The organism is Photobacterium phosphoreum (assembly GCF_002954725.1).
Classification (GTDB): domain Bacteria; phylum Pseudomonadota; class Gammaproteobacteria; order Enterobacterales; family Vibrionaceae; genus Photobacterium; species Photobacterium phosphoreum.
Window position 1 is genome coordinate 2,504,074 of sequence record NZ_MSCQ01000001.1, and the last position, 115,343, is coordinate 2,619,416.

Annotated in this window: 115 protein-coding genes and 2 pseudogenes (1 of these 117 running past the window's edge); 55 read left to right on the forward strand and 62 right to left on the reverse strand. The window is 42.1% G+C overall.

The window, feature by feature from the left end:
• The 9 genes from BTO21_RS11035 to fkpA form a co-directional block, all read right to left on the reverse strand.
• Positions 1-762 (reverse strand): elongation factor Tu (locus BTO21_RS11035; protein ID WP_146107829.1); only part of this gene is annotated, 762 nt, incomplete at its 3' end.
• Positions 763-862: 100 nt separating this feature from the next.
• Positions 863-2,968 carry an elongation factor G gene (gene fusA / locus BTO21_RS11040; RefSeq protein WP_045028991.1) on the reverse strand — a complete coding sequence of 702 codons (2,106 nt, stop codon included), beginning with the start codon at positions 2,966-2,968 and terminating at the stop codon, positions 863-865.
• An 89-nt stretch (positions 2,969-3,057) separates the two neighbouring features.
• Positions 3,058-3,528 carry a 30S ribosomal protein S7 gene (gene rpsG, locus BTO21_RS11045; protein ID WP_045028989.1) on the reverse strand — a complete coding sequence of 157 codons (471 nt, stop codon included), beginning with the start codon at positions 3,526-3,528 and terminating at the stop codon, positions 3,058-3,060.
• Positions 3,529-3,623: 95 nt separating this feature from the next.
• On the reverse strand, positions 3,624-3,998 hold the full coding sequence (gene rpsL / locus BTO21_RS11050) for a 30S ribosomal protein S12 (RefSeq protein WP_004399892.1): 375 nt from the start codon (positions 3,996-3,998) through the stop codon (positions 3,624-3,626).
• 176 nt (positions 3,999-4,174) lie between these two features.
• Positions 4,175-4,468, reverse strand: coding sequence for a sulfurtransferase complex subunit TusB (gene tusB, locus BTO21_RS11055; RefSeq protein WP_045028986.1), 294 nt, complete (start codon positions 4,466-4,468; stop codon positions 4,175-4,177).
• Positions 4,469-4,475: 7 nt separating this feature from the next.
• Positions 4,476-4,832 carry a sulfurtransferase complex subunit TusC gene (tusC, locus tag BTO21_RS11060; protein ID WP_045028985.1) on the reverse strand — a complete coding sequence of 119 codons (357 nt, stop codon included), beginning with the start codon at positions 4,830-4,832 and terminating at the stop codon, positions 4,476-4,478.
• Between the two features lie 9 nt (positions 4,833-4,841).
• Complete coding sequence (gene tusD / locus BTO21_RS11065) at positions 4,842-5,234, reverse strand: sulfurtransferase complex subunit TusD (RefSeq protein WP_045028983.1); 393 nt, start codon at positions 5,232-5,234, stop codon at positions 4,842-4,844.
• Positions 5,231-5,953 carry a helix-turn-helix transcriptional regulator gene (locus tag BTO21_RS11070; RefSeq protein ID WP_045029001.1) on the reverse strand — a complete coding sequence of 241 codons (723 nt, stop codon included), beginning with the start codon at positions 5,951-5,953 and terminating at the stop codon, positions 5,231-5,233. Before BTO21_RS11070 ends, tusD begins: the two co-directional genes overlap by 4 nt.
• A gap of 188 nt (positions 5,954-6,141) precedes the next feature.
• A complete protein-coding gene (fkpA, locus tag BTO21_RS11075) occupies positions 6,142-7,005 on the reverse strand; it encodes an FKBP-type peptidyl-prolyl cis-trans isomerase (protein WP_045028981.1) in 864 nt (287 codons plus the stop codon).
• 192 nt (positions 7,006-7,197) lie between these two features.
• On the opposite strand from fkpA, the gene BTO21_RS11080 reads away from it, so the two are divergent.
• The gene (locus tag BTO21_RS11080) at positions 7,198-8,175 is read left to right on the forward strand and encodes a WD40 repeat domain-containing protein (protein WP_045028979.1); all 978 of its coding nucleotides are present in this window, start codon (positions 7,198-7,200) and stop codon (positions 8,173-8,175) included.
• A 9-nt stretch (positions 8,176-8,184) separates the two neighbouring features.
• The gene (locus BTO21_RS11085) at positions 8,185-8,406 is read left to right on the forward strand and encodes a SlyX family protein (protein WP_045028977.1); all 222 of its coding nucleotides are present in this window, start codon (positions 8,185-8,187) and stop codon (positions 8,404-8,406) included.
• A gap of 106 nt (positions 8,407-8,512) precedes the next feature.
• On the opposite strand, the gene slyD is transcribed toward BTO21_RS11085, so the two are convergent.
• The 4 genes from slyD to kefG form a co-directional block, all read right to left on the reverse strand.
• Positions 8,513-9,112, reverse strand: a complete 600-nt coding sequence (gene slyD, locus BTO21_RS11090) for a peptidylprolyl isomerase (protein WP_045028976.1) — start codon at positions 9,110-9,112, stop codon at positions 8,513-8,515.
• An 83-nt stretch (positions 9,113-9,195) separates the two neighbouring features.
• Positions 9,196-9,405, reverse strand: a complete 210-nt coding sequence (locus tag BTO21_RS11095) for a YheV family putative zinc ribbon protein (RefSeq protein WP_045028974.1) — start codon at positions 9,403-9,405, stop codon at positions 9,196-9,198.
• Positions 9,406-9,422: 17 nt separating this feature from the next.
• Complete coding sequence (gene kefB / locus BTO21_RS11100; protein ID WP_045028973.1) at positions 9,423-11,228, reverse strand: glutathione-regulated potassium-efflux system protein KefB; 1,806 nt, start codon at positions 11,226-11,228, stop codon at positions 9,423-9,425.
• Positions 11,221-11,796, reverse strand: a complete 576-nt coding sequence (gene kefG, locus BTO21_RS11105) for a glutathione-regulated potassium-efflux system ancillary protein KefG (RefSeq protein WP_045028971.1) — start codon at positions 11,794-11,796, stop codon at positions 11,221-11,223. Before kefG ends, kefB begins: the two co-directional genes overlap by 8 nt.
• Positions 11,797-12,054: 258 nt before the next feature.
• Here kefG and BTO21_RS11110 point away from each other — a divergent pair, with 258 nt between their 5' ends.
• The 4 genes and pseudogenes from BTO21_RS11110 to BTO21_RS11125 all read left to right on the forward strand — a co-directional run bounded on the left by BTO21_RS11110 (position 12,055) and on the right by BTO21_RS11125 (position 16,384).
• Entirely contained in the window at positions 12,055-13,977 is a 1,923-nt protein-coding gene (locus BTO21_RS11110; RefSeq protein WP_045028970.1) for an ABC transporter ATP-binding protein, read from the forward strand.
• Between the two features lie 91 nt (positions 13,978-14,068).
• A pseudogene (locus tag BTO21_RS11115) lies at positions 14,069-15,060 on the forward strand (hydrolase).
• 94 nt (positions 15,061-15,154) lie between these two features.
• Positions 15,155-15,367: a YheU family protein gene (locus tag BTO21_RS11120; protein WP_105026799.1), complete on the forward strand. Its 213-nt coding sequence runs from the start codon at positions 15,155-15,157 to the stop codon at positions 15,365-15,367.
• A 147-nt stretch (positions 15,368-15,514) separates the two neighbouring features.
• Positions 15,515-16,384 (forward strand): phosphoribulokinase, encoded by an 870-nt coding sequence (locus tag BTO21_RS11125; protein WP_045028968.1) that lies wholly within the window; start codon positions 15,515-15,517, stop codon positions 16,382-16,384.
• Positions 16,385-16,480: 96 nt separating this feature from the next.
• Here the strand turns inward: BTO21_RS11125 and BTO21_RS11130 are convergent, their stop codons facing one another.
• On the reverse strand, positions 16,481-16,885 hold the full coding sequence (locus BTO21_RS11130) for an OsmC family protein (RefSeq protein WP_045028966.1): 405 nt from the start codon (positions 16,883-16,885) through the stop codon (positions 16,481-16,483).
• Positions 16,886-17,268: 383 nt separating this feature from the next.
• On the opposite strand from BTO21_RS11130, the gene crp reads away from it, so the two are divergent.
• Complete coding sequence (gene crp, locus BTO21_RS11135) at positions 17,269-17,901, forward strand: cAMP-activated global transcriptional regulator CRP (RefSeq protein WP_036789513.1); 633 nt, start codon at positions 17,269-17,271, stop codon at positions 17,899-17,901.
• 182 nt (positions 17,902-18,083) lie between these two features.
• Positions 18,084-18,278, forward strand: a complete 195-nt coding sequence (locus BTO21_RS11140; protein ID WP_232573073.1) for a hypothetical protein — start codon at positions 18,084-18,086, stop codon at positions 18,276-18,278.
• A 72-nt stretch (positions 18,279-18,350) separates the two neighbouring features.
• Here BTO21_RS11140 and BTO21_RS11145 read toward each other — a convergent pair whose 3' ends face one another.
• The 4 genes from BTO21_RS11145 to BTO21_RS11160 all read right to left on the reverse strand — a co-directional run bounded on the left by BTO21_RS11145 (position 18,351) and on the right by BTO21_RS11160 (position 22,996).
• Positions 18,351-19,145: a DUF1338 domain-containing protein gene (locus BTO21_RS11145; protein ID WP_045028964.1), complete on the reverse strand. Its 795-nt coding sequence runs from the start codon at positions 19,143-19,145 to the stop codon at positions 18,351-18,353.
• Positions 19,146-19,185: 40 nt separating this feature from the next.
• Complete coding sequence (astD, locus tag BTO21_RS11150) at positions 19,186-20,646, reverse strand: succinylglutamate-semialdehyde dehydrogenase (RefSeq protein WP_045028962.1); 1,461 nt, start codon at positions 20,644-20,646, stop codon at positions 19,186-19,188.
• A 12-nt stretch (positions 20,647-20,658) separates the two neighbouring features.
• Positions 20,659-21,675 (reverse strand): arginine N-succinyltransferase, encoded by a 1,017-nt coding sequence (gene astA / locus BTO21_RS11155; RefSeq protein WP_045028961.1) that lies wholly within the window; start codon positions 21,673-21,675, stop codon positions 20,659-20,661.
• 97 nt (positions 21,676-21,772) lie between these two features.
• Complete coding sequence (locus BTO21_RS11160) at positions 21,773-22,996, reverse strand: aspartate aminotransferase family protein (protein ID WP_045028959.1); 1,224 nt, start codon at positions 22,994-22,996, stop codon at positions 21,773-21,775.
• Between the two features lie 240 nt (positions 22,997-23,236).
• Between BTO21_RS11160 and BTO21_RS20080 the strand changes: the two genes are divergently transcribed.
• Positions 23,237-23,377: a hypothetical protein gene (locus BTO21_RS20080; RefSeq protein WP_170064505.1), complete on the forward strand. Its 141-nt coding sequence runs from the start codon at positions 23,237-23,239 to the stop codon at positions 23,375-23,377.
• Here BTO21_RS20080 and BTO21_RS11165 read toward each other — a convergent pair.
• The 4 genes from BTO21_RS11165 to rpe all read right to left on the reverse strand — a co-directional run bounded on the left by BTO21_RS11165 (position 23,351) and on the right by rpe (position 26,528).
• Positions 23,351-23,926 carry an aminodeoxychorismate/anthranilate synthase component II gene (locus BTO21_RS11165; RefSeq protein ID WP_045028957.1) on the reverse strand — a complete coding sequence of 192 codons (576 nt, stop codon included), beginning with the start codon at positions 23,924-23,926 and terminating at the stop codon, positions 23,351-23,353. The two genes, BTO21_RS20080 and BTO21_RS11165, sit on opposite strands and share 27 nt — an antisense overlap.
• A 104-nt stretch (positions 23,927-24,030) precedes the next feature.
• A complete protein-coding gene (gene trpS, locus BTO21_RS11170) occupies positions 24,031-25,050 on the reverse strand; it encodes a tryptophan--tRNA ligase (protein WP_065194045.1) in 1,020 nt (339 codons plus the stop codon).
• Between the two features lie 105 nt (positions 25,051-25,155).
• Positions 25,156-25,854 (reverse strand): phosphoglycolate phosphatase, encoded by a 699-nt coding sequence (locus BTO21_RS11175; protein ID WP_045028955.1) that lies wholly within the window; start codon positions 25,852-25,854, stop codon positions 25,156-25,158.
• Positions 25,854-26,528 (reverse strand): ribulose-phosphate 3-epimerase, encoded by a 675-nt coding sequence (gene rpe / locus BTO21_RS11180; protein ID WP_045028954.1) that lies wholly within the window; start codon positions 26,526-26,528, stop codon positions 25,854-25,856. The genes BTO21_RS11175 and rpe overlap by 1 nt, the downstream gene beginning before the upstream one ends.
• Positions 26,529-26,729: 201 nt before the next feature.
• Here rpe and BTO21_RS11185 point away from each other — a divergent pair, with 201 nt between their 5' ends.
• On the forward strand, positions 26,730-26,933 hold the full coding sequence (locus BTO21_RS11185) for a DUF2970 domain-containing protein (protein WP_045028952.1): 204 nt from the start codon (positions 26,730-26,732) through the stop codon (positions 26,931-26,933).
• Positions 26,934-26,936: 3 nt separating this feature from the next.
• Here BTO21_RS11185 and dam read toward each other — a convergent pair whose 3' ends face one another.
• The 9 genes from dam to pilM all read right to left on the reverse strand — a co-directional run bounded on the left by dam (position 26,937) and on the right by pilM (position 35,781).
• A complete protein-coding gene (gene dam, locus BTO21_RS11190; protein WP_045028950.1) occupies positions 26,937-27,773 on the reverse strand; it encodes an adenine-specific DNA-methyltransferase in 837 nt (278 codons plus the stop codon).
• 108 nt (positions 27,774-27,881) lie between these two features.
• Positions 27,882-29,327 (reverse strand): SPOR domain-containing protein, encoded by a 1,446-nt coding sequence (locus tag BTO21_RS11195; RefSeq protein ID WP_170064506.1) that lies wholly within the window; start codon positions 29,325-29,327, stop codon positions 27,882-27,884.
• Positions 29,328-29,350: 23 nt separating this feature from the next.
• Positions 29,351-30,430, reverse strand: coding sequence for a 3-dehydroquinate synthase (aroB, locus tag BTO21_RS11200; protein WP_045028947.1), 1,080 nt, complete (start codon positions 30,428-30,430; stop codon positions 29,351-29,353).
• Between the two features lie 23 nt (positions 30,431-30,453).
• Positions 30,454-30,972, reverse strand: a complete 519-nt coding sequence (gene aroK / locus BTO21_RS11205) for a shikimate kinase AroK (protein WP_036789489.1) — start codon at positions 30,970-30,972, stop codon at positions 30,454-30,456.
• A 385-nt stretch (positions 30,973-31,357) separates the two neighbouring features.
• Entirely contained in the window at positions 31,358-33,079 is a 1,722-nt protein-coding gene (locus BTO21_RS11210; protein ID WP_082056835.1) for a type IV pilus secretin PilQ, read from the reverse strand.
• Between the two features lie 13 nt (positions 33,080-33,092).
• The gene (locus tag BTO21_RS11215) at positions 33,093-33,608 is read right to left on the reverse strand and encodes a pilus assembly protein PilP (protein WP_045028944.1); all 516 of its coding nucleotides are present in this window, start codon (positions 33,606-33,608) and stop codon (positions 33,093-33,095) included.
• 10 nt (positions 33,609-33,618) lie between these two features.
• Entirely contained in the window at positions 33,619-34,203 is a 585-nt protein-coding gene (locus BTO21_RS11220) for a type IV pilus inner membrane component PilO (RefSeq protein WP_045028943.1), read from the reverse strand.
• Positions 34,196-34,807, reverse strand: coding sequence for a PilN domain-containing protein (locus BTO21_RS11225; RefSeq protein ID WP_045028941.1), 612 nt, complete (start codon positions 34,805-34,807; stop codon positions 34,196-34,198). The genes BTO21_RS11220 and BTO21_RS11225 overlap by 8 nt, the downstream gene beginning before the upstream one ends.
• The gene (gene pilM, locus BTO21_RS11230) at positions 34,804-35,781 is read right to left on the reverse strand and encodes a type IV pilus biogenesis protein PilM (RefSeq protein ID WP_065194038.1); all 978 of its coding nucleotides are present in this window, start codon (positions 35,779-35,781) and stop codon (positions 34,804-34,806) included. Before pilM ends, BTO21_RS11225 begins: the two co-directional genes overlap by 4 nt.
• Positions 35,782-35,929: 148 nt before the next feature.
• Between pilM and BTO21_RS11235 the strand changes: the two genes are divergently transcribed.
• Entirely contained in the window at positions 35,930-38,533 is a 2,604-nt protein-coding gene (locus BTO21_RS11235; RefSeq protein WP_065194037.1) for a penicillin-binding protein 1A, read from the forward strand.
• Between the two features lie 81 nt (positions 38,534-38,614).
• Here the strand turns inward: BTO21_RS11235 and oxyR are convergent, their stop codons facing one another.
• A complete protein-coding gene (oxyR, locus tag BTO21_RS11240) occupies positions 38,615-39,526 on the reverse strand; it encodes a DNA-binding transcriptional regulator OxyR (protein WP_045028938.1) in 912 nt (303 codons plus the stop codon).
• 159 nt (positions 39,527-39,685) lie between these two features.
• Here oxyR and BTO21_RS11245 point away from each other — a divergent pair, with 159 nt between their 5' ends.
• Positions 39,686-40,414 carry a glutathione peroxidase gene (locus BTO21_RS11245; protein ID WP_045028937.1) on the forward strand — a complete coding sequence of 243 codons (729 nt, stop codon included), beginning with the start codon at positions 39,686-39,688 and terminating at the stop codon, positions 40,412-40,414.
• A gap of 123 nt (positions 40,415-40,537) precedes the next feature.
• Here BTO21_RS11245 and argH read toward each other — a convergent pair whose 3' ends face one another.
• The 4 genes from argH to argC form a co-directional block, all read right to left on the reverse strand.
• A complete protein-coding gene (gene argH, locus BTO21_RS11250) occupies positions 40,538-42,415 on the reverse strand; it encodes an argininosuccinate lyase (protein WP_045028935.1) in 1,878 nt (625 codons plus the stop codon).
• Positions 42,416-42,513: 98 nt separating this feature from the next.
• Positions 42,514-43,719, reverse strand: a complete 1,206-nt coding sequence (locus BTO21_RS11255; protein ID WP_045028934.1) for an argininosuccinate synthase — start codon at positions 43,717-43,719, stop codon at positions 42,514-42,516.
• Positions 43,720-43,837: 118 nt separating this feature from the next.
• Entirely contained in the window at positions 43,838-44,617 is a 780-nt protein-coding gene (gene argB / locus BTO21_RS11260) for an acetylglutamate kinase (protein ID WP_045028932.1), read from the reverse strand.
• A gap of 10 nt (positions 44,618-44,627) precedes the next feature.
• Entirely contained in the window at positions 44,628-45,641 is a 1,014-nt protein-coding gene (gene argC / locus BTO21_RS11265) for an N-acetyl-gamma-glutamyl-phosphate reductase (RefSeq protein WP_045028931.1), read from the reverse strand.
• A 630-nt stretch (positions 45,642-46,271) separates the two neighbouring features.
• On the opposite strand from argC, the gene ppc reads away from it, so the two are divergent.
• Together ppc and BTO21_RS11275 are read left to right on the forward strand one after the other, a co-directional pair.
• Positions 46,272-48,902 carry a phosphoenolpyruvate carboxylase gene (ppc, locus tag BTO21_RS11270; RefSeq protein WP_045028929.1) on the forward strand — a complete coding sequence of 877 codons (2,631 nt, stop codon included), beginning with the start codon at positions 46,272-46,274 and terminating at the stop codon, positions 48,900-48,902.
• Positions 48,903-49,311: 409 nt separating this feature from the next.
• The gene (locus tag BTO21_RS11275) at positions 49,312-49,878 is read left to right on the forward strand and encodes a PadR family transcriptional regulator (protein WP_045028927.1); all 567 of its coding nucleotides are present in this window, start codon (positions 49,312-49,314) and stop codon (positions 49,876-49,878) included.
• A gap of 74 nt (positions 49,879-49,952) precedes the next feature.
• On the opposite strand, the gene BTO21_RS11280 is transcribed toward BTO21_RS11275, so the two are convergent.
• Complete coding sequence (locus BTO21_RS11280) at positions 49,953-52,367, reverse strand: bifunctional aspartate kinase/homoserine dehydrogenase II (RefSeq protein WP_045028926.1); 2,415 nt, start codon at positions 52,365-52,367, stop codon at positions 49,953-49,955.
• Positions 52,367-53,533 carry an O-succinylhomoserine (thiol)-lyase gene (locus tag BTO21_RS11285; RefSeq protein WP_045028924.1) on the reverse strand — a complete coding sequence of 389 codons (1,167 nt, stop codon included), beginning with the start codon at positions 53,531-53,533 and terminating at the stop codon, positions 52,367-52,369. Before BTO21_RS11285 ends, BTO21_RS11280 begins: the two co-directional genes overlap by 1 nt.
• A gap of 306 nt (positions 53,534-53,839) precedes the next feature.
• On the opposite strand from BTO21_RS11285, the gene metJ reads away from it, so the two are divergent.
• Positions 53,840-54,157 carry a met regulon transcriptional regulator MetJ gene (metJ, locus tag BTO21_RS11290; RefSeq protein WP_036789456.1) on the forward strand — a complete coding sequence of 106 codons (318 nt, stop codon included), beginning with the start codon at positions 53,840-53,842 and terminating at the stop codon, positions 54,155-54,157.
• 120 nt (positions 54,158-54,277) lie between these two features.
• On the opposite strand, the gene rpmE is transcribed toward metJ, so the two are convergent.
• Complete coding sequence (gene rpmE / locus BTO21_RS11295) at positions 54,278-54,490, reverse strand: 50S ribosomal protein L31 (RefSeq protein WP_045028922.1); 213 nt, start codon at positions 54,488-54,490, stop codon at positions 54,278-54,280.
• A gap of 266 nt (positions 54,491-54,756) precedes the next feature.
• Here rpmE and priA point away from each other — a divergent pair, with 266 nt between their 5' ends.
• From priA to BTO21_RS11325, 6 genes are all read left to right on the forward strand, one after another.
• Positions 54,757-56,958, forward strand: coding sequence for a primosomal protein N' (gene priA / locus BTO21_RS11300; protein ID WP_045028921.1), 2,202 nt, complete (start codon positions 54,757-54,759; stop codon positions 56,956-56,958).
• 181 nt (positions 56,959-57,139) lie between these two features.
• Positions 57,140-58,165 (forward strand): DNA-binding transcriptional regulator CytR, encoded by a 1,026-nt coding sequence (cytR, locus tag BTO21_RS11305; RefSeq protein ID WP_275658184.1) that lies wholly within the window; start codon positions 57,140-57,142, stop codon positions 58,163-58,165.
• A gap of 170 nt (positions 58,166-58,335) precedes the next feature.
• Positions 58,336-58,938, forward strand: a complete 603-nt coding sequence (locus tag BTO21_RS11310; protein ID WP_045028918.1) for an SPOR domain-containing protein — start codon at positions 58,336-58,338, stop codon at positions 58,936-58,938.
• Between the two features lie 181 nt (positions 58,939-59,119).
• The gene (gene hslV / locus BTO21_RS11315) at positions 59,120-59,653 is read left to right on the forward strand and encodes an ATP-dependent protease subunit HslV (protein WP_045028916.1); all 534 of its coding nucleotides are present in this window, start codon (positions 59,120-59,122) and stop codon (positions 59,651-59,653) included.
• 10 nt (positions 59,654-59,663) lie between these two features.
• A complete protein-coding gene (gene hslU / locus BTO21_RS11320; protein ID WP_045028914.1) occupies positions 59,664-60,995 on the forward strand; it encodes an HslU--HslV peptidase ATPase subunit in 1,332 nt (443 codons plus the stop codon).
• 151 nt (positions 60,996-61,146) lie between these two features.
• Entirely contained in the window at positions 61,147-62,055 is a 909-nt protein-coding gene (locus BTO21_RS11325) for a 1,4-dihydroxy-2-naphthoate polyprenyltransferase (protein ID WP_065194032.1), read from the forward strand.
• Positions 62,056-62,131: 76 nt separating this feature from the next.
• On the opposite strand, the gene zapB is transcribed toward BTO21_RS11325, so the two are convergent.
• A complete protein-coding gene (zapB, locus tag BTO21_RS11330; RefSeq protein WP_045028996.1) occupies positions 62,132-62,374 on the reverse strand; it encodes a cell division protein ZapB in 243 nt (80 codons plus the stop codon).
• A gap of 586 nt (positions 62,375-62,960) precedes the next feature.
• On the opposite strand from zapB, the gene BTO21_RS11335 reads away from it, so the two are divergent.
• The 7 genes from BTO21_RS11335 to tpiA all read left to right on the forward strand — a co-directional run bounded on the left by BTO21_RS11335 (position 62,961) and on the right by tpiA (position 69,672).
• Positions 62,961-63,812: an MIP/aquaporin family protein gene (locus BTO21_RS11335; protein WP_065194031.1), complete on the forward strand. Its 852-nt coding sequence runs from the start codon at positions 62,961-62,963 to the stop codon at positions 63,810-63,812.
• A gap of 94 nt (positions 63,813-63,906) precedes the next feature.
• Positions 63,907-65,445, forward strand: coding sequence for a glycerol kinase GlpK (gene glpK / locus BTO21_RS11340; RefSeq protein ID WP_045028912.1), 1,539 nt, complete (start codon positions 63,907-63,909; stop codon positions 65,443-65,445).
• Between the two features lie 207 nt (positions 65,446-65,652).
• Positions 65,653-66,660, forward strand: a complete 1,008-nt coding sequence (gene glpX / locus BTO21_RS11345; protein ID WP_065195666.1) for a class II fructose-bisphosphatase — start codon at positions 65,653-65,655, stop codon at positions 66,658-66,660.
• A 207-nt stretch (positions 66,661-66,867) separates the two neighbouring features.
• Entirely contained in the window at positions 66,868-67,485 is a 618-nt protein-coding gene (locus BTO21_RS11355; RefSeq protein ID WP_045028909.1) for a helix-turn-helix transcriptional regulator, read from the forward strand.
• Between the two features lie 13 nt (positions 67,486-67,498).
• A complete protein-coding gene (locus BTO21_RS11360) occupies positions 67,499-68,242 on the forward strand; it encodes a ferredoxin--NADP reductase (RefSeq protein WP_045028908.1) in 744 nt (247 codons plus the stop codon).
• A gap of 140 nt (positions 68,243-68,382) precedes the next feature.
• On the forward strand, positions 68,383-68,679 hold the full coding sequence (locus tag BTO21_RS11365; RefSeq protein WP_045028906.1) for a DUF3135 domain-containing protein: 297 nt from the start codon (positions 68,383-68,385) through the stop codon (positions 68,677-68,679).
• 222 nt (positions 68,680-68,901) lie between these two features.
• Positions 68,902-69,672, forward strand: coding sequence for a triose-phosphate isomerase (tpiA, locus tag BTO21_RS11370; protein WP_045028905.1), 771 nt, complete (start codon positions 68,902-68,904; stop codon positions 69,670-69,672).
• Positions 69,673-69,828: 156 nt separating this feature from the next.
• Here tpiA and pfkA read toward each other — a convergent pair whose 3' ends face one another.
• Together pfkA and BTO21_RS11380 are read right to left on the reverse strand one after the other, a co-directional pair.
• A complete protein-coding gene (gene pfkA / locus BTO21_RS11375) occupies positions 69,829-70,791 on the reverse strand; it encodes a 6-phosphofructokinase (RefSeq protein WP_045028903.1) in 963 nt (320 codons plus the stop codon).
• A gap of 510 nt (positions 70,792-71,301) precedes the next feature.
• Entirely contained in the window at positions 71,302-71,775 is a 474-nt protein-coding gene (locus BTO21_RS11380) for a Spy/CpxP family protein refolding chaperone (RefSeq protein ID WP_045028902.1), read from the reverse strand.
• Positions 71,776-71,975: 200 nt separating this feature from the next.
• Between BTO21_RS11380 and BTO21_RS11385 the strand changes: the two genes are divergently transcribed.
• The 3 genes from BTO21_RS11385 to BTO21_RS11395 all read left to right on the forward strand — a co-directional run bounded on the left by BTO21_RS11385 (position 71,976) and on the right by BTO21_RS11395 (position 74,606).
• A complete protein-coding gene (locus tag BTO21_RS11385) occupies positions 71,976-72,668 on the forward strand; it encodes a response regulator (protein ID WP_045028900.1) in 693 nt (230 codons plus the stop codon).
• A complete protein-coding gene (gene cpxA, locus BTO21_RS11390; protein ID WP_045028898.1) occupies positions 72,668-74,044 on the forward strand; it encodes an envelope stress sensor histidine kinase CpxA in 1,377 nt (458 codons plus the stop codon). Before BTO21_RS11385 ends, cpxA begins: the two co-directional genes overlap by 1 nt.
• A gap of 97 nt (positions 74,045-74,141) precedes the next feature.
• Positions 74,142-74,606, forward strand: a complete 465-nt coding sequence (locus tag BTO21_RS11395) for a tRNA (cytidine(34)-2'-O)-methyltransferase (protein WP_045028897.1) — start codon at positions 74,142-74,144, stop codon at positions 74,604-74,606.
• Between the two features lie 73 nt (positions 74,607-74,679).
• On the opposite strand, the gene cysE is transcribed toward BTO21_RS11395, so the two are convergent.
• The 4 genes from cysE to BTO21_RS11415 all read right to left on the reverse strand — a co-directional run bounded on the left by cysE (position 74,680) and on the right by BTO21_RS11415 (position 77,768).
• Positions 74,680-75,495, reverse strand: coding sequence for a serine O-acetyltransferase (cysE, locus tag BTO21_RS11400; RefSeq protein ID WP_045028994.1), 816 nt, complete (start codon positions 75,493-75,495; stop codon positions 74,680-74,682).
• 202 nt (positions 75,496-75,697) lie between these two features.
• Positions 75,698-76,711: an NAD(P)H-dependent glycerol-3-phosphate dehydrogenase gene (gpsA, locus tag BTO21_RS11405; protein WP_045028895.1), complete on the reverse strand. Its 1,014-nt coding sequence runs from the start codon at positions 76,709-76,711 to the stop codon at positions 75,698-75,700.
• A gap of 18 nt (positions 76,712-76,729) precedes the next feature.
• Positions 76,730-77,200 (reverse strand): protein-export chaperone SecB, encoded by a 471-nt coding sequence (gene secB / locus BTO21_RS11410; protein WP_045028894.1) that lies wholly within the window; start codon positions 77,198-77,200, stop codon positions 76,730-76,732.
• A 130-nt stretch (positions 77,201-77,330) separates the two neighbouring features.
• Positions 77,331-77,768: a rhodanese-like domain-containing protein gene (locus BTO21_RS11415; RefSeq protein ID WP_045028892.1), complete on the reverse strand. Its 438-nt coding sequence runs from the start codon at positions 77,766-77,768 to the stop codon at positions 77,331-77,333.
• Between the two features lie 373 nt (positions 77,769-78,141).
• On the opposite strand from BTO21_RS11415, the gene gpmM reads away from it, so the two are divergent.
• Together gpmM and envC are read left to right on the forward strand one after the other, a co-directional pair.
• Positions 78,142-79,683: a 2,3-bisphosphoglycerate-independent phosphoglycerate mutase gene (gene gpmM / locus BTO21_RS11420; protein WP_045028890.1), complete on the forward strand. Its 1,542-nt coding sequence runs from the start codon at positions 78,142-78,144 to the stop codon at positions 79,681-79,683.
• A 7-nt stretch (positions 79,684-79,690) separates the two neighbouring features.
• Entirely contained in the window at positions 79,691-80,983 is a 1,293-nt protein-coding gene (envC, locus tag BTO21_RS11425) for a murein hydrolase activator EnvC (RefSeq protein ID WP_065194022.1), read from the forward strand.
• 48 nt (positions 80,984-81,031) lie between these two features.
• Here envC and BTO21_RS11430 read toward each other — a convergent pair whose 3' ends face one another.
• On the reverse strand, positions 81,032-81,709 hold the full coding sequence (locus BTO21_RS11430) for a TetR/AcrR family transcriptional regulator (protein ID WP_045028885.1): 678 nt from the start codon (positions 81,707-81,709) through the stop codon (positions 81,032-81,034).
• 307 nt (positions 81,710-82,016) lie between these two features.
• On the opposite strand from BTO21_RS11430, the gene lpxM reads away from it, so the two are divergent.
• Both lpxM and BTO21_RS11440 read left to right on the forward strand, forming a co-directional pair.
• Positions 82,017-82,970 (forward strand): lauroyl-Kdo(2)-lipid IV(A) myristoyltransferase, encoded by a 954-nt coding sequence (gene lpxM, locus BTO21_RS11435; RefSeq protein ID WP_045028883.1) that lies wholly within the window; start codon positions 82,017-82,019, stop codon positions 82,968-82,970.
• A complete protein-coding gene (locus tag BTO21_RS11440; protein ID WP_045028881.1) occupies positions 82,957-84,144 on the forward strand; it encodes an O-antigen ligase family protein in 1,188 nt (395 codons plus the stop codon). Before lpxM ends, BTO21_RS11440 begins: the two co-directional genes overlap by 14 nt.
• Before the next feature lie 38 nt (positions 84,145-84,182).
• On the opposite strand, the gene BTO21_RS11445 is transcribed toward BTO21_RS11440, so the two are convergent.
• The 4 genes from BTO21_RS11445 to BTO21_RS11460 form a co-directional block, all read right to left on the reverse strand.
• Entirely contained in the window at positions 84,183-85,271 is a 1,089-nt protein-coding gene (locus tag BTO21_RS11445) for a glycosyltransferase (RefSeq protein ID WP_105026800.1), read from the reverse strand.
• The gene (locus BTO21_RS11450) at positions 85,268-86,383 is read right to left on the reverse strand and encodes a glycosyltransferase family 9 protein (RefSeq protein WP_045028877.1); all 1,116 of its coding nucleotides are present in this window, start codon (positions 86,381-86,383) and stop codon (positions 85,268-85,270) included. The genes BTO21_RS11445 and BTO21_RS11450 overlap by 4 nt, the downstream gene beginning before the upstream one ends.
• Positions 86,384-86,490: 107 nt before the next feature.
• A complete protein-coding gene (locus BTO21_RS11455; protein WP_045028875.1) occupies positions 86,491-86,679 on the reverse strand; it encodes a hypothetical protein in 189 nt (62 codons plus the stop codon).
• An 86-nt stretch (positions 86,680-86,765) separates the two neighbouring features.
• Positions 86,766-87,041, reverse strand: a complete 276-nt coding sequence (locus tag BTO21_RS11460; RefSeq protein ID WP_170064507.1) for a glycosyltransferase family 25 protein — start codon at positions 87,039-87,041, stop codon at positions 86,766-86,768.
• Between the two features lie 343 nt (positions 87,042-87,384).
• Here BTO21_RS11460 and BTO21_RS11465 point away from each other — a divergent pair, with 343 nt between their 5' ends.
• Entirely contained in the window at positions 87,385-88,476 is a 1,092-nt protein-coding gene (locus BTO21_RS11465; protein ID WP_045028871.1) for a glycosyltransferase family 4 protein, read from the forward strand.
• A 47-nt stretch (positions 88,477-88,523) separates the two neighbouring features.
• On the opposite strand, the gene BTO21_RS11470 is transcribed toward BTO21_RS11465, so the two are convergent.
• Positions 88,524-89,546 carry a WavE lipopolysaccharide synthesis family protein gene (locus BTO21_RS11470; RefSeq protein WP_170064508.1) on the reverse strand — a complete coding sequence of 341 codons (1,023 nt, stop codon included), beginning with the start codon at positions 89,544-89,546 and terminating at the stop codon, positions 88,524-88,526.
• A 255-nt stretch (positions 89,547-89,801) separates the two neighbouring features.
• Here BTO21_RS11470 and BTO21_RS11475 point away from each other — a divergent pair, with 255 nt between their 5' ends.
• From BTO21_RS11475 to waaA, 5 genes are read left to right on the forward strand one after another with little or no spacing between them, the layout of a single operon-like run.
• Positions 89,802-90,185 carry an HAD hydrolase family protein gene (locus BTO21_RS11475; RefSeq protein ID WP_105026802.1) on the forward strand — a complete coding sequence of 128 codons (384 nt, stop codon included), beginning with the start codon at positions 89,802-89,804 and terminating at the stop codon, positions 90,183-90,185.
• Positions 90,176-91,762 (forward strand): capsular biosynthesis protein, encoded by a 1,587-nt coding sequence (locus BTO21_RS11480; RefSeq protein WP_045031847.1) that lies wholly within the window; start codon positions 90,176-90,178, stop codon positions 91,760-91,762. The genes BTO21_RS11475 and BTO21_RS11480 overlap by 10 nt, the downstream gene beginning before the upstream one ends.
• On the forward strand, positions 91,759-92,478 hold the full coding sequence (locus BTO21_RS11485) for a glycosyltransferase family 2 protein (RefSeq protein ID WP_065194012.1): 720 nt from the start codon (positions 91,759-91,761) through the stop codon (positions 92,476-92,478). The genes BTO21_RS11480 and BTO21_RS11485 overlap by 4 nt, the downstream gene beginning before the upstream one ends.
• A 51-nt stretch (positions 92,479-92,529) precedes the next feature.
• Positions 92,530-93,564, forward strand: a complete 1,035-nt coding sequence (gene waaF / locus BTO21_RS11490; protein ID WP_045031843.1) for a lipopolysaccharide heptosyltransferase II — start codon at positions 92,530-92,532, stop codon at positions 93,562-93,564.
• Complete coding sequence (waaA, locus tag BTO21_RS11495; protein WP_045031841.1) at positions 93,558-94,838, forward strand: lipid IV(A) 3-deoxy-D-manno-octulosonic acid transferase; 1,281 nt, start codon at positions 93,558-93,560, stop codon at positions 94,836-94,838. Before waaF ends, waaA begins: the two co-directional genes overlap by 7 nt.
• Positions 94,839-94,855: 17 nt before the next feature.
• Here the strand turns inward: waaA and BTO21_RS11500 are convergent, their stop codons facing one another.
• Positions 94,856-95,584, reverse strand: a complete 729-nt coding sequence (locus BTO21_RS11500) for a 3-deoxy-D-manno-octulosonic acid kinase (protein ID WP_045031852.1) — start codon at positions 95,582-95,584, stop codon at positions 94,856-94,858.
• An 89-nt stretch (positions 95,585-95,673) separates the two neighbouring features.
• On the opposite strand from BTO21_RS11500, the gene BTO21_RS11505 reads away from it, so the two are divergent.
• From BTO21_RS11505 to coaD, 3 genes are read left to right on the forward strand one after another with little or no spacing between them, the layout of a single operon-like run.
• The gene (locus tag BTO21_RS11505; RefSeq protein WP_045031839.1) at positions 95,674-96,741 is read left to right on the forward strand and encodes a glycosyltransferase family 9 protein; all 1,068 of its coding nucleotides are present in this window, start codon (positions 95,674-95,676) and stop codon (positions 96,739-96,741) included.
• Positions 96,738-97,514, forward strand: coding sequence for a glycosyltransferase family 2 protein (locus BTO21_RS11510; protein WP_045031836.1), 777 nt, complete (start codon positions 96,738-96,740; stop codon positions 97,512-97,514). Before BTO21_RS11505 ends, BTO21_RS11510 begins: the two co-directional genes overlap by 4 nt.
• A 6-nt stretch (positions 97,515-97,520) precedes the next feature.
• Entirely contained in the window at positions 97,521-98,003 is a 483-nt protein-coding gene (gene coaD / locus BTO21_RS11515; protein WP_045031834.1) for a pantetheine-phosphate adenylyltransferase, read from the forward strand.
• 37 nt (positions 98,004-98,040) lie between these two features.
• Here the strand turns inward: coaD and BTO21_RS11520 are convergent, their stop codons facing one another.
• Entirely contained in the window at positions 98,041-98,979 is a 939-nt protein-coding gene (locus tag BTO21_RS11520) for a glycosyltransferase (protein WP_045031833.1), read from the reverse strand.
• 191 nt (positions 98,980-99,170) lie between these two features.
• On the opposite strand from BTO21_RS11520, the pseudogene BTO21_RS11525 reads away from it, so the two are divergent.
• Both BTO21_RS11525 and BTO21_RS20420 read left to right on the forward strand, forming a co-directional pair.
• Positions 99,171-99,767, forward strand: a pseudogene (locus tag BTO21_RS11525) (glycosyltransferase); the annotation flags it as partial.
• Complete coding sequence (locus BTO21_RS20420) at positions 99,756-99,938, forward strand: glycosyltransferase family protein (RefSeq protein WP_420874933.1); 183 nt, start codon at positions 99,756-99,758, stop codon at positions 99,936-99,938. The pseudogene BTO21_RS11525 and the gene BTO21_RS20420, both read left to right, overlap by 12 nt.
• Positions 99,939-100,001: 63 nt before the next feature.
• On the opposite strand, the gene BTO21_RS11530 is transcribed toward BTO21_RS20420, so the two are convergent.
• The 6 genes from BTO21_RS11530 to radC form a co-directional block, all read right to left on the reverse strand.
• On the reverse strand, positions 100,002-101,006 hold the full coding sequence (locus tag BTO21_RS11530; protein WP_045031831.1) for an NAD-dependent epimerase: 1,005 nt from the start codon (positions 101,004-101,006) through the stop codon (positions 100,002-100,004).
• Between the two features lie 134 nt (positions 101,007-101,140).
• Complete coding sequence (gene mutM / locus BTO21_RS11535) at positions 101,141-101,950, reverse strand: bifunctional DNA-formamidopyrimidine glycosylase/DNA-(apurinic or apyrimidinic site) lyase (RefSeq protein WP_045031829.1); 810 nt, start codon at positions 101,948-101,950, stop codon at positions 101,141-101,143.
• Between the two features lie 22 nt (positions 101,951-101,972).
• A complete protein-coding gene (locus tag BTO21_RS11540) occupies positions 101,973-102,467 on the reverse strand; it encodes a hypothetical protein (protein ID WP_045031826.1) in 495 nt (164 codons plus the stop codon).
• A 256-nt stretch (positions 102,468-102,723) separates the two neighbouring features.
• A complete protein-coding gene (gene rpmG / locus BTO21_RS11545) occupies positions 102,724-102,891 on the reverse strand; it encodes a 50S ribosomal protein L33 (RefSeq protein ID WP_005371942.1) in 168 nt (55 codons plus the stop codon).
• A 13-nt stretch (positions 102,892-102,904) separates the two neighbouring features.
• Positions 102,905-103,141: a 50S ribosomal protein L28 gene (gene rpmB, locus BTO21_RS11550; protein ID WP_045031821.1), complete on the reverse strand. Its 237-nt coding sequence runs from the start codon at positions 103,139-103,141 to the stop codon at positions 102,905-102,907.
• A 171-nt stretch (positions 103,142-103,312) separates the two neighbouring features.
• On the reverse strand, positions 103,313-103,987 hold the full coding sequence (gene radC, locus BTO21_RS11555; protein ID WP_045031819.1) for a RadC family protein: 675 nt from the start codon (positions 103,985-103,987) through the stop codon (positions 103,313-103,315).
• Between the two features lie 237 nt (positions 103,988-104,224).
• Here radC and coaBC point away from each other — a divergent pair, with 237 nt between their 5' ends.
• The 3 genes from coaBC to slmA all read left to right on the forward strand — a co-directional run bounded on the left by coaBC (position 104,225) and on the right by slmA (position 106,731).
• A complete protein-coding gene (gene coaBC, locus BTO21_RS11560) occupies positions 104,225-105,439 on the forward strand; it encodes a bifunctional phosphopantothenoylcysteine decarboxylase/phosphopantothenate--cysteine ligase CoaBC (protein WP_045031817.1) in 1,215 nt (404 codons plus the stop codon).
• A gap of 9 nt (positions 105,440-105,448) precedes the next feature.
• Complete coding sequence (dut, locus tag BTO21_RS11565) at positions 105,449-105,907, forward strand: dUTP diphosphatase (RefSeq protein ID WP_045031815.1); 459 nt, start codon at positions 105,449-105,451, stop codon at positions 105,905-105,907.
• A 233-nt stretch (positions 105,908-106,140) separates the two neighbouring features.
• Entirely contained in the window at positions 106,141-106,731 is a 591-nt protein-coding gene (slmA, locus tag BTO21_RS11570) for a nucleoid occlusion factor SlmA (RefSeq protein ID WP_036789332.1), read from the forward strand.
• Between the two features lie 107 nt (positions 106,732-106,838).
• On the opposite strand, the gene pyrE is transcribed toward slmA, so the two are convergent.
• Together pyrE and rph are read right to left on the reverse strand one after the other, a co-directional pair.
• On the reverse strand, positions 106,839-107,480 hold the full coding sequence (gene pyrE, locus BTO21_RS11575; RefSeq protein WP_045031813.1) for an orotate phosphoribosyltransferase: 642 nt from the start codon (positions 107,478-107,480) through the stop codon (positions 106,839-106,841).
• A gap of 157 nt (positions 107,481-107,637) precedes the next feature.
• The gene (rph, locus tag BTO21_RS11580) at positions 107,638-108,354 is read right to left on the reverse strand and encodes a ribonuclease PH (protein ID WP_045031811.1); all 717 of its coding nucleotides are present in this window, start codon (positions 108,352-108,354) and stop codon (positions 107,638-107,640) included.
• A gap of 257 nt (positions 108,355-108,611) precedes the next feature.
• Here rph and BTO21_RS11585 point away from each other — a divergent pair, with 257 nt between their 5' ends.
• From BTO21_RS11585 to recG, 6 genes are all read left to right on the forward strand, one after another.
• Complete coding sequence (locus tag BTO21_RS11585; protein WP_045031809.1) at positions 108,612-109,475, forward strand: YicC/YloC family endoribonuclease; 864 nt, start codon at positions 108,612-108,614, stop codon at positions 109,473-109,475.
• Positions 109,476-109,686: 211 nt separating this feature from the next.
• The gene (gene gmk / locus BTO21_RS11590) at positions 109,687-110,313 is read left to right on the forward strand and encodes a guanylate kinase (protein ID WP_036789325.1); all 627 of its coding nucleotides are present in this window, start codon (positions 109,687-109,689) and stop codon (positions 110,311-110,313) included.
• Positions 110,314-110,364: 51 nt separating this feature from the next.
• Entirely contained in the window at positions 110,365-110,643 is a 279-nt protein-coding gene (gene rpoZ / locus BTO21_RS11595; protein ID WP_045031805.1) for a DNA-directed RNA polymerase subunit omega, read from the forward strand.
• Positions 110,644-110,658: 15 nt separating this feature from the next.
• Positions 110,659-112,761, forward strand: a complete 2,103-nt coding sequence (gene spoT / locus BTO21_RS11600; protein ID WP_045031803.1) for a bifunctional GTP diphosphokinase/guanosine-3',5'-bis pyrophosphate 3'-pyrophosphohydrolase — start codon at positions 110,659-110,661, stop codon at positions 112,759-112,761.
• A gap of 124 nt (positions 112,762-112,885) precedes the next feature.
• Complete coding sequence (gene trmH / locus BTO21_RS11605) at positions 112,886-113,614, forward strand: tRNA (guanosine(18)-2'-O)-methyltransferase TrmH (RefSeq protein WP_045031801.1); 729 nt, start codon at positions 112,886-112,888, stop codon at positions 113,612-113,614.
• 2 nt (positions 113,615-113,616) lie between these two features.
• Positions 113,617-115,343, forward strand: partial view of an ATP-dependent DNA helicase RecG gene (gene recG, locus BTO21_RS11610; RefSeq protein ID WP_045031799.1) — the 5' portion only. It continues 355 nt past the right edge of the window; the window shows 1,727 of its 2,082 coding nt (coding positions 1-1,727); the start codon lies at positions 113,617-113,619; its stop codon lies off the right edge, out of view.

Genomic DNA, 115,343 nt, shown 5'->3' on the forward strand with positions numbered 1-115,343 from the left:
AGTTGTAATAGTGTCTACGATACCGATGATAGCAACTTCGTCACCAACACGTACGATACCTTGCTCAATACGACCAGTTACAACAGTACCACGGCCTTGAATTGAGAAAACATCTTCGATTGGAAGGATGAATGGTAGATCGATAGCACGCTCTGGCTCTGGGATGTAAGTATCTAGAGCTTCAGCTAGTTCAACAATCTTAGCTTCCCACTCAGCTTCGCCGTTTAGCGCGCCTAGTGCAGAACCCATGATTACTGGGCAATCATCACCTGGGAAATCGTACTCAGAAAGAAGTTCACGAACTTCCATCTCTACTAGTTCAAGTAGTTCTTCATCATCAACCATGTCACACTTGTTCATGAATACGATGATGTAAGGAATACCAACTTGACGACCAAGTAGGATGTGCTCACGTGTTTGAGGCATAGGACCGTCAGTTGCAGCAACAACTAGGATACCACCATCCATTTGAGCAGCACCAGTGATCATGTTTTTAACATAATCGGCGTGTCCAGGACAGTCTACGTGTGCGTAGTGACGAGAAGGAGTATCGTATTCTACGTGAGAAGTAGAGATAGTGATACCGCGCTCGCGCTCTTCAGGAGCGTTATCGATAGATGCGAAGTCTTTAGCAACACCACCGTACACTTTTGCAAGTGTAGTACAGATAGCAGCTGTTAGAGTTGTTTTACCGTGGTCAACGTGACCGATTGTACCAACGTTAACATGCGGTTTTAGACGTTCAAATTTTTCTTTAGACACAATTGTGTTCCTTCCTAGTTAAGATACGCCCCCTACTAGGTCGGGGACGGCTCTGAAGTTTGTATTTTATGCGCCAATAGCCATTGACGCAATAATGAAATTAAATACGTTCAGCAATAATTTTATCAGTAACGTTCTTTGGCATTTCAGCGTACTCGCTAAACTCCATAGAATAAGACGCGCGGCCTTGTGTTGCTGATCGTAAATCAGTTGCGTATCCGAACATTGCTGATAGTGGAACTTGCGCACGAATAATTTTAATACCCGCATTGCCTTCTTCCATACCTTCGATCATGCCGCGACGACGGTTAAGGTCACCAACGACATCACCCATCCAATCTTCTGGCGTGGTAATTTCAACTTTCATCATCGGTTCAAGCAAAATTGGAGTTGCATCAAGTGCACCTTGTCGTAATGCCATTGAACCTGCGATTTTAAATGCAATTTCGCTTGAATCAGTGTCGTGGTAAGAACCATCAACTAACGTCGCTTTAACGTCAATCATAGGATAGCCTGCTAGCACGCCACTCTTCATTTGCTCTTCAATACCCGTTGCAACGGCACTAATGTATTCTTTAGGTACGCTGCCACCGACAATCTCATCAACAAAAACGAAACCTTCGCCCGGCTCAGAAGGTTCAAGATTCAACCATACATGGCCATATTGACCACGGCCGCCAGTTTCACCAGCTTGACGAATAAATTTACCTTCAACTTTCGTTTTACCACGAATGGTTTCACGATAAGCAACCTGAGGTTTACCCACGTTACAGTTGACGTTAAATTCGCGCTTCATACGATCGACGATGATATCTAGGTGAAGCTCACCCATGCCAGAAATTAAAATCTGACCTGATTCAACATCGGTTTCAACGCGGAAAGATGGATCTTCTGCTGCTAGTTTATCTAGCGCGATTGTCATCTTATCTTGATCTGCTACAGAGCGTGGTTCAACCACAATCTGAATAACCGGTTCAGGGAAATCCATACGTTCTAGAATCACTTTATGATTCTGATCACACAGAGTGTCACCTGTTGTTGCGAATTTAAGACCAATCGCTGCTGCAATATCGCCAGCACGAATTTCTTTGATCTCTTCACGTTTATTGGCATGCATCTGAACGATACGGCCTAAACGTTCGCGTTTTTCTTTAATCGTGTTGTAAACAGTATCACCTGAATTAACAACACCTGAGTATACGCGCATGAAAGTCAATGTACCTACGAACGGGTCGGTTGCGATTTTGAACGCTAGTGCTGAGAATGGTTCGTCATCGCTTGAATGACGCTCAACAGGGTTACCTTGCTCGTCTTCACCAGTAATTGCTTTTACTTCAGTTGGTGAAGGTAGATAATCAACAACGGCATCTAATACGGCTTGAACACCTTTGTTCTTAAATGCAGAACCACAAGTTGCCAGTACGATTTCGTTGTTTAGGGTACGTTGACGAAGACCTGCCTTAATTTCAACATCAGACAGTTCACCTTCTTCAAGGTATTTATCCATTAGTTCATCATTAGCTTCAGCTGCTGATTCAACTAAGTTCATACGCCACTCATCTGCTAACTCTTGCATGTCAGCAGGAATATCTTCATAGGTAAAACTGGTACCTTGATCAGTATCAGACCAATTGATGGCCTTCATTTTGATCAGGTCAATTACACCTTTAAATTCATCTTCAGTACCAATATTTAACTGCAGTGGTACTGGTGTTGCTCCAAGACGGTGTTTGATCTGCTCGATAACGCGGAAGAAATCTGCGCCCGTGCGATCCATCTTGTTAATAAATACGATACGAGGAACTTCATATCGGTCGGCTTGACGCCATACAGTCTCAGACTGAGGCTCTACACCTGAAGCACCACAGAAAACAACAACAGCACCATCTAGTACGCGCAATGAACGTTCAACTTCAATGGTGAAGTCTACGTGTCCAGGAGTATCAATGATGTTGATTCGGTGCTCGTCGAACTGCTTATCCATACCGCGCCAAAAGGTAGTCGTTGCAGCAGAGGTGATCGTGATACCACGTTCCTGCTCCTGCTCCATCCAATCCATAGTAGCAGCGCCGTCGTGTACTTCACCAATCTTATGAGATAGGCCTGTATAAAACAGGATGCGCTCGGTAGTCGTTGTTTTACCGGCGTCAACGTGAGCACAGATACCAATATTACGGTAGCGCTCGATGGGCGTTTTGCGAGCCACGGTTGTATCCTCTTACTAAGGTGAACCTTAGAAAATGGTTTAGGCACAGCAGGAAAACCTGCTGTGCCCAAGCGGTATTACCAGCTATATTACCAGCGGTAATGTGCGAACGCTTTGTTCGCATCTGCCATACGGTGAACGTCTTCACGTTTCTTAACAGCAGAACCTTTGTTGTCAGCCGCATCAAGCATTTCGCCTGCAAGACGCTGAGCCATAGATTTTTCACCACGCTTACGCGCAGCTTCAACTAACCAACGCATAGCTAGTGCATTACGACGTACTGGACGTACTTCTACAGGCACCTGGTAAGTTGAACCACCCACACGGCGAGATTTAACTTCTACCGCTGGACGAATGTTTTCAAGAGCTTTTTCGAATACAGATAAGTGTTCTTCACCAGAACGCTCAGCTACAGTGTCGAGTGCAGAATAAATGATTTTTTCTGCAGTAGATTTCTTTCCGTCAACCATTAGGATGTTAACGAATTTTGCCAGCAATTCTGATTTGAATTTAGGATCTGGAAGGATCTTACGCTGACCGATTACGCGACGACGTGGCATGGATTATCTCCGTTGTCTTCTTCAGGTTATCCAAAACTTTTCAGTTTCTTCAAAATTAAATAATTTTAGTGTTTGGCCTTACTTAACGGAATCCATTAAGACTTAGGACGCTTCACACCGTACTTAGAACGACCTTGTTTACGGTCATTAACGCCTGCACAGTCAAGTGCACCACGAACAGTGTGGTAACGAACACCCGGAAGGTCTTTAACACGACCACCGCGGATAAGAACAACTGAGTGCTCCTGAAGGTTGTGACCTTCACCGCCGATGTATGATGTTACTTCAAAACCGTTTGTTAAACGAACACGACAAACTTTACGTAATGCTGAGTTCGGTTTTTTAGGTGTAGTAGTGTAAACACGAGTACATACACCACGTTTCTGTGGGCACGCTTCTAGTGCAGGCACGTTGCTTTTTACAACTTGCTTAGCACGTGGCTTACGTACCAACTGGTTAATAGTTGCCATTAAATAGCTCCTGATTGTTACTTTCGTAAGGTGAAAAATCTGCCTCCCAACAACAGGAGGACGCGAAATTTTAGGCATCGCACCCAAAGGTGTCAAGATCTAACCAACGATCAATTAAGTGATCATTTCTTAAACAATCACTTTTTTGTTCATATATCGTTACTAATAATGGCTTATTATGCCCATTTCATGTGCTGGGCATGTTGTTCAGTCAACAAAACAAAGCCTTTATAATCAATAACATCTAGACATTTGTCACATTTACCTTGCAAACCGCGCGCAATAATGTCGGCTTCCAGTAAATAAATTTTTACGCCAATATTTTTTATTAAATCAAAGTAAATATTTTTGCTTACGGCGACAATTACAGCATCTTCGAGCAATAAGATCTCATCACCAGGGCAAATAAACTGTAAACATTGTGCCAAAGAGTGGCTTTGAAATGGTGAGCGGGTCACAGTATGTAACATCGGCACCTCAAAAAGTAAGAATTTGACGACAGCAATGTAACCTTGTCACCAATTCGATATGGGGGCAGATAATTGCATCGATTAATAAGTCTTCGACGCTTAATCCGCGTTCGGATAATGACTGCTGGCAGACATAAATATTTTCGATGTCATACAACGGTAGCATTTTAAAGGTCGCTATATAATTACGACTTAAAATAGCATTCGGCTGCTGGTGTTTCAGTAATTGTAAAACACCATCACCAATAAAAAATACGCTTAATGCTTCGGTATAAGCAGAAGCGGCTAATAATGCATCGAGCCCTTCACGGCCACTAGTTGTGCCATGAGGCGGTTGACGAAAAACAAACCCTAAGTCACTCACTCATAACCCTCAAAATTGAATAACGCGATCAGCACTGAGTAAAACTTCAGTTAGACCACCAAGCCCTGCTTGCTCAAACCCTGACGCTAAATTATGGCTTGGTAATTGATTTTGTTGTGCTTCTTGTTCACCAATAATGCCACGCCGTAACGCTGCTGCAACGCAAGTGTGTAATTCAACATTATGAGTTTGGGCTAATTGCTGCCATGCGCCAACTAAATCAAATTCATCAGATGCTGGCGCGGTAAGTGCATTACCATTTAACACTCCGTCTTGATAGAAGAACACGCGCGTTAAAGTATGACCGAGCTCAATAAGTGTACATGAAAATTGATAAGCAGATCGTGCGGCTTGAGTACCATAAGCGGGGCCATTAATCACAATGGCGTAAGTTAAACTCACTTGTCACCATCCTCGGTTTTGCGCTGGCGAATATAAAGATACACAGTGTGCTTAGAAATATTTAATCGATCAGCAACCCGATTAATCGCATCTTTAATGTCAAAAATACCTTTATCAAACAGCTCCATTACTATTTGGCGGTTTTTGGCATTGTTGGACACATTCTTATCGGCATTAATTTCTTCAATGGTACGTTCAACGGTTTGATCAACCAATTCATCAACATCACTGGCAAAGTTAACTTTTGATGCCGCTTGTTTAGCCTCATCTGTTGGCATAAACGATTGCAGGATTTGCGTAAATGGCACATCAAGATTAACGTTAATACACAACAAACCAATCACTTTATTATCACCATTACGAATGGCGATAGTGATCGATTTCATTAAATCACCGCCTTTGGCTCGAGTGAAATAAGGGCGTGAAAAGTTATGCTCTGAGTTTTGAATATCACGCAACGAGCGTAATGCAAGATCAGTAATAGGCGATCCTACTTTACGACCGGTATTTTGGCCATTGGCTATTTTGATTGCCGAGGTATTTAAATCGGCTAAGGAATGCAGAACAATTTCACAAAATGGCCCAATCAATGCGGCTAAGCCATCAACAACAGCTTCATATGCCTGCAGAATATTATTATCGTGTTCAGAAAAAATTCGTCTGTCAACGATATCACTATCAACAATTATCTCTGTTCCAAAATTATCTACTGAAATCACGATATCACCTTCCATTTTGCTGCTTATCTACAATGCGATCGCCCTGATCTATCACCACAAGCATTCAATATAATTGATAAAATTTAAAATCTTCTCAGTAAGTTTATCAGATAATTGAACAAAAAAGACCCGACATATGCCGGGTCTGGATCAACAGTTACACTTTTTTATCATCAACAAATGACAATTTATTGCGCTTTAGTCGCTGTTGTTGTTGTTTTTGCTGCTTCAACTACTGGTTGTTGAGCTTGCTTGTCGCCTTTAATGCTCAATAATTCAACTTGGAAAACTAACGTAGAGTTTGCAGGAATACTTGGGTTCGCTTGTGCACCATAAGCAAGTTGTGGCGGAATAACGAATTCAAATTTAGAACCCACTGGCATTAATTGCACGCCTTCAGTCCAACCAGGGATCACTTGGTTTAGTGGGAAGGTTGCTGGTTGATTACGCTGGTATGAGCTATCAAATACAGTGCCGTCTGTTAGCATGCCTTTGTACTGTACTTCAACAGTATCGGTTGCTGCTGGTTTTGCGCCTGTACCTTCTTTCTCAACTTTGTACATTAAGCCAGATTTAGTGGTGACAACACCGGCTTCTTTCGCAAATTTAGCGCGGTACTCATCGCCAACTTTAATGTTCTTTTCAGCTTCAGTTTTTGCTTTCTGCTCAACAATCTTAGCAACACGTTGATCCAGTGATTGCAGTGCTTGCTGAGTTTGCTCTTGTGTCATGCGGCTTTTACCAGCAAACACATCTTCAACACCTGCAAGTACATCTTGGCGATTAAGATTTAGGCCTAACTCTTTTTGTTGATCAAGGTTAGCAGATAAGTATTGTGCCAATGATGCGCCAATTGCATACGCTGCTTTTTGATCTTCAGTTTTAAATTCAACTTTAGCAGCATCTGTTGTTGCAACAGCCGCAGAAGCCGTTGTTTGTTCAACTTTTGCAGGTTCAACCGGTTTATTGGTGTCTGCTTTATTATCGTCCTGACAACCCACAACAAGGAAGATTGTTGCTGCTAATACAGACATCTTTAAAATAGGCTTCATGTATTTCTCCATCAGTCATTGAGGCCATGCCTCACTTTTAAACTGTGTTTATTAGTATGTGTATGAAAAAAAAATTATATCAATATACTACTACCACTCTGATTAAGTAACTGTAAATACTTAGCGCTGCAGTTATTTAATCAGATTCATTGCTTCTATCTAGTTACCCTAAGCAAGCGGAACCAGAGCTTAATGTACAAGAAATTTTTGTCAGTTAGTCTATTTTTCTCTACCTTTGTTTTAAGCGGTTGCTTTTTCTTTGATACAGAAATTCAACGTTGGCATCTTGCTCCACAAGGTAGTACTAATTTAAGTCTTAGCCGCGATGGCCGTTTTGCACTTGTTAGCACAAATACACAAGGTATCGTGCTATGGGATTTACAGCAAAACAAAACGTTAGCTGATTTTGGTTCTCAAGATCAATATCACAATAGTGTGATAACGAGTCATATATCTGATAACAGTCGCTATGCAATAACGGCAACATCTCAAAATTTCACGGTCTGGGATCTTGGATGGTCACAATCCTACGGCTTATGGTCAATTAATGACGCGATAATCCAAGATGTCGCTATTGCCAATAATGGTACTGAAGTCCTATTAGCATTAAATAATGGTAAGGCGCTATTTATTGATCTCATCGATGGTCGACGGCTGGAGTTTTTAGCTCACCGTGACAAAGTAAATAGTGTCGCATTATCTGCCAATGGTCGTTATGCACTTTCTGGCGGTAATGATCATCACGCTTATTTATGGGATACCCATAGTGGTCAGATTATTTATTCATTTAAGCATAGCAGTCGCGTCAACCAAGTTGCACTTCAGCGAGACGGAAAATTCGCCTTTTCCGCCGCCGCGAATAATGACGCTATTATTTGGGATTTAACCACCGGTAATAAAATCACCCAATTAGCGATAACATTACGCCACCAAACATTATCCAGTGTGCGCTTTTCAGATGATGGTCAATTTTTAGTGACGGGAACGCCCTCACGCCGAGTGGAATTATGGCGCACAGATAATGGTAAAAATATAGGTCGCTGGCGAGCGGAAGTACAACCGGGGGCTCGACCTGCCACAGCGGTGGTGTATGATGTCGCTATTAGCCCTACAGGTAATGTCGTTGCTGGCTCATCAGCTGGTTACGCTCAAACCTGGTCAACCGACTGAAGATATCCCATGAATGAGATACAACAACTGCAAAGCCGTCTTGATGAACTTGAGATGAAACTCGCTTTCCAAGAACAAACCATTGATGAATTAAATGATGCGCTCACTAAGCAGCAATTTATGATTGATCGAATGGAAGTACAACTTAAGTTTATGGTCGGTAAAGTTAAAGGTATGCAAACCTCTAATATGGCAAGCGAATCAGAAGAAACACCACCGCCACATTATTAAATAGAGGTTCGAGGTTCAAGGTTCAAGGTTCAAGGTTCAAGGTTCGACAAGATAAAAACAAAAAAGGAAGCCGAGGCTTCCTTTTTTATGACCGCAATAAATGCGATTAGTGAGAACAGCCGCAGCCGCCCTTACCTTCACCACCGCAACAACCTTCGTCGTTACCGTGATCATGGTCGCCGCCACAGCAATCATCATCACCGTGATCGCCACAACCGCCTTCACCACCACAACAACCGCCACCTTGGTGTAGGTGACCGTGTTCGATTTCTTCTTCAGTTGCAGCACGTACAGCAACAACTTCAACGTCAAAACCTAGTGTTTGACCTGCAAGCATATGGTTACCATCAACAACAACTTCGTCGCCGTCAACTTCAGTTACTTCTACAGGGATTGGACCTTGATCAGTATCTGCTAGGAAACGCATACCAACAGTGATTTCATCAACACCTTGGAATACATTTGCAGGAACACGCTGAACCATTTCGTCCATGTGCTCACCGTAAGCTTCTTCAGGAGCAACAGTGATTTCAAACTTGTCACCTGCCACGTGGCCTTCAAGCGCTTTTTCCAGACCAGGAATAAGGTTGTTATGACCGTGTAGGTAATCAAGAGGAACTTCAACTGTTGATTGATCGACAACGATACCTTCTTCAGTTTTCACTTGGTAAGCTAAGCTTACTACTGTGTCTTTAGCGACTTTCATGTTAACTCCAAAATTTAAGCTTGGGGTGATAGTTTTTGTTCCCATATCATACAGGATAATACCATTGAGATGCCATTATCACATTAGTCTGGTTTAAAAATCCCTATCACTTGTTGTTTGGTTGTCGAAGAAAGCTGTTCGCTCTCTGTCACTGATTGCGGTAAACGTGTATCAAGATGCTGGCATTCGACACATTCGATATGCTCAACATCATTTTGCTGCCACCAGCGTAACGTATCTAGTGCTTGGCAGTTAGGACAGATTGCCCCTGCAATAAATCGTTTTTTGACCATCCTTAATCGCTCCTTGATTAATCCCAACCTTGATGGCGTTGTTGTTCACCACGCATTTCACGATCAAAAATATCTTCCAGCTCTTTACGGGCTTCTTTTTGTCGTGAGGCTAAATTAACCTCTTCACTATGTTGGGGTAGCAGATCCCGCAATGCTTGGCTGTCTATTTTACGAAAATGCGCCTGAGCACGATTCGCTTTATAGGGATGCATGCCTAAAGATATGAGGGCTTGGCGACCTAAATCAAGGGCACCTTCAAATGTTTCACGTGAAAAACATTCCACCCCATGGCTCAATAACTGGTGTGCTTCAACCCGACTTCGCGCGCGCGCCATTAATTTCAATTGCGGAAAATGTTGTTGGCAAAGGGTCACCACTTCCATCACTTCAGTGGGATCATCGGTACAGATAATCAAGGCCTCGGCATTATCAGCCCCAGCGGAACGTAATAGATCCAGTTGGGTCGCATCGCCGTAATACACTTTATAGCCAAATTTACGTAAAAATCGAATCTGGCTCGGATCGCGCTCTAATACTGTCACCCTAATTTTATTGGCGAACAGTAACCGCCCAACGACCTGCCCAAAGCGTCCAAAGCCAGTAATAATTACTCGTGGTTGGCGATCAATCACATCCGATGGCGGTTGATGCTCATCTTCCGCTTTAAAACTACGCACGTACCAACGTTTTTGTAATTGTAAAATTAATGGCGTGGTCATCATCGATAAACTCACCACCACTAATAATAGCGGTGCGAGTTCCTCAGCTAATAATCCCCCCGCCTTGGCCGCAGTAAACAATACAAACGCAAACTCACCACCTTGGCTTAAAATTGCCGCCATCTGGCTGCGTGATTTTGCACCCACACCAAATAAGCGAGCTAACAGATACAACACCCCAGCTTTAATCGCCACCAACGCAATTACAACCGTTAAAATTTGGAGAGGGTATTGCCATAACAATCCCAGATTGACCGCCATTCCCACCGAGATAAAAAACAATCCCAGTAATAAGCCTTTAAACGGTTCAATTGCGATTTCAAGCTCATGCCGATATTCACTTTCTGCCAATAATACCCCAGCGAGAAAAGCACCTAATGCCATTGATAAACCAATCATCTGCATGATTAAGGCAATACCAACCACCAGCAATAATGCCGCGACATTAAACAGTTCACGGACACCACTCATCACCACATAACGAAACAGCGGCCGTAATAAAAAATGTCCTGCCGCTAAGAACGTCACAATACCGCCCAGCATCCATACACCATCAAGCCAACTACCGCCGGCATTACCGGCTAATAATGGCAACAGTGCTAACATCGGGATCACCGCAATATCTTGAAACAGCAACACCGCAAAGCTCGATTGACCGGTTTCACTGCCACTTAATTGCTGCTCGTCTATTACCCGTAATGCAATCGCGGTTGACGATAACGCCAACCCCATGCCGATAACAATCGCATCCCGCCAACCAAGCGCGGGGAAAAATCGGCTACAGCCAACAGCAATAATCGCGATAACAATGCTAGTGATCACCACTTGGCTACCACCTAACCCTAAAATCGGTTTTCGCATTTGCCACAATTTTTTCGGGTTCAGTTCCAAACCTATAAGGAACAGCAACAACACCACGCCAAATTCAGAGAAGTGTAAAATGGCATCCACATCGGATATTAGCCCCAGTCCCCATGGACCAATACCTATCCCTGCAATTAAATACCCTAGCACCGATCCTAATCCCAATCGCTGTGCTAACGGTACTGCAATGATGGCTGCGCCTAAAAACACCACCATCACCAGTAAAAAGTCATTATTCATACTTATCTCCTGCGACTAAGGGTAATAGCGGTTCACATTGATGCGGAGAAACTAACCACTCATGGTATTTTTTCGCATGCTGTTGCCGTTCGACAGCAGGAATACGTCGCGCCCAATGTAGCACTAATGGCGGCAACCATTGCATACGACAAAGATCGGCACACAATTCAAACGGTTTTAAAATGTCATCAATACTGCAACGGTTATAACCATCAACACTATAAGCCTCTGCCGCACCACCGGTGGTGATCACTGAACGCCAATACTTACCTTCAGTTGCCTTCCCCTCCCCATGCGCAAAGCCTTTACTTAATACCCTATCAAGCCACTCTTTGAGTAATGCCGGACAAGAATACATATACAATGGGTGCTGAAAGATAATCACATCATGCGCAACCACTAATGCCCGTTCTGCGACTTCATCAATAAAAAAATCAGGATAGGTGGCATACAGATCGTGGATAGTGACATGAGATAAATGTTTTATTTCGCTTAATAATGCCAGATTAGCTACTGACTCTTGAGGATCAGGATGCGCAAAGATAATTAATATTTTCAAATCGGTCATACTGCCCTTTGCACGTCATCTAATGAACTTAATAACGCAATGACAAACTATTGCGCCACTCAATTGTTAACCATCATACCTAATTGTTACTTAATATGATCGTTTAGTTGGTATTTCTATTTTAATCAGACTGATATCACGGCAGTGCTAGCGCAAGGTTAACTGGGTGTCAGGTTAGCCACTGGTTCAAGTTTGAGTTAGACTCCGACCATGATTCCAGTTTAATTTTGTGGAGCGGGCACGTCCCCGGCGCTATCGATGATTATCTTTTCAGATATCCAACTTCTACGTGGTGGTAAAGTTCTGCTTGAAAATGCCACTGCCACCATTAACCCAGGGGACAAAGTCGGTCTGGTGGGTAAAAATGGATGTGGTAAATCCACCCTATTTGCCTTACTCAAAAATGAACTCAGCTTAGATGGTGGTAATTGTCAGTTTCCAAGTAATTGGGAATTAGCCTGGGTTGCCCAAGAAACACCGGCACTAGAACGTGCCGCTATTGAATATGTGATTGATGGCGATCGCGAGTACCGCGAACTTGAACGTCAATTAATTGCAGCAGAACTGGCTGATAACGGCAATAAAGTTGCTGAACTGCATGGCAAGATAGATACCATTGGCGGCTATAGCATTAATGCTCGTGCAGCGGAATTACTCAATGGTTTAGGCTTTTCACAACATCAAATGCAGTGGAATTTAACTCAGTTCTCTGGTGGTTGGCGGATGCGTTTAAACCTTGCCCAAGCATTGCTATGCCGTTCTGATCTGTTATTACTCGATGAGCCAACCAACCACTTAGATCTTGATGCGGTGATGTGGCTTGAAAAATGGCTACAAAGCTATCGTGGCACTCTCGTACTGATTTCTCATGACCGTGATTTCTTAGATCCTGTCATCAATCGCATTATTCACGTTGAAAACCAAACCATGAACAGTTACACCGGTAACTACTCATCATTTGAAGTTCAACGTGCAGAGAAATTAGTTCTTCAACAAGCAATGTTTCAAAAGCAGCAGAAACAAGTGACGCACATGCAGTCATATATCGAACGCTTTCGTTACAAAGCCAGTAAAGCACGCCAAGCTCAAAGTCGTATTAAAGCCTTAGAACGAATGGAAAAAGTACTGCCAGCACAGCTGGATAATCCTTTTACGTTTGAATTCCGTGAGCCAAGTGCGCTACCTAATCCTATTTTAATGATGGATCATGTTGCCGCTGGTTATGATGATTTACTGATTTTAGAAAAGATCCGCTTAAACCTCGTTCCTGGGAGTCGAATTGGCTTACTGGGCCGTAATGGTGCAGGTAAATCAACCTTGATTAAAATGCTTGCTGGCGACTTACCTGCCAAAGCGGGTGAAATGGCGTTCTCACAAGGGGTTAAAATTGGTTACTTTGCTCAACACCAATTAGAAACGTTATACCTTGATGACACCCCAATTCAACACATGGCACGCATTGCACCTAATTCGACCGAGCAACAGTTACGTGATTACCTAGGTAGCTTTGGCTTTCTTGGCGATAAAGCGTTAGAAAAAGTCGGTCCGTTTTCTGGCGGTGAAAAAGCACGATTAGTGCTAGCGTTAATTGTTTGGCAACGCCCTAACCTATTGTTACTCGATGAGCCAACTAACCACCTTGATTTGGATATGCGTCAAGCGCTGACCTTTGCATTACAATCTTATGAAGGTGCAATGGTTATTGTTAGTCACGACCGTTACTTACTCCGTGCGACCACCGATGATTTATATTTGGTTCATGATCGCCAAGTGGTGCCTTTTGATAGTGACTTAGATGATTACCACAAGTGGCTAACTGAGCAACAGCGTAATGAGCGCCGTGAACAACAAGCAGCAAAACCAGACACCAATAAAGATAACAGTGCAGCTTCACGTAAAGAACAAAAGCGGTTAGATGCTGAATTCCGTAAATTAACCGCACCGATTCGTAAAGAGATCACTAAGCTTGAAAAACAAATGGATAAGCTTAATGACATTATTACCGCTGCAGAAACTGCATTAAGTGATAGCAGCATTTACGAACCAGAAAATAAAACGCAGATGAATGAACAGCTCAAACTTCAAGGTAACGCTAAATCCGATCTTGAAGACATTGAAGTGGCGTGGATGGAACTGCAAGAACAGTTAGAAGAAATGGAAAGCCAGCTTAACGCTGAGTGATCATTTAACGCCGTAGTGATATTTTTTATGACTACGGCGTTATTGTTTCTACGTATTGCTTCGACGTTTTTATTTGAATCAAGGACATCATATGCAGCCATTCACTGCCGCGAACGGATTAGGTAACCCCCACCTGCAAACCTTATTACCACGATTTATTCGCCGCCAACCTCTCTTTACCCCCATCACTCAACGTCTTGAAATGCCTGATGGCGATTTTATTGATCTTGCATGGACAGAGCAGCCCGACCTAACTAACCATCACCAACCATTGATGATTTTATTACATGGCTTAGAAGGCAGCTTTAATAGCCCGTATGCTAATGGCTTATTAATGGCGGCCAAACAGCAAGGCTGGCTGGGGGTGATGATGCATTTTCGAGGCTGCAGCGGTGAATTAAATCGCCATCCGCAAAGCTATCATTCTGGTGAAACCAATGATGTGCGCTTTTTTATTCAGTGGCTACGCCAACAATTTCCACAGCGACCATTTATGGCGGTTGGTGTCTCTCTGGGTGGTAATGTTTTAATTAATTACTTAGCTAACTACCCTGATAATAGCGAACTCATTGCCGCTCAAGCTATTTCACCGCCACTTAATTTAGCCTCATGCTCTGATCGTATTCAGCAAGGGTTCTCACGCGTTTATCAGCATTATTTACTGACATCACTCAAACGCACCATTGCTCAAAAAATTGACCGTCAGCCACATACTATGCCAATTAACCACCAGCAATTAGCGTCAATTAGCGTCAATTAGCGTCAATTAGCAGTGTCTGGCAATTTGACCAAGCGGTAACCGCACCACTGCATGGTTTTAAGGATGCAGATGATTACTACCACCACTGTAGTGGCTTACTGCAACTAACAAAGATCACGCAACCCTTGCGGATAATTCATGCTCAAGATGATCCCTTTATGTGTCGTGATGTCATTCCTCAGCAGCCCTTACCCACTAACATTCGTTATGATTTATCTGCGACAGGGGGGCATGTTGGTTTTATTAATGGCAGTTTACTCAAACCACAATTTTGGTTAGAACACACTGTGCCAATGTGGTTTCAGCAGCAATTACAACGGTAGCCATTAATGGCATTGTCTAATGACGACGTTTCTTTTCGATCACGTTTAAGAATATACTGCGACTATTGTTTTATTAGTCATTTAAGAAGTTGTAATGATTATTCCTTGGCAAGACATCGCCCCAGAAACACTAACCAACCTTATTGAACAGTTTATTTTGCGCGAAGGCACCGATTATGGCGAAGTAGAAATCAGCCTTAGTGATAAAGTTGCTTATGTTCGTCGTCAACTGCAAACTGGTGATGCGGTAATTGTTTTCTCTGAATTACATGAATCAGTCGATATTAAACTGCGTAATCAGTTATAAAAAACCAGCGCCAATATTTATCACCACCAAAATTCGCCTTCGCTAGCACTTTTATCACTCAAAACCGACATTTACGCAAACTTGTAGTAACATTTATTACTGTTATTTTTTGTTATTAAACATCTAGTCATCACTACAAGGTGAGTTATGTCGGTCAAACACCCTATTATTGCAGTCACTGGTTCATCAGGTGCAGGAACTACCACCACCTCTGAAGCCTTTCGCAAGATGTTTAACATGATGGACATCAACGCCGCATGGCTAGAGGGTGATAGCTTCCACCGCTTTACCCGCCCCGAAATGGATTGTGAAATCCGTAAAGCCAAAGAGCAAGGTCGCCATATCAGCTATTTTGGCGCTGAAGCCAATGACTTTGAACAACTAGCCCACTTTTTCAATCAATATGCACAAGATGGCAGCGGTAAGTTTCGCCGTTATCTGCACACCTTTGATGAAGCAGTACCTTATAATCAAATGCCCGGCACCTTTACCCCTTGGCAACAATTAGCTGAAAATACCGATGTATTATTTTATGAGGGGTTACATGGCGGAGTGGTTGATGGTGAAACCAATGCTGCGCAACATGTTGATTTACTTATCGGCATGGTACCGATTGTTAACTTAGAATGGATCCAAAAGATTATTCGCGACACTCGCGACCGCGGCCATTCTCGAGAAGCGGTAATGGAGTCGATTGTACGTTCAATGGATGACTACCTAAATTACATCACCCCACAGTTTTCTCGAACCCATATTAACTTTCAACGCGTCCCTACCGTTGATACCTCAAACCCTGTTAGCGCCAAAGGTATTCCAAGTTTAGATGAAAGCTTTGTCGTGATCCGCTTTCGAGGGTTAAAAAATGTCGACTTCCCTCATCTACTGGCAATGATTCAAGGTTCATTTATGTCACGCCATAATACTCTTGTTGTTCCTGGCGGAAAAATGAGTTTTGCAATGGAGTTAATTATGCGGCCGCTACTCGAACAATTGATTGAAAATGGCAAAATAGCTTAATGCTTACTGCTTACTGCTTACTGCTTACTAGATAAATTTACGGTTACTGGTGTAATTAACGGTCGCTAATATCAGCAACCGTTAGTGATAATTATATTATGCCGCCACAATTTCATAGCTGTGACTAAGCTCAACCCCTTTACCCAGCATTAAACATACTGAACAGTATTTTTCAAGAGAATCAACGACTACCTTACTCACCAACTCATCATCTAAAGCATGACCGGTAACGACAAAGTGTAAATTTGCACTGGTGAAGATTCGTGGTGCCTGTTCACGACGCTCAGCAGAGATATTGACCTCACAAGCAGTGATCTGCTGCTGTAAATCCTGCAATCCACTGACAACATCAACCGAACTACACCCCCCCGCAGCCATTAACACCAATTCCATTGGGCTCGGCGCTTTTTCACCACCATTACCATCTAAAACAATACTATGACCAGATGATGACTGACCCACAAAGGTCATATTTTCAACCCACTTTACGCGTGACTGCATGTTTATCTCCTTGAGCTATATTATTCAGACATTAACACTATTTTTGTTGATAATCTCATCAATGTAAACGTTATTTATTCTGCACAATGCTAATTATGTTGCATATTTAAAGAGGTGAAATTGCCTAACTAAACCTTACTGAAATGCGACTTTTGGTAACTAAGTCACAACGATGTGATCATGTGCACACTTATCTCTCATAAATGAGCAAGTCAGCGAGATCAATATCAAGAAAAAACCGCAAAAAAAGGATACACTCTTAGGTAAGTTCAAGTTAGCTTGCAGCCCAGCAGCTGAGTGAATAACCCTGCCAGCAAACAGTTTTGTTGAGTTATCGCCACAAAACATATTGTTGGGCAACACATGCAGAGGAAGTTAGTAATATGGTTCCAGGTAAACCGCAAACAGATCCAACTTTAGAGTGGTTTCTTTCCCATTGTCACATTCACAAATATCCATCAAAGAGCACGTTAATTCACGCAGGTGAAAAAGCAGAAACTTTGTATTACATCGTGAAGGGTTCTGTTGCTGTATTAATCAAGGATGAAGAAGGTAAGGAGATGATCCTTTCTTACCTAAACCAGGGTGACTTTATTGGTGAACTCGGCTTGTTCGAAGAAGACCAAGAACGTACAGCTTGGGTTCGAGCAAAAAGCCCTTGTGAAGTTGCAGAGATTTCATTTAAGAAATTCCGTCAGTTAATTCAAGTTAACCCAGATATTCTAATGCGTCTATCTGCTCAAATGGCATGTCGTTTACAAGTGACAAGTCAAAAAGTAGGTGATCTTGCATTCCTTGACGTAACTGGTCGTATTGCACAGACATTACTTAATCTTGCAAAACAACCCGATGCAATGACACACCCAGACGGTATGCAAATTAAGATCACTCGTCAAGAAATTGGCCAGATCGTAGGTTGTTCTCGCGAAACTGTGGGTCGTATTTTGAAAATGCTGGAAGAGCAAAATCTTATTTCTGCTCACGGCAAAACTATTGTGGTTTACGGCACTCGCTAATTATTTAGCCTCCCGTCAATCACCGATGAAACCGCAGCTTATGCCTGCGGTTTTTTTTGATCTTAATCTTCTCAAACTATCATCGCGGGCAAGCATTGATGGCGTTAGTATTACTGTTAAATTTTGATTTGTAATCGCCTCTATTCATGCTACATTTTGCTCACAAATGGATTTCTACCTCAATGATGGTCAATATGGATATTGAACGCTTTTCCGCTAATAGTTATACCACCGTACCTGGAGTGTTAACTAACCAACCAACAACCATTGAAATGACAGGGTTCAGTGATAGCCGTTGCTACCTTGAACAACAAACTGGCTTACGTCGCTGTCCAGCCGACGAATCTGGTGTTTGGGCTTCACCATTAGATAATTAATCAGCCAGACCAACAGCACTTATTACTAGGTGCTGTTTTTATTACTTCATTGATCGCCACCAAAAAACCTCGTTAGCGATACGTACTTTCAAATATTTTATCTGCGGATGCGGTAACGAACCCAGTATATAATTCACCGTTTGATTGTGGATAGCGTTTAGCAAACTCATAAAATCCCCCCGGAACATTATGGACACCATCACGAAAACTCACCCCAACCTCATCCGCCATAGTGGCTGATTGTTCCAACATCACCGCCGAATCACCTTTTATTTCCCCACCAGCTTGATTGATCACAAACTGATTATGGCGTAATAAATGGTTTACCTCCTCTAGACAAGTAAATTGTTCTAACTGATTAATACTGACCGTAAAATGATTAGCACCAAAGCCATGGGCTGCTACCCATGCCGCATACTCTTTTTCAGCGACTAAAAATTGATAGGTTGCAAAATCAAGTTCCCATGGTCGACCGCCATGAATAAAACCAGGCTGGCGAAAATAATCATCATCAACCTGATCCAACAAGCTACGCACAACAAGTTGTAATTCAGCCGAACAGCCACCTAACTGTAATTCACTAATAAAGACTTTAGGTAGCAAAGGATTAGGATGCATAAAATATTCAGCATACAATTTTTTAGCACTAAAATGATATTTGTCTTGCGGTTGATACCCCAATGCAATAAACGGTGCGGCAACAACCGCAAGCCCACACTTTGGCAACCCGAAAGTCCGTAGTGCAATATGATCATTTAATAAGGTGGCATCTTCGGTTAATAATCGCTGAATTTGCGCTGCTGAAGGGCATAATCGCTGACTATAATCGTGCCATAAACCATCAAAAAGTTGTGTAATAGATTCCATAACCGACCTACTAATTTAAAGCATAATTACTTTATAGATCTTAGTTCAAGCTCACACCTGGCGCTAATTGAAACGGTAATTGTAATTGCTCTGCCTCAATCGATGCCATTGGATAGGCACAATAATCAGCCGCATAATAAGCACTCGGGCGAAGATTACCGGAGGCACCAGGACCACCAAACGGCGCATCACCACTAGCCCCAGTTAAAGGCCGATTACGATTCACTATCCCAGCTTGAATATGGTCAATAAAATACTGCCATTGCTGGCTATCGGTTGAGATTAACCCTGCAGCCAATCCATAACGGGTTTGATTAGCACTCTCGACAGCTTGCATAAAATTATCATAACGACTGACCTGTAATAATGGCCCAAAATATTCTTCATCGGCGAGGTCTGTAATGGCACTAACATTGATAATCGCAGGCGTAACAATGGCGCCTTGGCCTCTTGTCGCCATTAACAACGCAACCCCACCAGCCTCCAATAACTGCTGTTGATGTAACATGATTTGATCCGCTGCCGCATTCGATATCAATGACCCCATGAAAGGTGCTGGGATTGCTAACGGATCGCCAACCAGCAAGTGCGAAGCGACCGCCACTAAGCGCGCGAGCAGTAGATCCCCAGCTTCCCCAGTAGCAATATATAATCGTCGCGCGCACGTACAACGCTGTCCCGCACTTAAAAACGCCGATTGAATAATGGTGTAGACCGCCGCATCCATTGCGCCATACTCTTGCCCTACAACCAACGGATTATTGCCACCCATCTCTAAGGCGAGCATTTTTTGAGGTTGGCCTGCAAATTGCTGATGTAATAAATGTCCTGTTTGCGCACTACCGGTAAATAAGACGCCATCAACCCCTGCTGCCATGGCTAAAGCCGCCCCCGTTGTTCGTCCTCCTTGAAGTAAATTAATTACCCCATCTGCAATACCCGCTTGTTGCCACAACTCACACATTCGTTGCGCCGTATTCGGGGTCTGCTCTGAGGGTTTAAATACAATCGTATTCCCCGCCAGCAATGCTGGAATAATATGGCCATTAGGTAAATGCGCAGGAAAATTATACGGTCCAAACACCGCCATCACGCCCAATGGACGATGGCGAACAATCATGGTGGTATCTGCCTGCTGACGCTGTCGAATCCCCGTACGCTCATGATAAGCATTAAGTGATAATGCAACTTTGCCAATCATCGCCGCGACCTCGGTGGTACTTTCCCATAACGGTTTACCCGTTTCAGTCGCAATAATATGCGCCAGTTGTGATTGATGTTGTTGCACCAATTGTGCAAATCGTTCAATCACAGCTAACCGCTCAGTTAGTGTGGTATTACGCCAGTCTAAAAACGCACGACTGGCCGCAGTAACCGCAGCTTCAACTTGGGCGGTGGTTGCAGCATTACCCTGCCAAACCACATCACCATCATAAGGATTGAGTGATTGAAAGGGTTCTCCGTCACCAGCTACCCAATGATTATTAATCCATAAACTCATTCGTCTCTCCTTTTATGACTGAGCAACCAACCGTACTTCATCACCAATACTGACATTAAGCGCAGCAGCAACATCGGCGGTCATCATTGCTTGCCCTAGAGCATTAATCGCCACTGGCGCGGCAACGGCACGAAACCCCGCTAACTCACAATTGGAAACTAAATAACAGTGCTGACTGGAATGTTCGCCAATATCAACCCGACACAACTGCGAGTGACGCACGGTTTCAATATTACGCACATCACACTCAACGCTTGGACCTGCATCAAAAATATCGACATAACCACGACAGCTAAACCCTTCTTGCTCTAATAGTTGTAATGCTGGCCGAGTATCAACATGGACTTGGCCGATCACCGCTTGCGCCTCTTTACTGAGTAAATTGACGTAAATTGGTAATTTAGGCATTAAATCGGCAATAAAACCTTTCACTCCAATACCGGTAAGATAATCGGCATAAGTAAAATCAATCGAAAAAAAATGCTCTTTCAGCCATTGCCAAAAAGGCGAATTCCCCTGCTCATCAGACACACCGCGCATTTCAGCAAAGGCAATCTCAGCAAAACGCTGCCGATGCTGTGCCATTAATAAAAAACGTGATTTAGACAGCAAGCGTCCATTAATACCTTGACGCCATTCAGGCAATAAGAACAAGCTACACAGCTCTGTTTCTCCGGTATATTGACTACCAAAGGTCAGGACTTTTACGGTGTTATGTACCCCTAATCGTCGCGATGCATGGGTAACCGTACTTAAGTGATAATTATAAAACGGGGCATCAAGACCGACAGCAGCTTCAATCGCTGTTGTACCGACTATTTGCCCACTGTCACTGTCAACAGCCACCAATAAATAGCTCTCGAGTCCAGGTGTCGTGACGGTAGCGTTAAAACTAGCTTGAGAATGAGTGATACGATTACGAAGAATAGTTTCGTTAATTGGAAGAGAGGTAAACCCATGACCTGATGCTTCAGCACATTGCATCAGTGCAGGATAATCTGTGCGAGTAATAGGACGAATAATGAGCATGACATTTCCCCCTGATGCAGGCAATGACGGCTGTCACTGCCTAGGTATAAACCAACATTAGGGCTGCTCTTGATCATAACGAGCAACCCCATAACCACTACGCTGTAGCGTGATATAAGGTCGCGATTGCAGTTTCTAAACGTTGCATACCTTCATCAATATCGGCTTTATCAATCACTAGCGAGGGGGTAAAGCGCACCACATCAACGCCAGCCACTAACACCATCAAGCCTTCATTGCCTGCTGCAACCAAAATATCTCGCGCTCGCCCTTGCCATTCAGGACGTAATACTGCGCCGAGTAACAAGCCTTTACCGCGAATTTCACGGAATATTGGATAACGGCTGTTAATCTGCATCAGTGCGTCACGGAACCACTGTTCGCGCTGCTTAACACCGGCTAATACTGCAGGTTGACTGATCTCATTAATCACCGCTTCCGCAACGGCGCACGCAAGAGGATTACCACCATAGGTCGAACCATGAGTTCCGACTTTTAAATGGGATCCAAGCTCGGCAGTCGTCAACATTGCTGCAATAGGAAAGCCACCCCCTAACGATTTAGCCGTGGTGAGAATATCCGGTGTAACGCCTAAGCCTTGATAAGCAAACAATTCCCCCGTACGACCATTACCGGTTTGGACTTCATCAAAAATAAGCAGCGCGTGGTGTTGATCACACAGATCTCGAACTTGCTGCATAAACTCAAGATTTGGGCTAATAACCCCCCCTTCACCTTGCAGCGGCTCCATCATTACCGCACAAGTTTTATCAGAGATTAATGCTGTTATTGCGGCGATATCATTATAGGGAATATGGGTAATCGCTTGCGGTTTAGGACCAAAGCCATCGGAATAACTGCTTTGACCACCAACAGTCACTGTAAAAAAGGTGCGACCATGAAAGCCATGATCAAAAGCGATAATTTGATCTTTATCAGCACTAAAATTATCAACCGCATAACGACGGGCTAATTTTAATGCGGCTTCATTAGCTTCTGCGCCAGAGTTGGCAAAAAAGACTTTATCGGCAAAGGTTAATTGCGTCAGTTTATGCGCTAAACGTAATGCAGGCTCATTGGTCATCACATTACTCAAGTGCCATAATTGCTGCGCTTGCTCAGTCAATGCTGCCACCATTACCGGATGGCAATGCCCTAAACAACTGACCGCAATACCTCCCGCAAAATCAATATACTCACGTTGCTGTTGATCCCACAGCCGCGAACCTTGGCCTCGAACAGGAATAATATCCATTGGCGCATAGCAAGGTACCATCACTTCATCAAACAACGATCGTTGTAGTTTATCTCCAGTTGCCATCACACTATCCTTCTGTGCTTTATGCCTTATTATTAGTATTTACACTTTATTAACCTTTGCCAACAATGACAGCTATTTTTATTCAATCCAAGGTGTTAACTAATAAATACACTAAAATAGTTATGCACTTTTTGCGAGCTATTATTTACACCCACTACGAGTTAACACGCTTTCCTTGGCGTAAACACCATAATAAAACGCATAAAGTTGCATTGAAGATAATTGCGCCAAGGACTGACAATGAGAAATGTTGATAATAAGACGTTTGATAACAAGAGGAGTAACGCACTTACTACCGCAGCGATAAGTACGTCAACAACAGCAGTAACAGCAGTAACAGCAGTAACAGCAGTATTAGCGTTGGAGAAAGTTAGCCAGTAACGCATGACCTTGTTCGGTCAAAATACTTTCAGGGTGAAATTGCACCCCTTCTAAATCCAAGCTTTTATGACGAATACCCATAATTTCATCGAATTCACCGTTTAATTCAGTCCATGCGGTGATCTCAAAACAATCAGGTAAGGTTGCGGTTTTAACGACCAAAGAATGATAGCGAGTAACCGTTAACGGATTATTCAGCCCTTTAAATACCCCGATATCAGTATGCCAAATCGGTGACGTTTTACCGTGCATCACTTGCCGTGCTCGCACCACATCGCCACCAAAGACTTGCGCTAACGATTGATGCCCAAGACAAACCCCAAGGATCGGTAATTTACCGGCAAAATATTCAATCGCTTGTAATGAAATACCTGCTTCATTGGGTGTACAAGGACCGGGAGAGATCACCAAATGGGTCGGCGCTAACGCTTCAATGGCCGCAATATCAATCTCATCATTGCGAACAACAACGACTTCAGCCCCTAATTCACAAAAATATTGATAGAGGTTGTAAGTAAATGAATCGTAGTTATCAATAATTAACAGCATATTACAACTAAGCTCTTATTTTTAACTGTCGATGACAGCGACTAACTAGCAACAAAAAAGCAGAGCCTAAGCCCTGCTTTTTTTATGATAATAATTGCCAACGCTTATGGGCGCGCAACAAAACCCACCGCATGGTAGGCTTTTTTCAATACTTCAGCAGCGCGAGCTGATGCTTTATCAGCACCTGCTTTCATCACGCTATCAAGATAAGCACGATCATGACGAATACGTTGGTATTCAGCCTGTACAGGTTCTAGCATTGCCACTAATGCTTCACCAACATCTTTCTTAAACGGGCCATACATCTCAACGCCAGCATACTGGGCTTCAATCTCAGCAAATGTTTTGCCCGTTGCGCCAGAATACAATCCCATTAGATTTGAGATCCCTGCTTTTTGCTCAATATCATGTGCAATGCGAGGTGGCATTTCTGCGTCAGTTTGCGCTTTATTGATTTTCTTTAGAATCGACTTTGGATCTTCAAGCAGCGTAATAACGTTCTTACGGTTATCATCTGACTTCGACATTTTCTTGGTCGCATCTTGTAAGCTCATTACCCGTGCACCTACCGCTGGAATATACGGTTCAGGAACTTGGAAAATTGGGCTTTGCTCTGTGCCATAAAGGTTATTAAAGCGGGTGGCGATATCACGCGCTAACTCTAAATGTTGCTTTTGATCGCTACCTACAGGCACTTGATGCGCACCATATAATAAGATATCGGCCGCCATCAGTACTGGGTAGCCAAATAAACCCGCGTTAACGTCATTTGCATGGCGAGCTGATTTATCTTTAAACTGGGTCATACGGCTAAGCTCACCCATTTGGGTATAGCAATTTAATAGCCAGCCCAGTTGTGCATGCTCTGGTACATGAGATTGGACAAACAAAGTACTTTTCTTTGGATCGACACCCACAGCTAAACAAATTGCTAATGCATCTAAGGTTGCTTCATGGAGTGCTTTAGGATCTTGACGGACAGTGATGGCATGTAAATCAACCACACAATACTGACAATCGTAATCATCCTGCATCTGTTCCCACTGACGCAGCGCACCAAGGTAGTTGCCGATACTCAATTCACCAGAAGGCTGTACGCCACTTAATACAATGGGTTTACTCATGATCAGGTTGTCCTGTTAATATCTTTAATTGTATTGACGAAAGGTACTCATAACGCGGTTATCAGTACCTAAAGTTATTGGTTTTTTAGTGTACACCGTAATGTACTAGCAGCCTAGTTTAACCACATCAAGTAATTGCTTGAAGTGTTCACAAACTACATCAGGATTACTGTCACTGATTGGCTGACCATAGTTATAGCCATAAGTCAGCCCTAATGAACGACACTCTGCAGCTTGAGCGGCAACAATATCATTACGCGAATCACCTACCATTAGCAATTCGGTAGCTGCAATATGGTGTTTTTCCATCAGCCAATGCAATGCGAATGGATCCGGTTTTTTCAATGGAAACGTATCACCGCCAATCACATCAACAAAATAAGCACTCAAACCATGCTCTTCAAGCAAATGAGGCACAAATTGTGACGGTTTATTGGTAACAATCGCCATGAGTACACCGGCTTGATGTAAGCTGGCTAATGTCGTTTTTACATCCGCATATAAGGCACTTTTTTGATGACCACCCGCGGCATAATAATGATCAAATAGCTCACGCGCTTGACGCTGTAATTGCGGATCAATATCAGGATCAATATCGATACTACGACTTAATGCGCGACCAATTAAAATGTCAGCGCCATTACCAATCCAAGTCGTTACTTGCTCAACCGTTACCCCTTCACGACCAAGATGACGCATGGTCAAATCAGCCGCATCGGCTAAATCAGGGACGCTATCAAGTAAAGTACCGTCTAGGTCAAACGCGATAAATTTAATATTTTCAATCAGGTTTTCAGAGCTCATTAACGCTTGGCCTCAGCTAACTGTGCACGCATCTTATCAATCGCGACTTTATAATCAGGCTCATTAAAAATAGCTGAACCCGCAACAAACATATCCGCACCCGCTGCTGCAATTTCAGCAATATTATTGACGTTAACACCGCCATCAACTTCCAGACGAATATCACGCCCTGAAGCATCAATGCGCTGACGTACTTGGCGTAATTTATCGAGTGTAGTCGGGATAAAAGATTGACCACCAAAGCCTGGGTTTACTGACATGATCAAAATCATATCAACTTTATCCATGATGTAATCAAGGTGATGTAATGGCGTTGCTGGGTTAAATACCACGCCTGCTTGACAACCGTGTTCTTTAATCAGCTGTAAAGTACGATCAATATGGTCAGTCGCTTCAACATGAAACGTGATCATGCTTGCACCCGCTTTGGCGAAATCAGGAATAATACGATCGACAGGTTTCACCATCAGATGGACATCAATCGGTGCGGTAATACCGTAGTCGCGTAATGCTTGACAGATCGGCGCACCAAACGTCAGGTTAGGGACAAAGTGATTATCCATAACATCAAAATGGACCACATCAGCACCTGCTGCCAATACCTTTGCTACATCTTCACCTAAACGGGCAAAATCAGCAGACAAAATAGATGGAGCAATCAAAAAGTCCTTCATGTTTAGCCTCTCTACACTAGCGATAAAAACAATAAGCTCGGCTTACCAAGCGTTTAAATTGCTGTCAGTCTACCCGATCCCCTAAGTGTTGTCTTACTCGATTTATTTATTGCTGCAGTTAGCCATAATTATCAATGCGACCAATGACAAAGGCACTACAATCAACAATAACCTCACTAAAGAAACGAGGAAGGGATATTTATGGGTGCAAGTATTAGCGCAGTATGGAGAATAATAAAGAGTGTGTTAGCGGCATTATTTGGGGTGCAGTCACAACAACAGCATCATCAAGACTTCAAGCATTCAAGTCCATGGCCGTTTATCATTATTGGGGGGATTATTATCGGGGTATTGGTGATCACTTTGATTGCTATCACCCAGCAGGCAACAGCAATCTATGTATGATGATTATTCACTATCAGTCGCGGCAGGTATCTTAAATAACGCCAGCAGTTCATCGACCTTATTACGTCCACTGCCATTACGACTAATGGTACGTTTAACCCTGACCACCGATAAATCAGCACCAGTATATAAACGGCGGGTTAATGGCGTATCATGATTGGATATTAACACCGCAATATCACGCTCCGTGGCAGCCTTCTCAGCGATATTCGCTAATGTCGCTTGATCATCTAAACTAAAACCATTACCTGAGTAAGAGGTAAAATTAGCCGTAGTGGATAATGGCGCATACGGTGGATCACAATAAATCACACTGCCTTTACGAGCACGTGAAAATGTTTGGCTATAACCTTCACACACAAACGTCGCACGCTTAGCTTTTTCAGAAAAATAATACATTTCTGCTTCAGGGAAATACGGTTTTTTATACGAACCAAAAGGTACATTAAAACCGCCTTTTTTATTATAGCGACACAAACCATTAAAACCGTGACGATTTAAATAGAGAAAATAAATCGAGCGCTGATAAGTATCAGTGCTGTGATTAAATTCTTCTCTGATACTCAAATACGCGGCTTTAGTATTATATTCAGGCGTGAATAATCGACGAACATCTTCAATGTAACGCTCAGGCTCTTGCTTAATAATATTATATAAATTAATCAGATCTGGGTTGATATCGGCTAATAGGTAATGCTCATAATCAGTATTTAAAAATACCGATCCCGCGCCCACAAAAGGCTCAACCAATTTACGCGCTGGCGGTAGGTGTCGTTTGATATCCTCGACCAGAGAGTACTTACCCCCAGCCCATTTCAGGAATGCACGATGCTTTTTCATTAAGCTGACCCACCACCACTTACAAGAATGTCACGAAAGGTCGCGGATTGTACCTCATTTACCCCCAGTGCTGATACCAATTAGCATAAATAACTATGATTAATGGCTTTATTTTAAGCGATTCATTTCTTGTTGAATATGTCGGTAAGGTTTCAACCATGGTTTTAGCTGTTGCAGTGACGCTGATAATTGACTTTTTGCAGTACGTGCTTGATCAGCCGTTGAATAATTACCACTAACCACAATAAACCATTGCTGCTTCTTACGATCCGTTTGGTAGATCATAGCCTCTACCACATGATGAGTCGTCATAAACTCGGCCGCCGCGGCAAGGCTTTGAGTAGCGGCTAGTTGTAATGCGTAATGACTGGATTTTATCGCTGCCAATTTTTGCTCATCAGTGGCTAACTTAAGCGACCAATCAAGTTTAGACGCTGGCGCGGGTATGATTGCGCCGGCCGAAGGCAATGATGGTATTGCTGTTGTATCAGAGGCAGCGACTATTGGCGCTATAACGGGAGTCGTCGTAGCTTCTGTAGCTTCTGTAGCTTCTGTAGCTTCTGTAGCTTCTGTAGCGATAGAATGACCTTTTAAAGCTTGGTCATCCATCATGGCATCAATTTGTTGTTCAGAAATGACAATCCGTTCATGACTGCTATCTTCTTTACGCCCAACCGTTAAACCTTGGGCATGCACTTGCGGTGGTAGCGGCACATCATCAAATGTTACCGTGGCGGTTACAGCAGGTATTGTGGCTGGAGGTTGAGTATCCGTTGCAGTGTGAGAACGAATGGTCATTAAACCATATCCTGCAATCGCTAAAGCAATCACAGCTAATATAATTACTGCCACTAATAATGGTCGTTTAGATGCCTTTGAGGTCATATTCACACCTTCAGATTGAGGAAAGTCATACAGCACACCAGGCCGCGCAATGACGGTAAGCAAACGCTGCTTTAACGTTCGTCGAGAAGCCGTGGTTAATTGATCGCTACCAATTAACATTTCAGTAAATAAAATGGCTTCTTGCTGACTCAAATCATCAATATCTAACGCTAGCGGCACAATACCGGAACCATGGGCAACGTGCGTTAAAGTTTGGTGTAACTCGCCACGATTAGCAAATAAGACAATATTAAGTTGGAGAGTAGAGTGTTGAGCGGCGTACAACGATAATGCCCATAATTCAGCAACGAGACAGGGGCTCAATAAATGCGCGTCATCAATCACCACCATCAATTTATCATGCTGGTGTGCCAATAAATGTTCCACGCTTTGACATAAAGAATCATGTTCGTTAAACATGGCTTGGCTAACAAATTGTTGTAACAATAAGGTTCGATGTTGAGCGTCAGTTTGCCCTGATTGGCACATCAATAAGACTTGCCGGCAGTCAGTGGCGTAATGCTCGAGGAAAGAGTGGGCGAGCCAAGTTTTACCTGAGCCAGCTGCACCAGAGAGGTGGATAAGGTGAGAGCCAAACCGAGTAATAAACCGTACTCGAGTCAGCAACTGGATCTGACTTTCCAGATCCAGATTTTTTGCTTTCGTCATGCTGGTCATCAATGTGCTACAACTTAGCGGCCAATAACATCCTTAAGCACATCAAAAGGTACATCAGCCACAACCTTAGCACTACCAATTGCAGTGGGTAATACTAAGCGTAGCTGACCTGACAATACTTTTTTATCACGCATCATATGCTTAATAAAATCGTCAAAAACCATAGTTTCAGGTGCAACAACGGGCAAATTTGCGCGTTGATGTAATGTGATAATTCGCACTACATCGGCATCACTGATTAATCCCTGCTTTGCGGCAGTATGTGCTGCGAGAACTGTACCTGCTGACACCGCTTCGCCATGCAGCCAGTTTCCATAGCCCATTTCTGCTTCAATAGCGTGACCAAAAGTATGGCCAAGATTGAGTAACGCCCTTACCCCTGATTCTTTTTCATCGGCAGCAACAACATCGGCTTTAATTTGACAGCAACGACTAATGGCGTAACACAACGCATCATTATCCAATGCCTGCAATCGCTCAATGTTATTTTCTAACCAAACAAAAAAATCATAATCGGCAATAATGCCGTATTTGATCACTTCCGCCAACCCTGCAGCGAACTCTCGTTGCGGCAATGTTTGTAAACAATGATTATCAATAATCACTGCTTTAGGTTGATGGAAGGCACCAATCATGTTTTTACCCAGACGGTGATTGACCGCAGTTTTTCCACCTACTGATGAATCAACTTGTGCTAACAACGTGGTTGGCACCTGAATAAAATCAACCCCTCGTTGATAACTTGCAGCCGCAAAGCCAACAATGTCACCAATTACGCCGCCACCTAAAGCAACTAAAATCACATCGCGGCCATAATTACCTTCCAGTAAAAATGTCATGATGTGATTAAACGTATCCAGGGTTTTATACTGTTCGCCATCAGGCAGAGAAAGTAATGCCACTTGGCACGACAATGAACTGATGGTCGCTATTACCTGATCCGCATATAACGGGGCAATAGTCTCATTGCTGACCACAACTACTCGTTTACCTGCAGATATCGCAGATGCAAACAACGCCGAGTTGTCGAACAACTCGGCGCCAATTGAAATAGGGTAGCTTCTGTCATCTAAATTGACATTGATCCGTTCCATGGTCAGCTTCTCTTTTTAATTAATTAACGCTCTTCCAGCATCTTGATGATTTGGTTAGCAACTACTTTCGCACTTTGATCATCAGTACGAACAACGTAGTCAGCAACCTCTTCATACAATGGGTTACGTTCTGCTGCTAATTCTTCAAGCACTTCACGAGGTGTGTCAGTTTGAAGTAATGGGCGTTTTTTATCACGTTGAGTACGAGCTAATTGCTTTTCAATAGTCGTCTCTAGATAAACAACGATACCACGAGCAGACAGGCGATTACGGTTCTCTTTATTAATAACAGAGCCGCCACCCGTTGCAAGAACAATACCTTGTTCTTGGGTTAGATCATCAATTACAGTTTCTTCGCGAACACGGAAGCCGTCTTCACCTTCAACATCAAACACCCAACTAATATCAGCGCCAGTACGTTCTTCGATCACAGTATCTGAATCAAAGAATTCCATATGCAGCTGTTGTGCAAGGTGTCTACCAATTGTGCTTTTGCCGGCACCCATAGGGCCAACCAAGAAAATATTTCGTTTTTCAGCCATTTTAGCAATTTACGCGCGGTTAATAAAACGACACCACCCGCAGGCTCTATTAAAATAAGCCCGAGGCGCCAAGTTCCTCACATATAATTCGTGATAAGACAGAAAATTATCTCAGGACTGACTACTATTTTGCAATAGCTAGTCGACATCAATCGATATTTTATTGAGCCTGTCTTACCCACAGAGGTTGCCATAATGGCTTACCAGAGGTCTGAGGTCAATCGTATTAAGCTCGTAAATATCTTGATAACGGCTCAAGAACACTCTCAACGCCCAACCACCTAACCAATATAACTATATAAAACAAAACAACTTTAGCTCACAACCACCCTACTGCAATATTGATTATAACTATTGTCAGCAAGATGGTTAGCAAAGTGAAAAATTATTGCATCACAATTTTTGGCGTCACAAAAATTAATAATTCACGTTTTCCAAGCTCTTCCATTTTATGCCTAAATAATGCACCAAGTACGGGAATATCACCAAGAATAGGTACTTTACGAACCGTATTGTTGACTTGATTTTGATAAATACCACCTAATACGACAGTTTCACCATTGTTGACTAACACTTGAGTACCAATCCGCTGGGTCTTAATCGCCACCGCTGTACCTACCCCAGTGGGTACCTCTTCGCCTTTACTGTCTTGGGTCACTTCCAAGTCTAATACTAACTTATTATCAGGGGTAATTTGAGGCGTCACCATCAGGCTTAATACTGCCTTTTTAAAATCAACTGACACCGCACCACTTGATGATGCTTCTAGGTATGGAATTTCAGTACCTTGTTCAATATAAGCGGTTTTTTTGTTGGTCGTCATAAGACGTGGGCTTGAGATAATTTCTGCTTTACGCTCTGACTGCAACGCTGACAATTCAAGATCTAATAATACATTACCTAACTTGGCCACTTGAAACGCAATACTAGAAGCCCCAGCTTGAGTCGCCCCTAAATTGACATTAAGAAAATCATCGACACTGGTGTCATCTAGCAATCCAGAACTGCCAAGGTTACCTTCAATTGACCCACCAATAGTGGTATCACCATCGATACTCGATACTCCCCAGCGCACGCCAAGTTCATCGATATTACCTTCATCTATAGTGACAATACGTGCTTCAATTTGCACCTGCTTTACCGGAATATCTAATGCCAACACAATATCTTTAATGCTGGCGATATTATCTGGTGTATCTTTAATTATCAATGCGTTAGTTCGTTCATCAACATGCAGAGAGCCACGCTCAGACAACATTCCAACACCATCTGTTGAGCCACTTAGTAATGTTGAGATATCAGTGGCTTTAGCGTAATTAATTTGTATCAGTTCTGAACGTAAACTGGCTAATTCTTGCTGTTTACGCGCAGTTTCCATCACTTGATGCTCATTGGCAGCTAATTCAGCCTTAGGAGCAACCAATAATACCGACCCTCGTACCCGTTTATCCAACCCTTTGGCTTGTAAGATAATGTCCAAGACTTGTGGCCATGGCACGTTATCTAATCGTAGCGTCACATTACCGCTGACAGTATCAGCGACCACTAAGTTAAAGTCATTATAGTCTGCGATTAACTGCAATACGTTACGGACGGGAATGTCTTGAAAATTGATTGAGATCGGCTTGCCCTTATAAGAAACATTGCTCTTATTGGTCGCAGAGGTTGCTTTAGGTTGCACCCGTTTAATTAACGTAACCTCAAGATTATTACCTCGAATACGATAATCATAGTCATAGTCCCCACTCAGCTTAAACATAAACCGCGCCCCACTCGCTACATTACTGGTATCAATACTGTTAACGACTGTCGAAAAATCAACGACGTCTAGCGTGTATACTTGCTCATTGGTTAATTGAGTATCAAAGATATCTAGCTGTAACTGCTTGCCTTGGCGACGAAAATCGACCAATGATTGAGGCTGTTGTAACTTTATCGTTACCACTCCTCGGCCTTTACTATCACGACGAAACTCAATGTCTTGAACTTGATTAGTGACCCCACTCACTGGCGCAGCTGTGACGTTGGTTACGGTCAGTAAACCCCAACACATTAACCATACACTGGCGAAAATCTGGCGGCTAAGCCCCCACGTATTCCCTTTCATAACTCATCCTTGATTAATGCTGAACTAAAGCCAGCTTTGCAGGCCGTGTTAGCCAACAACCTTTGCCATCGGGTAATGTTTCTTCTATTTCAATGAGCTTATCACTCACCTTTGTTACTTTGCCGCGATTAAGTCCGACAAACTGTCCCGGCTTAATTCTGACTAACTCACCTTTTGGGGTATAAACCAATCCCCATAATTGACGCTGATGGCCAATCGCTCCCTTCATTGTCAATTGCTCTAACGGAAAGGTTTCGAGCGCAGTTGGTTGATGAGCACTTGTTGGTTGCCAGCAACTAATATCGGCTTGCTTAGCGAGTAGTAATTCTGGTTTAGGACGTAAAAATGGTACCCGTTTACTGGTCATCACAAACGACTCAGCAACAAAAATATAAGGATCAGCCAATGGTTTTACTTTTGCTTTGGCATTGGTGTGGGTTTTAGCTATAAACTGCTCAACCGAATCGGTATTGGCCTGACACCCCATTAATCCGAATCCTAACGGTAACAGCCATAAAAGTGTTCTCATAAGATCCTCATTATTGCGGGGTTTTAAAACGATAAGTGATTGCCGATACCGTCAACGACAATAACTCATCAAAGCCTTGGTTATCGACCCGCGCTAACTCAACATTGCGTAAATTAACAATTCGAGGCAGTCTTGCAATCGCTTCGGCAAACTGACCAATTTGTTGGTAAGAACCGGTTAATTGCATATTCAGCGGTAATTCATAATAAAGATCATGCTCTATTCGTGAAGCCCACTTAATCGACTGAAAAATCAACCCATTTTGAACACCGATATCATTAATACTGGCTAATAGGCTTGCCAATTCTTGCTCTTCAGGTAACTGCTCAACCACTTCTTGATAACGGCGGTTAAGCTCAACCACTTGTTCTTTCACCCGTGGTAAGGCAGCAACTTGGGCCGCTCGAGTCACTAACTGAGCCCGCAAGGTTATTTCTTGTTGTTTTTGCTGCTCGAGTTCTGCCGTTAAAGGGGTTAACCAATACCAATAACCTAATGCTGATAACAATAACGTCACCAACAACGCAATTAAACCTTGCGGCAATAATGGCCATTCAGTGATTTCATCAAGCTCTAATTCGCGCCAATCAATCATTGTTTTTCTCCACTACGGCAGTAGGAAAGGTCGCTTTTAGCGGCTTGTTATCAATAGCTGGCGTTGTTAAATCAAAAGAAGCATTAAACTGTGATGTTTGTTGTTTATCTGCTCTTTTTGTTGTGACTAAAGAGTGCATTTCAATATTATTAAACCACGGCGATTGTTCTGCTTTACCTAACAATGCCGCTAAGTGACCGTTAGTATCGCCAAAACCATCAACTTTAACCCGTTGCCTAGCTAAATTGACCCCATCAAGATACACCCCTGCTGGCACCACTTCAGGTAACTGATTAAGCAGTTGAGTGACTCGATTACGTGATAGCTGAATATCCACAATCACTTTTAATCGCAATTCAATCGCATCACGTTGTTTATCTAATTGAGGTAGAAACGCCAACCGCTGCTGCAAGCTGGTTAATTCTTGCTGTAATTGCTGATTACGACTCTGTTGCTGGCGTTGCTGGTTTTCAATGTATTCACCAATCGCGCCATTACCCACAACAGCCAGTGCAACACTCGCTACCAGCAACCCAACAAAACGCTGTTTATGTTGTTTACGTCGCTGCTCACGCCACGGCAATAAATTGAGTTTATCGATCATGCTAGCCCCCGCAATGCTAACCCCGTCGCGACAGCATACTGACTCGACATTGAGTGAGGTAATTCAACATTCTTGGCACAACTAAAATGCTGAAATGGGCTCACCCATACCACATCAAGACCAATTAAACGCTGCAACAATGATGCCGACACTGAATCTTGCCCACCACCGCATAACCATAACCCTTTGATGCCACTACGCGGGTGAGTCGAGTTATACAATTGAATTTGGCGCTTTAGTTGCTCAGCTAACTGTTTGGTAAATTGCTCGGCATTATTACTGCTAAGCAACGTCGTACCGTCTTGGTTGTCAAACATACCAATCCCAAACCGAATTTCACGGTGATAGGCAGCACTACCTTGTGGCTTCATACAAAATTCTGTATGCCGTTTACCCACATCAACCACCGCCCATTGATTATAATGGCTACCCATCTCAGCAAGATGTTCAGTCAACCATAATAAAGCATGGGTCTGTAACTCCATGATCTTAGGTTTAAAGCCCAATTTAAGCAGCACATTGACCCGGTTATCGATCGTTTCTTTACGTGAAGCAAACACTTGGAAGGGTGTGGTTGCTACATCACTAAAACGATCGCTAATTAAAGGAAAATAATCAAACCACAGTTCTTCGACAGGAAACGGCGAGGCCGCGCCTAATGCTTGCACTATCGCGAACTCAGCTTCTTCTTCACTGAGGTTTGTACCTAATTGAACAACTTTGCTGATTACCGCACTATCGGGTAAGGCTAAGGTCACGGTTTTGGCTTGCCATGGTAATTGCTTTTTAATTTGACGCATTGCTGACAACAACTCAGCATTATTCACGCTATGCTGATCGTTTATCATGGTTTTATTCAACTCAACCTCAACAAACGCAGCCAACTCAAACAGCTCTTTTTTTTGTTGCAGAACCACAGCCTTTATACTGTGGTTACCTATATCTACCCCAACACTTAATGGGTTCCGAAACATCCGTGTTATGCTCCCATGTGGCGAAAAAACAAACTATTTCGAATAAACATCATCAACGGCATTAATTATTTTTTTGTTATCTTTATACTTGAAGGTAAAAGATAATAGATAATGACCGCCAGAACGATGGCGTAACGGGAAATCTCAAGTGAAGTTCATAAAGCGATTACTAATACTTGCAATAATTTGCATCATTCTTGGAGTGGGTACAATTTTTGGTTTTTATTTATACCTAAAACCAGACCTTCCTGATGTTGCTAAATTAAAAAATGTCGAGCTACAAACACCGCTAAGGGTGTACAGTGCCGATGGCGAACTGATCTCACAATTTGGTGAGAAACGCCGCATTCCATTAACACTCAAGCAAATGCCTCCTTTGTTGATCGATGGTTTTATTGCGACCGAAGACAGTCGTTTTTATGAACATCATGGCGTTGATCCAATTGGTATCGCACGAGCCGCTTTTGTGATGATAACCACAGGTCACGCACGTCAAGGTGCGAGTACTATCACGCAGCAACTTGCACGAAACTTCTTCCTGTCCAATAAAAGAACTTTCTCACGTAAAATTAGAGAAGCCTTTATTGCGATTCATATCGAGCAAATTTTAACTAAAGATCAAATTCTTGACCTTTATCTAAATAAAATTTACCTCGGCTACCGTGCTTACGGTGTCGGTGCTGCTGCACAAGTTTACTTCGGTAAAAGTGTTGATCAGCTGACGTTAAGTGAAATGGCAGTGATTGCAGGTTTGCCGAAAGCGCCTTCAACCATGAATCCGATTTACTCAATCGATCGCGCGACAACTCGTCGTAATGTGGTACTTGATCGAATGTATAAAGAAGGCTACATCACTCAAGCACAAATGGATCAAGCACGTTCAGAGCCGATTGTTTCCCATTACCACCGCGCTGAAATTCAACTGTATGCACCATATGTTGCAGAACGAGCACGTGCGTGGATGGTTAATCGCTATGGTGAAGATGCTTACACCAAAGGGATGGATGTTTACACCACCATTAATGCTAAATTACAGCATGCCGCTCAGCAATCCGCGGTTGATAACCTGTTAAATTACGATGAACGACATGGGTATCGTGGTGCAACAGCGGTGTTATGGAAACCGGGACAAACGCCACTGAATGCTAACCAAATCGTTGAGAAGTTAAGTAGCCAACCAACTTATGGTGAATTGGTGCCAGCCGTGGTTACCAAGGTGAATCCGCAAACAGCGATTGTGGTTACCAAGCCAGGCGAAACCGTGACCCTCAACTGGGATGGTATGAAATGGGCGCGTAAATTCCTTACCGATAAAGCCCAAGGCCCTGCTCCAACAACAGCGGCTCAAATTTTAACGGCAGGTCAACAGATTTGGGTTCAAAATAAAGCCACAACTGTCGCAGCAACAGCGGATGCCGCAGCAGTAACCACAAACCATTGGGTATTAAGCCAAGTACCAGGTGCCAATACCTCGTTTGTCGCAATGTCACCGAATAATGGTGCGATATTGGCAATGGTCGGCGGTTTTAACTATACCCAAAGTAAATTTAACCGTGCCACTCAATCAATTCGTCAGGTAGGTTCAGGCATTAAGCCGTTTATTTACTCAGCAGCGATTCAAAAAGGGATGACATTAGCCACCCTGATTAATGATGCGCCGATTACCAAATGGGATAAGTGGCAAGGCACTGCATGGCGACCAAAGAATGCTGATGGCCGTTACGGTGGCCCAACCCGTGCACGTATTGGTCTGGCGCGTTCAATCAACGTCATGGCGATTCGCGTATTACGACTGGCTGGTTTAGATTACACCATTAACTACCTGACTCGATTTGGCTTTAAACGCTCAGATCTGCCTCACGCAGAACCATTAGCGTTAGGTGCGGGTAGTTTAACTCCACTGGAATTAGCCCAAGGTTATTCTGTGTTTGCCAATGGTGGTTATGCGGTGAAACCGTTCTTAATCGGTAAAGTGGATAATAGTAATGGTGAATTGATCTACAGCGCCAATCCAAAAATTGTCTGTAATGATGTTTGTCAAAGCCAAAATCCACAAGCAAAAATGCAAGTAGCATTGGCGACAGCAGCAGCTACCACAGCTGAAAATACACCAGCAGATCAAAAACCAGTTGCACCTGTAACGGAAAAGCCAACATTAGCGCAACTAGAACAAGTGATCACACCACCAGCGGTACGTTATGCACCAGCAGTGATCAGCGAGCAAAATGCGTTCCTTGTTCGTCAAATGTTAACCAGTAATATTTGGGGTGAACCGGGTCATCTTTATGGCACAGGCTTTAGAGCTCGCGTGCTAGGTCGTCATGATATAGGCGGTAAAACAGGTACAACCAATGACTCAAAAGATGCTTGGTACACCGGCTTTGGTCCTAATATGGTTGCCACTACCTGGGTAGGTTTTGATGACCACCGTCATGCTCTTGGGCGGACGAGTTTTAATAAAAACTTAGGTAAAAACCAAACTACAGGTGGTGAATACGGTGGCAATGCTGCCCAACCAGCATGGATTGATTTCATGCGTACCGCACTGAAAAACACCCCAGAACAGCCATTGCAAATTCCAGCAGATATCGTCAAAGTACGTATCGACCGTGCAACGGGTAAACTGTCAGATCGTGATGATGCCAGTTCAATGTATGAATACTTCATCAAGGGTACAGAGCCAACGCAATCAGCAAGCCAAGTCAATTCAGAACAGAAATTTGATGCGGAAACAGCAGAAGAGTTGTTCTAATTATCACCCCTAAATAAAAAAGAGCGCTAATCAGCGCTCTTTTTTTTGTTTGAAATTTCATAGCCCTTACAGCACGAAAAACTATTTCTGAATATGATTGGCAAAAATTTGTGGCATTTTAGACTTAATCACTTCAGCCAATTTTTCATAACGCGACTTTAATGGTGAGCCAGGACGGTAGGCTAACGTAATCAACCGAGTGGGTTGCGGATGCTCAGCTGCAATATAACAAACCCCATCACGGCAATGTTCTTTCGGCGTTGCTAATTGTGGCAATAACGTGATCCCACTGCCTGCGGCAACCATATTGCGTAGTGTTTCAAGGCTAGTGGCTTTAAAACGCCCATCATCACGCGCGCCTGCTGCAAAACAAAACCCTAATGCTTGATTACGCAAACAGTGACCATCTTCCAACATCAGTAAGGTTTCACCGTGTAAGCGTGACATATCAATTTCTTGCTCTTGTGCCCACGGGTGAGTTTCTGGCACCGCTAACATCATCGGCTCGTCATACAATGGCAATTCGATAAAAGGTTCACTTTCTTTGACTGCGGCTAAAATCATGCAATCTAGTTTGCCTTCTTCTAACTGCTGTACTAATTGATGGGTTTGCGCTTCATGTAAAAATAATTCTAGTTCAGGAAACGCTTCTTTTAAGGTCGGAATAATTTGCGGCAATAAATATGGACCTACGGTTGGAATAAAGCCAATATGTAACGGCCCAGCCATGCTTTCTCCTTGCAAACTAGCAAGTTCGGTCAATATTTTGACCTCAAGCAACACTTTTTGAGCTTGGGCGACTAAACTCAATCCCGCATCGGTAAAAAGCACGCGACGACTGGTTCGTTCTAACAGCGATACCCCAAGTTCATCTTCTAATTTACGAATTTGACCACTTAAGGTTGGCTGACTGACATAACAGGCTTCAGCAGCTTTGCGAAAATGTTTATGTTCAGACAGGGCGACAAGGTACTCAAGATCTCGAATATTCATTAGCTAAGGTTACCAATAGGAATTAACTATCAAAACCATAGCAGTAAACGATTAGAACTATCAAGAGTAAAATCGCATAATTACTTCATCAATATGGAGAACATATTTACGAAGCTCCGATTGCATTAAATTAATTTATATTTTTTAAGGAATCACATTATGTTCGCATCTAAAGAAGGTCAGCCAGTACCTCAAGTTACTTTCCACACTCGCAAAGGCGATCAGTGGATTGATGTAACAACTAATGAGTTATTTGCTAATAAAACAGTGGTTGTATTTAGCCTACCAGGCGCATTTACACCAACATGTTCTTCTAGCCACCTACCTCGTTATAACGAGTTAGCATCAGTATTTGCTGATAACGGCGTTGACGACATTCTATGTGTATCGGTTAACGATACGTTCGTAATGAATGCATGGAAAGCAGATCAAGAAGCAGCAAACATCACTTTTATCCCTGATGGTAACGGTGAATTCACTAACGGCATGGGCATGTTAGTTGAAAAAGATGACATCGGTTTTGGTGCGCGTTCATGGCGTTACAGCATGCTAGTGAAAAACGGCATCGTTGAAAAAATGTTTGTTGAAAACGAAGAACCAGGCGACCCGTTCAAAGTATCTGACGCAGATACGATGCTGAACTACATTGCACCAGAACAAAAACTACAAGAATCAATCACTGTATTCTCTAAGCCAGGTTGTCCTTTCTGTGTGAAAGCCAAACAGAATCTGATCGACAAAGGTCTACAGTATGAAGAAATTATTTTAGGTAAAGATGCGACCACAGTTTCTTTACGTGCCATTACTGGTCGTAGTACTGTTCCTCAAGTATTCATTGGCGGTAAACACATTGGTGGCAGCGAAGATCTAGAAATTTTCTTAGGCTAATCTTCCACTAGTAGACCGTTACTAAAAAGCCCTCACTTCAGCTTGAAGTGAGGGCTTTTTGCCATTGTTGTTACTATTAAGAGCTAATTACGATTAAGAGCTGAAAGCAGCCATAACGATCCGTTAGGCGACATTAATCGTCGCTATCCGCTGCACCTGATCGAGCCACACTTCTAATGCAACCTCATCACAAGCATGCTGACGCGGACAACGTTCACAATCTTTCATGACTTTTTCTGGCAGTAATGCTTTTGAGGTCGGAGTAAAACCGCGCTTCATAAAGAACTCCGGCACACGGGTTAACACAAATACTTTTTTAATCGCCATTTGTGCCGCTTTCTCAAGCAAATGATCGACAATCGCTTTGCCCTGCCCTTGCTGTTGCCAACCCGCTTCTACTCCTAACGAACGAATTTCTGCCAATCCAGAATCATAAACATACAGTGACGCACACCCTGTGACCACACCATGATTTTCAGCCACTGCAAATGAACCGATATCACGTACTAACTCATTACGATTTCGCGGTAAATTCTCACCAAGCCCAGCCCAATACACCACCATCCCTTCGATAGCATCGAGATCAGTGAGTCGCGCCCCGCGCACTTTCACGTCAGGCGAATAACGTTTATCAAGCCGCTTTTCAGCCTGACCAATCGCATAATCGACTTGATTAGGCGCGACACCACCAAGGGCACAGCGCTTATCTAGACACGACTCGATAGTAAGAATCGGATAAACATCAGCTTCAATCACTGCTGAAAATTGTTTCATTTCATCCAACGATAATTCTTCTAATGCGCAGCCTTTAGCAATCGCGGCTACCACCGCGACCCCAACAATATGGTGTGCTTCACGGAAAGGTATCCCTTTAGCAACCAAATAATCCGCTAACTCAGTTGCATTTGAATAGCCTTGCATTGCCGCTTCTAACGTTCGCTCTTGATTAACCTTGATCCCATCAAAACATAACGCTGCCATTTCCATACAATCATGCCAGCTGTCTAAGGCATCAAATAACCCTTCTTTGTCTTCTTGCATGTCTTTATTGTAAGCCAACGGTAACGCTTTAACGGTCATCATCATTGCAGCCATGGCGCCGTAAACCCGACCACATTTACCACGAATCAATTCGAGCGCATCAGGGTTTTTCTTCTGTGGCATCAACGATGAGCCAGAAGTGACCGCATCATCCAGTTCGATAAAGTTGGACTCACCTGAGTTATAGAAAATTAAATCTTCCGCCATCCGCGATAAATGCAGCATTGAAATTGAGGCAGTTGATAATAGCTCCATCACGTGATCACGATCTGACACTGAATCAAGACTGTTACGGGTTGCACGCTGAAAACCAAGGCTATGTGCTAACACTTCACGATCAATCGGATAAGCGGTACCTGCAAGGGCACCAGAGCCTAACGGACAAGTATCTAAACGTGTCATAGCATCATTTAAGCGTGAATGATCACGCTCAAGCATTTCAACATAGGCTAAACACCAATGAGCAAATGTAACTGGCTGCGCCCGTTGTAAGTGCGTATACCCAGGCAGCACCGTCGCTTGATGCTGACGTGCAACAGTAACTAACTGTTGCTGTAATTTATCCAACATCAATAATAATTGCTGACCTTGTTGACGGCACCACAACTTAAGATCGGTAGCGACTTGATCATTCCGCGATCGACCGGTATGAAGTTTTTTACCAAGATCGCCAACTTTAGCAATCAGCTGTTGTTCAACCCAACTATGAATATCTTCAGCATCTGAGGTTAGAATTTGTTCCGGATCTTCCATTACCGCTAACTTGAGTTCATTTAACGCTAACTCAAGTTGTTGTTGCTCTGGTTCGGTCAGCACATTCACTTGACGCAGGGCTTTTGACCAAGCTATTGAACCGACAATATCTTGTTCTGCGAGTCGATAGTCAAAACGCAGCGAATCATTAAATTGTTTGAATCTGATGTCAGCTGCCTGACTAAACCGTCCGCCCCATAATGCCATGGTGAATCTCCTTTGCTGTCCAAGTCTAATGATATTGATAAGCTTAACGTTGCAACAAGTACCGCACTCGCTGCAACTTAGTACCACAATTGAGTTAATTATTTTTGATTGTTAAGCGCACGAATTCGACTCGCCAAAGAATACAAACGAATAAAACCACCAGCATGACTGTGATCATAAACATCATCTTCACCAAACGTTGCAAACTCTTCTGAATACAAACTATTAAGTGAACGCTTCTGAGTAACGGTCGCTTGGCCTTTATAAAGTTGAATCACCACTTCACCGGTCACATCTTGCGCCAGCGTATTCGCCGCGGCTAACAGTGATTGGCACAATGGTGTAAACCAACGACCATCATAAATAAGGTGCGACGCTTTAAGGCCAATAGTTTGACGGAATTCAAACGATTCTTTATCTAACACCAGTTGCTCTACTGCGCGCAGTGCTTCCATCATGATGGTGCCGCCTGGGGTTTCATAACACCCACGCGATTTAATCCCCACTAAACGGTTTTCAACAATATCAATCCGTCCGACGCCATGCGCTGCGCCTTTTTGATTGAGATAATTCAGGGCGTTGTAAGGCGTCATCGGTTCACCATTCACCGCGACCACTTCGCCCTTTTCAACGAGCACAGAGACAGTTTCGGCTTCATCAGGTGCTTGTTGTGGATCTGTGGTCCACACCCAACATAAATCATTCGGTGCATTCCAGGTATTTTCAAGCACCCCACCTTCAGTTGATACATGCCATGCATTGGCATCACGTGAGTAAATTTTTTCTAACGATGCGGTACAAGGAATATTACGCTCAGCCAAATAATCAAGCAGCGCTTCACGGCTACGTAAATCCCACTCACGCCATGGCGCAATCACGGTCAATTGTGGCGCAAGAGCGGCAAATGCACCTTCAAAACGCACCTGATCATTACCTTTACCGGTACAACCGTGACATAAAGCATCGGCACCCACTTCAAGTGCACACTCAACTTGTGCTTTGGCAATAATTGGGCGCGCCATTGAGGTACCCAACAAGTATTTACCTTCGTAAATAGCCCCTGTTTTCAGCGATGGATAAATATAATCTTTCACCATCTCTTCTTTTAAATCGGCGATGTAACATGAAGAAGCACCAGATGCGATGGCTTTTTCTTCAATACCAATCAGCTCTTCTTCACCTTGACCGACATCTGCCACAAACGCGACCACTTCACAGTCATAGTTTTCTTTTAGCCATGGAATAATAGCTGATGTATCTAAACCACCTGAATAGGCCAATACCACTTTATTAATCTTACTCATCTGCCGCTCTCCTTATCAGCCTTGTCGCGGTTATCCCGTTGAGGCACTTTTTTCAAAAATAATCATTAATCACAATAATTCAATTCGCCTTCGCAAATATCGTTTAATGAGCATCCCGTTATGGGGTAAATTTAGTCCCGATACTGTCGCCTGCTAATAATGCATTCAACTTTTCAGGATAACGCCAACTCGCCACTTCAATCGAACGTCCTAGTGCTTTAGCCGCGGTAAATGCCGCCCGCACTTTAACAATCATGCCATCGGTGATCACCGCTTGAGCAATTAACGCTTCCGCCTCAGTTTCGGTAAGTTGCTTAATCAAATTACCTTTACCATCAAGCACTCCGCTAACATCTGACAGTAATACCAACTCACCATCTACAGCTGCAGCAACCGCCACTGCCGCTTGATCAGCATTAACGTTCATCATTCCGCCATTACTATCGAGCCCAATTGAGCTGATAATTGGCACAAATCCAAGTTGCATAATTTGACAGATTAAAGCGCTGTTATTTGGCTCTGCATGACCAACAGCCCCTAACGCTGGATCTAATTGGCTAACAGTACATAAACCACCATCGGCTAAACTTAACCCTACAGCAGCGACACCCGCTTTAACGGCTTGTCCTTGCAGCATTTTATTAGCCGTGCCTGCTAGCGCGCCGGTAATCAAACCAATTTGATCACTCGGTGTGACGCGCAAACCTTGTTTTTTGATGGTCGGTAATTGCAGTTTTGTCATCAACTCATCAACCAAATAACCACCACCATGAACAAACAATATTGGTCGCTGTGAACGCGCTTGATAGACGTTAATGGTCGAAAACAACCGCTCTAAGGTGGCATTACATTCCAATGCTGCGCCACCAAGTTTGATCACTAAAGGGACTTGATTCATCGTGTTACTCCTACACCAATGCGGTTAATTGAGGAAAGCCGTTGCGAATATTTATGCATTGCATTGCTTGCGAGGAAGCGCCTTTCAATAAATTATCAATCGCGGCGGTTAAAATAATATGCTCACCTTGCACCTGCCAGCCGATATCACAAAAGCAACTTCCAACAACATCATCAAGTTGCGCGGTTTTATTCCCCAGTAGACGCACCGCATGTTGATCTGTGGTCTGTAAATAAGCGGATTCCATTGCAGCAGTAACATCTTCCACGGTCACGCCAACAGCTAATTTAGCGGTAATGGTGGCTAAAATTCCACGCTTAAAATTACCGAGATGAGGCGTGAAAATAACATTGCAGTTAAGGTGATGGGCTATTTCGGGTTGGTGGCGATGGGTAAACAAACCATAAGCTTGTAAACTCACTTCACAAAAACTATTAATCATAGAGGCTTTACGACCAGCGCCAGAAACACCGCTGACAGCATTAATAACCGGCCACTGTTGGTGATCAAGCAACTCAGCAACCACTAATGGTTTTAAGGCTAATTGCGATGCGGTGGGATAACACCCAGGAACGGCAATTAATTGCGCTTGATGAATAGCATCAGCATTCCATTCAGCTAAACCATAAACTGCGCTATCTAACCACTCACTGTACTGATGTTCAAATCCGTAATATTGACGATAAAAATCATCAGCTTTAACTCTAAACGCACCTGACAAGTCAAACACCTGACAACCCGCAGTAAGAAATACCGCTGCAATATCATGACTCACTTCATGGGCTGTTGCTAACAACACAATATCGGCACTTGCTGCGGTTGCTTTGATATCCGTTAATGGCAACAAAGGTAAATCAACCACCCCTTTTAATTGGCCATGAAGATCACTCAATAATTTCCCCGCATCAACGCTCGCAGCTGAAACATACAAACCACGAAGTAATAACTGTGGATGACGGCTAACCATTTTTGCCAGTTCTGCGCCGGTATAACCACTAGCGCCAATAATAACAGTGTTTAACATTGCTAATTCCATTTGTAGTGATTGTCCTCAAGCCGTAATGAAAACAATCGGGACTATGGTATAAAAAATATGATGTCATAACGGCTAATAAAGATGTGCTGTAACCAGCCAGAGAAGAGGCACAAAAAAGTACCTAAGGCAAAAGACTTAGCGTCGTCGAAGGGGGGTAACGAGAGATGTGAGTGTTTGGTTCATGATAATAACTTCCTGCATTTAACTATTAACCCTGAGCTTTCCTTGCGCAGAGATAAATAAACAACCGCAGCTGTTTATTCACTAATCTGAATGAATATGTTTACTGGTTAAATTACACACTGTCAATAGTATACTGATAAATAAATATTACTTATTATCTTTTCATTAACCTTTATGGCGCTTAATCATAACATAACCACACGCCTGAGAGGTGGTATTTTTATTCTATCTTACTAATAACAAACAAAAATGTGCACTAACGATGGCAATAATGAAACAAAATTACCAAAATACAATCAATAGTATGACCAGAATCAATATCAACCTTTTTTATTGGCGATAACAGTAATCTCTGTTGACCTATTACTAGATTCACGGCTAGATTGTGGGGTAAAGGTTAAATTGGATGTAACAAAATTACGGAATGGATACGATATGAACGAGAAATACAGCGCGTTAACGAGTAATGTCAGTATGCTTGGCCATTTGCTGGGTAATACCATCAAAACAGCCTGCGGTGATGAGCTATTAGAAAAAGTAGAAACAATTCGTAAACTTTCTAAATCAGCGGGTACAGGCAATCAAGATGATCGCGAAAATCTAATTGCTGAATTACAAAATCTACCTGACGATCAATTGCTTCCTGTTGCTCGAGCTTTTAGCCAATTCCTTAATCTCACTAATATTGCTGAGCAATACCATACCATTTCACGCCAATGCGAAACCACCTTATGTAGCCCAGGTGCACTCGATGACTTATTTACTAAATTAGTTAAAAATGACGTTAACCCTGCCGACTCTTTAGCAGCCGTCAATGAACTAAACATTGATCTGGTGTTAACAGCACACCCGACTGAGATTGCCCGTCGTACCATGATCCACAAGTTGGTACAGATCAATAAATGTCTGTCACAATTAGAATTAAGTGAACTGTCAACCGCAGAGCGTGCTCGCGTTGAGCAACGATTAGAACAGCTGATTGCTCAAGCATGGTATTCCGATGTTATTCGTCAACAGCGTCCAACCCCTATTGATGAAGCCAAATGGGGTTATGCGGTCGTTGAGAATTCACTGTGGCAAGCCGTCCCTGAATTCGTACGTCTGTTTGATGAAAAGCTACAACAGCATTTAGATCAAAAATTACCTCTCGATGCAACGCCAGTTACCTTCTCTTCATGGATGGGTGGTGACCGTGACGGTAACCCATTTGTGACCTCAACAATCACTCGTGAAGTATTACGTCTTTCACGTTGGAAAGCGGCAGAACTGTACCTTGGTGATGTTCAAGAGTTGATCAATGAATTATCAATGATCCAATGTAATGATGAGCTGCGTGAACTTGCTGGTGAAGAACACGAACCTTACCGTGCTATTTTAAAGCAACTACGCACAAAACTTATTACTACCCGTGATAGTTTAGAAGCGCAAATTAACGGTCAGGCTCCACTCTCTAACGATATTATTACTGATGTTGCTGAGCTATGGGATCCACTGTTTGCGTGTTACCAATCTCTGCACCAATGTGGCATGGCTATCATTGCTGATGGCTTATTACTTGATACCCTACGCCGCGTAAAATGTTTCGGCGTTCACTTAGTACGACTTGATATTCGTCAAGAAAGTACCCGCCATGAAAATGTTATTTCAGAGCTTACCCGTCACCTTGGTTTAGGCGATTACAGCCAATGGTGTGAACAAGACAAGATTGCATTCTTAGTCCGCGAATTATCATCTAAGCGTCCATTACTACCGCGTAATTGGGAGCCATCGGCAGAAGTCCAAGAGGTCTTAGAAACCTGTCAAGCCATTGCCGAACAGCCCCGTGAAGCATTAGGCGCTTATGTCATCTCAATGGCACGTACTGCTTCTGATGTGTTAGCGGTACACCTATTACTGCAAGAAGCAGGTTGCCCATTCCGCATGGATGTTTGTCCATTATTTGAAACGCTAGACGATTTAAATAATGGTGCAGATGTTATTGAGCAATTGCTTAATATTGATTGGTACCGTGGCTTTATTCAAAACCATCAAATGGTGATGATTGGCTATTCTGATTCAGCCAAAGATGCCGGTGTAATGTCGGCAGGTTGGGCACAATACAGCGCGATGGAAAAACTGGTTGCAGTGTGTGAGCAAGCTGAGGTTGAGATTACCTTATTCCATGGTCGTGGTGGCAGTATTGGTCGTGGTGGTGCGCCAGCGCACGCAGCATTACTTTCTCAACCGCCACGAAGCCTAAAAGGTGGCTTGCGTGTTACCGAGCAAGGCGAAATGATCCGCTTCAAACTCGGCTTACCTGAAGTTGCAGTGAATAACTTAAGTCTGTACGCGAGTGCAACATTAGAAGCCAACTTATTACCACCACCAGCACCGAAACAAGAATGGCGCGATGTAATGGACGAGCTGTCTAATGTTTCATGTGAGTCATACCGTAATGTGGTGCGTAATAACCCTGACTTCGTGCCTTATTTCCGTGCTGCAACACCAGAATTAGAACTCGGTAAATTACCATTAGGTTCTCGTCCAGCAAAACGTAATCCTAACGGTGGCGTTGAAAGTCTGCGTGCTATTCCATGGATTTTTGCATGGAGTCAAAATCGTCTTTTATTACCTGCATGGCTAGGCGCAGGTGAAGCAATTCAATATTCAATCGATAACGGTAATGCCGTATTACTTGAGGACATGTGTCGTGAATGGCCATTCTTCTCAACCCGCTTGGGTATGCTTGAAATGGTCTACAGCAAAACCAACCTTGGCATTGCTGAATACTATGACCAACGCTTAACAGATGAAAGGCTATGGCCGCTAGGCAAACAATTACGTTCTCAATTGCAGCAAGACATTAAAGCGGTACTGACAGTGGAAAATAATGACCACTTAATGCAGCAAGACCCATGGGGTGCTGAGTCTATTCGCTTACGTAATATCTATGTTGAACCCCTAAATATGCTGCAAGCTGAATTACTTTACCGTACTCGCCAACAACAAGAGTTACCTAAAGAGCTTGAAGAAGCACTAATGGTCACAATTGCTGGTATTGCAACAGGTATGCGTAACACTGGTTAATCGACTAATCCTCCTAATAAGGCTATCTTTTGATAGCCTTTTTTTTTGGTCACTATTTACAACTTTGTTATAAAAGATCGAAAAATCTCACTTTTGACACAGCACTATATTGCTTATAAGGTCTAAGATAGAAAAGTGCTAATATGATAAAAGATGAATATATTTCGATCAGATTGTTATTTTTTAGCGCTAAATTAACGTAGCTAACGCTCACAAGATAATAAATTGAAACGCCTCAGTAACAGATAATTGAACTAGAAGTATCGATATTGAGTCAATTAATGATATTCTATGCGACCATAATTAGGCAGTGCAATTGCACGATTATCAATTAAAAACGTCACTTGAAGCGTTACATAATCTAAGCCCTATTGTGTTTTTTATTTTATATATTTAACGGATAGAAGAGATGTCACTACCACACGTAATTTTAACAGTGCTTAGCACTCGTGAAGCAACAGGTTATGATATAACCAAAGAATTTTCACACAGTATTGGTTATTTTTGGAAAGCGAGCCACCAGCAGGTGTATCGTGAACTCAATAAAATGGCAACTAACGATCAAGTCACTTGCCGTCTAGAACCTCAAGATGGCAAGCCGGATCGTAAAGTATATTCAATCACAGATCTTGGCCGACAGGCATTATTTGAGTGGTTCCAAGAGCCAGCACGTAATCCCACCACCCGCGATGAGTTTTCTGCGAAGTTACTGATTTGTGGTGTTCACAATTCATTGCCAATGCAACAACAACTTGAAGCTTTAATTGATGAATCACATATTCTGATTGGTCATTATCAAGAGTTAGAGCAAATTCATTTTGGTGATTATAAAAACATGGACCGCCAACAACGTCTCGACCGTTTAACCTTGCGCCGTGGTCTACATAACCGCCAAGCTTGGATTCTATGGGCCGAAGAAGTATTGGCTGAGTTGAAAGATATGGACGCTGAAAATAGCGCTGTCGCTATCAACTAGATCTATTTAAATGATAAAACCGCACATTACAGTGCGGTTTTTTTTTATGGCAACGACTGAACACTCATCTAGCACTATAGCATCGTCGCTAAGCGGTTAATGTCTGATATTAGCGCCCCCGCAGTAACATCTCGACCAGCACCAGGACCTCGAATTACCAGTGGATTTTCACGATACCATTGGCTTTCAATCGCAAAAATATTATCACACGGCAATAAATTCGCTAATGCATGCTCACAGGGCAATGCTTCCAGTCCCACCGATGCCTTACCATGACGATCTAAGCGCGCCACATAACGTAATACTTTATCTTCCCCGACTGCACGCGCTAACTTTTCAGCCAAGGATAGATCGAGCTCTGCGGTCTGTTCAAAAAAGTCATCAACACTTAAAGACTGCAAGCTTGGCGGCACTAATGACTCCACCTGTACCTGCTGCGGTTCAATCTCAAACCCAGATTCACGCGCGAGAATGATCAGCTTACGCATCACATCACTACCATCAAGATCGTGGCGAGGATCAGGCTCCGTTAACCCTTGCTGCCATGCTTGCTCTAGTAACTCAGAAAATTGTTGGCTACCATCAAACTGCTGAAATAACCACGATAAAGTACCAGAAAAAATCCCCGAGATAGCTAAAATACAATCACCACTTTCACGTAGATCGCGGACAGTGTGGTTGATTGGTAAACCTGCGCCAACAGTGGCGTTATATAACCAATATCGACTACTTTTGGCAAAGGCATCGACCACTGTTTGATAGTCTATTGTCGCCGCAGAGCCTGCAATTTTATTGGCTGAGATCAGATGCAATCCACTTGCCGCAATATGAGGATATAACGCTGCCAGCTGATGACTTGCAGTAACATCAACCACCACCACATCATCATAATCAACCCCTGCAAGTTGCGATAATAACTGCGGCAATTGATAATCTACCGCATGGGACTGAAACTGTTCTAGTGCAGTTTGAGGCTCAATACCCTGACTATCAAGCCAGCACTGTTGTTGCCCAACAATACCAATTAAATTAAAACGCATTCCATGTCGTAGCTCTAGCGCCGCTTTTTCACGACTAAACAGACTCAACCAATGACTGCCAATGTTGCCTTTGCCACACAACACAATCCCAACACTTTTTTGCGCTTGAAATAACGCTTGATGGATATCATTCACTAGCGCTTCGGTGTCAACATCACGTAATACCGCCACTAAACTTAGACCAGAATCAGACTCCGTCATAAATTCTACCGGCAATCCTTTTAATTGCTGGTAAAAGCCGTGACAATGATTAGGATTATTCAACACTCCCGCCCCGACAGCAGCCACCATCGAAAAACCTTCACGTAGGCGCAATTCAGCCGCAACGCCACTGTCTTGCAATAGATTGAGGACACTGTTAACCACTTCTTGGGTATAAGCTAAAACAATCTGTCGTTTACCTTGATCGACGGTTTGAGCCAATGGCTGTAATTGAGCACGGTCTAATAACTGCTGCACATCATGTTGGATCTGTGCCAACACCATTCCTTGCGGCACACCAAGTTCAATTAAACACACATCATTTAATGACGAAATAATTTTAGCACCACGGCCTGATGCCAATACCCGCTCAACCCGAGTCGAACCTAATTCAGGCTGATGGCTACAACGTAAAGTGAGATCAATCGTACTTTGGGCGACAGGTTGTAGCGTACGGCTATGCAATACTGGCGCGGCAAGGCGAGCCAGTTCATTGGCTTCATCTAAGCGTAATAAAGGTAATAAACATGCCGTGGTTACTTTACGAGGATCAGCGCTATACACGCCAGCAACATCACTCCAAATCGTCACCCGTTCAACTGCAGCTAAAGCACCGATCATCGTGGCAGAATAATCAGAACCATTACGCCCAAGTAACACCGTTTTTTGGTGCTGATTGGCAGCCATAAAACCGGTGATCACTAGTCGTTGTTGCGGGTACTGAACCAATAATTGCTGCAATAGCGGTTGCGATAACGTCTTATTAATTTCAGGTTGAACAGCATGCTCTGCACGTAAGAATAATCGCGAATCAATGGCCACTGCGGCTAAATGATGTTGATTAAGTAACGCGGCTAATAAGCGTGCTGACCATAATTCCCCATGCCCTAAAACCGCATTTTTGACCTCGACTGTTAAGGGCTGCTCGCCCCACTTCGCAATTGAGGCTAATTCAGCATATAACGGTTGTAGTAATAATTCGGCTTGAGCTGGATCTAACAATTCACAGATCAATTGCTGCTGAAAGGTACGAATGGATAATAACGTGGCATGAGCTAAGCGGCCATCAGTGATCAATTGCTCCAGCCATAACAATAATTGGTTGGTGGTTTTACCTGCGGCAGAGACCACCACTAAATCATTACAGTCAGAATACGATCCTAAAATATCAGCCACTCGCTGATAGCACTGTGAATCAGCAAGGCTACTACCACCAAATTTATGTAGCTGGCGCAGATTTTTTGTCATTAACACGCCTCCTGTGCAACCGCAAATGCTTGAGTGAGATCAGCAATTAAATCACGAGGATCTTCCAAACCAACCGATAACCGTAATAAAGCAGTTGAAATCCCCGCTGCGCGTTGTGCTTCATCGGTCATCGCTCGATGGGTCATTGAAGCCGGATGAGCAATTAAACTCTCGGTACCGCCTAATGATTCTGCCAACGAAAACAATTGCAACGTTTTAACAAACAGTTCCAATTGCTGATAACTGCCGTTAAATTCAAAACTCATCATCGAGCCAAAACCACGTTGCTGACGCTTGGCAATCTCATGTCCCGGATGGGTCGGTAAACTTGGGTGATAAATAGTGCCAACTAAGGGTTGTTGCTGTAAATAAGCCAGTACTGCCGCACCATTTTCTTCATGCATTCTCATACGAGGCGCCAGTGTACGTAGACCACGCAAAGTTAAATACGCATCAAAAGGTGCCCCTGTCGCCCCAATACAGTTCGCCCACCAGCTTAAATTTTCAGCCGCAGATTGCTCCTTCGCAATTAAAACACCACCGACGACATCAGAATGACCATTAATGTATTTAGTGGTGGAATGCACTACAAAATCAGCGCCAAGCGATAACGGCTGTTGTAATAATGGCGATAGAAAAGTGTTATCAACCGCAACTTGGCAGCCAACAGCCTGTGCTTGCTGGCTAATTGCAGCAATATCAATCACTCGCACTAACGGGTTCGAAGGCGTTTCAAGCCAGAGTAAGGTCGGTTTTTGTGCTAAAGCGGTTGCCAACGCATCGGGATCAGATTGGTCAATAAACAGGACTTTAAAATCGCCTTTTTGAGCACGAGTATTAAATAATCGATAACTTCCGCCATAACAATCATGCGGTGCAATCAGCAGATCATTCGGCCCCAGTAACGCTGAGACTAATAAATTCATTGCCGAGGTGCCACAACTGGTCACCACCCCACCAGCGCCACCTTCCATATCACTCAAAGCATCAGCCAATGTATTACGAGTTGGGTTGCCTGAGCGGGAATAATCGTATTGCGGTAATTCACCTAACGCGGGAAAACTGTAGGTCGAGGTTAAATAGATGGGTGGAACAACAGCGTTGTATTGTGAGTCAACATCAATACCGGTACGGACTGCAATGGTTGCAAGTTGCTTGTCACTCATAATAACGTTCCTTGTTATAAGGGGGTGAGCCCTGAAAGTAAATAATGGTCGCTGTGATAACCTTAACCACACCAAAACAAGACGTCAACACTTCTAGACGTCTACATCTCTTTGCTTATAGCAGTAAATCCCGCTAAAATTCAGTTATTGAAAAAAATAGTCGTGATCTAACAACGGTTGTATACCGCGATAGAGGACAAACTAACAATGTTCACGTAATATCGCCGCCTATCATGACTATGTACTAACAACCGTCATCGCGACATTGTTATCATCATTAATTAAACATCGCTGAGAAGGTAAAACATGGCAAAGTGGAATGGCGAATATATTAGCCCTTATGCAGAACACGGTAAGAAAAATGAACAAGTAAAAAAAATTACAGTGTCTATTCCATTAAAGGTTCTCAAGATTCTTACTGATGAACGTACTCGTCGTCAGGTCAATAACCTGCGCCACGCTACCAACAGTGAACTATTATGTGAAGCTTTCTTGCATGCCTATACAGGCCAACCGCTACCCACTGATGATGATATTCGTAAAGATCACCCCGACGATCTCCCTGCAGAAGCAAAAGCATTGATGGAAGCGATGGGCATCAGTTACGAAGACATTAATGAATAATACGTATATCAGATAACAAAAAACCAGCTTTTATGCTGGTTTTTTTTCATCTATCAAATTTATGTCATAAAAAAAGGGATGCTTGCGCATCCCTCTTCTTTAAATTCAATGGGCAAGTAATTACTTGCTACCAAGCGCACCAAAACGCTTGTTGAATTTGTCCACACGACCGCCTGAGCTAACTTGACGTTGCTTACCAGTGTAGAATGGGTGACACTTATCGCATACATCAAGGTTGATGTCTTTGCTCATAGTAGAGTTAAATACGAAAGTGTTGCCGCAAGAACAACGTGCGTTTACTGCTTTATATTCTGGGTGGATACCTTGTTTCATGGGGAAACCTCAAGTTAAGGCCGTGTCGCTCTCCCGATCCAAAGCCGGGCACCACACGTGGTTAATAAAATAGTCTGTCGTAAATTTACAACAAATCAGGCGGCGTATAGTAATCAATCATCCTCAATAGATCAACTCAGACGCTGTTTTTTATCGCTCTTTTATTCTCAACTGAAACAGTAAATAATAATCGTCAAATAGCAGCACTTATTCCAGATCATTCGATCTGTTACTATTTAGTACAAGCTCAATGAAAGCGATAAAATATGACCCACCTAATAGCACGCGTTGCTTTACCTGTCCCATTAGACAAAAACTTTGATTATTTAATCAAGCCTAACATGCCTCCGGTTATTGGTGGACGGGTGCTAGTCCCTTTTGGTCGACAGCGATTGGTGGGGATCGTGGTTGCTATCGGTCATGATTCTGATTTTCCAACCCAACAATTAAAACCGATTCAACAAGTATTGGATAATCAGCCATTATGGCAACCTGCATTATTTGGGCTGTTAAAATGGGCCAGCAGTTATTATCAATACCCATTAGGTGATGCATTAGCTAATGCGATGCCAGCATTATTACGTAAAGGTCGAGAAGCCTCTGCGGCAACATTAAAGTATTGGCAGCTAACGGATGCTGGACGAGAACAACCCCTTAATGGTTTAAAGCGCGCCCCTAAACAAGCCCAAATTCTTAATTTATTACGCAGTGGTCCCCTCAGTCACGATAGCCTACTCACTCACGATGTGAGCAGTACAACCTTAAAAGCGGTAATGCAAAAAGGTTGGATCACCGAGCAGCAACAGCAACCAAAGCAACTGCAATGGCAACCGCAATTTGCTATCACTGAACAAAAACCACGTTTAAATGAAGAACAAGCCTTGGCCATTGCCACCGTTAACAGTAATCCTGATTTTGGTTGTTATCTGTTAGATGGTGTAACGGGCTCTGGCAAAACTGAAGTTTATCTGAATCTACTTGAGCCTATTTTAGCCGCGGGTAAACAAGCACTGATTTTAGTGCCTGAAATCGGCTTAACCCCGCAAACTATTAATCGCTTTAAACGCCGCTTTAATGTGCCTTTAGAAACCGTACATTCAGGTTTAAACGATAGTGAGCGCATGACAGCATGGCTTGCAGGGCGCGATAACCAAGCGGGGATAATTATAGGTACTCGTTCGGCATTATTTACCCCCTTTGCAAATCTAGGAATTATTATTGTTGATGAAGAGCATGATGCCTCTTATAAACAACAAGATAGCCTGCGTTACCATGCCCGCGATCTGGCGGTTATGCGAGCCAATAAAGAAAACATTCCGATAGTGTTAGGCTCTGCTACTCCAGCACTTGAGACGTTACATAACGCTCAAGCAGGTAAATACCATTACTTAACCCTTTCAAAACGAGCCGGTAATGCTAGTGCTGCACGTCACGGAGTGATTGATGTTAAAGGCTTGTATTTAAACGCTGGTTTATCTGCTCCACTGATTGCCGAGATGCGTAAACACCTCAATGCTGGCAACCAAGTGATGTTGTTTCTTAATCGACGCGGTTTTTCACCGGCGATGATGTGTCATGAGTGCGGCTGGATTGCAGAATGTGACCGTTGTGATGCTTATTACACGCTGCACCAACAATCAGGTGAATTACGCTGCCATCACTGTGCAACTCAAAGACCAATAATGCACCAATGCCTACAATGTGGATCAACGCAATTATCACCAGTGGGTGTCGGTACCGAGCAGCTTGAAGCGCAACTTGCAGAGCTGTTCCCTGAATTTAAAACAGTGCGTATTGACCGTGATAGCACCCGCCGTAAAGGCGCATTAGAAAACTATTTAGAAGCAATTAAAAACAATGAATATCAAATTTTAATCGGTACTCAAATGCTCGCCAAAGGGCATCACTTCCCTAATGTGACCTTAGTGGCTCTGATTGATGTTGATAGTGCATTATTCAGTAATGATTTCCGTGCTTCAGAACGATTGGCACAACTGTTTATTCAAGTTGCAGGCCGAGCAGGACGTGCCAGTAAACCCGGCTCAGTGTTATTACAAACCCATCATCCTGAACATCAACTGTTACAATCACTGCTACATAAAGGTTATGGTGTCTTCTCTAAAGCAGCATTAACAGAACGTCGCCAAGCATTATTACCACCGTTTACCCATTTGGTATTATTACGCGCTGAAGCCAATGACAGTGATTTAGTGTGTCAGTTCTTACAACAAATTCGGGCTATTTTTGAAGCCAGTCCAGTTTACGATCAGGATTGTTGTGTCTTAGGCCCTAACCCTGCGCCCCTTGCTCGACGTGCAGGACGGTTTCGATGGCAATTAATTTTACAAATACCCAACCGTAATAAGCTGCAACAAATGCTAAGTATTGCCAAGCCAGCGATCCAGTTATTGCCGCTCGCTAAAAAAATCAGGTGGTCAATTGATGTTGAACCGCAAGATTTAACTTAAACTACACAATGCGATGCAGTTCACATAGCGAATGTAATTTATGCTATTGAAAGCAAGTTTCAGCTTATGCATCCATTCTACAATATGCTTATGAATTGACTTTTTTCAGTCGGTTACGATTAGCTGGTGAACACATCTAAACATATTTTTTGTTTCAGACAACCAGCTGCACACTAAAGATATAGCAAAAGAGGAAAGCACTATGGCGACAATGAAGGACGTTGCCCAGCTAGCCGGGGTATCAACTGCGACGGTTTCGCGCGCACTAATGAACCCGGAAAAAGTATCGGCATCAACAAGGAAAAAAGTTGAGCAAGCCGTAATGGAAGCTGGATATTCACCAAACTCACTGGCACGTAACCTACGCCGCAATGAATCAAAAACCATCGTAACTATTGTTCCGGATATCTGTGATCCTTATTTCACTGAAATTATTCGTGGCATTGAAGAAGCGGCGATGGAAAATGGTTATTTAGTGTTACTCGGTGACAGCGGCCAACAACAACGTCGGGAAAACTCCTTTGCGAATTTAGTGTTTACTAAGCAAGCTGATGGCATGTTGTTATTAGGTAATAATTTACCGTTTGACGTCAGTAAACCAGAACAAAAGAATCTACCACCGCTAGTGATGGCGTGTGAATATGCACCAGAACTTGAATTACCAACGGTACATATTGATAACTTAACCGCTGCCTTTGATGCGGTTAATTATCTCACTCAAATGGGTCATAAACGTATTGCTCAAATTACGGGTCCAGATAAAGCAGCCCTGTCGCAGTTCCGCCAACAAGGCTATCAACAAGCACTGCGTCGAGCAGGTATTACTCTAAACCCAGCTTATACCATTAAAGGTGATTTCAGCTTTGCCGCGGGCGCGCGTGCTATAACAGCACTACTTGCATTACCTGAACCACCAACGGCCTTATTTTGTCATTCTGATGTGATGGCCATCGGTGCTATGCAACAAGCTAAACGTCTTGGTTTACGGGTACCGCACGATATTTCTATTGTCGGTTTTGATGATATTCAATTTGCAGAATATTGCGATCCACCATTAACGACGGTATCACAGCCTCGTTATGAAATCGGTCGCCAAGCAATGCAAATGCTACTTGAATTACTTAAAGGTAAAGATGTTCAGGCAGGCTCGCGATTATTGGATGCAAAACTGGTCATTCGTGAAAGTGCTGCGCCACCAAGTCGCTAATTGATATTTGCCCCATATTTGACGTGTTACCGTACGAAGATCATAAAACTGATCATCATTGTTGTAATATGGGGTTAATTATCAACGAAACCGCGATAATCACTGGTCAGGATCAATCCAACTTTGTAACATAGCGTTCTGTCTATCTTCCCAACTAATTTGTCGATATTGTGGCTACTAAAGATTATGTAAAACGTGGGCGCTCACCGAAACCAGCGCCAATAAAGGCAAAAGCCAGCCCTAGAAAAGGCAAAAAAGCACCAACAACAGGTTTTCCAACCTCGTGGGCAGCATTGGCTGTTATATTGGTGTGCGGACTGATTGCGAGTTTATTTTTCCTTTCTGGGACTGACGTGCCAGAAACTGCACCAGTCACTCCTGCAGCCATTGTTGTAAAACCGCAACCGGCTAAAACCAATACCAACGCTTTACCGCCAAAACCTGAAGAAAAATGGCGTTATATCCAAGAGCTCGAAAATAAAAAAGTGATTGTGCCAGTATTAACCCCCAAACAAGTTATTGCTAAAGATAAGCCAACTCAACCTTATCTCTTACAATGTGGTGCTTACCATAGCCAAGCTCAAGCCGATGAACGTAAAGCAACCATTGCGTTTCAAGGTTTAAACAGTCAAATAAAAGTATCAACTAATGATAAAGGAACGTGGTACCGCGTGGTATTGGGTCCTTACAAAGATAAACGCTTAGCGATGGATGATCAGAATAAATTACAACAGCACGGCATTAGCCCTTGTGCTATTTGGTTCTGGGAATAATCCTTCCCACGATAGATCACACCTAAGGATGTCCCAGTGGCATCCTTTTTTATCACTGTCATTACTCCAACCACAGCAAGCTATTGTCACACCACACCTTGAAAACCCACCCTGTTATCCCCAGATCTAATACCATTAACGATGCCGGCTAACGTCGGAGCTGAATCAAAGAGGGTTTAACGTGACAACTATTGTATCTGTTCGTCGTAACGACAAAGTCGTAATTGCTGGTGATGGTCAAGTGTCACTTGGCAATACCGTAATGAAAGGCAACGCTCGCAAAGTTCGTCGTCTCTATAACGATAAAGTACTCGCTGGTTTTGCTGGCGGCACCGCTGATGCCTTTACTTTATTTGAGCGTTTCGAGCGTAAGTTAGAAATGCACCAAGGGCACTTATTAAAATCTGCCGTTGAGTTAGCCAAAGACTGGCGCACCGATCGTGCGCTACGTAAGCTAGAAGCATTATTAGTGGTAGCCGATGAAACAGGTTCATTAATCATTACCGGTAATGGTGATGTAGTGCAGCCTGAACATGATTTAGTTGCTATTGGTTCTGGCGGTAACTTCGCCCAAGCCGCAGCAATTGCATTATTAGAAAATACCGATCTTAGCGCGCGTGAAATTGCAGAAAAAGCGCTAAATATTGCCGGTGATATTTGTGTGTTTACCAACCACAATCACACTATTGAAGAACTAGAAACTAAATCTAAGTAAGGAAGTTGCAATGTCTGAGATGACTCCTCGCGAAATCGTTCACGAGCTTGACCGCCATATTATCGGTCAAGACAAAGCCAAGCGAGCGGTTGCGATTGCACTGCGTAACCGCTGGCGTCGTATGCAGCTTCCTGAAGAGCTGCGGGTTGAAGTAACCCCTAAAAACATTTTAATGATTGGTCCAACAGGCGTAGGTAAAACTGAAATAGCGCGTCGTTTAGCTAAACTGGCAAATGCACCGTTCATTAAAGTTGAAGCGACTAAATTTACTGAAGTCGGTTATGTCGGTAAAGAAGTCGAAACCATTATTCGTGATCTGACTGATGTCGCTGTCAAAATGGTGCATCAACAAGCAACAGAAAAAGTACGTGTCCATGCGGAAGAATTAGCAGAAGAACGTATTCTTGATGTGCTATTACCACCAGCACGTGATGCTTGGGGACAAAACGAAGAAGCACCAACAGAATCAACGACGCGTCAATCTTTCCGTAAGAAATTACGTGAAGGGAAACTTGATGATAAAGAAATCGAGATTGATGTTGCCGCACCACAAATGGGCGTTGAAATTATGGCGCCTCCTGGTATGGAAGAAATGACCAACCAGTTACAAGGTATGTTCCAAAACCTTGCAGGCAACACCAGCAAAAAACGCAAAATGAAAATTAAAGATGCGTTAAAAGCAGCAACTGAAGAAGAAGCCGCTAAACTGGTAAACCAAGAAGAACTTAAAGAACAAGCTATTTTTGCGGTTGAAAATAATGGTATCGTCTTTATTGATGAAATCGATAAGATCTGTAAGCGTGGCGAATCATCTGGCCCTGACGTTTCTCGTGAAGGTGTACAGCGCGACCTACTACCATTGGTTGAAGGCAGCACAGTATCAACTAAACACGGTATGGTTAAAACAGACCACATCCTATTTATTGCTTCTGGTGCATTCCAAGTCGCTAAACCATCAGACTTAATCCCTGAATTGCAAGGTCGTCTACCTATTCGTGTTGAGCTAGAAGCATTAACAAGTCACGACTTTAAACGTATTCTTACGGAGCCAAAAGCATCATTAACGCAACAATACGTGGCGCTAATGGCGACAGAATCGGTTGATATCGAATTCAACGCAGAGGGTGTTAATAGCTTGGCTGAAGCAGCATGGCAGGTAAATGAGCGCACAGAAAATATTGGTGCCCGCCGTTTATACACTGTTATGGAACGCCTAATGGAAGAAATTTCTTATGATGCTAGCGAAAAAGCAGGTGAGAAATTCCTGATCGATGATGCTTATGTACAAGCTCGTCTAGGTGAATTTGTTGCCGATGAAGATCTTAGTCGCTTCATTCTATAATCGGCGCTAAAGACAACAATTAATTCTAAAAACGGTGCGTTCTATCGCACCGTTTTTTTTTGTTCTTTAACAAACATTGATGGGATAAATTTGCGCATGAACAAATTTACGCCATAATACCTTTTCAATATCCACTTTAAGTATCTAATTTATGAACTCACCCTCTTCACTGACAATTTGGTTAGATGCCGCAAGACCAAAAACGTTACCCCTCGCCATCGCATCGATTGTGTGCGGTAGTGCTGTGGCAAAATGGCATGGCAGTTTTTCTGCTAGCATTGCCGCGCTCGCTTTATTAACGGCCTTGTTGTTACAAATCCTATCTAACCTTGCCAATGATTATGGCGATGCTGTTAAAGGCACGGACAATGATGACCGCTTAGGCCCTCAACGTGCAATGCAATCAGGTTTAGTGACCGCAGCGACAATGCGTAAGGCGATGATTATTAATATTATCCTTACCGCTATCAGTGGCTTAACCTTAATTTTAATTGCGTGTAAAAACCCCCATGATATTGTCGGCTTTTTAGTGCTGGGATTACTGGCAATTGCCGCTTCCATTGCCTATACCGTCGGTAATAAGCCTTATGGCTATCGTGGCCTTGGGGATTTATCCGTACTGATATTTTTTGGCTGGTTAGGCGTTGCTGGGACCTATTATTTACAAGCAGGTCAAATTGATTCATTGATCATGCTACCTGCAACCGCGTGTGGTTTATTAGCTGTTGGCGTGCTCAATATTAATAATCTGCGTGATATTGATAACGACAAAGCATGCGGCAAACAAACTTTAGTGGTACGAATGGGTCCACGCTGGGGGCGTAAATACCACCTTATCTTACTTTCCACGAGTGTGATATTTTTTAGTTTATTTGCGCTATTAGAAGTGAAGTCACTGTTTGGATGGTTATTTATTCTAAGTCTGCCACTACTGATTAATCATGGCCGTCAGGTATACCGTTCTACTGATGGCGCAGCCCTGAGACCGATGATGGCAACCATGGTTAAGTGTGCATTAATCACCAATCTTTTATTTGCGGTTGGGATGATGCTAGCATAAATAAAACATCGGCTCGGTATCGCATCCTTTCAGGACATGATACCGAGCCGATAATCGTATTCAATTAAAGATGCGATTATTCTACGCTATCCATTTTACCTAGTAGCGTACGTACGCGATCTTGCCATACATTATGCTCGCCACGTAGTGCTTCGTTATCTTGAACAAGACTCTCACGACCAGAGCGTAGTTCTTGTGCTTCCATAGCTAGGCTATCATTTTTTTCTTTTAGTTCATCAATTTCCATTTGTAGCAAAGAAATTGAATCCACAGCCATTTGAACTTTGGCTTCCAATTTTTCCAACATTTCTAGAGACATATTGTTCACCTGATCTATGCCCATATATTTACCTTAACAATTGAAGGTAATCTCTACGGGCAGGGTTATATATATTTAACAGCTATTCTAGCGAGGCAATGGCTCGCTGACATCTACATTTCCATTGCATTGGTGCAAATGAATAAAAATCATACAAGTATGATGTAATTTTTGCAAAGTAAGCCACTTTAGCCCTTTTAAACAGCCAAATTCAACAATCTTAACTCTACTTTACACCACGTTAATGCCCTCGATACCTCACTTCACACCTAGCCATCAATAATGTGATATCTGCGAACTTTCTCAAATTCTATACCACATTACCATGATAATTTAACGCCACGATTTTATATTCCATAACCGTCATTAATGACGACGGAACTAGCGCCTTGTTAAAGTCACAATCAATGATCTCACCCTTCCAATACAACAATAAAAACCCATCAAGCGCTCACTTTAGAAAACAATTAATGCTCGAACGCACATTTTTGCGCCATTATTATTTTAAAAAAAAAGTAATTATTGTAAATTACCGAGCATAAAAATAACCAAATACCCTACATTACCCATCAAAAGGACTGACAATATGACAAGTTCCAAACCTAATGCACTCATCGGAGAATGTTTAGCGGAATTTATTGGTACTGGGCTACTGATATTTTTTGGTGTTGGCTGTGTCGCGGCAATGAAACTAACTGGCGCCGATTTTGGTCAATGGGAAATAAGTATCATGTGGGGGCTTGGCGTTGCCATTGCGATTTATGTGACTGCTGGGGTTTCTGGCGCCCATTTAAATCCAGCAGTGACCATTGCGTTAGCCAGTTTCCATGGTTTTAATAAACGTAAAGTTTTACCGTATATTATGGCGCAGGTATTAGGTGCTTTTGCCGCGGCAGCATTAATTTATGGCTTATACAGCAACTTATTTACAGATTATGAGACCAGCCATAACATTATTCGAGGCACAGTAGCCAGCCTTGATACTGCCTCCATTTTTTCAACGTTCCCGCATCCATCATTAAGTTTTAGCGGTGCATTCGCGGTTGAATTTACCATTACCGCAGTCTTAATGTTCGCTATCTTAGCCATTGGCGACGATAAAAATGGTGCTCCTCGTGGCGCAATGGGTCCATTACTGATTGGTTTATTGATTGCCGTAATTGGCGGATCACTTGGGCCACTAACAGGCTTTGCTATGAATCCTGCGCGTGATTTTGGTCCAAAACTACTGACCTTCTTTGCGGGTTGGGACAGCGTTGCACTAACAGGTGCTAAAGATATTCCTTACTTTATCGTTCCTATCCTAGCCCCAATTTGCGGCGCTCTATTTGGTGGCTGGGCATACCCTAAATTGATGGGAATTTATCTACCAGGTAATAAATGTACTCTGCCTAATAAATGTGAAACCAATACTGATACACCAAAGGTTGAAGCGTAATATTTTATCTAATAACAAAGCCTGAATATCATTAATTACATAATTATCAGGCTTTCCCCTACTCTAATATAAGAAAGACAACGAGGAACGCATCATGACTACTGAACGGAAATATATTGTGGCACTCGATCAAGGAACTACCAGCTCTCGAGCAGTGGTGCTCGATCACAATGCTAATATCGTTTGTTCGTCACAACGTGAATTTACGCAAATCTACCCTAAAGCGGGCTGGGTTGAGCATGATCCTCTGGAAATTTACGCCACCCAAAGTTCGACCATGGTTGAAGCCTTAGCCAAAGCGGGTATTCGCAGTGATCAAGTGGCCGCGATTGGTATTACCAACCAACGTGAAACCACCATTGTTTGGAATAAAAAAACTGGCAAACCGGTTTATAACGCTATCGTATGGCAATGTCGTCGCACCGCTGACATGTGTGAAGAATTAAAGCAACAAGGTTTAACCGATTATATCCGTGAAGCCACAGGGTTAGTGGTTGATCCGTACTTCTCAGGCACCAAAGTTAAATGGATCCTTGATAACGTTGAAGGCGCACGTGAGCAAGCTGAAGCGGGTGAATTATTATTTGGCACTGTAGACACTTGGCTAATTTGGAAAATGACCCAAGGTCGAGTATTTGTTACTGACTACACCAATGCTTCCCGCACCATGTTATTTAATATCAACACCTTGCAATGGGATGAAAAACTACTTACAGCACTGAATATTCCCCTGTCAATGATGCCAGAAGTAAGATCTACATCTGAAGTCTATGGCCAAACCAACATCGGTGGTAAAGGCGGTACCCGTATTCCTATCGCGGGTATTCCTATCGCGGGTATTGCAGGAGACCAGCAAGCGGCTCTCTTTGGTCAAATGTGTGTCTCGGCAGGACAAGCTAAAAACACCTATGGTACTGGTTGCTTCTTACTAATGAACACCGGTAAAGAAAAAGTCACCTCCCATAATGGCCTGTTAACCACCCTTGCTTGTGGCCCGAAAGGCGATGTTGCTTACGCCCTTGAAGGTGCGGTATTTATGGGGGGCGCTTCGATTCAATGGCTGCGTGATGAAGTAAAACTGCTCAGTGATGCTAACGACTCCGAATACTTTGCAGAAAAAGTCGGCAGTGCTAACGGGGTGTATGTAGTTCCTGCCTTTACTGGTTTAGGCGCACCTTATTGGGACCCGTATGCCCGCGGCGCGATTGTCGGTTTAACTCGTGGGGTTAATTCAAATCATATTATTCGCGCCACCCTTGAAAGTGTCGCTTACCAAACCCGCGATGTGCTTGATGCAATGCAAGCTGATTCAGGGATTAAGCTCGATATATTACGTGTCGATGGTGGCGCAGTTGCCAATAACTTCTTAATGCAATTCCAATCTGATATTTTAGCGACGGAAGTTCACCGCCCAGTCGTTACTGAAGTTACGGCACTGGGTGCGGCTTACCTTGCTGGTCTGGCGATTGGTTTTTGGGACAGCATTGATGAACTTAAACATAAATCGCAATTAGATCGTAGTTTCACCCCTTGTAGCGACGACAAAAAACGTAACCGTCGTTACCGCGGCTGGCAACGTGCGGTTGAGTGCGCTAAAGGTTGGGCATTTAATGAAGAAGATGACGACGAGTAATCGTATTTAATAACGCTTCAGGCCTGCTCAAAATAGCAGGCCTTTTTTATTAGCTCGCCACGATATAATGCTGATTGTGTTGCGTTAGATCATCAACCCATGGCGTTGACAATCTAATTTCCCACCGTGTTCACAAGCCAATTATGCTAGAATTTACGCTGAATTTTTACACCCTTGCACCCACCCATTTCTATATTTGGAGTTATCATGAAAGGCGATTTAGCAATAGCATTTGCTCGTGTTACCGAAGGCGCAGCCCTTGCAGGTCACAAATGGTTAGGCCGTGGCGATAAAATTGCGGCTGACAATGCGGCGGTAGAAGTGATGCGTACCCTGCTTAACCACACCAATATTAATGGCGAGATTGTTATTGGTGAAGGTGAAATCGACGAAGCACCGATGCTTTATATTGGTGAGCACGTTGGTTGTGGTGGTTGTGCGGTTGATATTGCTGTCGATCCAATTGAAGGCACACGCATGACCGCGATGGGACAAAATAATGCCCTTGCGGTACTGGCTGCAGGCGAAAAAGGTAGCTTGCTAAAAGCCCCTGATATGTACATGGAAAAATTGGTGGTAGGCCCGCAAGCAAAAGGCGTTATCGATCTTGATAAACCATTAGCAGATAACTTTGCGGCTATTGCTAACGCGCTTAACAAGCCAGTAAGTGAGCTTGTCGTTACTATTCTCGCGAAGCCTCGTCATGATCAATTAATCACTGAAATGCATGCCATGGGTGTACGCGTATTTGCTTTCCCTGATGGTGATGTTGCTGCTTCTATTCTTACTTGCATGCCTGAAAGTGATGTTGATGTGATGTATTGCATTGGTGGCGCACCTGAAGGGGTTGTTTCTGCTGCCGCTATTCGCGCATTAGGTGGCGACATGCAAGGCCGCTTATTACCTCGTCATCATGTAAAAGGTGATACTGAAGAAAATCGCCGTTTAGGTGAGATGGAAATCCGTCGTTGTGCAGAAATGGGCATTGAACCAAACAAATTATTGCGCCTTGAAGACATGGCGCGCAGTAATGATGTCATCTTTGCAGGTACAGGTATCACCAAGGGTGATCTCGTTGAAGGTATTCAGCGTCAAGGTAATATGGCGACCACTGAAACGCTATTGATCAGCGGTAAATGCGGCACCATGCGTCGTATAACCTCAAGCTACGACTTAACCCGTCAGAATGATGCTGTTAAGCAACACACGCTATAACCCCTCTGCGTTATCAATAAAAAAATGCACTTCGGTGCATTTTTTATGCCTACTGCCAACGGTTGTTATTGCCACAATCTTAACCGCCATTATTTCATTCTTATACCTAAGAAGTCCTACTTTTAACTCACTATTATATTGTAAAGATATTGCTTTATTTAATAAGCTGATCCCATAATATAATAAGAGCAGCAATGATAACTGATTATGAAAACTATCGAAAAAATTCTCTATCACATCAAATGTGATGGCCCTGTTACCGCCAAAGTATTAGCCGACAAATTCCAATTAACCACTATGGGGATCCGTCAGCATTTACAGGCGATGGAAGAGCAAGGGCTCGTCGATTCTTATGACGTAAAAGTAAAAGTCGGTCGTCCAACACGCCATTGGCAACTGACATCACAAGGCCACCGTCGTTTTAGTGATCACCATGGTGAACTTGCAGTACAAACCCTAGAGGCGGTGAGTGATTTATTTGGTCAGCAAGGACTACAAGCGATCATCGCTCAACGTGAACAACAAACCTTAACTCACTATCAAGTTGCCATTGCTGATTGCCATGATTTAAAAAGCAAACTCGTCACACTGACCGAGTTACGCCAGCATGATGGTTATATGGCCGAACTTATTTGCGATGATAATGGCTTTTTATTAGTTGAAAATCATTGCCCTATCTGTCTTGCTGCCAGTCATTGCCCATCACTTTGTCACTCTGAGCTGGCTATTTTTCAACAATTATTAGGCGAGAGCACACGCATCCAACGTCAAGAACACATTATTACAGGTCAAAGACGCTGTGCTTATCGAATAACATCCAAATAACAAGGAGGCCACTATGGCTGATTGGATCCCTGCACAAGTTATTGCGAACCGTCACTGGAACCAAGATTTATTCAGTTTATCGCTACGAGCGAACATTGAACCGTTTAAAGCGGGACAATTTACTAAACTCGGAATTATGATCGGTGATAACTTGATCCAACGAGCCTACTCGTTTGTTAATTCGCCCCAACACACTGATATCGAGATCTATGCGACTCGCGTTGCTGACGGCTTACTGTCACCACGCCTACATGCCTTACAAGAAGGTGATACTGTTCAAATATCAGCGCGAGCGAGCGGATTTTTCACCCTCGATGAAGTCGCTACCAGTCAACACTTGTGGCTGTTTGCGACAGGCACTGCCATTGGACCGTATCTGTCGATCTTAGGTCAAAAAGAGGTGTGGCATAAATACCGCAAAATTATTCTTATTCATGCGGTGCGCTATGCGGCAGATCTAAGCTATCAAGCTGAAATCAGTGCCCTTAAGCAACAATATGGCGATCAGCTTATCGTACAGCCATTTGTGAGTCGCGAACCAGCACCACTATGTTTAACCGGGCGCATTCCACTGGCGATTGCAGATGGTTTATTAGAACGTCATGTCGGCTTATCTTTAAGTGCTGAACATAGCCAAGTGATGCTGTGTGGTAATCCACAAATGGTACGGGATACCAAAGCGGTACTTGAGGTAAAAGGCCTAGCTAAAAATCTGCGCCGTAAACCCGGTCAAATTACCATGGAGCATTACTGGTAATTGAATCTTGAATAATAATAATCAGCATTGACCGTTAACATTATTGAGCCTGAGCAAGCGGGCTCAATCGCAACCATAATATCAACCCCACCACCGCTATCGACTATCATTATAGTAGGAATTAAACCAAGGAATAGCGGATGCAATCACTGCCTGATTTTGACCAACTGGTGCAACTCGCCGCCACCCATCCCCAACAATTCGCCTTGCTACGCCAGCAATTAATTCAACAAACCATTGCTCAAGCCAGCCCAAGTATGCAACTGCGATTACAAGCTCAACAAAGTCATATTGATCGACTTATTAGCCACGCTAAAAACCCACTTCACGCCAATATTCTGTTACAACAAGAATTACAACGTCAATTACAACGTTTCAACCAAGCACTCCAATCACAATCTCCACCACGACAGGCAAAAATACTGCCCTTAAAATGACAAATTTTTGGTTTACCCTCAGCAGCATATTCCGCCCAAACGTTACAAAAAAGCGACAAAAAACTGCATATATTGAAATATTTTTCTATTTGTAGTTCACTTTTTATCTCGAAAAGGGTACAACCAAACACATTAATGATTTTGAACAGTAAAAATTCAGTTCCGACTGGTATATTTTTACGTAGTTAAATTAATTACGTCATTTAAATTTGGAGAAAAACTATGCGCCATCCTGTAGTTATGGGTAACTGGAAATTAAACGGCAGCAAAGAAATGGTTGTTGCTCTACTGAACGGTCTTAACGCTGAACTTGAAGGCGTTACAGGCGTAGACGTTGCAGTTGCTCCACCAGCACTTTTCATTGATCTTACTGAGCGTACGCTTACTGACGCTGGCAGCGCGATCATTCTAGGTGCTCAAAACTCTGACCTACACAACAGCGGTGCATTCACTGGCGACATGTCTCCAGCTATGCTTAAAGAATTTGGTGCTACTCACATCATCATTGGTCACTCTGAGCGTCGTGAATACCACCACGAATCAGACGAGTTTGTTGCTGAGAAATTCGCTTTCCTAAAAGAAAATGGCCTAACGCCAGTTCTTTGTATCGGTGAATCTGATGCGCAAAACGAAGCTGGCGAAACAGTAGCAGTTTGTGCTCGTCAACTTGACGCAGTTATCAACACTCAAGGCGTTGAAGCACTAAACGGTGCTATCATTGCTTATGAACCAATCTGGGCTATCGGTACTGGTAAAGCGGCTACAGCTGAAGATGCACAACGCATTCACGCTCAAATCCGTGCTCACATTGCTGAGAAATCTGAAGAAGTTGCTAAGAACGTTGTTATTCAATACGGCGGTTCTGTTAAGCCTGAAAACGCTGCAGCTTACTTCGCACAACCAGACATCGATGGTGCTCTAGTTGGCGGCGCAGCACTTGACGCGAAAAGCTTTGCAGCTATCGCTAAAGCAGCAGCTGAAGCAAAAAAATAATCACTCTTAAAGATTGATGAAATCAAGGTCACTTTCGAGTGGCCTTTTTATTACCACAAATATCAGCCGCTCTTAAAACAGCCCCATAAAAACAGTATAAAAAAAAGGCCGATATAATTATCGACCTCATTATTTCAGTATCTTAATAACGTAATTTTAGAACAGCTTCTCAGCCAGTTCATATAAATCGTTACGTACTGGACGACGCATATTTTCAATCGCATCGATAATGTCATGGTGCACCAGTTTTTCACACTGAATACCCACACAACGACCGCCTTCACCTTGCTGTAGAAGATCAACTGCATAAGCACCCATACGAGATGCTAATACACGGTCAAACGCTGTTGGCTGACCACCACGTTGAATATGACCCAATACAGTCGCACGTGTTTCACGGCCTGTTTCAACTTCAATGAACTTAGCCAATGCGTTAACATCTGTCATTAATTCAGTGATAGCGATAATTGCGTGCTTTTTACCTTTGGCGATACCTTCATTGATATGAGTAATTAATTTCTCTTTATCAAGGCCAGTCTCTGGTGTGATGATGTACTCACAACCGCCTGCAATTGCTGACATTAGAGTTAAATCACCACAGTGACGACCCATAACTTCAACAATAGAAATACGCTGATGAGAAGATGACGTATCACGTAAACGGTCAATCGCATCAATTACAGTGTTCATTGCTGTCATGTAACCGATAGTGTAATCAGTACCTGCAACATCGTTATCAATTGTGCCTGGAATACCAATACAAGGGTAACCCATTTCAGTAAGCTTCTTCGCACCCATGTATGAGCCGTCACCACCGATAACAACCAATGCATCAATGCCGTGTAGCTTTAGGTTTTCAATCGCTTTTTCACGTACTTCCACTTCGCGGAACTCAGGAAAACGTGCTGAACCTAAAAACGTACCGCCTTTGTTAATTACATCGGAGACACTTTGACGATCAAGCTTTTTAATACAGTTATTATATAGGCCTTGGTAGCCATCAAAAATACCGTAAACTTCTAGATCTTCTGTCAACGCTGCACGAACTACGCCGCGAACCGCTGCATTCATACCAGGTGCGTCACCACCACTGGTCAAAACACCAATCTTCTTAATCATGGTTACCCTCTGACTTTGGGAATTGAAAAATCAAATCCAACACGATATACCAAGGTTCCCCCACTCGGTATCACAGTTGATAATCATCATCCTGTGTTCGTGAAAACTGAAACTTTCCTACTTATGTAGAAGTATTACAATTTTAATGAAATAGTTTGTTGATTCATATCACGCTAGCTCGTCACTTCCCTGTCGGCCAAAACTTATCATCTGCTTATTATGATTATTTTTATAATCTTTCGAATAAATCTATAATAACTAATAATAGGTGACACCATTAATGATAGAGGAAATGATGGCGATAGTTAATATCACGCAGTATAGCTGTTTTATGATAAAAATTAATAACAAAACCTACCATAAAAATACAATCATCGCCTTGTTCTGATTCAATTTCAAAGCAAAGATTCTAAAAAAAATGCCAAAAGAAGACACTTAATATCAAAAACAAAAAAAGCCATAGTAAAGACTATGGCTAATGAACACTATTTGACACTTAACTCACCATAATTAGTGGTGACTTTTTTCCTGTAAGCGCATCACGTGTTTTTCTGATTGCTGTTGCTTAAGTTCAACATACTTTTGTTTTTGTTCTGGGGTTAGAATATTCAGCATTTTATGACGCTGTTCTAGCATCGCTACTCGACGCTCAACCTGCTGCTGTGACATTTTCTCAGCCACGGCACGTACCGCAGACTCATCAAAGTTACTCGCTAACACTAATTTTTCAAGTTGCTGCTGATCGGCTTGCATCGCTTGACGATTTTCTACGCGTTGAGCTTTATGTTCAGTGCGGTTAGCTTGGCGTAACGTTTTCATTTCTTGTTTTTGAGTCGCCGTAAGATCTAACTGGCTAAAAATCTTGCCGCCATGATGACCTTTCTTCATGCCACCATTGTGATCTTGGCTAGCAAAAGCTGACATTGAACCGAGAGCTAATGGCAATGCCATCGCGATAATAAGCGTTTTATTAAATATTTTCATGGTTATTTCTCCAGCATTATCATGTGATGAGTCGCCGTTTTCTATGGCTTGGTCACTATCATAACCGATGGAAAGTAAACCGCTGTCTAGCAAACGTAAACTAGCGTAAAGCTAATACAGAGTAACTTGGCGTATCAGCAAAGATTAGCGATACTAGCACTACTTGATTGAGTGTTCACATTACATTTTAGGACTTCACCATGGCAAAAATCCTTTTAGTCGATGACGATATAGAACTGACCGCACTCCTCAAAGATATTCTTGAATTAGAAGGATTTGAGGTTGAAGAGGCCAACAATGGCATTAAAGGCTTAGAAAAAGTCGACACCAGTATTGATTTGATTTTACTTGATGTAATGATGCCGAAAATGAATGGCACCGAAATGTTACGCCGCTTACGCGAAAAACACACTACGCCTGTAATGATGCTCACCGCTAAAGGTGATGAAATAGATCGTGTGCTCGGGCTTGAGCTCGGTGCTGATGACTATTTACCCAAACCGTTTAGCGATCGGGAGTTGCTCGCTCGTATGCGCGCTGTACTGCGACGCACCCAAGTAAATACCGACACTAAAGCCAGGAATAGTGAGTGTCTCGTTTATCAAGATCTGATTATTTACCCAGGTCGACAAGAGGTATTGTGTAATCAGCAGCCGATTGAAATGACCGCTACCGAACTAGCACTACTGAGTTATTTTGTGCAACATCCAGGCAAAATTATTGCCAAAGAAGAACTCAGTCTTGAAGTGCTCGGAAAACGCTTAGCGCAATTTGATCGTGCAATTGATATGCATGTCTCAAACTTACGCAAAAAACTGCCAGTACGTAGTGACGGTAAACCACTGATAAAAACGCTGCGTGGTAAAGGCTATTTATTGGTTGAGGCTCAATAATGCGAGTACCTGGTTTTACGCACCTTTACGGGCGTATCTTTGCCATTTTCTGGGCCACGCTATTAGTGGTAGTCGTCGCATTGGTACTGATGTTTCAATATGACCCACGATCGATACAACCGATTCCCGAACATCCATTAAAACAACTTCAATCCCAAGCAATAAAAATTAATAAACGTTTAAATCATCACCCAGCATCAAGCAACGATATCAACCTTAATACACGAATAAAAGCACTCACTAAACGGCAAGACAGTCATAATAACCAATTGTATTTCACGACCATAGATGGCGATATTATTGCCCCGAGAAAACACACTAAAGCGCTACGTAATTTTATCACCATCGCCGATAACCCTGATACCCCCAAACAGCGTTTGTATGGTCGCTGGTTAATGGCAGGGCCTTTTATTATTACCACTGAACAGCAACAGTTGTTTATGTATAGCGGTAAAGTGTGGCGGGGTGCTCCACCTTTTTTTGTTCAAATAATGGATAAACCGTTTAAATTACTATTAGTTACTATGCTTGTCAGCACGCCATTTTTATTATGGTTAGCATGGGCGGTAACCCGTCCAGCGCGACGGTTGCAACAAGCAGCTGAACGGGTTGCTCGAGGCGAATTTGAAGCTGACCCAAGTTTAGAACAAGGGCCTGAAGAGTTTAAACAAGCCGGGGCCAGTTTTAATCAAATGGTCGATGCTTTAAATAACATCATTAGTGGTCAGCAACGGTTATTATCTGATATTTCACATGAATTACGCTCGCCTTTAACGCGACTACGTATGGCAACAGCGCTGGCACAGCGAAAACAAGGCCAAAGTAGTGAATTATCACGGATTGATACCGAAGCAGAACGCTTAGAAAAAATGATCAGTGAGCTCTTGGAATTATCACGAATGCAGGTCAATAGTCACCAGCAACAGCAAATCGTTGATGGCCATAGCCTTTGGTATGAAATGTTAGAAGATGCCCGTTTTGAAGCAGAACAACACCATAAGACCTTAACCTATAATCAACTTCAAGCTTGGCCAATAAAAGGTAACCCGAACTTATTGATCAGTGCACTCGAAAACGTAATTCGCAATGCGATTAAATACGGTAATGATGTGATTGAGATTACGTTTACCCACCAGGCACAGCAATTACTGATCACAATTGATGATAATGGCGAGGGCGTACCCGATGATGAACTTGATGATATTTTTCGTCCATTTTATCGCGTTTCAACCGCCCGTGATCGCAGTAGTGGTGGCACGGGGTTAGGGCTGGCAATAACGGAAAGCGCCCTTCGTCAACACAGTGGTAGTATCAAAGCAACCACAAGCCCACTGGGTGGTTTGCGGATCAGTATGATATTGCCTTTAGCCCGTTAACCATCAAGGTTAACCTCGCGCATTAAAGATGATTGCTTGTTGACGTTACGCTTGTCACAATACGGTTTCTTTTTGCACCAAATAAAGCTGAATAACTATGTTTGATATTGCGTTATACGAACCTGAAATCGCCCCCAACACAGGCAATATTATTCGCCTTAGTGCTAATTGTGGTGCCAATTTACATTTAATTGAGCCACTAGGGTTTGATTTAGAAGAAAAAAAACTGCGTCGTGCGGGTTTAGATTATCACGACCTCACCCATGTTTATCGTCATAAAAACTTTGAAGCCTTTATGGAAGCGATGGCGGGACGCCGTATTTTTGCTTGTACCACCAAAACCACTAACTATCACGTTAATGCGAAATTTGGTGAAGGTGATGTGTTGTTATTTGGTCCAGAAACACGCGGCTTACCGGCTGAATTTATTACGAGCTTACCATTAGAACAACGTTTACGGATCCCAATGCAACCGGACAGCCGTAGCTTAAATTTATCCAATGCAGTCGCAATCATTGCCTTTGAAGCTTGGCGTCAGTTAGATTTTAATGGTGCTATCTAAAATTCTTGATCGAGAAAAACAATCAAGGCGATCATTTGATCGCCTTGATGCGTTATAACGCCAGTACTGTTACTCAATCAATATGAGTGAAAGCATCGTTACTGCCATTAAATTGCTGATCCATTTCAGTAGCGGGTTTGGCGGTTTTAGGACGACCAATAATAACCGCAGGCACACCAGCAACAGTCGTATGCGGAGGCACCGGTTCTAAAACGACGGAGCAAGCACCAATTTTGGCCCCAACACCCACTTCAATATTACCCAGTACCTTGGCACCGGCACCAATCATTACCCCTTGACGAATCTTAGGGTGGCGATCACCACTTTCTTTACCGGTACCGCCTAAGGTAACATCTTGTAAAATTGACACTTCATCTTCAATTACTGCGGTTTCACCAATCACGATCCCTGTCGCATGGTCAAACATAATGCCACAACCAATCTGTGCCGCAGGGTGAACATCAACCTGACATGCCACCGATATTTGATTCTGTAAATACACCGCTAACGCTTTGCGGTTTTGTTTCCACAGCCAATTCGCGACCCGATACCCTTGCAGGGCATGACAGCCTTTAAGGTAAAGTAATGGAATCGAGTAAGCATCAATCGCCGGATCGCGCTCGACAACGGCACGAATATCACAAGCTGCCGCTTCAACAATATTGCTATCACTCACGAACGCTTCTTCGATGACTTCACGCACAGCCATTGCTGGCATTGACGGGGTCGCTAGTTTATTGGCTAAGATGTAACTCAATGCTGATGCTAAATTTTCATGCTTAATAATGGTGGCATGATAAAAACTGGCAAGCATAGGTTCTTGTTCAGCTTGCAATCGTGCTTCCTGCTCAATCGCGCGCCATAGTTGATATTGTTGACATTCCTTCACAAGTTCCTCGGCTTTATTACTTATTAGGTTAATCATACCCATAGCATCATTAAATCAATGGGTTAATAGGTCACATCAATGGCATAACGTTACACAGTCAGAATACTGATCGTTATTGTATTTTAGTACAGTTATAAAAAATAACGCGAGCCTAAGCTCGCGTTATTTAATAGATACCAGTTATCGCCCTAAACAAGCAACTTTATTCGTACTTTTTCTCACGTGCGAGTAAGTCTTTCGCCGCTTCGCGAGCATCTTTACCAAGATAAAGCACTTGATAAATCTGTTCAGTGATCGGCATTTCAACTTGATGACGTTGCGCCAATAACCACACTTCTTTAGTATTACGATAACCTTCTACTACTTGACCAATATCCTGTTGCGCTTGCTCGACACTACAACCATGACCGAGAGCTAATCCAAAGCGACGATTTCGCGATTGATTATCAGTGCATGTCAGTACCAAATCACCTAAACCTGCCATTCCCATAAAGGTTTCTGGTTGCGCACCAAGTGCAGCGCCCAGACGGCACATTTCAGCTAAGCCTCGAGTAATAAGTGCCGTACGTGCATTGGCACCAAAGCCAATACCATCCGACATACCCGCACCAATCGCAATCACGTTTTTCACTGCGCCGCCCAACTGCATCCCAATAAAATCACTGTTGCTATAAACACGGAATGTTTTATCACAATGAATTTTTTGTTGTAGATCAGTCACAAAATCAGCATCAGGCGAAGAAACAGCAATCGCAGTTGGCATACCCGCTGCTAATTCTTTCGCAAACGTAGGGCCAGATAACACCGCTAATGGGATGTGTTCACCCAACACCTCAACCGCCACATCTTTAAGTAAACGCCCGGTGTCAGGTTCTAATCCCTTTGTTGCCCAACAGATACGAGAATCTGGGCGCAAGAAAGGTTTCATTTGTGCTAATACCCCACCAAATACATGGCTAGGTACGACCACTAACACATCACGGCTACCTTCAACAGCAGCTTGTAAATCTGAGGTTAATATCAGTGAATCAGGAAATTTCACCCCAGGCAGAAACGCTTCATTGGCACGATCGATTTCCAATTGCGCCATATGGTGTGGCTCATGGCCCCACAAAATGACATTGGCACCATTTCTGGCTAATGCAATTGCTAATGCTGTCCCGTAAGATCCAGCCCCTAACACTGCCATCGAAATCGTATTATTAACGTTCATCATATTGGTCACTTTTACAAATTAAGCTTCTGAACTTGCAGTATTTGCTTCAGCTTGGTTTTCTAGGTAGTTCATGAATAAAGCATCAAAGTTTACTGGTGCTAGGTTCAATTGTGGGAACGTACCTTTAACCACTAGGCTAGAAATTGTTTCACGTGCGTATGGGAACAAAATGTTAGGGCAGAATGCGCCAAGACAATGTGCAAGTTGTGGTGCTTCCATTCCAGCAACAGTGAAAATACCACCTTGCTGTACTTCACATAGGAATGCATTCTCTTCTTCGTTCTTAACCGTTACGGTTAGGCGAAGTACAACTTCATATACACCTTCAGCTAATTCACGGCTTTGAGTATCAAGATCCAATTTCACATCTGGGTTCCATTCTTTTTGGAATACGTCAGGTGAGTTTGGCGCTTCAAAAGACACATCTTTTAGGAATACGCGTTGAATTTGGAAGTTTTGTTGTGCTTCGGTATTTGCTGCTTCAGCCATTTTTGGAGTCCTTTATAAATACTCGCTACCACGAGCTATTAATTATACTAGCAACTGTGCATTCCACAGGCTGCATCAATTTATATCGTCATTTCACACCCAAGCGGTTGCAAAATCACATCGAATAAAATTATTTTTTCTTACTTGCAACAAGCGGTAAGTTAGCTTCATTCCAAGCAATAAGACCGTCTTTTAAAACGTTAACGTTAGTAAAACCATCTTTACTAAGCTGGTTTGCAGTCTCTTGTGCCGTCTGACCCGTCTTACATATAACAATAATTGGGGCTGCTTTGTGTTTTTCAAGCTCTGGCGTGTTTTGACGTTGAATTTGGCTTGGTAAAATGTGAACTGAGCCTACAATATGACCTTTACGGAATTCATCACGATTACGGATGTCAAGAAAAACACCCTCTTCGTTATTCACTAACGTGGTCGCTTCATTAATACTAATTGTTTTATATTTGGCGTTTTTCTCTTTTACCATCATGCTAATTAGCGCAATCACGATACCAATCCAAGCCAATGATAAAACAGGGTTACTAGTTAGAAATTCAATATATTGATGCATTTAATTTACTCTGTTGTCATGGTTCGCTATTGCAAGCCATGCTATTGCGGTCTAAAAAAATGACTGTGAGTATACCTAGGTTGCTGATCTTGTAACAGCGTCCTTGAGTATAAAAGCTTATTGACCGATGACCTATCAGTGAAATAGAAAAAAACTGTGACCTAGGACTTACACTTTAATCAATAAATGCCTATATTCGACACAGACTATAAACAAGCAGTCCATGATTTAGTTGCATCTACCGCTACTGCTTTAATGTGCTTTTGTAGTAAAATCATGATAATTATTATCGCAATTACCTTAAACAGCGCTTAGTTCACCAAGCCGCTTAAGGTAATTGATGTATTTTTATTAATTCGAAGAGGGACTGAATATGTCTGCGAAGAAACCACTTGCACTTGTTATTTTAGATGGCTGGGGCTACCGCGAAGATAACGCTGATAACGCGATTGCGAACGCTAACACACCCGTAATGGATGCGTTAATGGCGAACAATCCTAATACGCTTATCGCAGCGTCAGGCCTAGAAGTAGGTCTACCTGAAGGCCAAATGGGTAACTCTGAAGTAGGTCATACTAATATCGGCGCTGGCCGAGTAGTATATCAAGATCTTACTCGTATCACGAAAGCAATTGGCGATGGCGAGTTCTTTGAAAATGAAGCACTGGTAAATGCAATTGATAAAGCTGTAACTACAGGCAAAGCCGTTCATATTCTTGGCTTAGTTTCTCCAGGTGGCGTACACAGCCACGAAGACCACATTGCAGCCGCGATTGAAATGGCCGCTAACCGTGGCGCCGAGAAAATCTACCTACACGCATTCCTTGATGGCCGTGATACACCACCACGTAGCGCACAGCACTCTCTTGAGCGTTTCGATGCCTTATTTGCAAAACTAGGTAAAGGCCGTACCGCTTCTCTAGTCGGTCGTTACTACGCAATGGATCGTGATAATAACTGGGATCGCGTCGAAGTTGCTTATAACCTACTTACTGCTGCAAAAGGTGAATATACTTTCGCTAATGCAACTGAAGGTCTAGCTGCCGCTTACGAGCGTGGCGAAAACGACGAGTTCGTTAAAGCAACCGAACTACGTACCGAAAACCAAGAAGCGGCATTCATTGCTGATGGCGATAGCGTTATCTTCATGAACTACCGTGCTGACCGTGCACGTGAAATCACTCGTACTTTCGAGCCTAACTTCACTAGTTTTAAGCGTGCGCAGTTCCCACAATTAGCTGACTTTGTGATGCTAACCCAATATGCAGCAGACATTGCACTGACCACTGCGTTTGCACCTGCAAGCCTAGAGAATACCTTAGGTGAGTGGCTATCGAAAAAAGGTAAAAAGCAGCTACGTATTTCTGAAACAGAAAAATACGCGCACGTTACTTTCTTCTTTAACGGTGGCAAAGAAGATGAGTTTGAGGGCGAATCTCGCTCACTAGTTGCTTCACCAAAAGTAGCCACTTACGATCTTCAACCTGAGATGAGCTCACCTGAGTTAACTGAAAAACTAGTTGCTGCCATTAAGAGCGGCGAGTTTGACGTTATTATCTGTAACTACCCTAACGGTGACATGGTTGGTCACACTGGCGTTTACGATGCTGCAGTTAAAGCATGTGAAGCACTAGACAGCTGTATCGGTCAAGTTGTTGCTGCAATCAAAGAAATGGATGGTCAGTTATTAATTACTGCCGACCACGGTAACGCTGAAATGATGGTTAACCCTGAAACAGGTGGTATCCATACAGCACACACTAACTTACCAGTACCATTAATTTACATCGGTAATAAAGACCTCGATCTTAAGCCAAACGGTAAACTATCTGATCTAGCCCCAACTATGCTATCGCTAACAGATATCGAAATCCCTGCAGAGATGTCTGGTCAGGTGCTATACAATCTGAAATAATTATCCCATGCGGGATATTATCAATAGACACCTCAACCTAAAAATCCGCGCCAGTGCTTTATGCACTGGCGCTTTTCTATGCGTGGTATTTGCAGCCCCATGTGCAGCATCCAGTCAAAAACAGCTTGATGGCGTAAAACAGGAAATATCACGCCAAAAAAATCAGCTCGACAGTAAACAGCAAAACTATGCTGTCTTACAAAAACAACTTAAACAACACGAACTGGATATCGCTCAAACTGCCAATAAAATCCACCAAACTAATGACTTGTTAACCCAAATAACACAGTCAATCACTAGGCTCGAACAGCAACAACAGCATCTACAACAACAGCAACAGCAGCAACTTGGCGTACTAAAAACCTTAATTAATGCACAATATCGTCAAGGTAATAACAGTGATATCGCCAATCTTCTCAGTGGCGAAAACTCGGCTAAATTAGATCGTATGACAACCTATGCCGAGTATGTTAGCAAAGCACGTGCTACTGCCATTGATGCACTCGATGCGACGCAAACAGAACTACAACTAAAAATTCATACCCTTGCTGAGCAAAAAAATGAACACCAACAAGTACTCGCCGAGCTTAATCAGCAAAAGCAGCAACTTGATGGTCAACAGCAATCACGTCAACTAACGCTCAATAAAATCAAATCGCAAATTCACACCAGCACTGAAGCATTAGCAGACTTACGCTCTGATGAACAAGACATGTTGGCAGCGATTGCAAAAGCAAAAGCACAAGCCATCGCACGCGCAAAAGCAGAAGCCGAAGCACGTGCTAAAGCAGAAGCAGAAGCTCAAGCCCGAATTGTCGCCGCCAAAGAAGCCAAAGCGAAAGCGATTGCAGAGGCGCAAGCGAAACAACTCAATGCTCGTTACGCTAAAATGCAAGTTCCTATGGATGGCTTATCCAGCCACAAAGGTAAGCTAGTATGGCCGTTGCGAGGTCCTATCCTGCACAACTATGGTGCGCCATTACAGCGTGAACTACATTGGAAAGGGATGGTGATCAGTCAACCGATTGGTAGCCAAGTAAAAGCGATTTACTCAGGTAAAGTAGTATTTGCTGATTGGCTACGGGGTTACGGCTTAATGATCGCGATTGATCATGGTAAAGGTGATATGAGTTTCTATGGCTATAACCAAACCTTACTCAAAAAGATTGGTGATACCGTTCAAGCGGGCGAACCGATAGCCTTAGTGGGTGACAGTGGTGGCCAAGAACAACCAGGATTGTACTTCCAGATCCGCCGTAAAGGCACCCCGGTTGATCCGCGTCCATGGTTAACACGCTAAATTAACCTCTAAAACAAAAAGGTTGGTCATCAGACCAACCTTTTTAAATTACAATTCACTGGTAGTGATCTTTTGTTGTTGTTCTAAATACTGTTGTTCTTGTTCTAAATAATAGTGCTGCAATGTTGTTACCCGCTGCTGACCAAGCTCGGTCGCCAATGGTCGCACAATATTCAACATCTGTTGTACACCATGATAAATCACGGTTTGGGTAATTTTAGCACCTGCTACCTGAGTGGTTTGATAACTGATCCATGATGAAGCCACCAGTTTTAACGTATCTGCCAATACTTTCAGATCAACATCCGCTAATGCCAACAGACCTGCATCACGAAAATTGATCATTATTTGACTGATATTCACTTGCAGCTGAGTTTGCACCGCCAAATATTTATTTTGTAACGCCGCATCTCGACGTAAAATATCGGGTAAATTGGCATAGAAAAAACGGTAACGCCACATCAATAGAAACACTGCATCAAGATAGCGCAATAAACTGTCTTCGATGGTTTCAACGACATCCAGTGGCTCAAAACTAACTTTTAAATCAATGGCGTACTGATCAAAAATACAATGAATAATTTGCTCTTTATTACGAAAGTGATAATACAAATTACCGGGACTAATCCCTAAATCAGCAGCAATATGATTGGTGGTCACATTAGGCTCACCGTGTTCATTAAACAACGCCAATGCTGCATGAATAATTCGATCGCGGGTTTTCATTTTATTATCATCCTTCGCCCTTGCATTGAATATAATGTTATCATAATTTGATGTTTATCATCTTAGTGAGGCAATAAAATACATGCCTTTATTTAATCCTAGAAATAGCAATCATCTTCATCAAATGAATAACTTATCAATATTGATACATAAGACAAATAGTTAGGTAGGTTGTCATTTTCTCTACTGTTTAATAAAGGTAGAATATATGTTGATAACCGCAATAATAACTAAGTCATAAGCACTCAAATACATTGTGGCATCATCTTCGCCAACACTATAACTTCGTGAGATAGACGTAATTTATATGACTAAAAACCATTACGACAAGCAAGCCTACAACCCTCAGTTTGAGTGGTCTTTTGTGCATCCGCGTTATTGGGGAACATGGCTCGCAGTTATGATTGCCTCACTATTGAGCTTACTGCCTCATGGTGCGCGACGCTCACTAGCGACTATTTTTGCAAAGCAAGCTATCAAACTTAAAAGTGGTGCTAATCATCGTGCACGCGTGAACCTTAAAATGTGCTTCCCTGAAAAATCAGATGCTGAACGCGAACACATTTTACTGCAAAATTTAATCACCGCGGGCAGTTTTCTATCGGGCTTCGCCTCACTCTCGGTCCGTAATAAAACATGGCTTGAGCAACATACGGTTATTCGCGGTATGGACAACCTCACCAGCCTCACTGAGCAACAACAAAGTGTAATTTTATTAGTACCGCATACATGGGCAATTGATATTCCAGCAGTACTACTTGCTTCGCGTGGGTTACCTGTATCGGCGATGGCAAAAAAACAAAAAAACCCCGTTTCAGATTGGCTAATGCATCGCCAACGAGTGCAATACGGCGGCCGTGTTTATGAACGCAGTGGTGGTATTAAACCGTTTATTAAATCAGTGCGTGAAGGCTATTTAGGGTATTACCTACCCGATGAAGATTTAGGCCCAGAACACAGCGTATTTGTGGATTTCTTTGGCACCACCAAAGCAACCATGGCTGGATTGGGGCGATTATCAAAATTAAGCCGCGCTAAAATTGTGCCGCTATTTGCAATGTACAACAGTGAAACGGGTATGTATGAGTTGGATTTTTATCCTGCCCTGCCCTTCCCTGCAGAAACCGAAGAACAAGATGCAAGGATGATGAATCAATGTATTGAACAGTATGTTAATCAACGTCCAGAACAATACATGTGGATTTTACGTTTATTGAAGACACGTCAAAATAATGATGAGAACCCTTATGCTAAAAGGTAAATTAACGCTATTATTAACTATTCTTCCATTTACTTGGATGGTCAGTGGACAATTCGTATTTAATAATGGTGATAAAATATTAGTTATTTTAACTCTCATTTCTCTTTTTACAATATTATTCAATTATGGTTTAGAACCATTTAAAAAAAACATTAAAAATAACAACTACATATATATGCTAATAATTTTGTTATTTATCTCTGTTATTTATAATGCTATATACCACTCTGACATTATTAATGTCCGCTCTACTTCATGTATTATTCTTTATTTTCTTTTTATTCCATCTGATTTTATTACAAATAAAATATTAGCATATAGCACATTAATTGGCAGTATTTGTGCAGCAAGCTTTGCATTTTGGCAAAAGAATGTTTTGCATTTAGACCGAGCTGCATGGCAATTAAACGCAATTCCGTATGCTACCTGCTGTTTAATATTAATGATAGCAGCTATCATGATTGGTATTATATATAAAGAAAAAAAAGAAATTCTCTTTACTTCTATATTATCAAGTTTGATATCTTTTTATGCTCTTATTTTATGTGATACACGAGGTGTTTTAGTTGCTGTCTTCGTCATTTTTTTATATTTACTTTTCTATGTTTTATCCACAAAAACATCTGTAAATATAAAAATAACGATTATTACCGTTTTAGTTGTTATAACAACCATTGGGGTATATTCAACAAGAGAGCGTCTTATCCATGATACGATTCAAGGATTCACTCAATATGAACAAGGTAATGATATCTCAAACACTGGCTCTAGAATAACCATGTGGAAAGCAGGTCTCTTACTTATCCCTCAGAAGCCAATAACTGGTTTTGGTAATAACTTTGAACCAGCGATGACAAAACTATACCAAGAGAAAAAAATAGGCGCTCAAATTTACAACTTAAAGCTACTACATTTTCACAATCAATTTATTGATATAACAGTAAAATATGGCGTTATAGGTCTATTATTATTAGTACTATTTCTGTTGTTTCCTTTTTACCTTATATCTCAGAAACAATACTCAAAAGAAAGTAAATTAGCGATACTTCTATTAACACTTGGTGTCGTCATTAGTGGATTAACCGATGTACCACTTGAGCACAAGCAAGTTTTTGTCTTATATGTGGTTTTCATTTATATGTTTTTAAAGAAACCATACCAAATAAAAGCATAAATAATAAAGGCACCGATTATAACTATGGTGCCTTTCTCTTAATTAAAGCTAGAAAACAATCGTATATATTGTTTAGCAATTTTGGTCGACTCAAATTTAATATATACCTTTTCAAAATCTAATGCTGCGTCACCTAATAATAACTCATCAATTTTATTAGCAATATTTTTAGGTTCCGCTTCCTTAACTAAATAGTTTCTCAGTTGACCAGTCATAATTTCAGCTGGCCCTGAGTAGCAATCAACACTTACGATTGGTGTGTGACAAATTAATGCCTCCACTAATACGTTACCAAATCCTTCTGTTTCTGAGGTCAGTATTAACGCCTTAGCTTTTTTTATTATAGCGAATGGGTTATTATAAAATGGCAATATAAAAACTTTATTACTAACGCCTAATTTATTAATCAACCTTAATAAAGAATCTTTATACTCAGCACAACCATCACCAATAATTAATAGCTTTACTTCTTTATTAATTAAAGCATAGGCATTAATTAATAGTTCTAGCCTTTTTTCTGTTGCTAGTCGTCCAACATAGCAAATATAATCATTTTTTAAAAAAAACTCATCTAGTGGTTTTTCTGATAAGCTCTTTATTTCATCAATCGCAAATGGATTATAAATAGTTGTAATACTCAGGTAAGAGCTTGTAATTGATGAAATAAAATCAGCCATGCCTTTAGAAACACAAATGATATGCTTTTTATTGACCTTTTTTGATAGCTTTAAACGATATTTTATTTTTTTAAGATAATTTTTACTTTCATAACTTGTTTTATCACAACTATGCTGTTGAATAATAAAACGAGGATCATCAAGCACAGAAACTATATTAATAGTATCACCATGAGCACATAAAATAGCATCAAACCTATGCTTTAAATCTTCTTTATACAACCACTTTGAAAAAATTGGCGCATATTTTATTATTTTCTTATATTTTATTTCTTTAGGGATATTAAGTACATGAACATTTATATCAGTTCCTATTTCCAACTCTTTTTCTGCATCTAAACAAATAAAGTCACATTGATGCCCTAAGGTAATAAATTCTTTAGCTAATCGTAAGGCGACAACTTGCACGCCTTCGATTTTCAAATCCCGTAAAAAAAAACCAATTCTCATGCTAATGCCTTTAAGATAGTTGCGCGGGCCAAAACTAAATCCGACCAGTCAAACTCATGTACATGGACACAATCATTATCGCTGAAAGGTTTACGATTAAGCAAACGCTGCGAATACTTCCCTAAAGGCTTCCATTCTTCATAATTTTGCATATTGTGACGATAAACACCAATCACTGGCTTATTGAGTGCCGATGCCATATGTACCACAGCTGTGTCTGGAGTAAAGGTAAAATCAGCAATATCAATAATAGCCAATGACACCTCAAAACTTGCAGAAAAATCAGGTGACAAAACCATATCATCTTTTACTGACGCGACTAAACGCGCAATAAATTTATCTTCTCCAGGCGTTGGTATAATAACCAATAAATCATCAGGAAACTGCCGCCGCCATTTACAGATCAACGTCTTCGCATGCTCAAATGAAAAACGACGATATTTACTTGAGCCAAAAAAATTAATACCAACCACATGTTTAAACTTTTGTTGTGATTGATTAATCAATTGCTGTAAAGCAACTAGCTGCTGACTAAATTCAGCAATAGGTAACTGGCATTGCTCATCAATAGGTTGAGATATAAGTAGTTTGGCGGCGGCAATATATCGATCTTTAAAATGGACATATTGTGATGCAACTTCAACATCAAATAAATGATATTGTTGTTTATTAAAGCCAAGATAATGCTTTGCTTTAAACTGAGAAGATAGGCACAAATCTTTATGGCTACAATTCGTACCAAGATCGACAAATAAATCAAACTTACCTATATTATTGGCAATTATTTTCTTTCTCTGTACTTTACTATAAAGAATATAGTCATCAACAGGAGCGGCTTTCTCTAACCATAACTTTGTCGTGGCACCAGTTAAAACGGTAATATGAATATCAGGACGATATTGACGTAAGGCCTTAATGAAGCCACCGCACATAATGGCATCACCTAACTTATTATCCCAACGCAAGAGCAAGACGGATTTGATCTTCGATGATTCAAAATCTATCTCTTGTACGCGCTTATCGTATACCACTCGATAAATATCAAGTTTTAATGCTTTCACTTTATTACGGATTAAACGCCATCCCGCCTTTATTTTTTTTACACCATTCATATAACAGTTCAGCCGTCGCAAATATATAAATATAAATTATGAATAACAACACTAAAAATCAGTTTGAATCATAATAGCTATCGAGACGTTATATTAACTAACGCACATCAGAAACTAGAATATAATCGTGTATTAATTTTTTCATTCTTACTTGTGGCTGCATCATTTTTTTGCTTACGGCAACCTATCGTAGAATGTTTATCACCACCAGGTTTTACTGGTGCCGAATCAAGTCCATAAATCGCTTGTTGATGCAAATATGTATTACGAATAAACACATCTACAGGTAAGACCATTTTATTGCTTGCTGACAAAAATTCATGCGCATATTATGGTATAATAAAATAGCAGGTTATACATTGAGGTACCTTTAAAAACTTAACTAACTTGACCTCATTCTGCTAGGCAACTGAATAAAAAAATTTTGTTTTCCATGGCTCAGTCGAATAGAATGGTGCTTATTTGTCCATAATTCAGCCGCTTCAATTAACGCACAAAAATCATATCGAAGAATAAAATCATCTTCAAGAACAACAGGCTGATCAAATTTAATAACTTGTTGCCAAGCTAAAATATGACTCGCGTAACGGCCTAACTCTCCAGCCAAAGCTTTACGGCCCCGATGACGAATAAAGCCATTTTCATCATAACTCTGCAACAAAGGGATCAAGCCCTAACCGACCATCAACAGCATCAATAATATCATAGCTAATCCCATATCTCTTGAGTATCGCCTCTGCATTATTTCTTCTAGTTATTGAAGAAGCGAGACTAATAAGAAGTACTTTCATCATATCCTTTTAAATCACTCATTGTACTTATCAATAGTAAAAAATAGTGGTGACTTTACTATCTGTAATAACTAACTGTTACTTAAAAAAGTAATTATCTACACTATAAAAATTCAAACCAATATTTCATAATGTTTTCGTGTATTGTAACCTATAAAAAATGTCTACAAGCGCTTATCAACTTCTTCTTACTAAATATTGAGATCTACAATGAAAATAATGGTATTCAGTTCATACATGGATGCATGGAACAGCGTTAGACCTGAAGCTGAAATGATCATTGCAATGGCACAACAAGGCCATCAAGTGACAGTTGTAACTCAAGGTAATGCTGATTATGTAGCCCGCTTTCACGAACAAGGCATTAAAGTTATTGATGGATACCCAACCAAAAAAATATGCTGTGACACCATTAAACTTCTTCGCCATGAGCTTAAACAAAACCAATACGATATCGTTTATGCGACCAATTCACGGACCATTCCAAATGCAGCCTTTGCTTGTATCGGTTTTCCTGCCACAAAACTCGTGACTTACCGAGGAACCGTTGGCGGTTTATATCGCCATGATCCTAGCGCGTATTTAACCCACCTTCATCCACGCGTGAATGGTATTTCATGTGTGGCAGATAAAGTACGAGAGGATGTCGTTAAACAGGTGTGGTCCAATAAAAATAATGTTGTTGCTATTCACAAAGGCCATAATCTGTCCTGGTACCAAACTCAAGCAGCCGATTTAAGCGCCCTAAATATTGCCGCCGATGACTTCGTTATTATTTGTGTTGCTAATGCACGTCCAAGTAAAGGTGTACATATACTATTAGAAGCAATGCAGTACTTAGAGAAAAAACCTAATATTCATTTATTACTGGCAGGGCGTGGTATTGATACTGCCGCAAATCAACAATTAGCCCAACAAGCGCCTTACCCTAATAATATTCACTTTCTTGGCTACCGCACGGATGTACCGGAATTAATGGCAGCAGCTAATGTACAAATTCAACCCTCCGTCAGTGGTGAAGGTCTACCGAAAACTGTCATTGAAGCAATGGCAATGGCTGTACCTTCAATTGTTACAACTACGGGTGGTAATGCTGAAATAGTAAAGGATGGTGTCAGTGGATTTGTGGTTGAAACTAATAATGCTCACGTGATTGCCGATAAGATTCACTATATTTATCACCATGCTACAGAAGCAAAGATCATGGGATTAAAAGCGCAACACTATATAACCACTACGCTTTCTGTTGAAAATACAGCACAGCAACATCTGGCATTTTTTGAACGCTTATTAAAACAATAAATTATGGTAAAAATCCTATTATGATCCTGTCACGATTACTGGCAGGATCATTTATTATTAAGTACCACTTTTTTCTGTCGTTGTTGTAATCGACGTTTGTTTTCAATACGTGCTGGAAAAACATATAAGCAGCGTTGTAAAAATAATTTACATTGAGAAAATACAGAATATTGAAGTTCAAAACTAGGATCACAATATTTTTTATAAAGTTGCTGCCACTCTTTAAATTGCCAATGCGCCACTTTACCTTTTGTTCTTGATACCCGTGCTTTTTCAGCAAATTTACGACATAAACCTATGCCAACTTGCTGTGGATCTGCGATAACAAAATTATTAGCAAAACAACGATCAGAAAAAAGTTGTTTTTCTAAGTTATTATCAAGCAATCCATTTAAAGAAAAACTCGGATCAAATTTTTGCATTGCTCGAATAAATAACATCTGGGTACAATCAATTGAATAATCAGGAAAACCCATATTATAAGGACAGTCCTTGGTCGCAATAAAATCCTCAATTAAGGGCATATTCCAACAAGCAATAACATCCTCTGTTCGACCAAAATAGAAAAAATCACTCATATGAAAAACGACGGGTGATCCCTTTGCATAACGTCGAGTAAAGGTATTAATCACTACAACTTTTTCATTGAAAAAACGAGCTTGCTCACATCGCTTTGGAAAATCTTGCTGCAAATCAAGAAACGTATCAGAAATCAAATAATTGTCACTACGTAACTTCATCGTATAAGGTGTTGTAACATGATGTAACCCACTCAGAGTTGAGATGATTTGACGATTATTATTAAACGTTTGTGGTGTACCATCTACATTATAAGCACGTATATTGGTTCCAGGATCATCACATAATACTAACTGGTCATAATCTAAATCGGTAAGATCTTGATTGTGCCAAGTCGATAGGATTATCTTTGCTCCCGGTAAAAATTGACGTACAGAGCTCAAGCACTTTTGGGTGATCCCTAACTCTTGCTCTCTATCACTAAAAGTTTGAACTGGCCCTTGAACCACAACAGTTACATCTTTAGGGCTTATCTCTTGTTTGTTATTCATTACCAATCCACTGTTTAATACTCTTTAATTAATCACCACATATCACTACGTATTAAATACCTCGCTCAAGAGTGAATTATATTTTAACTGATAACAACTAGGTATCCTAGTTAACATTGGTATCTTTAGTTATTATAATTTGCATCTATTTAAATGATGATAAAATTAAAAAATTACCAACATAATTGTGTTGAAGTTTTACTGTTGCCGTTAATAATACGGAAAATAAACTTATAAAAAGGTACATAACACATCATGAAAAAACTGGTTATCGATCTAGATGGAACACTAACAACAGCAAATACCACTGATTATCGACTTGTTTCACCTAACATGGATGTCATAAAAAAACTAAGAGAATACCAACAGCAAGGATTTAGTATTACTATTTTCACAGCTCGTAATATGCGTACTTATGAAGGCAATATTGGAAAAATAAACATTCATACCTTACCAATTATTGTAGAATGGCTCGAGAAACATAGCGTACCTTATGATGAAATCATCGTTGGTAAGCCTTGGTGTGGCCATGACGGTTTCTACATTGACGATCGTGCGATTCGCCCTTCTGAATTTGCCTCACTTTCAGTGGATGAAATCAACAGCTTACTTGATAAGGAAAAAATAAAGTGTTCTTGATTATGTCAGCAGCCTATGTTGATCAGGATTTAAAATCTGAATTTGGCAATATACCACCCAGTTTATTACCACTTGGAAACCGCCGCTTATTTCAACATCAAATCGCTGCGGCACCTAAAGGAAAAGCACTTTACCTTAGCTTACCTGAATCTTATGATTTACCAGAAATCGATGCCAAATGGCTTCAGCAACACAAAGTTACTGTACTCTCGATTCCAGATAATATATCGCTAGGGGCTTCACTGGTTATTGCATTAAATCTTATCGACAAACCAATCAATACCAGCCTTGAAGTATTGTTTGGCGATACGCTAATTTCACCGCTACCTACCATTGAAAACTCAATTACGGTCTCTCAAGTAGAAGATAGCTACAATTGGTCAGCTGTAACAAATAACAAACATCATTGGATTCAGAACGTTGATAACGATCTTGATCATACTAAAAATAATGTTGTTAGTGGCCATTTTCACTTCAGTCAACCACGCCAACTTCTTCGTTGTATAACCCAAAGCCATTGGGACTTTCTTGAAGGCTTAAATCGCTACAACCAACAGATAGGTTTAACCACTGTTCGTACTACTAACTGGCTCGATTTTGGCCATGTAAACACTTATTATCGTTCAAAAGCGAAGTTCACTACCCAACGCGCTTTTAACCAATTAAAAATATCACCCGAATGGTGTGAAAAAAGCAGTATCAATGAATTAAAAATTCAGGCTGAAGCGAATTGGTTTGAGCATTTACCACCAATGATGCGTAATTATATTCCTCAATATATGGGTCACTATGAGGAACAAGGTATTTTCAGCTATCGTCTTGAGTACCTTCACCACACAGCTCTGAATGAACTGTTCGTTTTTGCTAATTTACCTTCTGTTATATGGTATCAAATCATTAATAGTAGTTTATCTTTTTTAACTACATGCCAGCAGCATTTACAGCCGAATGATCAACCAGCGGCATCATTGCAACAATTATTTGGTGAAAAAACATCACAACGTCTCAATGATTTTTGCCAAGAACGTGATTTTTGTTTAACGACAACGTGGTGTTATAACAATCAAGACCATATTTCATTACAACAATTGGTCACTGACAGTCATCAATACCTCCCCAAGCCTGCGGCGGTTGCAACTATCATGCATGGTGATTTTTGTTTTAGTAATATTTTATATGACTTTAGAACCAATCGTATAAAAACCATTGATCCTCGCGGAATGACACCTGATGGCACAATGACATTATTTGGTGATATTCGTTATGATTTAGCCAAATTAAGTCACTCAATTCTAGGGTTATATGACTGGATTATTGCGGGCTATTATCATGTTGACATTACCGATAACACGATAAACTTTAGCGTTGCTGGTTTCGAACAACATCAAGAAAATCAACAAATTTTCATTGATTTAGTAAATGATAAATTTCACCTATCAGCAGTGAATTTATATGCAATGCAAATTCAATTATTCTTATCAATGTTGCCTCTCCATGCCGATGACCCTCGTCGTCAAGATGCTTTGATGGCTAATGCATTCCGCCTTCACCAACTAATGGTAGAACATACTTTATGATCGTTATTCCAATGGCAGGATTAAGCTCGCGTTTTTTTAATGCTGGCTATACTCAACCCAAATACATGCTAGAAGCTCACAATCAAAGTTTATTTGATCATGCAGTAAAAAGCTTTGAGGCGTTATTTGAAATAGAGTTATTTGTGTTTATTATTCGAGATGTTTACCACACTCGTCAATTTGTTGAAGCACGTATTGCAGCTCTTGGTATCAAGCAGTTTCATATTACTGTTCTTACTCAAGAAACTCGCGGTCAGGCGGAAACTGTAGCCCTTGGCCTTGCTGACATTGACTATCAAGGTCCAATTACTATTTTTAATATTGATACCTTCCGCCCACATTTTAACTATCCCGATCTGACGTTATTAGGTGATGGTTACTTAGAAGTATTTGAAGGTAGTGGTGATAATTGGTCATTTGCTAAACCGGCACAAGTAGGCTCGACACAAGTTATAGAAACAGCAGAAAAAAGATCAATATCAAACCTTTGCTGCACTGGTCTTTATTATTTTACAGATATCAATGACTTCCATTATGCCTATAATAACTATATTTCTCGGCCAATAACTGAATGGGAAAAAGGCGAACTTTATGTCGCCCCACTGTACAATCTTCTGATCCACGAAGGTAAAGAAATCCATTATCATCAGATAGATCGCGAGCAAGTGATTTTTTGTGGTGTTCCCCAAGAGTATCTCGATTTTTTAAATCAGTAATTAACTCACACCCATCACACAGCCTGAAAACCTTAATCCGGTAAATTATTTATGACTAAAATTTTAATCATCGGTCCATCATGGATTGGCGACATGGTAATGTCGCAATGCCTCTATATTGAATTAAAAAAACAGCACCCTGACTGTATCATTGATGTAATGGCACCTGGCTGGTGTAAAACCGTATTGGCTCGCATGCCTGAAATAAACAAAGTCATTGAAATGCCTCTTGGCCATGGTGATTTCAATTTTTTTGCTCGCTACCAACTAGGTAAAATATTACGTGATGATAACTACGATCACGCTTATATTTTACCAAACTCAGCCAAATCAGCACTTATTCCCTTTTTCGCAAATATCCCAACTCGTACCGGGTGGAAAGGTGAAATGCGTTATGGTCTACTTAATGATTTACGTAACAACAAAAAATCATTTAATTTAATGATTGAACGTTATATTGCTTTAGCTCACCCAAGTTCAGCGATGACAGGTTCAGGTTGCCTAACTGACATGCCTTTCCCTACGCTGACTATTGACACTCAAAATCAACAGCAAGTGCTTGAAAAATTCAACATTAACCAAACCCGCACCTCAATTGCACTCTGTCCTGGCGCGGCTTACGGTTCAGCCAAATGCTGGCCTATTGATCATTACGCATCAGTGGCTAAAACGCTTATAGAAGCTGGTTGTAATATTCTATTATTTGGCTCAGACAATGAAAAAACATTGACCGTTCAAATCGAACAATCTTTATCAACTAGTGCCCAACAATACTGTCATAATTTAGCTGGTAAGACGTCACTCACTGATGTTATCGATCTGCTAGCATCATGTTCAACGGTTATCGGTAATGATTCAGGCTTAATGCATGTTGCAGCTGCTGTGCAATGTAATGTTGTTGCTCTTTATGGCCCAACGACACCAAATTACACCCCACCACTCACCGACAAAAAAGCCATTTTGCACACCGATATTGAATGTCGACCTTGCTTTAAGCGTGAATGTCCTTTGAAGCATAATAAATGCATGACAGAAATATCACCACAACAGGTCATTACTGCAATTAATCGTTTGCAAGCATCATGATTCGAACGCTATATACCCTACTATTAACTTTAGCAGCTCCCATATTATTGTGGGGGCTTTACCGTACCAAACCAGGAAAGCCTGCTTTTGGTTCACGCTGGAAAGAGCATTTTGGTTGCACACCACCATTACTCGCAACTGGGCAGCCAATTTGGATTCATGCCGCATCAGTCGGAGAAGCAATTGCGATCGTGCCCGTTATTAAGGCACTAAAACAAGCTTATCCTGAACAAGCCATTATAGTAACGACCACCACTAGCACTGGCGCTGAACAAGTGGCTAAATTGGGTGAATTAGTTGAGCATCGTTATATGCCGATTGATTTTGGATGGTGCGTGCGTGGGTTTATAAAATCTATTAAGCCAAAATTATTTCTTATCGTTGAAAAAGAATTATGGCTCAATACCTTAACGTGTATTCACCACCAAAAAATTCCAACAGTCATTGTTAATGCCCGCTTATCTGAGCGCTCTGCCAAACGCTATCAATCGTTTAGTTTCTTTACTCATCAATTGCTCAATAAAATAGATAAAATATTGTGTTTACATAATGATGATGCTCAACGCTTTATAGACATTGGTGCGCAACAACATCAAATTGCAGTTACCGGCTCAATCAAATACGACATTACGATTGCGGATACCGTTTTTGAGCAAGCACATCACTTACGTAAACAACTTGGCATAGAGCGCCCGATTTTTGTTGCTGCTAGTACCCATCAAGGGGAAGATGAGCAAGTACTCGATGCTTATCAAGCAGTGCTTCAACAGTATCCTGATGCGATGGTAATTATTGTGCCTCGCCACCCGCAACGGTTTGATAGCGTTGCCAAACTAGCAATAGAACGTGGATTAACGGTCCATCGCCGTACAACCTCTAGCCCAATCAAAGCGAACACTCAGCTATATCTCGCTGATACAATGGGAGAGATGTTAGTCATGCTAGCGACAGCTGATGTGACGTTTATGGGGGGAAGTTTAGTCGGAGAAAAGGTCGGGGGGCATAACCTATTAGAGCCAGCCGCGGTTGTAAAACCCGCAATTACAGGCCCTAGTTTTTATAATTTTGAAGATATCACTCAACAACTATTAGCCGCAGGTGCGATTGAAATTTGTCAAAATAGCCACCAGCTCGCACAGCAACTGGTGACATTATTTAATGATCCCGAGCATCAACAATACATGGGTGCACAAGGACAAAAGATAGTGATTGAAAACCAAGGCGCAGTGAATAAAACCATCGCTAACATTCATTGTTACTTAGCTAATGATTAATTAACCACTAATTATCATTAACCGATAGTAATACGAAGCTGACTTTTGTGCGCATAACCATCACACAAAGCACTCCAATCATCTTCACCCCATTTAATCGCACGTTTATCGACTTCTTTGAGAAAAGAGCGCTTTAAACGTGTCAGATTATCCACTTTCCAATCATCGCCCTCACGACAATCACACTTATCAAAATCAATCAGCCACGGTTGCTGACCTTCATCTAATAAAATATTGTGGGCATTTAAATCAGTGTGACACACTTGCAAATCATGCATCTTACCGATCATTTCACCAATATCACGCCACACTGTCGCGGCTAATGTTTGGCTTTGTAGCAGTGCGACTAAATCATGACTGTTGGCTATTTTCTCAACCAAAATATCGGCTTTATAGACCATGCCTTTTTTAATGGCTCTCGCTGCAATAGGACGCGGTACATTCACCCCACCATCACGTAATAATTTTAACAATGCTAATTCAGCACCGCTGCGGGTTGTATTCCAATCCGTAAACCAATAACTATCATTGTTCACTTTAGCAAACAGCCCACCACGGTGATAATGCCGTAACGCCATTTCCAATTTTTCATCGGCAACAAACCACGTTGTGCCACGCCCTTTGGCAGAACCAATAACTGCATCACGCTGACGCCAATACTCAATATCAAAGCAACCATGCGGATCTGCACTTAGATAATCGCTATCAAACCAAATGGCCTGGTTGTTACTGATAATTTCCTGCACTACAGCCTCTCTCGCATTTATTGTTGAATATTTTACAATTTCAATGGCTAGCGGCATAATTCACTAACCACTTTTAATAAGGTAACCCCATGGCTCTGTTCTCAACGCCACCACGTTCAATTTGTATCTTACGCTTGTCTGCTATTGGTGACGTTTGCCATGCGATTGCTGTCGTCCAAGCTATCCAACGCCAGTGGCCAACCACTGAAATCACTTGGGTTGTCGGTAAAGTTGAAGCACAATTAGTCAATGCATTACCCAATATTAAGGTGATCAGTTTTGATAAAAAAGCCGGTTGGCATGGCATTAAACAGGTTTGGCAACAACTGAAATCACAACGTTTTGATGCGCTATTGGATATGCAAGTCGCTCTACGTGCAAGTGTACTATCTTTAGGTATTAAAGCTAAGTACCGTGTCGGGTTTAGTAAAAACCGCACCAAAGAAGGCCAATGGCTGTTTACTAATAAACACTTACCTAATACTAACAGTGTCCATGTGCTCGATAATATGGCGGACTTTGCACGTTATATTGGGGTGCCATTCACCACCCCAGAATGGAACATTCCACTAACTGTTGCAGATAACAGTGTTGCTGAGCAATATATCCACCAACCAACATTAGTGATCTCACCCGCCGCCAGTAAAGATGAACGTAATTGGCTTCCTGATCGTTATGCGGCTATTGCTGATTATGCAGCAACCAAAGACTTAGCAATTATACTTTGTGGCTCACCCAGTGATCGTGAACAGCAATTAGGCCAACACATTATTAGCCTCAGTAACGCACCAATTATCAATTTAATTGGCAAAACAACATTATTACAACTTACTGCGTTATTACGTGCTGCAACCATTGTGTTAGCACCAGATTCAGGCCCAGCCCATTTAGCTACCACCCAAAATACGCCTGTCATTGGCCTCTATGGTCATAGTAATCCAGCTCGTACTGGGCCATATTTATCACTGCCATATACTGTCAGTGTTTACCAGCAAGTCGCTGAACAACATTACGGCAAACCATTAGACGAGTTACCATGGGGAGCACGAGTAAAGGGCAGTGATATTATGCCTAAAATTAGTGTTGCGATGGTAAGAGAAAAACTTGATCTCATTCTATCTTCAGCAATGCCATTAGCTTCCAAGGAAAATATATGAATATATCAGCAAACAAACCAACACTTGGGGTTGCATTGATTGTTAAGAATGAAGCTAAGCATCTTGCTGCGTGTCTAGATACGATTAAAGACTGGGTAGATGAAATTATTATTCTCGATTCAGGCAGTACTGATGCAACAGAAACCATTGCCCGTCACTATACTGACAAATTTTATGTCAACACACAGTGGCCGGGGTTTGGCCAACAACGCCAACTAGCGCAACAATACATCAACAGTGATTATGTGTTATGGCTCGATGCCGATGAACGAGTTACACCTGAACTAAAACAATCTATTCTAAATGTATTGCAAGATAATCAACATAATGTGGTTTATAGCGTTAATCGTCTCAGTACTGCATTCGGTAAATTCATCCGCCACTCTGGCTGGCATCCTGATTGGATCGTGCGTTTATACCGCCTACAAGACACCCACTATAATGATGTCCAAGTACATGAATCTGTTATTGTTCCTCCTAACTGCCAAATTATAAAAATAGCGGGAAATTTAGAACATTATACCTTTGAAAATTTCTTTGAGTTTCAAAAGAAACAATCTCAATATGCTGAATTATGGGCAAAAGAAAAACATCTACAAGGAAAAAAAACCTCTGTAGCCTCAGCAATTGGACATGCATTGTTTAGCTTTATACGTACCTATTTTATTAAATGCGGCTTTCTTGATGGCAAGCATGGCTTTATTATTGCCTGTATTAATATGCAATATGTACTCAATAAGTATCTTGGCCTTTATCTTAAACAAAATAAGTAACCCATTATGACAACTCGTGTTATCTATCCCGGCACTTTTGATCCAATCACTAACGGTCATCTTGATCTCATCGAGCGTGCTGCTGCAATGTTTGATCATGTTATCGTTGGCGTGGCTTTTAATCCCAGCAAAAAACCATTATTCACTTTAGAGGAACGGGTTGAACTGGCTCAACAAATTACAGTCCATTTATCTAATGTTGAGATTGTTGGCTTTTCAGGATTATTAGTCAATTTTGCCAAAGAGCACAATGCTAATATTTTAGTACGAGGCTTACGTGCGGTGTCCGATTTTGAATATGAATTTCAACTGGCAAATATGAATCGCCGCTTGATGCCTGAGCTCGAAACGGTATTTTTAACACCTGCAGAAGAAAATTCTTTTATTTCTTCGACCATTGTCAAAGAAGTGGCGTTACATAAAGGGGATGTGAGTCAGTTTGTTGATCCTCTGATCACCAAAGCATTACTTGCTAAATTTAAAGTCTAACTAATAAAAAGGCGCTAAATGCGCCTTTTTATTACAATCACCATGAATTCGTTTTTGCTTGTTCTAATAACTCAAAATGTCGTAAATACATCTGTGTTGCAGAAAAATACTTAATTGCATGCTCACGACACTTAATAGGGCTAATTTGATCTAGCTTTTTTATTGCATTAATCATCTCAACTTCATTTTCACAGAGAAAACCAGTTTCTCCATCAATAATAAGCTCAGGCATTGCACCTCGATTAAAAGCAATAACCGGAGTGCCTGATAGCATAGCTTCTACTATCGTTAGTCCAAAAGGCTCTTCCCATTGAATAGGGACAAGTAAAGCCTTTGCCTTACTAATTAATTCAAATTTATCAGTACCATTAATATACCCTACTGGTTTGATTATAGGATGCCAGTTAAACCACGTTTCAGGGTTGGCTAATCTACGTCCACCAGCGACAATTAACGGTATGTTAACTTTTTTAGCCACTTTTATCGCAGTATCCACACCTTTTTTACTGCGTTTAACTTTAGCAAGAAAAAGTAGGTAGCTGTCTTTATCTTTACTAAAAATATAATCGTCTACAGGTACTCCGTTATAAGCAACAACTTCACCACCCTGACATTTAGCATGATTTTTTGAGATGAATACATTATTTTTCCCCTCATGCTTGCCAGCATGGCATACTTGAATAGTGCCAGGATACCGCCTGAACATCTTCTCAATAACAGAACCGTCAATCCCACCATGATGTTCAATATATTCAACATCATCAGGAATTACAGCACATAATTCTTCAAATGTGCATGGCAATGACAACTTAATATGTTTATAAAATTCGGTATCAGAACCAATAGGAGACATCGTATACACTTTGTGTCCTTGTTTAGCTTGCTCAACCGCAAGCCAATCAATTAATCGATTTGAACCACCACTAGAATTTACAGGAGGAAGGGATTGGTCATGAATATGTAAAATAACGCTCATTTGGCACTACATTTCCACATACAAATAAAGCATAATAATACAGTCAATTTTCTATTTAAGTAATAACTATTATATAAATACATAATAAAATAACATTTATTTAAGGTATATAATCCTTACTGTATACTGATTATTTTGTTAGAATTTCAGATCAAACCCAATAAAACAAGCAATAACCACCCAATAGGCTGTTGATATTAAACATAAAAATAGAATTCATCATAAGTACATACAATAATGTACGTGATCTAGAACTAGTTTTAGAGGGCTATCTATATCAAATTAATCATAACTTTTCATTATGTATAGCTGATGATGGTTCTACACATGAAGTGGCTGGCTTAATTAAAAAATTCCAACAGAAGAACTTAGCTATTCGACATATTTGGCATGAATATAAGGGTTTTATAAAAGCTAAAATTCTTAATCGAGCAATAGAAACAAGTATTGATGATTACATCATTTTACAGATAGCGACTGTATTCCAGTACCAAATTTCAGATCATAAAAATGTAGCTTCAGAAACTACAGTTATTATTGGCGTCAGAGCTTATATAAAGAAAGATCTGTCAGAAGAGTTCCGTCAACGTATTTTATCTATAACTAAATTATCCAATATTCTTTGGCTATTACTTAAGTCTATAACAGGTGATATTTCAAAAGTTGAGCAAGTTATTAATTATCCAAATCTAATCCTGAAGCCTATAACTCAAGCCAAACCAATCCTTTCTCAATTTGGCTCAAATATGGCAATATCAGAAAAAGCATTATTTAAGATAAATAGCTTTGATAAAGATTTTGAAGGTTGGGGATATGAAAATACAGATCTTTTATATCGCCTAGATAAATTAGGCTTAACCGCTATGGGTACTATCGGTCGATGCCGACAATTTCACATTGATCACCAAATGAATAAACGCAACCCTAACGGTGAAAAACCATTCAAACAAAAACAATAAACAGAAAAGGTTTTTTTGTGACAATGGAATAAATAAAAAGACCTAATTAAGGTCTTTTTACAATTACTGATTATAGTACTCACGGTACCAGTCAACAAAAGCCTGCACACCTTGTTTTACTTCAACCGCAGGCTTATAACCAGTAGCGGCAAATAAATCATCAGTATCGGCATACGTCATGTAAACATCACCCGGCTGCATTGGCATAAAGTTTTTCTTCGCTTCAATGCCTAATGCTTCTTCCAAGGCTTCAACATAATCCATTAATTTAACAGGGCTACCATGACCAATATTATAAATACGGTATGGCGCAGAGCTGGTTGCTGGTGAGCCGGTTTCTACTGTCCACTCAGGATTAGGTTGTGGGATCACATCCTGAATCCGCATCACACCTTCAACAATATCATCGATATAGGTGAAATCACGGCTCATATCGCCATTGTTATAAATATCAATTTCTTTGCCTTCCATGATGGCATTAGTAAATTTAAACAATGCCATATCAGGACGCCCCCACGGACCATATACCGTAAAGAAACGTAGGCCTGTGGTTGGAATACCGTAAAGGTGTGAATAGCTGTGCGCCATCAATTCATTGGCTTTTTTGGCCGCAGCATACAATGATACTGGGTGATCAACACTATCAGCAGTATCAAATGGCATTTTTTGATTTAAGCCGTACACAGAACTTGATGACGCATAAACCAGGTGCTCAACTTTGTTATGACGACAACCTTCAAGAATAGTCAAATAGCCAATTAAGTTACTATCACCATAAGCCATTGGATTATCAATTGAATAACGTACGCCTGCTTGACCACCTAAATGGATCACGCGATTAAATTTTTGTTCAGCAAACAAATTCGCAATCGCATCTCTATCCGCAAGATCCATTTCAATAAATGTAAAATCAGGATGACTAATACGCTTTAAACGTGCATGTTTAAGTGCGACCTCATAATAATCATTAAGGTTATCGATACCCACCACTTGATGGCCTTGAGCACATAAACGCTCCGTAACCGCACTACCGATAAAGCCAGCAACCCCTGTTACTAAATATTTCATTTTTCAGCCCTTAATGTATTTATAAAATACTGTTTATTTTTATAAAAATTATGCTTCATAGTAACAATATATCTAAGGGTTGTTGCTCAAAAAAAATGAACCCGCTATTAATCAAAATCGAATAAATAACTCACTCAACGCTGACACTTATCACAAAAAACAGTGGTGCGTTGACCGAGCTTAATATCCGTTAAAATTTCACCACAGCGCGGGCACGGTTGACCGCCTTTGCCGTAAACTTGTAATTCTTGCGCAAAATACCCCGGTTTACCGTCAGCATTTTTAAAGTCTTTTAAGGTTGTCCCACCTTGAGCAATCGCTTTTTTGAGTACTACTTTAATTTCATCGACCAATAACTGTAATTTTTGTGGTAAGACCTTACCTGCAGGACATTGGGGATCAATTCCTGCGGTAAATAACGATTCATTGGCATAAATATTACCGACCCCGACCACAACATGATTATCCATAATCAATAATTTAATCGCTTTACGCTTACCTTTAGCCTTTGCAACCAAATAATCCGCATCAAAATCGTCGCTCAATGGCTCTGGTCCCATTTTATCGAGAACAGCATGGCTTTCACCTGCCTGCTGCCATAACCATGCCCCAAAGCGCCGAGGATCGTTATAACGCAGTATTTCTCCACTGGCTAATACCACATCAACGTGATCATGCTTCTCTACCACAGAGCCTGCGGGCAAAATACGTAAACTGCCTGACATACCAAGATGAACAATGGCGTAGCCGATATCAGTTTCTAATAATAAATATTTGGCGCGGCGGACAACCTTGCGGATCACCTGCCCTTCAATATTTTTAATCGCATCAGGAATTGGCCAGCGTAATCTTGCATTACGAATAATGATTTTAGTCACTGTTTGTCCAACAACGTGCGGTGTGATCCCCATGCGAGTCACTTCAACTTCCGGTAATTCAGGCATCTTTATCTTGCTCCAATAATTATTATCGTTTTGAAGATAATGGCGGAAAGAGAAAATCAGAGTCAACAGTTACAGCGAGCCATTGTCCAGCGCCATTATTCAATAACCAAAAATGCGCTAATTGATACGCAGTGATCCGTTGCGGTTGCGAATAACCAACCAACCACGCTTCAATAGTATATGGAATTAATAACTGTTTTTTTAATGCTAATAGCTGCTTCGCCGTGACTTTCGTGCCCTGCAATGTTTGCCAGTGAGCAATAAAAGTAGCGATATCAACCGCTATCGGTGGTTGACTCTGCCAACCAGCCTCTGAGTGCTGTAACGTCACCTGAGGTAAAATCAGCTGCAGGAGAACGCGATCTGAGGTAAATAAGGGGATGACGGTTGACGATACTATCGATGGTGCTGTCGTTGCTAACCGAGTACGAAGAAGCTCTGGTAGTTGTATGACGGCGATAAAAGCCAAAACCCCAATGATGATAACGTTATTCCATCCTCGTCGCGTTAACCGCATTCTCTGGCGCTCCTATGCGCACTTATCAATACAGATTAAGATAGCACTGCCACTATTAACAACCATAGCCAATTTAATTTATTGTTTGATAGTGATGATTAAAAGTATCGAGGAAAGCAGGAAAGCAGGAAAGCAGGAAAGCAGGAAAGCAGGAAAGCAGGAAAGCAGGAAAGCAGGAAAGCAGGAAGATTATGCGGAATTTTAAATATAAAAAAACCCAGCTAGGCTGGGTTTTTATCAAAAAATTTAAAATCAATTACTTGATTTTAGCTTCTTTGTAAAGCACGTGCTGGCGAACTACTGGATCAAATTTCTTGATCTCAAATTTGCCTGGCATGTTGCGCTTGTTCTTGTCGGTAGTGTAGAAGTGGCCTGTACCAGCTGATGATACTAGACGGATCTTCTCACGAATGCCTTTTGCCATTGTTCAAATTCCTCTAAACGTTCTCGCCGCGAACACGCATCTCTGCAAGAACGATATCAATACCTTTCTTATCAATGATACGCATACCTTTAGCAGTAAGACGTAGTTTAACGAAGCGTTTTTCGCTTTCTACCCAGAAACGATGAGTTTGCAGGTTCGGCAGAAAACGACGCTTGGTGGCATTACGTGCGTGTGAACGGTTGTTACCCGTTACAGGACGCTTACCAGTTACTTGGCATACTCGGGACATTACTGTCTTCTCCAAATCGTTTCGCTCGATATCTACCATGGAAATTTAATGTAAAATTCAATTTTACATATAACCACAGCTATCAAAGGTCGCGCATTATACTAAGTCAAAACCAGTTGCTCAAGTCCCGAGCAGATCCTTTCTCACTTTTTTTACCGAAAATTGTCTATTTTATAGCCAACCGCGCTCAGCAAAGGAAATTATATCTCCCTCGCCGACAATAAAATGATCCAGAACACGAATATCAACTAGAGCCAGCGAATCGCTGATCTTGCGGGTTATTCGATGGTCAGCCTGACTAGGTTCAGCAACGCCTGATGGGTGATTATGCGCTAAAATTAACGCTGCTGCATTAAGTTCTAGCGATCTTTTTACAACTTCACGTGGATAAACACTCGCACAATCGAGTGTTCCTTCAAATAATACCTCTCCGGTAATGACCCGGTGCTGGTTGTCTAGGAATAGGATATAAAAGGCTTCGCGCTGTTTATGGCGTAATTTTTTCACCAAATATTGACGGGTATTTTGTGGGTTTGTGAGCGCGTTATCTTTTTTTAAAATTTCTTCTAAATATCGCTCTCCCAGTGCCAAAACAGCCTGCAAAAGTGCAAATTTTGCCGGACCCAAGCCTTTTACCTGACAAAAAGTTTCTTTATCTGCACCAAGCAAGGCTCGTAATGAGCCAAATTCTTGCAATAAATACGTCGCCAGTTCCAACGCATTCATGCCTTTTATTCCCGTTCGTAAAAAAATGGCTAATAATTCAGCATCTGTGAGCGCATCACAACCATGAGATAATAGTTTTTCTCGTGGACGCGACGCTAATGGCAATTGCTTAAGCGACATATTCTCTCCTATATTGGTATGTCACTAGCAAAACAGGCTATCGCTTTTATACAACCCAACAACCAATGTTCCTTGAAAGCGTCTCCAAAGTTTATGCTTTATCCCCTGCCTTGCAGCACCAAAACCTCGGAATGATCACCGCTAAAGATTAAACTATGAATTGCAGCCAATGACCGTTTATACGTTTGATGCTATCGTGTCAGCAAAATTTATTGGCTTCTACACACAGGCAAAACCATGCAAACACTGGCAGGAAAAAAAATCCTTCTCGGCATTAGTGGCGGTATCGCTGCCTATAAATGCGCAGAACTAACGCGTCGTTTAATTGAACGCGGTGCACAAGTCCAAGTCGTAATGACCCAAGCAGCACAAGAATTCATTACCCCATTAACCATGCAGGCTGTATCGGGCAATCCCGTTTCAAGTAGCCTTTTAGACCCTTCTGCCGAAGCATCAATGGGTCATATTGAATTAGCAAAATGGGCAGACTTGGTTTTATTAGCACCTGCCACTGCAGATTTGATTGCCCGTATTAGTGCCGGCATGGGCAATGATTTACTATCAACGCTCTGTTTAGCAACGGATGCACCCATTGCTGTCGCACCCGCCATGAATCAACAGATGTACCGCAATATTGCCACCCAAGAAAATCTTGCCACACTACAACGTCGTGGCTTTACTTTATGGGGACCTGCCAGCGGTGAACAAGCGTGTGGCGATGTCGGCCCGGGACGAATGCTGGAACCGATGCAATTAGTTCACCACTGTGAAGATTTCTTTCAACAACCCGATCTTAGTGAACTAAACATTGTTATCACCGCAGGCCCTACTCGTGAGGCGATTGATCCGGTGCGTTATTTAAGTAATTACAGTTCAGGCAAGATGGGCTTTGCGATTGCCGCCGCCGCCGCTAAACGTGGGGCTAATGTGACCTTAATCAGTGGGCCAGTTAACCTTACGACACCAGCTGGCGTAACTCGAATTAATATTAATAGCGCCGTTGAGATGCAGCAGGCAGCATTAGCTTGCGCAGTAAAGAATGAAATATTTATTGCCTGTGCCGCCGTTGCTGATTTCCGTCCAGCACAGGTTGCAGAACAAAAGATGAAAAAGCAGCCTGGTAATGAAGAGATGGTGATTCAACTAGTAAAGAACCCCGATATCGTTGCCTCTATTGCAGCGCTAACAGAACAACGTCCCTTTACTGTTGGCTTTGCTGCTGAAACCCAAAATGTAGAGCATTATGCTCGTGGTAAACTGGCGGCTAAAAATCTTGATCTTATTTGTGCGAATGATGTCTCCATACAAGGACAAGGCTTTAATAGCGACACTAACGCACTCCATTTATACTGGCCTAACGGTGATAAAACATTACCATTAGCTACTAAAGCCGATCTTGGTCAGCAATTAATTGCCGAAATTGTTGCCCTTTATCAACACGCCACGCACTAGAGCATTATTATGAATACTATCGATCTTAAAATTCTTGACCCCCGTGTTGGAACTGAGTTTCCATTACCCGCTTATGCCACCACAGGTTCTGCTGGGCTTGATTTACGTGCGTGCCTTGATCAACCATTAACCGTTGCACCGGGTGAAACCCATTTAGTGCCAACCGGTTTAGCGATCCATATTGGCAACCCAAATCTAGCGGCAACGATTTTACCGCGATCAGGTTTGGGGCATAAACATGGCATCGTCTTAGGTAATCTTGTCGGTCTGATTGATTCTGACTATCAAGGTCAGTTAATGGTGTCAGTCTGGAACCGCGGTGATACTACTTTTACTATCGAACCGGGCGATCGTATTGCGCAATTAGTTTTTCTGCCTGTGGTACAAGCACAATTTAATATTGTGACTGATTTTGACGATATGAGTCATCGTGGTGAAGGTGGTTTTGGTCACTCAGGTCGTCAATAGATTTATTGTCATTAATAAACACAGATTATACTTTTGACGTATGATTTTGTTTTGATGCTAAAATAACCGATAACGATCAAACACAAAGCGCAACTATTGACGGTGGCGCTTTTTTTACTGATAAACTGCATACATTTACCATCCTGCGCTTTTCACGACGCAATGGCATCGCTAAGATAGGCGGGTTTCATGCTGTCCATGGACAGTCTCATTTTGCAAAGGAACGATAATTCATGGCTGGCACCAAAAAAAGCAATCGCCGCGAAGAGATACTTCAGTGTCTTGCTCATATGTTGGAATCAAATCAAGGAAGCCAACGTATCACCACCAAAATGCTGGCGGCTAATGTTGGGGTCTCGGAGGCTGCACTCTATCGTCACTTCCCAAGTAAAGCACGGATGTTTGAAGGCCTGATTGAATTTATCGAAGATTCAATTACTACCCGTATTAACCGCATTCTTGATGATGAAAAAGATACCCTTACGCGTCTGCGTATGGTGCTACAACTGATATTAATGTTTGGTGAACGTAATCCGGGTCTTAGTCGTATTATGACCGGTCACGCACTGATGTTTGAACAAGATCGCTTACAGTCACGCATTAATCAGTTATTTGAACGCATTGAATCACAATTACGTCAAATTCTTAAAGAGCGTAAATTGCGTGAAGGCAAAGGCTTTCCTGTTGATGAATCCATTTTAGCGGCACAGTTACTCGGTCAAGTGGAAGGCAGCCTAAGTCGTTATGTTCGCTCAAGCTTTAAATACAAGCCAACTGAAAATTTTGATGATTACTGGCAACTGCTTAGTGGTCAGTTAGGTTAACCAAACCACCAACTGATACATAGCAGCATATTTAAGCTAAAAAAAAGCGAGGGTCAATTCACATTGACCCTCGCTTTTCTAGTATCTCTTACCTATTTAAACGACAATTACACGCCGTATTGAGTACGGTACGCAGTAACAGCGGCTAAATGCTGCTCCATACCCGTTTGCTCGCTTAAATAAGTCACCACATCGCCTAGCGATACAATTGAAATCACCGCACAACCAAAGTCACGCTCAACTTCTTGAATCGCAGACAGTTCGCTTTGACCTTTTTCTTGACGATCAATCGCCACTAACACGCCCGCTAAATCAGCACCGTTGGCTTTAATGATTTCCATTGATTCACGAATCGCCGTACCAGCGGTGATCACATCATCAACTAACATGATGCGACCTTCTAGTTCACAACCGACTAAGTTGCCGCCTTCACCGTGATTTTTAGCTTCTTTACGGTTAAAGCAATATGGCGTATCAATATCATGGTGATCGGCCAATGCTACCGCGGTGGTGGTTGCAATTGGGATCCCTTTATAAGCAGGGCCAAATAACACATCAAATTCAATCTTAGCGTCAACCAATGCTGCAGCATAAAAGCGACCTAGACGCGCAAGATCGCGACCAGTATTAAATAATCCCGCGTTAAAGAAATACGGACTGTTACGACCCGATTTCAATGTAAACTCACCAAATTTTAATACCCCTTTCTCTAGGGCAAATTCGATAAACTGACGCTGATATGCTTTCATTGTGGCTCCTTAAACGACTTTCGTGTTTTACAATGTTGAAATGGAAGCAACCTTTACCAAAAAACGGTAAAACTGTTGCGGCTAAACATTATGACTATTCCTCTAGCCTATAAAATTTAGATAAAAAAAAGCGGCTCCAATTAGGAACCGCTAATAATCAATTTTCTAAGACTTGTTTCTGCATCGAAATAATATCGGTTATGCCGTCTTTCGCCAGCGCGAGCATTGCCAGCAACTCTTCATGGCTGAACGCCTCGCCCTCGGCAGTGCCTTGAATTTCAATCATCTTACCGTCTTCGGTCATGACCACATTCATATCAGTTTCAGCCGCTGAATCTTCAAGGTACTCAAGATCGCAAATTGGCTCACCTTTATAGATACCAACCGAAACTGCAGCAACCATCCCTTTAAGTGGGCTTTTCTTAATCATGCCTTTTTCAAGCATATAATTAATCGCATCCACTAAAGCAACCATTGCACCTGTGATAGACGCGGTACGTGTACCACCGTCAGCTTGAATCACATCACAGTCAACGGTGATCATTTGCTCACCAAGCACTTTTAAATCAACCGCTGCGCGTAAACTACGTGCAATCAGACGTTGAATTTCCATAGTGCGACCGCCTTGCTTACCACTTGCGGCTTCACGACGGTTACGGGTATGCGTTGCGCGCGGCAACATACCATATTCTGCAGTCACCCAACCTTGGCCTTTACCTTTAAGCCAACGCGGCACATTTTCTTCAACACTGGCAGTACAAATTACTTTGGTGTTGCCAAATTCAACCAAGACTGAACCTTCAGCATGGGCTGTGTAGTTACGAGTAATGGTGATTGGACGTACCTGAGTGGCACTTCTTCCGCTTGGACGCATCGGGATTTCCCTTTGGCTGGATGATATTAACCGGCGATTATAACGACATCTCAATCCCAGTGCACGAGAAAACCGCCGCTTACGCGATAGATTCAACCTTGTTTTGCATTTACAGCAGTAGCCCACAACGCGTGATCTCGCATATAATGGTAGAACTCGGTTACGACGCACCTCTATCGTTATTAAAAGACCAGACTTACCGTTGAATACGCTAAGTTTAGCCGTCGCAACCATCATAACCAAAGGGCCACAAGCCAATGATCCATAGTATGACTGCCTATGCCCGTCGCGAAATAAAAGGCGACTGGGGCACTGCTGTGTGGGAGATCCGCTCAGTAAACCAACGTTATCTTGAAACTTACATTCGCATGCCAGAACAATTTCGTAGCCTTGAGCCGGTATTGCGTGAGCGTTTTCGTAAACGTCTAGCACGCGGTAAAGTTGAATGTAATCTTCGCTATGAAGCTAACACTGCAACGAATACTGAACTGACCATCAATGAAGCATTAGCAAAACAAGTGATTCATGCAGCGCGTTGGGTAACAGAAACGGCAGGTGAAGGTAACATTGGTCCATTCCAAGTGCTTAATTGGCCCGGTGTGATGGAAGCGCCGGAACAAGACCTTGATGCAATAAATAAAGATTTGCTTATTGGCTTTGAATTAGCAATGGATGACTTTATTGCTGCACGTGCAAGCGAAGGCGACAACATGAAACAGTTGATCGACCAACGTTTAGCGGCAATTTCAACAGAAGCGATCAAAGTACGCACCCTAATGCCACAAATTATGGTGTGGCAACGTGAGCGTATTATGTCACGTCTTGATGAAGCGAAGGTCGATCTTGATAGCAACCGCCTTGAGCAAGAGCTGATCATGCTGGCGCAAAAAAGTGATGTTGCCGAAGAGCTTGATCGCCTTGACTCACATGTAAAAGAGACCAACAAAATTCTTGCTAAAGGTGGCGCATGTGGTCGACGTCTTGATTTTATGATGCAAGAATTTAACCGTGAATCAAATACATTGGCATCAAAATCAATCAATACTGACGTCACAGCCTCTGCGGTTGAACTGAAAGTATTAATTGAACAAATGCGCGAGCAAATCCAGAACATCGAGTAAATATTCCTTACTCACGCTTTCCAAGCTGATGCTATTCAGTTTGGAAAGTTGTTTAAAAATGTCACCTGATTATGAAATATCATCAATGGCAGCTAGGCTTAAGTTATATTGGCACAGTAAAAAAGATGAATTTTCAAGCAATCAGCTAATTTCAATTATGCGCAGATCGTGATAATCTTCGCGCCCTTCTATCACTGAGTGAAAATAGGCAATGAGCAAAGGTACTCTATACATCGTGTCGGCCCCAAGTGGTGCTGGTAAATCAAGTTTGATTAATGCCCTTCTTGAAACTAACCCGACCTATGACATGAAAGTATCCGTGTCCCATACGACTCGTGGCATGCGCCCGGGCGAGGAAAACGGCGTTCATTACAATTTCGTTAGCGTAGAAGAATTTACCGACTTGGTAGAACAAGGTGCTTTCCTTGAGCATGCCGAAGTGTTTAGCAATTACTATGGTACTTCTCGTCCATGGATTGAACAGCAATTGAATAAAGGCATTGATGTCTTTTTAGATATTGATTGGCAAGGTGCGCGTCAAATTCGCAAACTGATGCCAGCCGCTAAGAGCTTGTTTATCCTGCCTCCGTCAAAAGAGGAACTGGAGCGTCGACTTAATACCCGCGGTCAAGACAGCGAAGCTGTTATTGCTCGTCGTATGGAAGAAGCACGTTCAGAAATCTCACACTATAACGAATACGATTATGTGATCGTTAATGACGATTTCGATGTCGCATTAATTGACTTTAAAGCAATTATTCGTGCAGAACGATTGAAGCAAGACAAGCAAACTGCTAAATATAGAAGCATGTTGACTGCGCTACTAGCAGATCAGTAAGTTATTTCGTACAATTTTCTATCCCTAATTTAATAACCACTGGAGCCCTCCATGGCACGCGTAACCGTTCAAGACGCTGTTGATAAAATTGGCAATCGTTTCGATCTGATCCAAATTGCTGCTCGCCGCGCACGTCAAATGCAAACTGGCGGTAAGGATCCATTGGTTCCTGAAGAAAACGACAAATACACAGTAATTGCCCTTCGTGAAATCGAAGAAGGCCTAATTACTAAAGATATCCTTGATGCAAAAGAGCGTCAGGAACTGCAAGAGCAAGAAGCAGCTGAATTAGCTGCGGTAAGTGCTATTGCTGGCGACCATCACCGTTAATCAGGAAACCAGGCATTGTATCTTTTTGATAGCCTGAAAGAAGTCGCAACCAAGTACCTGTCGGAGTCTCAAATTGAGGTGCTTCGACAGGCTTATCTTGTTGCTCGCGACGCCCATGAAGGCCAAACTCGTTCAACAGGCGAGCCTTATATTATCCATCCGGTTGCGGTTGCCCGTATCCTGGCGGAAATGCGTCTTGATATTGAGACACTGATGGCAGCTTTGCTGCATGATGTGATTGAAGATACCGAGGTCACTAAAGAGGATCTAGCCTGCCGTTTTGGCGATACTGTTGCCGAATTGGTTGATGGCGTCTCTAAACTCGATAAACTAAAATTCCGCGATCGCAAAGAAGCACAAGCTGAGAATTTCCGTAAAATGATCATGGCAATGGCGCACGATATTCGCGTTATTCTGATCAAACTTGCCGATCGTACTCATAATATGCGCACGTTAGGGGCTTTACGTCCTGATAAACGCCGCCGCATTGCTCGTGAAACCCTTGAAATATTCTCTCCGCTTGCCCACCGTCTTGGTATCCATAACATCAAATCTGAACTTGAAGAGCTCGGCTTTGAAGCGTTATATCCCAACCGCTACCGCGTCCTAAAACAAGTCGTCGCAGCAGCCCGTGGCAATCGCAAAGAAATGATTAATAAAATTCACGCTGAAATTGAGGGTCGCCTTAATGATGCGGGAATAGCAGCATCGGTATCAGGTCGCGAAAAGAATTTATACTCCATCTATAACAAGATGAAGAATAAAGAACAGCGTTTCCATTCGATCATGGATATCTACGCTTTCCGCGTCTTAGTCAATGATCTTGATACTTGCTATCGCGTATTGGGCCAGGTACATAACCTGTATAAACCACGCCCAAGCCGCATGAAAGATTATATCGCCATTCCCAAAGCCAATGGCTATCAGTCGCTGCATACTTCACTTGTCGGCCCCCACGGCGTGCCGGTTGAAGTTCAGATCCGTACTGAAGACATGGATCAAATGGCAGATAAAGGTGTTGCCGCCCATTGGACTTACAAAGACGGTGAAACCCCAGGTACCACCGCCCAAGTTAAAGCCCAACGTTGGATGCAAAGCCTACTTGAACTACAACAAAGCGCAGGCAGCTCATTTGAGTTCATTGAAAACGTAAAATCTGATCTTTTCCCTGATGAAATTTACGTTTTTACACCGAAAGGCCGCATTGTAGAATTACCCGTCGGTGCTACCGCGGTTGATTTTGCCTATGCCGTGCATACTGATATTGGTAATACTTGCGTCGGCTCTCGTGTCGATCGTCAACCTTATCCATTAAGTAAGCCGCTGAAAAATGGTCAAACCATTGATATTATCAGCGCCCCAGGTGCTCGACCTAATGCCGCATGGCTTAATTATGTGGTCACTTCACGTGCCCGTACTAAAATTCGTCAAGTCTTAAAAACTATGCGCCGTGATGAATCGATTACCCTTGGTCGTCGGTTACTTAATCATGCCTTAGGTGGCGTGAGTATGCAGACTATCGCTGCTGAAAATATCACTAAAGTATTGAGCGATCTTAAACTAGAAACCGTCGATGATTTATTGACTGAAATTGGTTCAGGCGAACTGATGAGTGTAGTGATTGCACGCCGATTATTGGGTAACGCCGACGAACTGTCATCGAAAAACAGCGATCGTCGATTACCAATTCAAGGTGCTGATGGTATTCTGCTGACCTTTGCTAATTGTTGTCATCCGATCCATGGTGATCCTATTGTTGCCCATGTGAGTCCGGGTAAAGGTTTGGTTATTCACCGTGAAGAATGTGCCAATATTCGTGGTTATCGTAAAGAGCCCGATAAATACATGGCGGTTGAATGGAGTGAAGATTTTGAGCAAGAATTTATCACAAACCTCAAAGTCGACATGCAAAATCACCAAGGCGCATTAGCTGATTTAACCAACACTATTGCAGCGACAGGCTCGAACATTCAAGGTTTAGCAACCGAAGAAAAAGATGGCCGCCTCTATACGATCACCGTACGCCTGACCACCAAGAGCCGTGTGCACTTGGCGAATATCATGCGTCGTATTCGTATCATGCCAGATGTCGTACGGGTTGCCCGTCAAAAGAATTAACACTATCGGTTTGATATGCTGTTGATGATATGAATAAAACGCCCGCTTACGGGCGTTTTGTGTATTTGGCTGCCAATCCATATTATTATGGGGTTATTCTTATTTTCGCAAATAGCATAACAGTATGACTCCTGATCGCTTTCAACGTATTCATCAAGTATTAGCCACTCGCCAGCCCGATCTCACTGTCTGTATGGAAGAAGTTCACAAGCCGAATAATGTCTCGGCCATTATTCGAACCGCCGACGCAGTAGGTGTCCATAAAGTCCATGCAGTGTGGCCCAAAGAAGCCATGAAAGTACTAAGCCATACCTCAGCAGGCGCGCGAAACTGGGTCGAACTTGAAACCCACGACACTATGATTAATGCGATCAGTGCGCTTAAAGCACAAGGCATGCAGGTACTCGCTACCAATTTATCCACTACTGCGGTTGATTTTCGTGACGTTGATTACACTAAGCCGACTGCGATTATTCTCGGTGGCGAAAAAAATGGGATCACCGCTGAAGCATTAGCACTGGCAGATCAAGACATCATTATTCCGATGGTTGGCATGGTACAGTCACTCAATGTCTCCGTCGCCAGTGCATTAATTCTCTATGAAGCACAACGCCAACGTCAAAATGCCGGCATGTACGATCGCACCACCACCTTACTTGATGATAGTGTAGTGAATCGAATCCTATTTGAACGGGGGCATCCGGTATTGGCAAATGTGGCTAAACAGAAAAAATTACCGTACCCACAATTAGATGATCAAGGCCAAATTATTGCCGACGAACAATGGTGGGCAGCAATGCAGGCGAAAAAAATCAAACGCCCAGTAGTAACAAGTGAAATAAAAAAGGACTAACTATGAGCGGACAACTCCTCAATACAGTCGCCCTCACCGAACTGGCTGGTGTCGGCGCAAAAATGGCAGAAAAACTGCATAAAATTGGGCTTAATAACGTCCAAGATGTACTGTTTCATTTGCCACTTCGTTATGAGGATCGCACCCGTATTTGGCCGATTAATCGCGTTGCGCCTGGGCAATATCTAACAGTTCAAGGTGAAGTCAGCCATTGCAGCATTCAATTTGGTAAGCGCAAAATGCTGACGGTAAAAATTGGCGATGGTACTGGCTCGGTGACATTAAAGTTTTTTAATTTTAATGCGTCGATGAAGAACAGTTTTAGCGATGGTAAACAAGTTAAAGCCTATGGTGAAATCAAAGGTAGCCAGTTTGGGCTTGAAATCATTCATCCTGATTACCACCTTTTTTCAGAACCAACAGCACTCAGTGCCGAAGAAACGCTAACTCCGGTTTATCCCACCACAGATGGGTTACGCCAAACGACATTGCGTAATTTAACCGATCAAGCTTTGAGCTTACTTGAAAAATCTGCCGTAACAGAGTTACTTCCCGCTGGGCTATATGACCAACAAATGACCCTTGCGCAAGCATTGCAAGTAATGCATCGTCCCACACCCGACATTTCATTAGAACAATTTGATGCAGGTAAACATCCGGCTCAAAAGCGACTAATTTTAGAAGAATTGTTAGCGCAAAACTTATCAATGCTAGCGCTGCGCAGCAAAGGTCAACAGCATCAAAGTTGGTCATTTACACCACAAGATACCCTCAAGCAACAACTATTAGCGAGCTTACCGTTTACCCCAACGGGCGCGCAACAACGAGTAGTGGCTGATATTGAAGCTGATCTTGGTAAATCTCAACCTATGATGCGCCTAGTACAAGGGGATGTAGGCTCAGGTAAAACCTTGGTCGCTGCGCTTGCTGCTTTACGTGCGATTGAACACGGTTATCAAGTCGCGTTAATGGCACCGACTGAATTGTTAGCCGAACAACATGCGTTGAACTTTACCCAATGGCTCAACCCGATGGGGATTGAAGTCGGTTGGATGGCTGGCAAACTAAAAGGCAAAGCGCGTGAAAAAGAATTAGTCCGTATTGCCAGTGGTGACGCCAAAATGGTAGTGGGAACTCATGCTTTATTTCAAGACCAAGTGGTATTTAATAACCTCGCGCTGATTATTATTGACGAACAACACCGCTTTGGTGTCCATCAGCGACTCGATCTTCGAGAAAAAGGCGCTGCCAGTGGTTATTACCCACATCAATTAGTGATGACGGCTACCCCAATCCCACGCACTTTAGCCATGACGGCTTATGCTGATATGGATACCTCAGTGATCGATGAATTACCCCCAGGGCGAACCCCAATTCAAACAGTGGCGTTGCCGGATAGTCGGCGTCCACAAATTATTGAACGCATTCGCGCCGCATGCCAGCAAGAAGGTCGCCAAACTTACTGGGTTTGTACCCTGATTGATGAATCGGAAGTGCTAGAAGCGCAAGCAGCATCAGATACTGCTGATGAACTGACCCGTTTACTACCTGAACTCAAGGTCGGTTTGGTCCACGGCCGAATGAAACCCAAAGAGAAACAAGCGATAATGGCAAGTTTCAAAGCGGGAGAAATTGATTTACTGGTAGCAACTACGGTAATAGAAGTTGGGGTTGATGTGCCTAATGCCAGTTTAATGGTAATTGAAAACCCCGAACGACTTGGATTAGC

What these genes read in the sequence shown, in the direction of transcription:
- BTO21_RS11430 (WP_045028885.1), bottom strand. Translation starts at nt 81,709, where the DNA reads ATGAAAACCCGCGATCGAATTATTCATGCAGCATTGGCGTTGTTTAAT.
- BTO21_RS11280 (WP_045028926.1), bottom strand. Translation starts at nt 52,367, where the DNA reads ATGACAAAAAATCTGCGCCAGCTACATAAATTTGGTGGTAGTAGCCTT.
- BTO21_RS11395 (WP_045028897.1), top strand. Translation starts at nt 74,142, where the DNA reads ATGTTTGATATTGCGTTATACGAACCTGAAATCGCCCCCAACACAGGC.
- BTO21_RS11540 (WP_045031826.1), bottom strand. Translation starts at nt 102,467, where the DNA reads ATGCGGTTAACGCGACGAGGATGGAATAACGTTATCATCATTGGGGTT.
- rpmG (WP_005371942.1), bottom strand. Translation starts at nt 102,891, where the DNA reads ATGGCAAAAGGCATTCGTGAGAAGATCCGTCTAGTATCATCAGCTGGT.
- mutM (WP_045031829.1), bottom strand. Translation starts at nt 101,950, where the DNA reads ATGCCTGAATTACCGGAAGTTGAAGTGACTCGCATGGGGATCACACCG.
- argH (WP_045028935.1), bottom strand. Translation starts at nt 42,415, where the DNA reads ATGGCATTATGGGGCGGACGGTTTAGTCAGGCAGCTGACATCAGATTC.
- BTO21_RS11440 (WP_045028881.1), top strand. Translation starts at nt 82,957, where the DNA reads ATGCTAAAAGGTAAATTAACGCTATTATTAACTATTCTTCCATTTACT.
- kefG (WP_045028971.1), bottom strand. Translation starts at nt 11,796, where the DNA reads ATGACCGATTTGAAAATATTAATTATCTTTGCGCATCCTGATCCTCAA.
- BTO21_RS11365 (WP_045028906.1), top strand. Translation starts at nt 68,383, where the DNA reads ATGCAATCACTGCCTGATTTTGACCAACTGGTGCAACTCGCCGCCACC.
- aroK (WP_036789489.1), bottom strand. Translation starts at nt 30,972, where the DNA reads ATGGCTGAAAAACGAAATATTTTCTTGGTTGGCCCTATGGGTGCCGGC.
- slyD (WP_045028976.1), bottom strand. Translation starts at nt 9,112, where the DNA reads ATGAAAGTCGCTAAAGACACAGTAGTAAGCTTAGCTTACCAAGTGAAA.
- BTO21_RS11215 (WP_045028944.1), bottom strand. Translation starts at nt 33,608, where the DNA reads ATGAGAACACTTTTATGGCTGTTACCGTTAGGATTCGGATTAATGGGG.
- rpoZ (WP_045031805.1), top strand. Translation starts at nt 110,365, where the DNA reads ATGGCACGCGTAACCGTTCAAGACGCTGTTGATAAAATTGGCAATCGT.
- aroB (WP_045028947.1), bottom strand. Translation starts at nt 30,430, where the DNA reads ATGGAACGGATCAATGTCAATTTAGATGACAGAAGCTACCCTATTTCA.
- BTO21_RS11080 (WP_045028979.1), top strand. Translation starts at nt 7,198, where the DNA reads ATGTACAAGAAATTTTTGTCAGTTAGTCTATTTTTCTCTACCTTTGTT.
- BTO21_RS11445 (WP_105026800.1), bottom strand. Translation starts at nt 85,271, where the DNA reads ATGAGAATTGGTTTTTTTTTACGGGATTTGAAAATCGAAGGCGTGCAA.
- BTO21_RS11530 (WP_045031831.1), bottom strand. Translation starts at nt 101,006, where the DNA reads ATGAAATATTTAGTAACAGGGGTTGCTGGCTTTATCGGTAGTGCGGTT.
- BTO21_RS11505 (WP_045031839.1), top strand. Translation starts at nt 95,674, where the DNA reads ATGGCTCTGTTCTCAACGCCACCACGTTCAATTTGTATCTTACGCTTG.
- BTO21_RS11325 (WP_065194032.1), top strand. Translation starts at nt 61,147, where the DNA reads ATGAACTCACCCTCTTCACTGACAATTTGGTTAGATGCCGCAAGACCA.
- pilM (WP_065194038.1), bottom strand. Translation starts at nt 35,781, where the DNA reads ATGTTTCGGAACCCATTAAGTGTTGGGGTAGATATAGGTAACCACAGT.
- BTO21_RS11465 (WP_045028871.1), top strand. Translation starts at nt 87,385, where the DNA reads ATGAAAATAATGGTATTCAGTTCATACATGGATGCATGGAACAGCGTT.
- astD (WP_045028962.1), bottom strand. Translation starts at nt 20,646, where the DNA reads ATGAGTTTATGGATTAATAATCATTGGGTAGCTGGTGACGGAGAACCC.
- BTO21_RS11210 (WP_082056835.1), bottom strand. Translation starts at nt 33,079, where the DNA reads ATGAAAGGGAATACGTGGGGGCTTAGCCGCCAGATTTTCGCCAGTGTA.
- rpsG (WP_045028989.1), bottom strand. Translation starts at nt 3,528, where the DNA reads ATGCCACGTCGTCGCGTAATCGGTCAGCGTAAGATCCTTCCAGATCCT.
- trmH (WP_045031801.1), top strand. Translation starts at nt 112,886, where the DNA reads ATGACTCCTGATCGCTTTCAACGTATTCATCAAGTATTAGCCACTCGC.
- BTO21_RS11275 (WP_045028927.1), top strand. Translation starts at nt 49,312, where the DNA reads ATGTCACTACCACACGTAATTTTAACAGTGCTTAGCACTCGTGAAGCA.
- BTO21_RS11485 (WP_065194012.1), top strand. Translation starts at nt 91,759, where the DNA reads ATGATCGTTATTCCAATGGCAGGATTAAGCTCGCGTTTTTTTAATGCT.
- BTO21_RS11245 (WP_045028937.1), top strand. Translation starts at nt 39,686, where the DNA reads ATGTTCGCATCTAAAGAAGGTCAGCCAGTACCTCAAGTTACTTTCCAC.
- gmk (WP_036789325.1), top strand. Translation starts at nt 109,687, where the DNA reads ATGAGCAAAGGTACTCTATACATCGTGTCGGCCCCAAGTGGTGCTGGT.
- rpe (WP_045028954.1), bottom strand. Translation starts at nt 26,528, where the DNA reads ATGAAGGACTTTTTGATTGCTCCATCTATTTTGTCTGCTGATTTTGCC.
- metJ (WP_036789456.1), top strand. Translation starts at nt 53,840, where the DNA reads ATGGCAAAGTGGAATGGCGAATATATTAGCCCTTATGCAGAACACGGT.
- BTO21_RS11520 (WP_045031833.1), bottom strand. Translation starts at nt 98,979, where the DNA reads ATGAGCGTTATTTTACATATTCATGACCAATCCCTTCCTCCTGTAAAT.
- BTO21_RS11220 (WP_045028943.1), bottom strand. Translation starts at nt 34,203, where the DNA reads ATGATTGATTGGCGCGAATTAGAGCTTGATGAAATCACTGAATGGCCA.
- BTO21_RS11380 (WP_045028902.1), bottom strand. Translation starts at nt 71,775, where the DNA reads ATGAAAATATTTAATAAAACGCTTATTATCGCGATGGCATTGCCATTA.
- BTO21_RS11185 (WP_045028952.1), top strand. Translation starts at nt 26,730, where the DNA reads ATGGGTGCAAGTATTAGCGCAGTATGGAGAATAATAAAGAGTGTGTTA.
- BTO21_RS11455 (WP_045028875.1), bottom strand. Translation starts at nt 86,679, where the DNA reads ATGGTCTTACCTGTAGATGTGTTTATTCGTAATACATATTTGCATCAA.
- hslU (WP_045028914.1), top strand. Translation starts at nt 59,664, where the DNA reads ATGTCTGAGATGACTCCTCGCGAAATCGTTCACGAGCTTGACCGCCAT.
- oxyR (WP_045028938.1), bottom strand. Translation starts at nt 39,526, where the DNA reads ATGAATATTCGAGATCTTGAGTACCTTGTCGCCCTGTCTGAACATAAA.
- BTO21_RS11585 (WP_045031809.1), top strand. Translation starts at nt 108,612, where the DNA reads ATGATCCATAGTATGACTGCCTATGCCCGTCGCGAAATAAAAGGCGAC.
- BTO21_RS11225 (WP_045028941.1), bottom strand. Translation starts at nt 34,807, where the DNA reads ATGATCGATAAACTCAATTTATTGCCGTGGCGTGAGCAGCGACGTAAA.
- BTO21_RS11125 (WP_045028968.1), top strand. Translation starts at nt 15,515, where the DNA reads ATGTCGGTCAAACACCCTATTATTGCAGTCACTGGTTCATCAGGTGCA.
- BTO21_RS11175 (WP_045028955.1), bottom strand. Translation starts at nt 25,854, where the DNA reads ATGAGCTCTGAAAACCTGATTGAAAATATTAAATTTATCGCGTTTGAC.
- BTO21_RS11085 (WP_045028977.1), top strand. Translation starts at nt 8,185, where the DNA reads ATGAATGAGATACAACAACTGCAAAGCCGTCTTGATGAACTTGAGATG.
- radC (WP_045031819.1), bottom strand. Translation starts at nt 103,987, where the DNA reads ATGTCGCTTAAGCAATTGCCATTAGCGTCGCGTCCACGAGAAAAACTA.
- rph (WP_045031811.1), bottom strand. Translation starts at nt 108,354, where the DNA reads ATGCGTCCAAGCGGAAGAAGTGCCACTCAGGTACGTCCAATCACCATT.
- BTO21_RS11355 (WP_045028909.1), top strand. Translation starts at nt 66,868, where the DNA reads ATGAAAACTATCGAAAAAATTCTCTATCACATCAAATGTGATGGCCCT.
- fkpA (WP_045028981.1), bottom strand. Translation starts at nt 7,005, where the DNA reads ATGAAGCCTATTTTAAAGATGTCTGTATTAGCAGCAACAATCTTCCTT.
- gpmM (WP_045028890.1), top strand. Translation starts at nt 78,142, where the DNA reads ATGTCTGCGAAGAAACCACTTGCACTTGTTATTTTAGATGGCTGGGGC.
- BTO21_RS11385 (WP_045028900.1), top strand. Translation starts at nt 71,976, where the DNA reads ATGGCAAAAATCCTTTTAGTCGATGACGATATAGAACTGACCGCACTC.
- argB (WP_045028932.1), bottom strand. Translation starts at nt 44,617, where the DNA reads ATGAATCAAGTCCCTTTAGTGATCAAACTTGGTGGCGCAGCATTGGAA.
- rpsL (WP_004399892.1), bottom strand. Translation starts at nt 3,998, where the DNA reads ATGGCAACTATTAACCAGTTGGTACGTAAGCCACGTGCTAAGCAAGTT.
- pyrE (WP_045031813.1), bottom strand. Translation starts at nt 107,480, where the DNA reads ATGAAAGCATATCAGCGTCAGTTTATCGAATTTGCCCTAGAGAAAGGG.
- BTO21_RS11120 (WP_105026799.1), top strand. Translation starts at nt 15,155, where the DNA reads ATGATTATTCCTTGGCAAGACATCGCCCCAGAAACACTAACCAACCTT.
- BTO21_RS11360 (WP_045028908.1), top strand. Translation starts at nt 67,499, where the DNA reads ATGGCTGATTGGATCCCTGCACAAGTTATTGCGAACCGTCACTGGAAC.
- BTO21_RS20080 (WP_170064505.1), top strand. Translation starts at nt 23,237, where the DNA reads ATGAGAAATGTTGATAATAAGACGTTTGATAACAAGAGGAGTAACGCA.
- slmA (WP_036789332.1), top strand. Translation starts at nt 106,141, where the DNA reads ATGGCTGGCACCAAAAAAAGCAATCGCCGCGAAGAGATACTTCAGTGT.
- ppc (WP_045028929.1), top strand. Translation starts at nt 46,272, where the DNA reads ATGAACGAGAAATACAGCGCGTTAACGAGTAATGTCAGTATGCTTGGC.
- BTO21_RS11095 (WP_045028974.1), bottom strand. Translation starts at nt 9,405, where the DNA reads ATGGTCAAAAAACGATTTATTGCAGGGGCAATCTGTCCTAACTGCCAA.
- lpxM (WP_045028883.1), top strand. Translation starts at nt 82,017, where the DNA reads ATGACTAAAAACCATTACGACAAGCAAGCCTACAACCCTCAGTTTGAG.
- coaD (WP_045031834.1), top strand. Translation starts at nt 97,521, where the DNA reads ATGACAACTCGTGTTATCTATCCCGGCACTTTTGATCCAATCACTAAC.
- BTO21_RS11450 (WP_045028877.1), bottom strand. Translation starts at nt 86,383, where the DNA reads ATGAATGGTGTAAAAAAAATAAAGGCGGGATGGCGTTTAATCCGTAAT.
- BTO21_RS11415 (WP_045028892.1), bottom strand. Translation starts at nt 77,768, where the DNA reads ATGCATCAATATATTGAATTTCTAACTAGTAACCCTGTTTTATCATTG.
- rpmE (WP_045028922.1), bottom strand. Translation starts at nt 54,490, where the DNA reads ATGAAACAAGGTATCCACCCAGAATATAAAGCAGTAAACGCACGTTGT.
- glpK (WP_045028912.1), top strand. Translation starts at nt 63,907, where the DNA reads ATGACTACTGAACGGAAATATATTGTGGCACTCGATCAAGGAACTACC.
- trpS (WP_065194045.1), bottom strand. Translation starts at nt 25,050, where the DNA reads ATGAGTAAACCCATTGTATTAAGTGGCGTACAGCCTTCTGGTGAATTG.
- cpxA (WP_045028898.1), top strand. Translation starts at nt 72,668, where the DNA reads ATGCGAGTACCTGGTTTTACGCACCTTTACGGGCGTATCTTTGCCATT.
- priA (WP_045028921.1), top strand. Translation starts at nt 54,757, where the DNA reads ATGACCCACCTAATAGCACGCGTTGCTTTACCTGTCCCATTAGACAAA.
- tpiA (WP_045028905.1), top strand. Translation starts at nt 68,902, where the DNA reads ATGCGCCATCCTGTAGTTATGGGTAACTGGAAATTAAACGGCAGCAAA.
- BTO21_RS11145 (WP_045028964.1), bottom strand. Translation starts at nt 19,145, where the DNA reads ATGGAATCTATTACACAACTTTTTGATGGTTTATGGCACGATTATAGT.
- astA (WP_045028961.1), bottom strand. Translation starts at nt 21,675, where the DNA reads ATGCTCATTATTCGTCCTATTACTCGCACAGATTATCCTGCACTGATG.
- BTO21_RS11110 (WP_045028970.1), top strand. Translation starts at nt 12,055, where the DNA reads ATGATTATCTTTTCAGATATCCAACTTCTACGTGGTGGTAAAGTTCTG.
- BTO21_RS11140 (WP_232573073.1), top strand. Translation starts at nt 18,084, where the DNA reads ATGATGGTCAATATGGATATTGAACGCTTTTCCGCTAATAGTTATACC.
- envC (WP_065194022.1), top strand. Translation starts at nt 79,691, where the DNA reads ATGCGGGATATTATCAATAGACACCTCAACCTAAAAATCCGCGCCAGT.
- argC (WP_045028931.1), bottom strand. Translation starts at nt 45,641, where the DNA reads ATGTTAAACACTGTTATTATTGGCGCTAGTGGTTATACCGGCGCAGAA.
- BTO21_RS11160 (WP_045028959.1), bottom strand. Translation starts at nt 22,996, where the DNA reads ATGGCAACTGGAGATAAACTACAACGATCGTTGTTTGATGAAGTGATG.
- zapB (WP_045028996.1), bottom strand. Translation starts at nt 62,374, where the DNA reads ATGTCTCTAGAAATGTTGGAAAAATTGGAAGCCAAAGTTCAAATGGCT.
- BTO21_RS11285 (WP_045028924.1), bottom strand. Translation starts at nt 53,533, where the DNA reads ATGAGTGACAAGCAACTTGCAACCATTGCAGTCCGTACCGGTATTGAT.
- rpmB (WP_045031821.1), bottom strand. Translation starts at nt 103,141, where the DNA reads ATGTCCCGAGTATGCCAAGTAACTGGTAAGCGTCCTGTAACGGGTAAC.
- BTO21_RS11475 (WP_105026802.1), top strand. Translation starts at nt 89,802, where the DNA reads ATGAAAAAACTGGTTATCGATCTAGATGGAACACTAACAACAGCAAAT.
- BTO21_RS11195 (WP_170064506.1), bottom strand. Translation starts at nt 29,327, where the DNA reads ATGACGAAAGCAAAAAATCTGGATCTGGAAAGTCAGATCCAGTTGCTG.
- dut (WP_045031815.1), top strand. Translation starts at nt 105,449, where the DNA reads ATGAATACTATCGATCTTAAAATTCTTGACCCCCGTGTTGGAACTGAG.
- coaBC (WP_045031817.1), top strand. Translation starts at nt 104,225, where the DNA reads ATGCAAACACTGGCAGGAAAAAAAATCCTTCTCGGCATTAGTGGCGGT.
- BTO21_RS11510 (WP_045031836.1), top strand. Translation starts at nt 96,738, where the DNA reads ATGAATATATCAGCAAACAAACCAACACTTGGGGTTGCATTGATTGTT.
- crp (WP_036789513.1), top strand. Translation starts at nt 17,269, where the DNA reads ATGGTTCCAGGTAAACCGCAAACAGATCCAACTTTAGAGTGGTTTCTT.
- tusB (WP_045028986.1), bottom strand. Translation starts at nt 4,468, where the DNA reads ATGTTACATACTGTGACCCGCTCACCATTTCAAAGCCACTCTTTGGCA.
- BTO21_RS11165 (WP_045028957.1), bottom strand. Translation starts at nt 23,926, where the DNA reads ATGCTGTTAATTATTGATAACTACGATTCATTTACTTACAACCTCTAT.
- dam (WP_045028950.1), bottom strand. Translation starts at nt 27,773, where the DNA reads ATGAAAAAGCATCGTGCATTCCTGAAATGGGCTGGGGGTAAGTACTCT.
- waaF (WP_045031843.1), top strand. Translation starts at nt 92,530, where the DNA reads ATGACTAAAATTTTAATCATCGGTCCATCATGGATTGGCGACATGGTA.
- secB (WP_045028894.1), bottom strand. Translation starts at nt 77,200, where the DNA reads ATGGCTGAAGCAGCAAATACCGAAGCACAACAAAACTTCCAAATTCAA.
- BTO21_RS11335 (WP_065194031.1), top strand. Translation starts at nt 62,961, where the DNA reads ATGACAAGTTCCAAACCTAATGCACTCATCGGAGAATGTTTAGCGGAA.
- pfkA (WP_045028903.1), bottom strand. Translation starts at nt 70,791, where the DNA reads ATGATTAAGAAGATTGGTGTTTTGACCAGTGGTGGTGACGCACCTGGT.
- glpX (WP_065195666.1), top strand. Translation starts at nt 65,653, where the DNA reads ATGAAAGGCGATTTAGCAATAGCATTTGCTCGTGTTACCGAAGGCGCA.
- kefB (WP_045028973.1), bottom strand. Translation starts at nt 11,228, where the DNA reads ATGAATAATGACTTTTTACTGGTGATGGTGGTGTTTTTAGGCGCAGCC.
- BTO21_RS11470 (WP_170064508.1), bottom strand. Translation starts at nt 89,546, where the DNA reads ATGAATAACAAACAAGAGATAAGCCCTAAAGATGTAACTGTTGTGGTT.
- gpsA (WP_045028895.1), bottom strand. Translation starts at nt 76,711, where the DNA reads ATGATGAACGTTAATAATACGATTTCGATGGCAGTGTTAGGGGCTGGA.
- BTO21_RS11255 (WP_045028934.1), bottom strand. Translation starts at nt 43,719, where the DNA reads ATGAGTAAGATTAATAAAGTGGTATTGGCCTATTCAGGTGGTTTAGAT.
- BTO21_RS11130 (WP_045028966.1), bottom strand. Translation starts at nt 16,885, where the DNA reads ATGCAGTCACGCGTAAAGTGGGTTGAAAATATGACCTTTGTGGGTCAG.